Origin of the sequence: Providencia manganoxydans (assembly GCF_016618195.1) — a bacterium.
Lineage (GTDB): Bacteria > Pseudomonadota > Gammaproteobacteria > Enterobacterales > Enterobacteriaceae > Providencia > Providencia manganoxydans.
Genome location: NZ_CP067099.1, coordinates 2,422,201 through 2,537,543, shown reverse-complemented (window position 1 = coordinate 2,537,543; position 115,343 = coordinate 2,422,201). Strand labels below are relative to the sequence as shown.

Genomic DNA, 115,343 nt, shown 5'->3' with positions numbered 1-115,343 from the left:
TCTTTTATCTACCTCACTCCCCCTCACTCAGCCGGATAATCAACTGTCCGGCTTGGCGGATGAGGGTATAGTGACTGCCCACCTCAAACCCTAACTCATTCAGCCACTTACCGCTGATGGTCAGTTGCGGGCTGGGTTTGGGCTTACCGTTGTTCGGTAAGTAACCCACTGAATATCGTCTTGATTTTGCCGTCTCTTCTTTAGCTGTCGGTGTTTTTACACTACAATCGCGCTTAGCCATAGGGACTAGTCCTTTAGTTGCTGTGGTTAGCGGTGTTTGCAGGTTGCACTCTGTCAGCACTGCGTTAAATACAAGGCTGAAAGAGCGAATTTTGATAAAACGCCAATAACAAAGGATGAACGCGAGAAAGCGATAGATTCAATCAAAGATCCGAACCTAAAAGAGGACGAAACAGCGATTCGAGATGCAGTACTCAATGATCGTATTGAAAAAGCGGTACAAGCGTTAGGATGGGGTGTCGGTGGTGATAATCGTCGAATAGTGGAGTCGGGAACCGCGTTAATTCAAGGGCTTATCAGTGGAGATGTCAACAAAGCGGTAGCGAATGCGAGTGCACCGTACATTGCGAATGAGATAGCCAAAGCCATTCCTGACGACAACAAAGAAGGGCGGATTATTGCACATGGAATCGCGAACACTGCATTAGCGCTGGCCAAAAGGTGAAAATGCGGGAGCGCAATCTTTAGGGGCAATGACAGCGGAAGCAGTAGGCATGCTGTCACAAGAGTTATATCATAAACAGCCAAGTGAGCTGAGTGAAGAAGAAAAAGCGACAGTCAGTGCTTTTGCAAGCTTAGCAGCAGGGATAGCAGGTGGTTTAGTAGTCGGAGATAGTTCAAGTGCAGCCAATGCCGCAGAGGCAGGGAAGACAACGGTTGAGAATAATTCGATGGGTATGGTTGGGGGAGATCTAGGGCTCTGGCTTTCAGATGTCAAAGACTGCGATCAAAATTGTAAGGCAGACATAACTAAAGGTATTAATAATGGTAATTTAGTTGTGTCTGGCGCGACAATGGGTATCGTTGCTGCTGGTTACTCATTAGTTATTGCACCAGAAATGGTAGCAACTGTTCGAGCAGCTTTAACAGGCTGTAAAGCTGCCCCTGTAATATGTTTGAATGAAGTGGGTATATTTACTGCGGAGGTAGCGACACCGGGCGGAACAGGTGCCGGCGGTGCATTGATTATCGGTAAAACAGCTCAAGAAGTATCAACGACTAAGCAAGTTATTCAATCCGAAATTAAAGCAGGGAAGATTAACTTAAATTAGTTAACGAGTGCTGAGCCAACAGCAATAAACTCAGGTAAAGATGTCCTTAAGTTACCTAACGGAAAACAAGGAACAGTTATACAGAATGCATTAGAGCCTCATGAATACCAGCAAGCATTAGATATTGTTAAATATAAGGGTGGTGATTTTAAAGGAGTTGAAAAAGAAAATTTCCAAGGAATAGATGGATGGTTAGATGGTGTCCCGGTTCAATTGAAATTAGTAGAAGGACAGAGTATCAACGCTGTTAGGCGCAATATTGTTAGCGGTGCCAAAGATATGCAAAAAGCAGGCTATCAAGGGGATCTGTATGTGGATGCATCTAAAACAGGTGTAAGCATGAAAGAAATGATTGAACACTTTAAACCTGGATCTCCAGTTAGCAATATTCCAAAAGAAGGCACTGTAAATAATATTTACATAAAAACTCAAGATGGTTGGCTTAATGTTACAAGTGGCTCAATTAGCACAAATGGAGGAAAGTAATGTCTAACGAAATTCTATTTCCAATTAAAAAACTTCCTCAATTTGAAGATATTCTTAATAATATCGTCGATGGTTTTAATTATTTTTCTTTGTCTACAAAACAATTAACTATAGGTATATCTGCTAAAAAAGGACTAAACTTAGCTGATAAGTTTATCTATATACAGGATCACGAATATAATTATTTTTGTTGGGTAAGTTTCAATTTTATTGAAGAAAATCTTCGTGATGCAGAAGATATAGAGTATCCATTCATGGGAAGTGTTTCCACAAGAGGTGATACTAACTTAAAGTTTTCAGTTTTAATTTTATATATAATATCTAGCTCATTGAATTCAAGAGTAATTTATGATGACGCTTATTTAATTCAAGATAAAGAACCTTATCCATGTCATGAATTAAAGCCATTTGTCGAGCGTTACATCCAAGATCTTTATTCTGATACCTAATTCAAAAAAATCCCAGCCCTACGCTGGGATATCCCTTATCTACTCTACTTCATTCCTCAACCAACCGGGTAATCAACTGTCCGGCTTGGCGGGTGAGGGTATAGTGGGTTCCCACCTCAAACCCCAGTTCCTTCAACCACTTACCGCTGATAATCAGCTGTGGGCTAGGGTTGGTTTTACCTCGGTTCGGCAAGTAACCTACTGAATATCATCTGGTTTTGACCACTTCTTCTTTAGCTGCTTATGTTTTTACATTACAATCGCGCTTAGCCATAATGCCTACCTCGTATAGTTACTGTGTTGGCAGGTTGCACCCTATCAGTACGGCGTTAAATACAGAATATTGACTCTTTTTCTTTCGCCGTCACTCGCGCAACGGTACCCGTCACTTGGCTCTGGATAATCATCGCAAGCTTATTGAGCCAATTCCTCCAATCTCGAAGTATGGTGAGTAGATTGTTGTATAACATTTTCGTTCTACAATTAGGATATTATCAATGCAGTTTAAAACTAACTCGATGAGATATAGTCGGTGTTGAGGAAATTAAAGGTATGAAGCTGAAAAAATAGTGATGGCTTTGCCACCACTATCAGCGATTGATATCACTCATTAATCATCAGGGTTATCCATCACATTATGGCGTTCATGATGATAGCCTTCCTCATCATAACCATAGCGCCAGTATGGAATGGCATAAATATTTTCACGGCCAAACCCTTTTTCACGGCGAATATAACGACGTAAATCACGAATAATTTGATCTTCGCCTGCAATCCAAAATGAAGCATCTTCTGTTGGTATATCCCAAGACTTAAATGTACTAATTAATTCAGCGGTCTTGCTGATATCACCACAAATCCATGTCACATCAATACCCGCTGGTTTACGAAGATCGCGCACATCATCTGGACTATCGAGTCGTAAAACAACTTGACCTGTAGCGTTTGCAGGCATTTTTTCAAGGAGGGCTGCAATGGCAGGTAGTGAACTTGAATCTCCAGCCATAAAATAATGTTGAGTTTGTGGCAGTAAAGGATCAGGCCCACCAGGGTTTGTGATCCCCATCCAATGGCCTGGTTGTGCATCACGAGCAAACAAATAAGCAGGCCCTGTTACGCCATCATGCATCGCAAACTCAATATCAATTTCTTTTATTTCAGGGCGAATGGCGCGTACGGTATAAGTTCGCACAAATGGGCGCGGTTTGTCTTCGGGCCAGCTGCGGCCATCTTTAGTTAATACAGGTAATGCAGGTTCACTTTTTAGATCAGGGGCAATAAAAATTTTGAGGTGACCACCTTCGCATTGAGTAGGGTAATCACGGAGTCGTTCTCCCGTGAAAGTGATACTTCTAATTGAAGGGCTGATATCGGTAATGGATTTAACCTGAATAAGCTGTGGTGGCGCCGGGCGGTATATGTTTTTTTCGACTGGTTTTTCACTAGCCACTAGCGAGCTCCTTTATATAAACGATAATGATAAAATTATTATTTGCTAACTGTTATCATTATCATATCACGCTTTCGTAGAATAGAAATAAGTGAGAGTAAAACATTTTTTCCTTAATAATGAGTAAAAATAATGCCGTACCAGTTCAACTAGTACGGCATATATTGTAAAAATCTATTTTACTTTCATTCCAGCAGCGGTCATTAGTAGTCTAAATACAGAAGAGAAGGCAAATAATACCAGTACACTTCCTAACCAAAGCACTGCCATCCAACCCATTTTTTTCCACCACGGTGAGTCAATAGATTGATCAGTGGTAGCCTTGTTCTGGGGTAATTTTTCCTCTGAAGACATAGTAACTCCAATAGGTGTAAACCAATATAACTGGGATAATAAATAGTGCACCAACTAGCATAAAACCTAAACTTTCCATTGGGCCGGCGGCATCACGGAAACTAATTGCAGGCGGAATAAGATTTGGCCAAACACTGATACCTAATCCAGTAAAACCAAGAAAAATTAACAGTAAAGCCGATAGAAAAGGAATACTGTCAGACTTCTGTTGCTTAGCACTCTTTAACATAACCCAAACACAACCTAGCACTAATAATGGAACAGGTAGGAAGAAGAAAAGGTTAGGCAAGCTAAACCAGCGACTATAAATGGCGGTATTGAGTATGGGTGTCCATGCACTGATCACGACAATAACGGCTAACATAATCAGTGTTAATGGGCGTAATAATCGATACATAGTGCTACGCAAATGTCCTTCAGTTTTCATAATCAGCCAGCCACAAGCGAGTAGTGCATAGGCGATAACTAAACCAAAACCACAAAATAGTGGGAAGGGAGAAAACCAATCAAAATACCCGCCCATATAAACGCGGTTCTCGACATGAAAACCTTGAATAAAGGCACCCACAACAACGCCTTGCACAAAAGTGGCAAAGATTGAGCCCCAAATAAAGGCATGATCCCAATGTTTTCGATGCGATTCATCCGCTCTGAATCTAAATTCGAATGCGACACCTCTAAAAATCAGTGCGAGTAACATGAATGTTAATGGAATTGATAGCGCATCAAGTACGATCGCATAAGCTAATGGAAATGCACCAAAAAGCGCGGCTCCACCTAGCACTAACCAAGTTTCGTTACCGTCCCAGACGGGGGCAACACTGTTCATCATTAAGTCGCGATCTTGGCTATCTTTTAGGGCTGGGTAGAGAATACCAATTCCTAAATCAAAACCGTCCATCACGATATACATCAAAATACTGAAGACAATGATGACAAACCAAATCAGTGGTAAATCAATGCCCATGAGTTGTCTCCTGTTGAATACCTTTACGAATTAACTTCATCATGTACATATACCCGATCCCAAATACTCCGCCATAGACGGCAAAAAAAGCGAGTAAGCTGATACTCATATGCATTTCACCATGAGCACTCACAGCATCTGAGGTTCGTTGTAAGCCGTATACGACCCATGGTTGACGACCAATTTCTGTCGTGAACCAACCTGCTAGAATGGCAATTAACCCTGATGGTGCCATGACGAATACAAAGCGTAAGAATGTTTTAGAATCGTAGAGTTTTTTACGATAGCGTAGCCAAAGTCCCCATACCCCTGTTGCGATCATCAATAGACCAAGGCCAACCATGACACGAAACGACCAAAACACCATAAATACATTTGGCCTGTCTTCTGGTGGATAATCTTTTAATGCAGGTACTTGCTTATCAAGACTATGGGTTAAGATGATGCTAGCTAGGTAAGGGATTTCAATCGCATATTCGGTTTTTTCTTTTTCCATATTTGGAATACCAAATAAAATTAATGGCGTTGCTTCCCCTGGTTTATTTTCCCAATGTCCTTCCATAGCAGCGACTTTGACGGGTTGATGCTTTAAGGTATTTAATCCATGTGCATCACCAATAAGAGCTTGAATTGGTGCTAAAACTAAAATTAACCACAAAGACATAGAAAACATTTTCTTCATTGCTGAAGACTTATTGCCTTTCAGTAAATGCCATGCGCCAGAAGCTCCAATAAAAAATGCAGCCGCAAGGAATGCTGCTGTTGTCATATGAAGCAAGCGATATGGGAAGGATGGATTGAAAATAACCGCTAGCCAATCAACAGGCACGATGCGATTATCAACGATTTCAAATCCTTGCGGAGTTTGCATAAAGCTATTAGACGCGAGGATCCAAAAAGTGGAAATAATTGTGCCTAGTGCGACCATACATGTCGCAAAAAAGTGGAGTTTTTCACCCACTCGTTGCATACCAAAAAGCATCACACCAAGGAAACCTGCTTCGAGGAAGAATGCTGTCAGTACTTCATAAGTGAGCAATGGGCCAGTAATACCGCCCGCAAAATCTGAGAAAAAACTCCAGTTTGTGCCAAATTGATATGCCATCACTAAGCCTGAAACAACGCCCATACCAAAATTGACAGCGAAGACTTTTGACCAGAAATGAAACAATTTTATATAGTCATCATCCCGAGTTTTCAGCCATAGGCCTTCTAGCACTGCCAAAAAACTGGCAAGACCGATAGTGATTGCCGGGAAAATAATATGGAACGAGACCGTAAACGCAAATTGTATACGAGCCAGTTCCAGCGCAGTTAGTCCAAACATATTGACCCCTGATTGGAATTGATAGTACGCACATCACAATTTCACTTTTGCCGCTGATAGGTGTGTAGTGCTGTTCCTTAGCAAAAAAACAATAGCAGCGGCTATTTGCCGAAAAGGCAAACGGAGTAAAAATGTTTTGTGCTTATAGTTAAAAAAAGTCAGGTGAATGTATGGATAAGTAGAACATGAGAAGATAAACTATAATAGTAACAATTTTTTAGTTATTAACTATAACAGTTGAGGCGGGTATGACGCGATATGAACAACTGGCTGCACAAATACGTCAACAGATAGAAGATAATATCTGGCAAGTTGGCGATAGATTACCGTCACTTAGGGAGAGTGTGAAACAATCAGGTTTAAGCTTGATGACTGTCGTGCAGGCTTACCAATTACTCGAAAGCCAAGGCTGGATTGCAGCAAGGCCGCAATCAGGCTACTACGTTGCGCGTAGAAATACCAATTTTGCCGCAGCAAAAGGCGGAAAAGGTTTACATTTAAATGAAAATGTAGAAATTAACGCGTCAATTTTTGGTGTACTACAAGCTTGTAAAGATCCCGATATTATTCCATTTGGTTCTGCATTTCCTGAACCAGCACTACTTGATGAGCCTAAATTAGGTAAAAGCCTCGCCTCAGTGGCACGGCGTTTAGCCAGATTCAATACGACAGCAAACCTGCCACCGGGCAATGAGCAGCTACGTCGTAATATCGCTCAACGCTATGCTAGCCAAGGTATTCATGTTGCGCCTGATGAAATTGTGATCACAGCTGGTGCAATGGAATCTTTGGTGCTCAGTTTACAATCTGTGACCCAACCAGGTGACTGGGTAGTGATTGAATCACCTGCTTTTTATGGTTCATTGCAAGCCATTGAGCGCTTAAAACTAAAAGCCATCGCGATTAAAACCGACCCATTATTTGGTATTGATTTAGATGCGTTAGAAGATATTGCTGCGAAATACCCGATAAAAGCCTGTTGGTTGATGACGCATTATCAAAATCCATTAGGTGGTACGATGCCACCTGCAAATAAAAAGCGTTTAGTAGAGATCCTTAATAAAAATCAAATCGCATTGATTGAAGATGATGTCTATGGTGAGCTCTATTTTGGTAGCCAACAACCTATTCCAGCGAAAGCGCTCGATGTAAAAGGTAACTTTTTTCATTGCTCCTCATTTTCAAAGTGCTTAGCGCCGGGTTATCGAGTTGGTTGGGTCGCTGCTGGGCGCCATGCGACGAAGATCCAACACCTACAAATGATGAGTACCGTATCGGCGAGTGTACCAACGCAATTAGCTATTGCTGAATACCTGACCCAAGGTGGTTATGACAGCCATTTAAGAAAATTGCGTCAGACGATGGAGCAGCGCCAACATCAAATGCTAGGGGCTATCGCACAATATATGCCGTCTTCAGTAAAAGTGAATACACCAAAAGGCGGTTATTTCCTTTGGCTTGAATTTGAACCGCCATTTAATGCGATTCGGTTATACCAATTAGCATTGAAAGAGGGGATCAGCATCGCACCGGGCAGCATGTTTTCAACGAGTGACCAATTTAATCATGCTTTCAGACTGAATACGTCTTTTACATGGAACGAGCAACTTGATCAGGCGATGAAGACATTAGGGCGCTTATGTCATTCTTTAATTATTGATAAACGCGGTTAGTCACATTTTAAGTGTAAAGCCATTGCCCTGAGCAAACATGTTTGCCACTCTTAATATCATGATTGATGATGATATTTGCTTGGGGGAAGGTATGAAGATTAAATGTTTTGATGCAACTGAGTTACCTATCCAAGAATGGCAAGATGGATGTGGAAGCAGTACAGAGATATTTTGTTGGCCAGTTGCATCAGACTTTTCACTTCGCGCTAGCCTTGAACACATTACCCATACAAGTTTTTTAAAGCATAATATCGAGGGAGAGCGGCTGAGTATTTCCCTCAATAAGGATCCTGTATCTCTTATCGATCAACATCAGTGCCAACATATATTGAACGATATTGGTGATAGTTATCAATCAGCGAGTTGCGACTCTATCAAGCTTGAATTACAGGCATCGCCAGCTCGTTTCTTAAACTTAGAATTTAATACGGAGCGTTGGTCTGCGCAAAGCTGTGTTATCACTCAAAAGCAGCGTTTACCGATTGGGCAGGCCGGTGTGGTGTATATTTTAGCGGGTGAATGGAGTATTTCAGGGGCAAACTGCAAAATATTAAATGCCAATCAAGGTGGTTGGTGGCTACCTGACATAGGTGAAGGTATTGTTTCACCAAATACGGCAAGTAGCATTTTAATATGGGTAGCGGTAACGCCTTGTTAACTAGCTGCAAGGCCTATCGCAGCTAATGTTAACATACCACCAGCCACGCCATCAGTAACTCGACGTCGTTTATCGCTGTAGTTATCTTTTTTATACATTGCAGCGAATATCATGCCAATTGCCCCATAAATAACAATACATAAGGCAATCAATGTTGCGGATAAAATCATTGATTGTATTGCAATCTGTTCAGTTGAGTGGATGAAATTAGGCAAAATAGCAAAATATACCAACAACCCTTTAGGGTTCAGAAAGCTAGTTAAAAAACCTTTACCAATAATCGCGTTAGGTGAAGTCGGTTTTAACATTAATAATTTTCCTGGTTTCATTGCCGAAAGCATCATTTTGATGGCTAAATAGCTAACATAAGCGACTCCCAGCCATTTTATGATATTAAATAATAATGGATAAGCGGCAACAATTGCGGCTAAACCTAATGCAGCTAAAATTGCATGCATGATGTAACCGGAAATAATACCTAGGTTTGCTTTCCAAACAGCGGAGGATCCACCTGATATGCCTTGAGATGAAATAAATAAAATATCAGGCCCTGGTGTGCAAACGAGTGGGATGACTGTTGCGCTGAATAGGATTAGTGTTTGCAGCTCCATGTATGCTCCTTATATTGTTGTTAGATTGGATATTCATTTGCTCAGCTTGGATAAAAAATTATAGCGATTTTGCAGAAATGTAAGGTTGTTTTTTTACTAAAAATAAACTTTAATTTGGCAGTGAATATCAATATTTATTAAAATAAGGGAAATTAATGCCAATAAAATTAGATGGATTAGATCGCCATATTTTGCAGGTTTTGCAACGCGATGGAAAAATCGCTAATAATGAATTAGCAAAGGAAGTTGGTTTATCACCATCACCTTGTTTACGTCGCGTAAAATTGTTAGAAGAAGCAGGGGTGATTAAACGTTACGTTGCAGTACTTGATGGCAGTAAAATTGGTGCAGGTTTATCATTATTTGCGCGTATTTGGTTTAAAACACAGGATGCTCAAACTATTAATCAGTTTGTCTCTGAAATCAAAGAAATGCCTGAAGTTGTTGAATGTCATCTGATGGCTGGTGAGTGTGACGCCTTGATTCGAATTGTCACTGAAGACCTAGCATCCTATCGTCGTTTTCATGCGGATCATTTGACACAAATTCGTAGTATCCAAAGTATTAAAACTGAAGTTCCGATGGAAACAGTGAAAGTGACTTATGCCTTACCGTTATACTCTAAATAATTTGGAATATCGTTAGGTAACAAGAGCATGGCCTCCTAAACGTTTAAAAAAGTCTGTGTTTAAGGCGCACCATGCCTTAATACAAGGTGTTATCACTTAAATGATGCTAGGTGTATAAGCTACTGTACAAAATTGACGGTAGCTCATGAAATTTTGCGGCTAAACTAAGATAAATTGTGATGGCACCTTATCAGTTAGCCAAACTTGATTATCTGAAAGATAAAATTTATAACCTGACTCAAACATTTTTCTGGCTTCAATGGTTAAGACAACCGGTTGGCCATGGCGAGCGCCAACTAATTTGGCGGTTAACCCATTATCAGACAAATGAACATGATGTCGTGATTTTGAAATTAAGCCTTGCTGATTAATGGACTCAAGAAAATGGATAGCTGTTCCATGATAAAGATATTGAGGTGGAAACTGTTCACTTAATTCCATTGCGACTTGTTGACTAGAGTGGCCTTGTGCCGCTCGTATCATACTTTTATCAGTGGAGAAGCTGAAACGCTTTTTATCATTGGTCGCAACAATAGATTCTAATGTGGTGTGATCTATTGGATACCCATGTTGATTCGCTTGGTAGAGTAACGTATCGACAGAAACCCAGCCATTAGGGTCTAATTTGACCTTTATGGATTCAGGTTTATGTCGTAAAACATAGCTTAAAAACTTACTGAGCTTTATCGTATCTTTTTGCATATTAACCCCCTTGTTAAATCAAACTATCCTTATTTGCCATAATAGCGATGTGTTATTACTGCTCAATTAAAAGCATAGAAGATAATAACCAAGATGCACGTAATGTCGATACTTAATTTAAAATATAATTACTTGAATTAAATTGATTTATTTTACTAATCTTTATGATGATAAAGTTTATTAGATATTGTTTATGTGCAATATTTTAAACTTACTATTAAACATTTATCGCTATAACTAAGTATTGATACCAATTAAATTAATCCTCTAATTTAAAAAATATCAAATAATACACTTTTGAAGTGAAAAACACTCATCGAAAATAAACTATCATTATTTAAATAAAATATAGGTGTCGAACTGTATTACCTAGATATGTTTGGTTCAGAATAGACCACTTGGTGAATAAATGAACACAAGATACAAATTTTTCACGACACACTAGGAAAGGAATAGTATCATAATGGGCTAATAGCTTTATTTTCTTATTTTATTCGGAACTTTCACTGTGACTTCATTTGCTGAACTTAACGCGCTTCCTATGGAGCAACTCGCTAATCTGACGGAACTAGGCTATCTAACCATGACGCCTATTCAAGAAGCAGCGTTACCTCTGATCCTTGCCGGAAAAGATGTCCGTGCACAAGCAAAAACAGGGAGTGGTAAAACTGCTGCATTTGGGCTCGGGTTATTACAGCATATTGATGCTAAACAGTTTAATACACAATCTCTTGTATTATGCCCAACTAGGGAGCTTGCTGATCAAGTAGCTAACGAACTACGTCGTTTAGCGCGTTATATGCCGAATATTAAAATACTTACATTGTGCGGTGGCGTTCCATTTAGTATTCAACGTGATTCATTGATCCATGCAGCTCACATCATTGTTGCGACACCGGGTCGTTTACTGGATCATTTAAATAAAGAGACGGTTAATCTAGACGCATTACAGACATTAGTATTAGATGAAGCCGACCGTATGTTGGATATGGGATTCGCTGATGACATCGACCAAGTCATTGATTATGCACCCACCCAGCGGCAAACATTGTTGTTTTCAGCAACTTGGCCTGATGCAATCACGGCGATAAGCCAGCGAATTCAACGTAATCCAATGACTATTGAAATCAATTCAGTGGATGAATTACCTGCGGTTGAGCAACAGTTCTATGAAGTTTCACGTAATGGGAAAATTAATTTATTACAAAAATTATTGAGCCGAGAACAACCCGCTTCTTGTGTTGTTTTTTGCAATACCAAAAAAGATTGCCAAGCTGTTTATGATGCTTTGTCTGACAGTCATCAAAGTGTTTTAGTGTTACATGGCGATATGGAGCAGCGCGATCGTGATCAAACATTGATACAATTTGCTAATGGTAGCAGCCGTGTTTTAGTCGCGACGGATGTGGCTGCACGTGGGCTAGATATTAAATCATTAGAAATGGTGATTAACTATGAGTTGTCATGGGATCCTGAAGTCCATGTCCACCGTATCGGTCGTACCGCTCGAGCTGGTGAAAGTGGATTAGCAATTAGCCTTTGTGCGCCTGAAGAAGCTCAGCGAGCTAATGCTTTAGAAGAAATGTTAAATATGAAGCTAAATTGGCAGCCGCTCCCTACTGGTATTGCAATCATACCTCTTGAAGCCACTATGGCGACACTGTGTATTGATGGGGGTAAAAAAGCCAAAATGCGTCCCGGTGATATTTTAGGTGCTCTAACGGGAGACATGGGGCTTGATGGTGCAGACATTGGTAAAATAACCATTCAACCAATGCATGCTTATGTTGCTTTAAAACAATCTGTGGCTCGTCATGCGTGGAAGCAACTACAACAAGGTAAGATTAAAGGTAAATCGGTTAAAGTACGGCTGTTAAAATAGTTAAAAGGGAGTGTAAATTCCTTTTAACAAACATAAGTGGAATAAAATAAAATTTCTGACCATGCAATATGATTTTGAGTTAATTATATTGCATTCGTCATTTTATCATTTTGAGTATTTAACAATACTGCTTAGCGATATATAATTCATAAAGAACAGTAGAATTTAAAATTATATCCTAGTTTTTTACTTTAAAGCTTAAAGGAATAAGTATGCGTATTTTTTATATTTTGTTATTAATATTAATTGTAGTTATTTCTACTATTTTTATTTCTAATTATAATACTATTCAGAAGAATGATGAAGCTGTCATTGCAAGTGCCTCAGAAGTATTAAATCAATATCAGAGGCGTGCAGACTTAATCCCTAATCTGATTAGTACGGTAAAAGGCTATTCCAATTATGAAAAAGATGTATTGCAAGAGGTCACAAATGCGAGAGCATCAATTGGTCGAATAAGTGTTAGCGCGCAGCAGCTAACCGACCCAAACGAGATGGCCACTTATCAAAATGCACAACAAGCACTAGGACAATCCTTATCTCGCTTATTGGCTGTGTCTGAAAGATATCCTGAATTACAAGCCAGTTCACTATATCAAGATTTAATGGTGCAATTAGAGGGTGCTGAGAATCGTATTGCAGTAGCTAGGGGGAATTATATTAAAGCTGTTCGTGAATATAATACGTTAATAAGGCAATTTCCTTACAACCTTATTGCTAGCCAGTTTGGCTATCAAGAAAAAGCAAGTTTCAATGTGAATGATGAACAGACTATAAAACGTGTTCCTGTGGTGGACTTTAACTAATGTTACGTAATTTTTTGTTTATTCTTATTTTTTTGGGGTTTAATACATTAGCAGATGAGATTAAGCTCCCTAATTGGGGAACTGAAAGGGTAATCGATAGCGCTAGGCTATTAACGAAAAATGAGTATCAAGCATTAAATGAACAATTAATTAATTTTGAAAATGAGCGTGGTGATGGTTCTCAGTTTTTATTATACATACTACCTACAACGGGAAGTGAGAGTATAGAACAATTTTCAAATAGGGCATTTAATCATTGGGGAATTGGCCACAAAGAGAAAAATAATGGCTTGCTGCTAGTTGTTGCGATCAATGACCATAGAGTCCGTTTTGAAGTTGGATATGGATATGAGGGCGTTTTTTCCGATGTTATTGCTGGCCGGATTATTCGTAATTATATCACACCAAACTTTCGTTCTGAAAATTATTATCTAGGTATCAAGTCAGGTATTGAGGCAGCAATTCAAATTGCGAGTGGAGAACCTATTGAAAATATCGAATCGACGAATAATGTGTTATTTTTGAAAGTACTTCAAATGCCTTTTATGGGTGTTTATTTGGCTATTTTCATATTGAGTTATATGTATAATTTGGTATTTGGTACACGGTTACGAAAAATAAAAATTAATAAAGATATAAAAAAAGCTAAAGAAAATAAAATTTCATCGAAAAAATCGAACAAGCCTAGAGGCCACAAAATCAAACGAAAAACGTTAATGAGATTAAATGACTTTTTACAGTACAAATATTTTTTCCCGACGTTTTCGAATATGGCACCTATGATGATAGTTTTAACATTATTGGTAATATTTTTTGTTCAGGTTGCCTATGATGGAGAAGTAACGCCAATCACGGTGATGGCTATGGTTTTTCTGGATCTTTTTTTAAACTTATTGATATTGCCGCTATTGTTGGGAGTATTAGGATTGGCTATACCTATAGCAAGGCGTCAGAAAAAGGAATGGGCTTTGATTGCAGGATATGACATTGTTCATACAAAATCGTTATATTCATCTAGTTCATCAAGGCGTGAATCGGATTATTCAGGTTCGTATAGCAGCTCATCTAGCAGTTCATCGAGTAGTTCATCTAGCTCCTCATCGAGTGGCGGCGGCGGTGGCTCTAGTGGCGGGGGAGGCGCATCGGGAAGCTGGTGATAAATTATGACTTTTTTTTCCGGATATAGCATGATGTCGATCACTAAAGCCTTTTAATGATAGCGACCATGTACTAATAGGTAACTCCAATGAAAATAGCACTCATAGGTTCCGGGAAAATTATTATGTCTGCACTTGATGCGTTAACACAAGTGCAAGATATAGAAGTCGTTGCGTTATGTGTCAGAGCATCAAGTATTGAAAAAGGTAAGTCAATCTGCCAGCAATTTAGCATTAATAAATTGTATAGCGACTATGAAGAGTTACTGCGAGACCCTCAAATTGAGGTGGTCTATATTGGTTTACCTAATCATTTGCATTATGACTATACATACAAGGCATTGATGGCTGATAAACATGTTATTTGTGAAAAGCCGTTTACTCCACAATGGCAGCAGCTACAAGAACTTGTCCTATTATCTCATCAGAGAGGGCTTTATCTATTTGAAGCCATTACTGCGATACACACCCCAGGCTTCCAATTTATACAACAAAATATGGAAAAAATTGGTGATATCAAAGTGATCCAAGGTAACTATTCACAATATTCTAGCCGATATGATGATTATTTACTGGGTAATGTTCATGCGGCATTCGATCCAAAGCAAGCTGGTGGTGCTCTGTATGATATTAATCTTTATAATATTTATGTATTAGTTGCACTGATGGGAGAGCCTGATAGTCGTCATTACATTTGTAATAAAGGGCATAATGGCATCGATACGTCGGGGGTCGTTACATGCCAATTTGGTACAACGGTTGCGACGTGCACTGGCGCGAAAGATTCAGCAAGTCCAGGTTATTTCATTATTCAAGGGACAAAAGGTTATATACGTGTAGAAGGTGCTCCAAGCCTTTGCCAGTCAGTGGAAGCTTGTATTGATGGTCAAGTGACAAAAGTAAGCCAAAATGAACATACAAACTTTATGATTTTTGAGTTTGCATTTTTTCGTGATCAAATCGCTTCTAAGCAATTTGTAAAGTGCCATGAGCTACTTGAATTGGCAATAATTGTTTCAAAAATACTGACAACATCAAGAAATGATGTTGGCATAGTATTTGAGTAAGTTATGCAAGTTATTTAAATAAAGCCATTGGTGGCAATGTGTGATTGCTCCCAATGGCTTAACGCGGATTATTTAAAATGAATACAGTGATCCTCTCGATTTACCGAGTTTTTGTGCTAGCTCAGATGCTGCGTATCTGTCCATAACGATTTCAATATAGGATGCAGTATCTATTGATTCAGCAATGCTTATTGCAGTATTTAATTCATCACAGGTAGTGACTTGTACGCAGTGCCAATCTTGGCAACCAAGTGCCTCAGGCAATTGCGCATAGTTCCATTTTGGCAAGTCGTTATAATAAGCTTCAGGGTTGTTACATAGTAATCTTTCAATTAAATAGCCATCATTGTTTAGTACTAAAACAATGGGTTTTAACCCGAAACGAGCGAACTGACTAATTTCTTGAGCTGTGAGTTGATGTGAACCTTCACCCGTAATTAGGATAACTCGGCGGTTAGGAGCTGCAATGGCGGCACCAAAAGCAGCAGGGGTCGCCCAACCAATTGAACCCCATAGCGTTTGGTTGTGAAATTGAGCGTTACGAGGGAGTCGTGCGAAACCCAGTCCCATAGAAGCGGTGCCTGTTTCAGCGATAATTATATCGTCTTCTCGAAACATTTTTTCAAGTCTAGGATAGAGATAGGTTGCGGTAATTTTTCCATCATCTCCCTGAATTGGCTCGCCAAGTCCTTCGGCTTTAATACCTTGGTGTTGCAAAGAAGGGGCATGTTGTTTTAACTGTTCCAATATATCTTTCATATAAACTTGTGGATAAACGGCAGAACCGACTTTGACATGATCCGCAAGAATATTAATGCGATTTTCAGGTTGGATTGTTGCAGTAAAACTACCTGAGTTAAAATCAGTCAATTCGGCACCAATCCCTATAATACAATCACAGCTTTCAACAAATTCGCCTACTTTTGGATTCATCAATTTCCCGTTATAGATACCCATATAGGTTGCATTTGATTCGCTAACTATACTTTTATCCATAAACATAGTGGCGTATGGGAGCCCTGTTTTATCTATAATTTTTTGAACATCATTGGCATAGCCTAAACGAGCACTTAGGATCCCAGGGATTAGGCAGGCTTTTTTGCTTGAATTTAGTTTTTCTAGAATAGCAGTAACGGCTGCTGATAATGACTCGCTATTACTTTTATGCATAGTTATAGCATCAGTATTTTTATCAGTAACAACAGGCATAACCGCATAATCAGAGGGGATCCCGATATAAACAGGACGACGTTCATTAAGTGCGGTAGTAATTAAACGTTTGGTTTCGGCGATGCAGTTTTCTGGTGTTAGGATTGCGTGCGCACAACTGATATGTTGGCTCATTTTATAAAACACATCAAAGTTACCGTTGCCGAGTGTATGATGAACAAGTCTATGATTTTTTTGTACTCCACTTGCTGGCATCCCCACTAAATGGAATATTGGCAAGTGTTCTGCGTATGAACCAGCAATACCATTTAAAGCACTTAATTCACCCACACCAAAAGTTGTTGATAGTGCGGCGCAACCTTTAATTCGTGCATAGCCATCTGCGGCGTATGAGGCATTGAGTTCATTACAGTTGCCGATCCAACGCATGTTTTCGCTTTCACAGATAGCGTCTTCTATGGGAAATGCATAGTCTCCGGCCACACCAAAAACGTCATGGATCCCAATATCATATAAACAGGCTAAAACGTGCTCAATAACTGTCTTCATTATATCACCTCTAATAATTCAACGGTTAATAATTCTAGTTATTATTAGTTTTAGCGTGAATATTACTTGTAAGGAAATTATTTATAATTATTCTATCTATAACTAAAATTTATAGCGGGATAAGATATGGATGTGCGTTCACTGCGTTATTTTGTTGAAGTTGTGCAATTCAATGGATTTAGCCGAGCCGCAGACAGTTTATTTGTTACCCAACCGGCGATCAGCCGAAGTATTAAAAAACTTGAACAAGAGCTTGGTTATAAATTATTAATTAGAGAGGTTGATGGCGTCAGTCTTACTGATGAAGGGGAAATATTACTGATCCATGCTAAACAGATCCTTGAGCAATTCAACCAAATGAATAAGGCATTAAAGGAAAAATCAGGTCCATTAGAAGGGGTTTTACATGTGGGATTACCCCCTGTTATCGCTTCAACTTATTTTGCCGATATCATATTAGCTTTCAGTCAACGCTATCCTTTAGTCGAATTAAAAATTATTGAATTAGGGACGCGAAAAATGATGGATGCGATGTTAAATGGTGATGTGGAAACTGCCGCGGTGATGCTACCACTTGATGATGAGCGTTTTGATTTACATGTTTTCTCCACTGACCGCCTTATGTTATTAGTTAATGAACAACATCCTTTAGCACAGCGTCATTTAGTCAAATTTATTGAACTGCTTAATGAACCATTTATTTTTTTCTCAGATGATTTCCGAATTAATGAATTAGTCACTAGTGCTTGTGGTCTTTATGGTAAGAAACCGATAATTGCAGGTCGTAGTAGTCATCTTGATTTAGTCACCGCCATGGTGAGAGCAGGGGTTGGCATTACATTGCTTCCGGGCAGCATGTGGAATAAAACCAGAACAGATGGGGTAGCAATCATCCCTGTGATTGAACCTGTGCTTTCCTATGAATTGGCGCTGGCAACATTAAAAAATGGCTCTCAAACTCGAAAAGCACAAGCATGGAATGCTTTGTCGAGGGAAATATTAAAGAACCAATAGTGATATGGATCTTAATAAAACTTCTTAGGTTTTTTGTATGATATCTTAATCACCAAATTTATAGAGGTTGTTAAGAAACACAATGAAAAATAAATAGCATAGACTTGAGACAATATTATGAATTATATGGTGGTTTATTATTGATGAATATCTTAATCGAATGATGTGCAATGTTACTTTACATGCCATTTGAACTTCAATTTTTGCTACTATAAACCATCATCTGTTTGATCATTTATCTTTAATAAGAAAACTATTATGAAAGCAACATCCGAAGAAGCTCGTGTATTTATTGAAGTAGTAGAGCAAAAAAGCTTTAGTAAAGCAGCGGATAAGCTCAATTTGGCAAATTCAGCTGTGAGCCGAATCGTCAAAAAGTTAGAAGAAAAATTGGGTGTCAATTTGCTTAACCGTACAACTAGACAAATTGACTTAACTACAGAAGGTGAACTCTATTTTCAACGGATGAAAGTTATTTTACAGGCAATGCAAGAGGCAGAGAATGAATTATATGAAGCACAGCACTCACCAAAAGGTTTATTGCGGATTGATGCAGCAACACCAATTGTGTTGCATATCCTAATTCCTTTCACTTCTATTTTTCGTAAACAATATCCTGATATTCATTTATCTTTGGTTTCATCAGAAACTTTTGTTAATTTAATAGAACGAAAAGTGGATGTTGCGATACGTGCTGGACAGCTCAATGATTCTAGCTTACGAGCTCGCCCTTTGTTTAATAGCTATCGTAAGATTATTGCTTCACCAGACTACATTGAGCAATATAGCGAACCTGTACAGCCTCAAGATCTCTTCAACCATACATGTCTCACTTTTACGGAACCTGCTTCATTAAATATATGGCCAGTTAAAACTGTAGATGGACAATTAATTGAAGTAACTGATGGAATATCATCAAATAGTGGGGAAACGTTAAGGCAGCTTTGCTTAGCTGGCAATGGAATTGCGTGTTTGTCTGACTTTATGGTCAATAAAGACATTCAAAGTGGTCAGTTTATTGAAGTATTAAAAGAAGAGTTACAAACTATTCCTTTGCCATTTCATGCGGTTTATTACAGTGACCGAGTAGTTAGTCAACGTATTCGCGTTTTTATTGATAGTTTAACTCAATATATTTCAGAAATTCAGAAGCCATAACGAATTATGGCTTCTGAAAATACTGGAAACAATTAGTCCCAGTTTGGCGCCAAACCTTCAGGGCTAACTAAGCGATCATTACAATCTAATTTTGCGATGGCAGTTTTGTCATCACTGTCTAACTGTAATCGCGTTGCTTGTAAGTTACTTAATAAGTTTTCACGCTTTGTCGATGATGGAATAACAGAATATCCTTCACCAATAGCCCAAGCTAAAATAACTTGAGCGGGTGTTGCATTGTGTTTTTGTGCAATACGCGCGATAGTTTCATCTTTTAATGCTTTGCCGTATGCTAACGTCATATAAGATGTAATGTGGATATTATGTTGTTTTGCCCACTCAACAACTTTTTTGTTTTGTAGGTAAGGTGATAATTCAATTTGGTTTGTCGCAATATTTTCTGCGCCAACTGCGGCAACTGCTTTTTCCATTAATGGAATGGTGAAATTAGAAATACCAATTTCTCGAGTTAATCCTTGTTTTTTGGCTTCCAATAAAGCCTGCATAAACTCTTCTACAGAAACAGCATCATTTGGAGATGGCCAGTGTACGAGAGTTAAGTCAACATAATTAGTTTGTAAGTCACTTAAGCTTTTTTTCAAACTAGGGATGAGTTTATCTTTACTTAAATTCTCAATCCAAATTTTTGTGGTTATATAAAGTTCATCTCGAGAAACACCACTTTCAGCAATAGCTTGCCCAACAGCGGCTTCATTGTCATAAATTTGCGCAGTATCAATAGCTCGATAACCAACATCTAACGCATTTTTTATTGAATCAATTACTACATCATCTTTTAAACGGAATGTACCAACGCCGATTACAGGAATAGTCATTATGTTATCTCTCTTAGATTTCATTAATAATTTGTATGCAATAGAGAATACGCGCTAATGATACTGACAAAAATAGCAATAAATTCAATAGACTTTTGCTAAAAAATCAACAATCGCTCGAAATTGTTATTTTAACTTTAAATTGTGATTTTGGTGTTATTTTTAACTAATAAAAAAACCGTGATCTATTAATTAATGAAATATTAATCTGAGTATGTCGAGTGGGTAACTAATGGATTGGCATGACTTGGCTTTTTATCTTTATTTTAGTTTGTTAGCCTAAATACAACTTAGCAATTAATAAATAAGGCAATACAAGTGAAAATTCTCCTTCTGAATGGCGGGCAAACATTTGCACATTCTGCCGGCCAACTCAATCGTACTTTACATAATGTAGCAAAAAATAGCTTAAGTGAATTAGGGCACACTATTCAAGAAACGCATATTGAATCAGGCTACAGCGTGGAAGATGAAGTTAAAAAATTTCTTTGGGCAGATACCATAATTTATCAAATGCCAGGTTGGTGGATGATGATGCCTTGGACAGTAAAAAAGTATATGGATGATGTTTATACTCTTGGTCATGGTTATTTGTATGCAAATGATGGACGTACCCGACAAGATCCAAAAAAACAATATGGTACAGGGGGATTACTGCATGGAAGAAAATACATGCTTTCAGTGACTTGGAATGCACCAATTGATGCATTTGAAGAGTTTGATAACTTTTTTGATGGCCGTGGTGTAGATGGTGTTTATTTTGCCTTTCACAAATCACAGCAATTCCTAGGATTGAAAAAATTTCCAACTTTTATGGTTAATGATGTAATCAAAGAAACGGATGTTGAAAAGTATATTCGTGAATACAAAACTCACCTTATTGACATTTTTAAATAATTAAAGTCAGAAGGTTGAGTTTTCCTAAATAAGCTCAACCTTCTAAGTATTAACCGCCGAAAATAACTTTTTCTATTCTTTTGTAATCCATACAATAACGATTTCATGTTGTTATGGGAAAGAGCTTCACTCCACAATCTCTCTAGATTGAACAATGCTTTTCTTATTTCCAATCCGAATTTGTTCGCAAGCAAAGAGGATTATCTTCATAAAAAATATATGTATTGTACTTACATCAAGATCCAATCAATAGCGAAGTATTATAAAACTCAGAATGGCAAAAAACAGCATAAAACCCAGTGAATATCATACGTTTTATGCTGTTTTATTATGAAGTGATACTTAAAAATTAAAAGTCGGCTTACACATTAAATAAGAAGTTAAGTACATCGCCGTCTTGAACAATATAATCTTTACCTTCAGCGCGCATTTTACCTGCTTCTTTTGCACCTTGCTCACCACGGTATTTGATAAAGTCATCAAACGCGATAGTTTGAGCGCGGATGAAGCCTTTTTCAAAATCAGTGTGGATCTTACCCGCTGCTTGTGGTGCTGTAGCACCAACAGGGATAGTCCATGCACGAACTTCCTTCACGCCAGCGGTGAAATAAGTTTGTAAGTTAAGCAGTTGATAACCGGCACGAATAACACGGTTCAAACCAGGCTCTTCAATGCCTAAATCTGCCATAAACTCATCACGTTCTTCATCATCAAGTTCTGCGATATCAGATTCGATAGCGGCACATACAGGAACGACAACAGAACCTTCTGCTTCTGCAATTTTGTACACCATATCTAAGAATGGGTTATTTTCGAAACCATCCTCATTGACGTTAGCAATGTACATAGTGGGTTTTAATGTCAGGAAGCTTAAATAGCGGATCACAGCTTTTTCTTCAGGGCTGAGATCTAAAGTACGCAACATGCCTGCTTGTTCAAGGTGCGGTAAGCATTTTTGTAATGCTTCTAACTCTGCCTTAGCATCTTTATCACCGCCTTTTGCGCGTTTTTGAACACGATGAATAGCGCGTTCACAAGTATCAAGGTCAGCCAATGCTAGCTCAGTGTTGATAACTTCGATATCTTCAGCTGGATTTACTTGGCCTGCTACGTGGATAATGTTGTCGTTTTCAAAGCAACGAACCACATGACCGATAGCTTCAGTTTCACGGATATTCGTTAGGAATTGGTTACCTAAACCTTCACCTTTAGATGCCCCTTTTACCAAACCTGCAATATCAACAAATTCCATTGTGGTAGGCAAAATACGCTGTGGTTTGACAATTTCAGCCAATTGTTCAAGACGTGGGTCTGGCATTGGCACAACACCCGTATTCGGCTCAATCGTACAGAAAGGGAAGTTGGCTGCTTCGATGCCGGCTTTGGTCAATGCATTAAACAGTGTAGATTTACCCACGTTAGGCAGACCAACGATACCGCATTTAAAACCCATATGTTTCTCACCTTAAAATCACAAGGGGCAGGCGAGTGCTGCCCTAAATGTTAGAAAATTGGCGCTGATTATACACAAAAAGTTGATTTTAACGAAATGAACTCTTTTATCTGCTTCTAATTAAGCGGTAGCTTTAAAGCTATGCAGGCGATTCATTGCCTTTTCTATTCCATCATTGAGTAGAATATCGGTACATCTTAATGATTCATCGATAGCTTCATCGATCAGCTTTTGCTCTGAAACAGGCGGTTTACCGAGCACAAAGCCAACCACTTTATTTCTATCTCCTGGATGACCAATACCGATACGTAAGCGATAAAAGTTAGGGTTATTGCTAAATTTGTTTTGGATATCTTTCAGGCCGTTGTGGCCACCATTACTACCACCCAATTTCATTTTAGCAACGCCGGGTGGTAAATCTAATTCATCGTGGGCGACTAAAATTTCATCAGGATTAATACGATAGAAATTAGCGATGGCCAATACTGACTTACCGCTTAAATTCATAAAGGTTGTTGGTACTAATAATCGAACATCATTGCCATTAAGGTTAATTCGTGCGGTATAACCAAAAAATTTAGGCTCTTCTTTTAGAGGTTGGTTATGGCGATCAGCAAGTAAATCAACATACCATGCACCTGCATTATGACGAGTTTGGGCATACTCAGCCCCAGGGTTGGCAAGGCCAACAATTAATTTTATTTTGCTCACGGCTAAGAATTCACTGTCAGTTAAGTCAAAAATTAGGTCTAGTTTACCCCGTGAAGGGCTAAATGTGCAAAATTGAATTAAGCCTATGGGTAAGTTAGTTACAAAGAAAATAATTCGGGAAAAATTCTTTTAAAAAAAGCATCTTTTGTACAGAAATAATAGAAAAAGTCTCACCCTGTGATACCCATCGCAAACAATTTTACTTATTGCACTATAATAAAGGCATAAAGATATATATTTTCCGAATATTTAATACTGGCTTTGCTTATCAGTCTACTGACATGGGAGGTAGATATGAAACGTAAAACGGCTGTTTTAGTAGGTAATATTTTGATGGTTTTAGGGTTAATTGCGATGATTGGGAGCTTAGCGGTTAATTTATCTTCTCATGTTTTTAGCCTTAATTTGCCAGATATGATCACGATGGGGTCACTATTTGGGATCTTCGTCGGTGCAATGATTTGGCTTGCCGGCGCAAGATTGGGCGGCAGAGATAAAGTGGCAGACCGCTACTGGTTGATAAAACACTATCATGACTCAAAGCATGATAATCACCGTTACCCATAGTGGATAGGGCTTACGTCTATTTTAGAGTCCCTTAACTTTAAAGAAAAATGTCATAAAGGTGCTGATTTTAGTGCCTTTATTATTTTGCCTTATGTTTAGCATAAATATGGACGTAAACGTGGTGATAAATAAAGCCCCTACGGTTGATGAACAACGGTAGGGGCGCTACTTAAATGTTATGACATTTCTTAAATTGTCTAAACACATAGAAAAAACGGGGTAATAATACCCCGTTAAGTCATTCTTAGTGTTCGAACATCGCAGAAATTGACTCTTCATTACTAATGCGGCGAATCGCTTCTGCCAGCATGCCTGAAAGCGTCAGCGTACGAACTTTGTTCAATGCCTTGATTTCAGGAGAAAGAGGAATTGTGTCACAAACAATGACTTCATCAATCACTGAATTTTTGATGTTGTCTACAGCGTTGCCAGAGAAAATAGGGTGAGTTGCGTAAGCGAATACGCGTTTAGCTCCACGCTCTTTCAATGCTTCAGCTGCTTTACACAGCGTGCCACCAGTATCTATCATATCGTCGACTAAAATGCAGTCACGACCAGAAACGTCACCGATAATGTGCATGACTTGAGAAACGTTTGCGCGAGGGCGACGTTTGTCGATGATAGCCATATCAGTGTCATTTAACAGTTTCGCAATTGCTCTAGCACGTACGACGCCGCCGATGTCTGGAGATACAACGATTGGGTTTTCCAAGTCTTTCTGTAACATATCTTCCAGAAGGATAGGGCTACCGAACACGTTATCAACAGGAACATCAAAGAAGCCCTGGATCTGCTCTGCGTGTAGGTCAACAGTGAGAACACGGTCAACACCAACACTGGACAGAAAATCGGCAACAACTTTAGCGGTGATTGGTACACGGGCAGAACGTACGCGACGATCCTGTCTTGCATAACCGAAGTAAGGAATAACAGCGGTAATACGACCAGCAGATGCACGGCGTAGCGCATCGACCATAACAACCAGTTCCATCAGGTTATCATTGGTTGGTGCACAAGTTGACTGGATGATAAAGATATCACCACCGCGGACATTTTCATTAATTTGAACACTGACTTCGCCGTCGCTAAAACGACCAACAGCCGCGTCTCCAAGATTAGTGTAAAGGCGGTTAGCAACACGTTGTGCTAGTTCCGGTGTAGCGTTACCAGCAAAAAGCTTCATATCGGGCACGAGAAAAACCTCAGGCTTGCGTCCAGAGAGATATTGTTGACCAATAAAACGATTAAGTCGTGATTATTGGTGCAATACACGGGTTATCCCAGCGCGGAATCTGTGCAATGGTGATTCGTTCACCCCTTGAGCGACGAAACCTTGCACCCACGATGGGGCTTTATTTAACACCTGCAAGGCAGCAGCCTGTGTTTCAAATTCAGAAAAAACACACGCACCTGTTCCTGTTAGGCGAGACGGTGCATATTGTAACAGCCAAGAAACGAGCTGTTCAACCTCACGAAAACGTTTTCTTGCAATTGTTTCGCAATCATTTGCGTACGGAGCCAGTAATAATGCGGCTAGTGAGCGTTTTGGAGAATTTCTATTTAATTGCGGATCTGTGAAGATCATCGGGGTTGAGATTTCAATTCCGGGATGAGCGACCAAATACCATTTCTCTTTAGGTGACGCTGGTGTCAAAATTTCACCAATTCCTTCGGCAAAAGCGGCATGACCACGAACAAACACTGGCACATCTGCACCTAAGCTTTTACCTAGATCGGCTAACACATCATCAGAAATTTGAGTCCCCCAATGTTCATTTAATGCGACTAACACAGTAGCCGCATTTGAAGAACCGCCACCGATACCTCCTCCCATAGGTAAAATTTTATGAATAGTAATATCCGCGCCTAGGGGGTGTGTGAGTTTAAGTATTTCGTGGCAGTAGTGTTGTAACAATTTGGCTGCCCTAACGATTAAATTTTGTTCGGGCTCGACGCCTTCCATATGCGTCAGTAAATTGATTTGGTTATCAGTTCGGGTTGAGATGGTTATTTCATCGCCATAATCTAGAAATTGAAATAGCGTTTGTAGTTCATGATACCCATCAGCTCTACGACCTGTGATGTAAAGAAATAGATTTAATTTTGCGGGCGAGGGCCATGTCAAAGTCATTTCTGTAGCGTCCAACTATCCATTTTGAGTTTAATCAGTCGTGAACCTTGGCGTAACTCTAGGTTACTTGGCAACATTGGCGAAGTACTTTTATCATAAGAAAGATAGTTGAGTTGCCACGTTTCACCATTTTGTTGGAACGTTATTGATTTCAGTAAATGGTTTTCATCAAGTTCAAACTCAGTTGCACGTCCCGGGGAGCCTGTTAGCCATGCGGTGAGGTCATCAAGAGGGATCTCCATTCCAGTGAGTTGATAAATCAACTCTGAAGGTACGTCACTCATGTGAGTTTGCCCATCTTTAGTCGTAAGGCGAGCTAAATCAGGTTCGACTGTTAATTCTAATTCGCGGCTACCCAATGGGTTAGTTAATAATAGACGGTATTTTTCAGGCGTATATTGTTGCCAGAAAAATTTAGCGTAAGTTTTGGTTTCCCCGCCGTTATAAACAAACGAGCCACGTGTTTGATAATCTCGTAGGGCATTAAGTTCTTGTAAATGTGTTTTCCATTGAGGGTCGGATGCTGAGCCAGTTCCTGTTGTTGTTTGTTTGTTGAAGACACATGCGGTTAGCAATAAACACGACAGCGGCAGTAAACGCCACAAACCCCGTGTTGTGATAGAGCGATAAGTAGCCCAAGTAGTGAACAGTTGCATAGCGACTCTCAAAAATCATTTAGTGAAAATAAATGGTGGCCTATCAAAACCTAGGCCCAAACCGAAGTGTAACCTGTTATTGTCAGTGAAGAAAACGTCTTCATTAGCAATGATAATAGTGAAAACAGGGTGAACTGAATAAAATAGTGCGCGAAAAACGCTAAATTATCAATCAGATTGAGGCTGATTTGCCTATCTATACAATTAGCTATAACTACGGTTTGCGTTACGTGCCAAATTATTGCATTTTAGATACCTATTATTGATATAGGGAATACCTTATTATATATAATAAAATAAAGAGTACATTTGTAAGCTTATGCGATGTAAACTTTTATAATAACAATAAGGTATGTGATGAAATAGCCATCAATTTTCTCTGCCAAAATCTGGCCTTGATCATCTTTATAATCTTTGATTATTAGCAGGGCGTAGAAAGCGCGGCTCGGATCATCTACAATAGTAGGTAAACAAATCACGGTAATATGATTACTGTTGAATAATTAATTAGCAATGTGAGCAATGTAATTAAGCACAATGACCCTATTAGCCTTAGGCATCAACCATAAAACGGCACCAGTGGCTCTGCGTGAGAGGGTCACTTTTGGACCAGAAAAAATAGACCATGCACTTGAGCAGTTATTACAACAGCCTCAAGTTAGCGGTGGTGTTGTGCTGTCGACGTGTAATAGAACAGAGCTGTACCTTAGCTTGGAATCGCAAGAGCAGGCGCAAGAACAGTTGATTGCATGGCTATGTGAATTTCATAATATCACTGACAAAGATTTAAAGCCTAGCTTGTATTGGCATGAGGGTGATCAAGCCGTTAGCCATTTAATGCGTGTTGCTAGTGGGTTAGACTCATTAGTGCTTGGCGAACCCCAAATTCTTGGGCAAGTCAAAAAAGCCTTTGCACTTTCTCAAGATAATCATTCACTCTCCAGTGAGCTAGAGCGTTTATTTCAAAAGTCATTTTCAGTGGCTAAGCGTGTTCGTACTGAAACTGAAATCGGCGCTAATGCTGTCTCTGTGGCCTTTGCCGCATGTACACTAGCAAGGCAAATTTTCGAATCACTTAAACATTTGAATATACTGCTGGTGGGAGCAGGGGAAACGATTGAATTAGTGGCCCGCCATTTACGTGAGCATGGCGTACAGCGCATGATGATTGCCAATCGTACTCGCGAGCGCGCTCAATTATTAGCCAGTGAAGTTAACGCTGAAGTGATCACACTCTCTGATATTGATACGCGTTTAGCGCAAGCAGATATTGTGATCAGCTCGACGGCTAGCCCATTACCTATTATTGGTAAAGGTATGGTGGAGCGAGCGATGAAAGTACGCCGTAATAAACCAATGTTACTAATTGATATCGCAGTTCCTCGTGATATCGAGGAAGATGTTGAAAAATTACGAGATGTTTATTTGTACACCGTTGATGATCTTGAATCCATTATTCAGCAAAACTTAGCACAACGTAAAGCTGCTGCTGTCGAAGCTGAATTTATTGTTGAACAAGAAAGCAGCCATTTCATGGATTGGTTGCGCTCGCAAGCAGCAGTGTCTACAATTCGCGATTACAGAGCGCAAGCAGAGGCAATCCGCGCGGGTATGACAGAAAAAGCACTCGCGGCAATTAGTCAGGGTGCAGATCCTGAACAAGTTATTACGCAACTTACCCAACAATTGACCAATCGCTTGATCCACGCACCGACAAAGTCTTTACAGCAAGCTGCTGGAGATGGTGATGTGGAGCGCCTGAATCTACTTAGGGACAGCTTAGGGCTGAACCATCAATAACCACATTTTAATCATGGGTCTGATATAACGAATGAAGCCTTCTATTGTCGCAAAACTGGAAGCATTACAGGAACGCTATGAAGAAATTCAAGCACACCTTGCCGATGCAGGTGTGATTGCTGATCAGGGGCGTTTTCGCGCCCTATCAAAAGAGTATGCTCAACTGACTGATGTCGCAAAATGTTTTACCGCATGGCGAACTGTTCAAGAGGATATCGAAACAGCAGAAATGATGCTAGATGATCCTGAAATGAAAGAAATGGCTCAAGAAGAGCTGAAAGAAGCAAAAACGCGCAATGAAGAGCTAGAGCAGCAGTTACAATTACTATTATTACCAAAAGATCCGGATGACGAATACAACTGTTTTCTTGAAATTCGTGCGGGTGCAGGTGGTGATGAAGCGGCTATTTTTGCGGGAGATCTATTCCGTATGTATAGCCGTTTTGCAGAAGCAAATCGTTGGCGTGTTGAGCTAATGAGTACCAGTGATGGTGAGCACGGCGGTTATAAAGAAGTTATCGCAAAAATATCGGGTGAAAGTGTCTATGGACGCCTGAAATTTGAATCGGGTGGTCATCGTGTTCAACGTGTGCCTGAAACTGAATCGCAAGGGCGTATTCATACATCGGCATGTACGGTCGCAATCCTTCCTGAATTACCTGAAGCTGAACTACCTGATATTAGTCCTGCTGACTTGCGTATTGATACTTTCCGTTCTTCTGGTGCGGGTGGACAGCACGTTAACACCACCGACTCAGCGATTCGTATTACTCACCTTCCAACAGGTATTGTAGTTGAATGTCAGGATGAACGTTCACAGCACAAAAACAAAGCTAAAGCGATGTCAGTGTTGGGAGCTCGTATTCGTCAAGCTGAAATGGATAAACGTCAAGCCGCAGAAGCTTCGGAGCGTCGTAATTTATTAGGTTCTGGAGATCGTTCTGATCGTATCCGTACTTATAACTTTCCTCAAGGTAGGGTAACGGATCATCGAATTAACCTAACCCTATACCGTTTAGACGAAGTCATGGAAGGAAAACTAGATACGTTAATTCAGCCAATTATTAACGAATATCAAGCTGACCAACTTTCTGCATTATCTGAGCAAGACTAATGCAGTACGGTGAATGGGTGAGCCTAGCTGTTGCTAGGCTGTCAAATAGCGACAGTGCTAAACGAGACGCAGAGATTTTATTGCAACACGTCACTAGGCAAACGCGAACATTTATTTTTGCATTTGCGGAGACAGAGTTAAAACTCGTAGAGCAAGATCACTTAGAATCTTTGTTGCAACGCCGAGAGCAAGGTGAACCCATTGCTTACATCATTGGTGAACGTGAATTTTGGTCTTTGCCATTATTTGTCTCACCTGCAACACTTATCCCTCGTCCTGACACTGAATGTCTTGTTGAACAAGCCTTAATACGTTTGCCAGCACAGCCTTGTCACATTTTAGATTTAGGGACAGGGACAGGGGCAATTGCATTGGCTCTTGCTTCTGAACGTTTGGATAGCACAGTTGTCGGTATCGATTTCAATCCTGAAGCAGTTTCTCTGGCACAAAGCAATCAACAGCGTTTAGCTATAAATAATGTGCAGTTTTTGCAAAGTGATTGGTATAAGGCTCTTTTCAATCAACATTTTGATATGATTGTTAGTAATCCACCTTATATTGATGGAAATGACGTTCATTTACAGCAAGGCGATGTAAGATTTGAGCCTTTGACTGCATTAGTGGCAGATAATCAAGGATTGTCAGATTTAGACCATATTGTTTCCAAGTCGAAAGGATATCTTAAACCGAAGGGTTGGCTGCTGGTTGAACATGGATGGCAACAAGGTGCAGCGGTACGAAAACTGTTTGAACAATATGGATTTAGCAATATTGAAACCTGCCTAGATTATGGCGGCCGAGATAGAATTTCGCTTGGGCAGTGGAATAAAGCAGTGGAAGAGTGATGAAAACCATAAAAAATATTGAATTCAATAAAATACCTTTAAGTGAAGGTATTATGATGGTCTCGCAAAACGTTCGTGTAGATTTTCCTCTGATGCAGGTTCAAGCTCAGTTAGATAGCTTAGTAGAGACAGCTAAAGCGGTTATCGATTTACAGGCTGATAATGAAAGCAAGATAAATCAGTTGCTGTGCCTTTTTTATCAGCAGTGGCGCTTTGGTGGAGCAGATGGTATTTATGCTTTATCTGATATGCTTTGGTTAGATAAGGTTTTGGCCTCAAAACGAGGTACACCCGTCTCATTAGGCTCAATATTCCTATATATCGCCGAGAAACTTGATATTGCTATAGAGCCAGCGGTGTTTCCAACCCAGCTACTTTTGCTGGCACAAAAAAATGATGGTTCTCAATGGTTCATAAACCCAGTTAATGGTGAAACGTTATCGTGGCATACATTAAATCTTTGGCTTAAAGGAACAGTCGATCCATACTCTGACCTTGATGACGATCAACTTGATGTTGCGGAAAACAGTGTGATTATTCGTAAATTATTTGACACGCTGAAAGCATCATTGATGGAAGAAAAAAAGATGGAATTGGCACTAAGGGTTTGTGAAACATTACTGGCGTTAGATCCTGAAGACCCTTATGAAATCCGTGATCGTGGGTTAATCCTCGCACATTTAGATTGTAATCATGTTGCGTTGAATGATTTAAACTACTTTATTGAACATTGCCCAGAAGATCCTGTTTCTGAAATGATTAAAATTCAGATATATTCATTAGATAATCTTCCTGTAGTGTTACATTAATTTATTGTATAGACAGAAAACTGTCTCGATATAAAAGGTAAGAGCATGCAACAGAAAATGGTCAGTATTGGTGATATCCAAGTCGCTAATAATCTCCCTTTTGTTCTTTTTGGTGGGATGAACGTTCTTGAATCACGTGATATGGCAATGAAGGTGTGTGAGCACTATGTAACTGTGACTCAAAAATTAGGCATTCCTTACGTATTTAAAGCATCGTTTGATAAAGCTAACCGTTCATCAATTCATTCATATCGTGGCCCAGGCCTTGATGAAGGAATGAAAATTTTTGAAGAATTGAAAAAAACCTTTGGCGTAAAAATTATTACTGATGTTCATGAACCATCACAAGCTCAACCTGTTGCTGAAGTCGTGGATGTAATTCAATTACCTGCATTTTTGGCACGTCAAACCGATTTGGTTGCGGCAATGGCGAAAACGGATGCTGTTATCAATATTAAAAAACCACAATTTATCAGCCCAGGGCAAATGGGGAATATCGTTGAAAAATTTATTGAAGGTGGCAACGATAAAATTATCCTGTGTGACCGTGGCGCGAACTTTGGTTATGATAATTTAGTGGTTGATATGCTTGGCTTTAATGTCATGATGCAGGCCTCTAAAGGTTGCCCAGTTATTTTTGATGTTACTCATTCATTGCAATGTCGTGATCCATTTGGTGCTGCCTCTGGTGGTCGTCGTGCTCAAGTTGCTGAATTGGCAAGGGCGGGTATGGCTGTTGGCCTAGCTGGGCTGTTCCTTGAAGCTCATCCAGACCCAGATAACGCGCGTTGTGATGGCCCGTCAGCTTTACCTTTGAATAAACTAGAGCCATTCTTGCAGCAAGTTCAAGCCATTGATGCGCTTGTTAAAAGTTTTCCTGAGTTAGATACTAGCCGTTAATCACTATTTGGTATGCAACTCAATCAAGTTGTCAACATGTTCGGCGCTGATCTGCAGCGCCGTTATGGTGAGAAAATTCATAAAATTACCCTTCATGGCGGTTTCAATTGCCCTAATCGGGATGGCACTCTTGGTCGCGGTGGTTGTACATTTTGTAATGTGTCTTCTTTTTCTGATGAAAACCAATCGTCTCTATCCATTAGCGAACAAATTCGTGGGCAAGTGACTAAAATTACCCGTGCTAATCGCTATCTTGCTTATTTTCAAGCCTATACGAGTACTTATGCAGAGGTATGCATATTAAAAGAGCTCTATGAAGAAGCTCTTAAACAGGCTGACATTGTTGGATTATGTGTTGGAACGCGTCCCGACTGTGTCCCTGAAGAGGTTTTATCGCTATTGAGCAGCTATCGTGAGCGCGGTTATGAAATATGGTTGGAGCTAGGTTTACAAAGTGCCCATGATAGAACACTGCATCGTATTAACCGAGGGCATAATTTTTCGTCGTATCAGCAAACAGCGAGTAAAGCACGACAATTGGGATTGAAGGTGTGTACCCATCTTATTTGTGGATTACCTAACGAAGACCAATTAATGAATATGCAAACACTCGATAAAGTCCTTGAATGTGGAACAGATGGCATTAAGTTGCATCCTTTACACATTGTTGGTGGCAGCATAATGGCTAAAAGTTGGCAAGTTGGACGTCTTCAACCGATCACATTGGCGGATTACACCTCAATAGCTGGCGAAATGATCCGCCATACTCCATCTGAAATTATTTATCATCGTATATGTGCTAGTGCTCGACGTCCGACACTATTAGCACCAGAGTGGTGCTCAAACCGTTGGTTAGGCATGAATAGTCTATATCAGTATCTACTGTCTCATGGTGGACAAGGCTCTGCATTGTAGCTCCTGTAGCTGCGTCTAAAATATAAATATTCAGACTAGAATAAATTAATGTGGCATGGAGACGCCCAACAAGACTGATTGAATATTGTTAGTTTTATTGCTGATAAAAATCCTCAATCAGCACAACAAATAAAAAATGAAGTAGCAACCAAGGCTTTACAACTATTATTTTTTCCAGATATGGGGCGAACAGGACAAGTAAAAGGTATGAGGGAATTGGTGATTAATCACCACTATGTCATTATTTATGTTCAATTGAAAAGTAATATCATTATGTTAAGGGTGTTACACACTCCACAGCAATGGCCGCCGATCTCAGTAATTTGAAATAAAAAATTAGCCGCTACTCGGGTATCTGATAGCGGCTAATTTTATTTATTCAGAATCAAGCTCTTCAAGAGCTTTATCTATCGAATTATAGAAACTTAATGTGCCTTCAATTGGTGTCACACGTGCGCGAGCCAAGGTTTTTAAAGGCTGGAATGGAATATCACACACAACAATATGCGTGTCTTTTTTTACGGTATCGATAAATTTTTGAAATGCTTCTAAGCCACCCGCATCGAGAACAGGGACAGCATCCCATTGCATAACGATCGTTTCGTAACCTTCACTTTTGATCCTTAACTCATCAAATATGCGTTCTGCGGCAGCAAAGAACAGAGGACCATTTACGCGTACGACCAATCGACTTTTCGTCTCATCCGTTGCTGCTAACTCACTAATTCGTGTCATGTTGGCTATGCGGCGCATAAATAGCAATGATGCTAAAACGATACCGACAGTAATTGCAATCACCATATCAAATAACACAGTCAGAGACATACAAAGCAGTAGAACAATGATGTCGTCTTTAGGGGCGCGACGTATCAGGTCGATAACTTTACGTGCGGCGCTCATATTCCAAGCGACCATTAACAACAGTGATGACATCGCAGCAAGAGGCAGATAGGAAAGCATTGGTGCCAATACCAGTAATGTAAGTAGTACTAGCAGTGAATGGATGATAGCTGATACGGGTGAGGTTGCTCCTGCACGAACGTTAGCCGCTGAGCGTGCAATAGCTGCTGTTGCTGTGATCCCACCAAAAAATGGTGCAGCGATATTACCAAAACCTTGGCCGATCAGTTCACTATTTGAATGATGTTTTTTACCTGTCATATTATCAAGTACGACAGCGCAAAGTAGTGATTCAATAGCCCCTAAAACGGCCATAGAAAAAGCGGCTGGCATTAAAGCCGTAATCATTGACCAGCTAATTGGTGCACTACCAGGAAGCTCCCACGGTAGAACAAATTGAGGTAAAATGGGAGGGATACCGTTACCCTCAGTGCCATCAGGTAATAAATAACTAAATTGCGAACCAATAGTAGCCACTTGCTTATCAAACAGTGATAAACACCACATGACTAAAGTACCTGCGACCAACGCTGGTAAGTGACCGGGTAACTTTAAGCCAAGTTTTGGCCAATAAATTAGGATTAATAAGGTAACAAGACCAATTAATGTATCGCTATATTGTAAGGTTGGTAAGGCATTAGCTAATGCAATGACTTTATCAACATAGTTTTCGGGCACGTGCGCCAATTGCAGGCCAAAAAAATCTTTAATCTGCATTGTGGCAATGGTGATAGCGATCCCTGAAGTAAATCCCAATGTGACAGAAACAGGAATATATTCGATAAATTTCCCGAAGCGGGCAAAACCCATTGCCAGTAAGATAAGCCCCGACATAAGTGTCGCAACCAGTAAACCACTTATGCCAAATTGTTGAGACACTGGATATAGGATCACTACAAAAGCGGCCGTGGGGCCTGAAACACTGTAACGTGATCCCCCCGAGATGGCGATAACAATACCTGCAATTGCCGCAGTATACAGCCCATATTGCGGAGGCACACCACTTGCTATAGCTAAGGCCATTGCTAATGGAATGGCGATAATTCCGACGGTGATCCCTGCAATTAAATCTTTAATAAAACGTGCAAAGGTATATTTTTCTTTCCAACATGAATCTATTAGCGCACTAAATGGGCGCAATCTATTAATTTTTTTTGTACTCATTGTACCCCACCAAAATAACAGGGTGAAAATAATGGAAAACGAATGACAAAGGATACGCTGAATTCATTGGAAAAAATCTGTTATGAGTCAATGAATTCGTAATTATCATAACGGTTACAGTGCCAAAAGTAAAAAAATGGCTAATATCTTATTGTGGCACCTCTAAAAATGAATAAATAGTAATTTATTATAGTTAATAAGAATCAATGAATAATACCATTCATTAGTAAGATTTTATTACATTCTCATCATTATCACTGAAACTATTAACCAAACCCAATGTATAACAACTAATGAGAGTGCATAATTAAATAATTTTTTTGTACCATACCAACGTTGATGCATATTGGTAATTGTTTGTTTTTTAGGAAAAAGATATTGTAATGCAAAATCAAAATGAGAGCAGTCATCCTGTTGATATAAAACTTGAAATAATTGATTATCAAACCATAGTCTAAAGATATAATAGTGGCTAATAATAAAAATAATGCTATTAACAAATAAATATACCCAGTTATCGAATGAGTATATATAGAGAATGAACTGACAAATAAAGGCGAGCAATGATGCACTTGCTAAATAACGCCAACTTGATGTAAAAATAACCATGACATTGCCGCATTGCCTATTAGATAAATTATTCATGGCATTCTCCTATGTGAATGATATTTCTGATACCAATGATTTAATTGTTCAATAGTTGCTTCATTTAGGATCACTTTCGGCCTTACTTGAGTCACAATTTTAATTGCATCATCAATCGTTTTTGCTTGATGCTGATGGACTAACCAAGCGATAACAATCGTTGCACTGCGTGAATAACCTAGTTTGCAGTGTACATAAATTGAACCACTCTTCGCTAATTCATCCATGGTGTGTACGGCACGTTCAATATCTTTCGCGCTTATTGGTAACAAATCTATTTGTGGTTGGCTACGGTAAATTAAATTTTTGCTATAAACATTGCGTGGCCACTCGCAAGTCATGTCGAAAACGGCTTGTGTTTGCAAAGGATAAAGCGGACGTCCTCCTAAAATAATATGCTCGCTGACTTTACTGGGTTGTCGACATGCGCTTGCATAGTAATGATAGGTACCAATAGCGATGAGTCGATATGGGAGAAGTATTATGTAAGCTGATGGAGAGAGCCCCCCTTCAGGGGTTTTTTGGAACACTGAAGCACCCAACCCTAGGTATCCAAGGGTGACCAATAGGAATGTAATAGCAGGCCATAATAGTATCCATGCTCCTCCTTGGAAGGTAATGGCAATAAATAAGCAGATCAAAGCCCCGATACCATAGTTAATCGATATTTTTAAACTACGTCGGCTGCCGGTGTAGTGCCAGTGCCATTGGCTATCAATAGGCAATAGATAACTAATGATAACACCCACAGCAAAGCCACTGATGACATCAATAAAATGGTGTTGCCATGTGGTAAGGACAGAAAAGAGTATTAATAATGACCAGCTATGAAGTATCCGATGCCATTTAGCGGGTAGATGAGCTCGGAAACGTAGCCAGAGCAGCCATAATAGGATGATATGTAATGAAGGAGCTTGATTGTAAGGAAGGTCGAACATCTCAAGGCGATCAAACATCCATCCAGTAATGTGGCTTGTTTCAGGTCTAGGGAAACTAAATTTTAACGGAAATAGTAAAAAACCAATGCATGCGGCTAATGATCCCGCAATTAAACGTAGCGCATGGATAGTTTGTTCACGTACTGAGGTGCATATGAAAAGGGATAAACCATAGAAAAGGTCAATACTCCAATAGGGGATAATAGTCCAAGCTAGAAATGGAATATGTTTTTCCCATGAATAAACATAGGAAGAAACTTGGGACAATGAAGCCGTGTAGGTATTGACTTGCCCATACGTGAGGAAGAAAAAAGGGGCTAAAAAGATTAACCAAATAAGACCGTATAACCAAATTTGTCGCCGAGATGCGGAGGGCAATGGTTTATGTAGGGATATCATTCGGTTACCTTATTTTTATCACTATTTATATGGTTTGTGATTCATTTAATGCTAATAAATTATCGTAGTGATTAGATGGCAAAATAACCATCTAATCCAACGTTAATACAGCGTATTAGCAGCGCCGAGCAATAGATACGGTAAATATACCCCAGCTATCAATTAATTGATTGAGTTTTTCAAAACCAGCTTCTTTAATGAGAGCATCCATTTCACCTTGGCTACGGCAGCGCATAACCCATGCTTGGCCGCCTTGGTGGCTTGGCAGTACGCGAGCAATCATTTCAACTTGAGGGTGCCATGGTTGACACGTATAGATGAGAAGCCCACCGGAAGGTATGGCACGGGACAAGCCATTTAATGAAGCACGGATCAGCTCATTGCTTGGGAAAAGTTCATACAATCCACTGACGATCCCCAGTGTAGGCGCTGGCGTTACCGCAGCAAGATCATCAGCATCAAAGGCATTACCTTCTTCAAAGCGGGCTTTATCTTCAAGGTAACGTTCTTTGATCTGCAAGCGGCCTTGTTCAACATTGATTGTGCTGTAATCACGTAAGAGGAGTGACTCAACTTTGCCATAGTCGTTGATAGCATCAAAAAGGTATCTGCCTTGGCCTGCGGCAATATCTATGATACGAACAGGCTGTTGATTGTCATGGAGATCGCGGATGGCTTGTCGAATGATATTTTCAATATTGGTTTTACGCTGACGTATACCTTGCCAGCCAATACTGTTGAGATATTGTCTATCAATGATTCGGCCAAATAATCCATTACCTTGTGCTTTATTGCGATAGATATAATCGAGGGTCGAGCCGGAATCAAAGCCTTTATCATAACCGATGCGTACACCTTCGGAAGTTTTTCCTAATGTACTCATTAGTTTACCAAGGAGCTTATAACCTATATTTTTAGGGCACCAAATAGGCATTGGTTTAGTGAGTTCACGATAAGCATCAGCACTGACACTCCATGTATCTTCATATTGGTAGTCATGTTGGTAACGGGGTAATGAAAATAATTTGCCAATGAACTCACGGATCTTAGCGATTGGAATATGGCGCTCTTTCTCACCTAAAGTGTCATGGTAAAAATTAGGTAGGATATGTTTTTCTTTGATGGGGGTGTTCAGCCGTGCATAAAATTGGTGTTGAGGTTTGTGGTGCACCACATGATCACTACCTGAAATAAATAATTGTGTAGGCAGAGTGATTGCACTCGCATCAGAAACAATTCTGTCAGCTGTTTTGTAAAGTTCGAGCAGAATGTTAACGGCAATAGGACGTGTAATTAATGGGTCGCGATTGAAAGAATCAATGCGTTGTTGATCATGAGTTAAAAATTTAGCTTTTACGTAGGAGTTCACGTAAAACAATCCACGTATTTTTTGCATCAGCGCTAATCCACTACGAGCAAAAGGAACATAAAGTTTTACTTTAAAAGCAGGGGATGCTAACACCATACCTCTAATGGGAGGCGCATAATCATGTACCCAAGTAGATACGAGGACCGCACCAACACTTTGACCAATAACAATGATATTTTCTAACGGTATTTGATATTGCGTAGAAACATAACGAACGAATTCATCAACATCATGTACAGAGGTACTGAGTGATGGGCTATAACCTCTAGGGCCATCATTACGACCGTGCCCACGGGCATCCCATGCAAACATGCTATAGTCAGGTAACTCTAATTCATCAACCAAATGAGCGACCCGCCCTGAATGCTCATGGCCACGATGAAACAGTATAATTGCTTTATCACTGGGTTGTTCTGCGGGCCAATAGCGGTAAAACAGTGAAGTACGATCACTGGTAGTGAATTGTGATTCAATAACAGAGCGTTGTGTTAAATAGTCTGTCTGCACGTTCATAGTAGTTCCTTAATATGAATGATCATCCGTTTTAGCGTTGAGCTCAATCAGCGCACGACGAATACGGTTAAAGCAGGTATAAAACAGCAACAAGGACAGAAAGATAAATATGAGAGTAAACCAATAGGATGTTATCCACTGTGGAAAAATCGACACGATAAGCCCTATAGCGCCAAATACAAAAGCACGATCACTTTTACCGATAGGCCCATCGTAGCGGCGCGAGGCACCAATAGCTTGTGCGATAACACCAATAAATTCAGTGAAAAGAGCAAGTACTAGAATGAGCAAGATCAACCAAAAATCATGTGGAAATAATAAGATAAAGGGTAGGTACAATGCGATATCAGAAATGACATCTCCAATTTCATTTAAAATTGCGCCTAGGTCACTTTTTTGATCGTGTTCACGCGCAAGCATGCCATCAATTGCATTGAGCGCCATACGAATAAACAAAATAAAGGGTAATAATATAAATAGCTGTGGATACGGGAAAAGGAGTAGTAATGTTCCTACTATGATGGACAATAGCATTGCAGCAACGGTTACTTGATTAGCGGTTACATTTGAATCATAAAGCTTTTGTACAATAGGGCGTAACAGGCTCTGAAATTTAGGTTTCAGATCATAGATTGTCATTTATTCATCCTTGTTATTCGCAACAGCAATACATCAAATATACTTTTAGTCATTCAAGATACGGTTGGGCGATAAGTGCATGAATCGCTGGGAGGTTTGCATTAGTCGATGACTAGTGTGAGTGAACGTAGTCAACAGCCCTGTAACTTGAAATATAGTAAGTATCCAACTATATCAATACGCTATTATTACTAAGCTGCAATAAGAGCTATCCTAAGTTAATGATGTGGTGACAGTGTCACTTTTTGTGAAAATAAAGATACGAATAATATTGAATTATCAAATATGCTATTAAATATGGCATCTATATGATGCAGCTAAAGGTATTAGAGAACGAATAGGCCAATCTACTCGCTACTAGGTATACAGCAAGTTGTTGTATTTTGCATTGAAGTATGGCGACTACGCCAATCGCGTAAGTCACCGTATTCTCTGTGCCATTACAGCTTATTTAATTATTTTCTAGTTACACTAGGAGCTGTTTTAAATATAAAAGAAAATAATCATTGTTTATATTTCGATAGCTTGGTCTTCAATAAATGACGTTTTAGCAATATTAAGGCGCATTCGTTTAAATTGACTCGGCGTCATTGTGGTCATTTCTTTAAATTTACGACAAAAAGCACTGTGATCGGCGTAAGCGCATTTGATAGATATTTCAGTGATAGAATAATCCTCCTCAAGCAATTCAATAGCATGCTCAAGTCGTTTCTTTTGAATATATTGCTGGGGAGTTATATGAAATATGGCTTTAAATTGGCGGTTGAGTTGTGATAAAGATAACCCAGAAATATCTGCGAGAGTGGTTATTTTTATCGGTGTATCAAAGTATTGACTAATATAATGTTCTACTTGGCTTAATTGCTTATTTAATTTAGGGCTAACAGACTTTTCATCTTGCAAATCGACAGAAATTCCTGCAACACCAATGACTTGGTTGCATGTGTTAAATATAGGTACTTTAGTCGTGACACACCATCCTAATAAACCTGCCTTATAAAGATGTAATTCTAATTTGTTAATGACGCTAATTTTCTTTTGCATCACAAGATAGTCTTGTGAGCTATAGCTTCCACCTAATTCAGCATGAAAAATATCTTCTGCCCGTTTACCAATTACTCCATCAATAGATTTAATTTTACAGCGTTTTGCTAGGTTTTCATTCGCTAGAAGATATTTAGCATCACAGTCTTTAACAAAGAAAGTAACGTTAGGTAATGTATTGATTAAAGGCATGACTAGCCCAAGGTGATTTAAAAGTACGTCAATATTATCAACGGGAAACAGCATATTCTCCTGACTAATCAGTAGCAATTTATTTAAATTAATCATGCGGCCTCCTAGAAATTCAACATATTTAATCAGTTATCTTAAATATTTTTAAATTGTGCTGAATTACGCATCAGTGTGCACGAAAGATATCAAGATCCTTTAACAAAAATCAAGCATTCTGTTAACAATTAATGTGGCAGAGGACGCAATATGCACAAGCGCTATACAAAAATCGAAGTAATTGATTCACACACAGCAGGCGAGCCAACACGCTTAGTGATTGATGGTTTTCCTGATTTGGGCGATGGAGATATGGCTTCTCGATTAAAATGTCTAAAAAATGATCATGACCAATGGCGTACAACTACCATATTGGAACCACGTGGCAACGATATTTTAGTTGGGGCGCTACTTTGCAAGCCGCAAAACCCACAAGCAGCGGCGGGAGTCATTTTTTTCAATAATGAAGGTTATCTAGGTATGTGTGGGCATGGCACTATTGGCCTCGTAGCCTCATTATCTTACTTAGGTAAAATCACGGCTGGAGAGCATCTTATTGAAACACCGGTTGGTGATGTTAGGGCTACACTCCATGCTGATGGCAGCGTTAGCATTCAAAATGTTTACTCTTATCGTTATCGTAAATCAGTCACCCTTAATGTACCGGAAGTTGGCGTGGTAACGGGAGATATTGCGTGGGGAGGCAATTGGTTCTTTTTGGTTGAGCAATCCCCTTTAGCTATTGACTATCGTAATGCTAAGGCACTAACCGAGGTATGTATAAAGATAAAGAGTGCATTGGTGGAGCAAGGGATCTACGGAAAAGACGGTCAGGAAATTGACCATATAGAATTGTTTGGCAGTTACGAGAAAGCCGATAGTCAAAGTTTTGTGTTATGTCCTGGTGGTGCATATGACCGTTCACCTTGTGGTACGGGAACCAGCGCTAAACTGGCCTGTTTGGCCGCAGATGGCAAACTAAATGAAGGTGCCCTTTGGCATCAAGCGAGTGTAATCGGTAGCCAGTTTGAGGCGAGCTACTTATGGGCTGATGGTAATGGCATCATTCCAACGATCCGTGGAAACGCTTATATCAGTGGTCGAAATACCTTATTGCTTGATGAAACTGATCCGTTTTGTTGGGGGATCACGGTATCGTGAGGGTATAACATGGATAAAAAACATTCTGTGGTTGTCATCGGTGGCGGAATTATTGGATTAAGCATTGCACTGACATTGCAAGCGGATGGCACTGATGTCTTGTTAGTCGAAAAAGATCATATAGGCGCAGGAGCCTCATTTGGTAATGCGGGGCATATTGCAACAGAACAAGTTTTTCCTGTTGCTGACCCTTCGATTTTGAAATCTATCCCTGGAATGTTATTCGATCCCCTTGGGGCACTGCGTTTGGATTGGCGTTATTTACTGAGATTAACACCGTGGTTATTACGTCTGCTTGGTAACATGCGACATAAACCATTTACACATATTCATCATGCGTTATCTGCAATTAATGGTGTTTCTTTAGAAGCATGGCAATCATTTAGTGAACAATGGCAATTAGCTGATTTAATTAAGATTGAAGGCTCTTTACTGGTCGCAGAAAAAGCCTCATCACTAGAAAAATTACGTAAACATGGTGAATATCTCAATTCGATAGGTGTCACCAATCAGCTATTAACCCAATCACAGTTGCTTGAGCGTGAACCTACATTAGCACATAACCAGTTGGGGGGACTGTTTTACCCTGATACGGGGCATGTGGTCGATCTTAAACAGTTACACATCAAATTAGTTGAGCATTTTTCACGTTTAGGTGGTGAATTACTCACCGAGTGTGAAGTGACAGCAATTAATGCACCAAGCAATGACAAAGTGGTGTTAACCACATCGCAAGGCCAAGTCGTAGCAAAACAAATAGTGATTGCTGGTGGCGCATTTTCTAAGTCCTTAGTCAGTATGATCAGCCGCATTCGTGTACCACTTGAAACAGAGCGTGGCTATCATTTAATGCTGCCTAATGAAATAGGCCGATTAAACGTACCAGTATCAAGTATTGATAGACGTTTTATCATGACACCTATGAATGGCGGATTACGCCTTGCCGGTACAGTCGAATATGCAGGCTTGAAACGACCCGCAAATATGCAACGAGCGCGTCATTTCCTACCGCTTGCTAATCCAATGTTAAATACACCATTAAATAATTATCAATCTACAGAATGGATGGGATTTCGTCCAACGCTTGCAGATTCTTTACCCGTCATTGATAAAAAAGGGCCTTATATTTTTGCTTTTGGTCATCAACACCTAGGGCTAACTCAAGCGGCAGTGACTGCAAAAATTGTACAAAGTTTGTTTCAAGGGCGATCGACTCCAATCGATTGCTCTCCTTATTCGATTGAGCGTTTTCTTTAAGATTTCAAGGAGTTTTATATGAATTTTCATGGCATTGTTGTCCCTATTGTTACACCATTTCACAGTGATTTTTCATTAAATGTGAGTGGACTGGCCCAACTGACTGAAACTCTTATTGAAAAAGGTGTTTCTGGTTTAGTGGTATGTGGTACGACAGGGGAATATTACGCGTTAAGTGAAGCCGAGCGTGAAACGGTTTTAACGACCGTCAGTAAAATTGCTAAAGGTCGCGTAACCCTGATAGCGGGTATCAATGATTTATCTACTGAAGGCGCAATAAAGCGTGCTGAGCAGGCAAAATTATTGGGTTACGAAGGATTAATGTTATCGCCTCCGCCTTATAGCCTACCTGATCAGCAAGGTGTTATCGCCCATTACGAAACAGTGGCTGCGGCAACAACACTACCAATCATTATGTATAACTTCCCTGCACGTATTGGTATCGAAATTGAATATGACACCGTGGTGCATCTATCGAAGGTGAAAAACATTGTTGCCATCAAAGAAAGTAGCGGTGACTTTAGTCGCGCTTTACGTTTACTGCAAACCCAATTTGATAATTTTGAAGTGATTTGTGGTTGTGATGACCAACCCGTCGATTTTTTCTTCTGGGGAGCTAAAAGTTGGATTGCTGGCGCTGGCAACGTATTTCCTGCTGAACAAGTTGCGATTTTTAACGCTGCACAACAAGGCGATTGGGTTAAAGCGAAACAAATTATGTCACAGATTTATCCAGCTATTTATTCGATGGAATCTGGTGATTATAACCAAAAAGCGAAAGCGGGTTGTATCAAAGGAACCGTCGATGTCGGGCCAGTCAGAATGCCATTATCCAATATTTCATCACAGCAGAAACGTGATTTTCTTGCCTTAATCAAATGAGGAGGGAAATGATGAAAATAACAAAAGAGCAGGTATTTGAACGAGCTAAAGGCGGCCAACTTTGGGCTGGCTGCCTTATCGAAAATTATCAGGATAGTGGTGCAAAACTGGAAAATCGTACCCCTATTGATGATAGCGTGATCGGTTATATCGCTGATGGACAAGCCGCCGACGTTGATGCTGCGGTTACAGTAGCGAGAAATACTTTTATTTCAGGTGATTGGAAAAATTTATCGCCTCAGGAACGTAAACAAGTGATGTTGCGTTGGGCGACTTTAATTGAACAGCACAGTGAAGAGCTTGCGGCTTTAGATTGTGTCGATGCAGGCAAACCAATCACGGAATGCTTAAATACAGACATGCCAGCAACCATTGAAACATTCTATTGGTATGCAGAAGCGCTAGATAAAATGTTTGGCAAAGTGGCGCCCACTGGTCAGCAAGAGCTTGGATTGATTGTTCATGAGCCTATCGGTGTAGTTGGGGCAGTATTACCATGGAACTTCCCCGCACAAATGTTTGCTTGGAAAGTCGCGCCGGCCTTAGCAGCAGGGAACTCTGTAATAGTAAAACCCGCCGAGTTAACCTCTCTGAGCGCGTATCGTATGGTTGAACTAGCTTATGAGGCAGGTGTACCGAAAGGTGCTCTGAGTCTAGTGTGTGGTTTAGGCGAAAAGGTCGGTGAAGCCATTGGCCGCCATGCGGATATTGATATCGTTTCATTTACAGGCTCTACCGAGGTAGGCCGTTTATTTCTTAAATACTCTGCCGAAAGCAATTTAAAAGAGATCGTATTAGAGTGCGGAGGTAAGAGTCCACAAGTCGTGTTTGCCGACGCCGATCTTGATGCTGCGGTTCCACATATTATGGCCGCTGCATTTTGGAATATGAGTGAGAACTGTAGTTGTGGGTCACGCCTGATTGTCCATGAAAGCATTCGCCAATCGCTATTGGATAAATTAATCGCTGCAAGCACCAGCTGGAAAGTCGGTAATCCAATGGATGATTCAGTGTCTATCGGTCCTATGGTTGAAAAAGCGCATTTTGAAAAAGTGAAGTCATTTATTGATGTTTCTATAAAGGAGGGCGCAAAAATTGTCTCTGGAGGAAAAATTCACAGTGAATTAGGCAGCGGTTGGTACATTGAACCGACCATTTTCGATAATGTGACCCCAGAGATGTCATTATTTAAGAATGAGGTGTTTGGTCCTTTGCTTGCGGTATCCACTTTCTCTACCGATGAAGAAGCTATTGCATTAGCCAACGACACCCATTATGGATTAGCGGCTTCTTTCTATAGTCAAAATGTGCATCGTGTTATGAAAGTTGCCCGTCAAATTAACGCAGGTACAGTTTCTGTAAATGGGTTTAGCGAAGGTAACATCACCACACCATTTGGTGGATTTAAGCAATCAGGGTTCGGAGGTAAAGATAATGGGCTAGAGGCCTTCGAACAATATACACAGACAAAAGTGATTTGGATTATTAATCATTAATAACTCGATAACCTGAATTTGATGAATTCAGGTTTTTTTTACCCTACAAACAGACAATTACAATAACGAAGGAGTACTCATATGGAAGCCATCGTGAATACGCTCGTTGGATACATTTGGGGTAATGCCTTAGTGATTTTATCACTAGGTGTTGGGTTGTACTTTACATTAGCTACACGTGGTGTTCAGTTTCGCTATTTAATTAAAATGGTTTGCTTACTGAAAGAAAATAAAGCCTCAAAAGAAGGAATATCATCATTCCAAGCGTTTTGCCTCGCATTATCCGGTCGTGTTGGTGTTGGTAATATTGCAGGGGTGGCGACAGCCATCGCCGCTGGTGGTCCGGGAGCCATATTTTGGATGGTAGTCATGGGCTTATTAGGGGGTGCAAGTGCATTTATTGAATCAACACTGGCTCAAATATATAAACAGCGTTCTGATGGGCAATATCGTGGTGGCTCGCCTTATTACATTGAAAAAGGGTTAAAACTCAAACCGTTTGCTATTATTGTGGCGGCAGTAATTTGCTTATCATATGGCGTATTGGTGCCGGGGATCCAAGCCAATACCATAGCCGATTCTTTTCAAACCTCATTTAACATTCCACCCATGGTAACTGGTGCGATCGTGACCGTGTTAATGGCTTGGCTGATTTTTGGTGGAGTAAAAAGAATTGCCAGCGCTGCTGATAAAGTCGTGCCACTAATGGCTGTCGCTTACATTATCATGATGGTGATTATATTAGGTAGCCACTATGAGAAAGTTCCCGCTATGTTTGGACTGATTTTCCGTAGTGCATTAGGGATGGATGCGGTATTTGGTGGCATTGTCGGTACAGCCGTTTCTTGGGGAGTACGTAGAGCGGTATTTTCTAATGTGGCGGGCGCTGGTGAGGCAACATTCAGCTCGGCAGCTGCGGAAGTGAGCCATCCGGCAAAACAAGGGTTAATACAGGCGTTTTCAATCTATATAGATACGGTTGTAGTGTGTACGGCTTCAGGGCTGATGATCCTCGTCACTAATATGTATAACGTTTTCCCTGATGGCGCTGCCTCTGCATTGGTTGAGCATGTGCCGGGGGTTGCTGCGGGAACTGCATGGACACAAATGGCGGTATCAACGGTATTTGAATCTGCGGGGTCTGGTTTTGTTGCTATTGCTGTTTTCTTATTCGCATTTACCACGTTAATGGCATATTACTATATCGCTGAAACAACGATTGTTTATTTAGATCGTAAGCTTAAATACCCTGTTTTAAAGTTGATATTAAAGCTAGTTTTCTTAGTCATCCTCTTTATGGGAAGTGTTCAGTCCGTGAGTATGATGTGGAGTTTAGGCGATATTGGTTTTGGTAGTATGAGTTACCTTAACTTAATTGCGATTGTTTTCTTATCTAAACCCGCATTGAGAGCATTACGTGATTATGAACGACAAGAAAAACTGGGTATTGACCCTGTATTTGACCCTAAAGTCGCGGGCGTTGAGAATGCTGAATTATGGGAAGATATTAGTAAAGAATACCAATCTCAACAACAAAACAAAGTGGGTAAAACAGAAGGTGAATTAACGACAGAGCAGAAATAACCAATAAGGAATTTAATTAAAAATGGCGGTGAGGGAGGGATTCGAACCCTCGATACGTTGCCGTATACACACTTTCCAGGCGTGCTCCTTCAGCCTCTCGGACACCTCACCGTATTTTTAATTTCTCGTTGTGGGCAAAATAACTTGTCCTACAACGGGGCGCTACTATAGGGAAAAGCGTGGCTTGCGTCAACTCCCTATTTATTCTTTTTTACTGTTTTATTGCTTGTTTAGCTAAATATAAAGCAGTTTGGCTATTATCTAATCTTGTATGATTAATTGATGGTTAATTTAAACTTCAAGCACTAATTTTAAAATTCGTAAGCTGCTTAACAAAATATCAATCGGAATGACTATCTATCATTCTATTCGCTTGAAAGTAAGACATTTTCATCACACTCTGTGGGTAAACATAAAAGGAGTTGTCATGAATATTCTATTTTATCATCCGTCTTTTGATGCTAACGAGTGGATAGAGGGCATGCAAACTCGCCTTCCACAAGCCAACATACGCCAATGGGTAAAAGGGGATAACCAAAAGGCAGATTATGCCATGGTTTGGTTGCCTCCTTATGAATGTTTAGCGGGGCGAAAAGACTTGAAAGGCATTTTTGCGCTTGGGGCGGGGGTTGATGCGATTTTAAAACAAGAGCATGAAAATCCAGGAACATTGCCAGCGGGTGTGCCATTAATGCGTTTAGAAGACACAGGCATGGCTCTACAAATGGAAGAATATGCAATGGCAAAAGTACTTTATTACTTTCGTCGCATGGATGAATATCGCCAATTCCAATCACAGCGTCAATGGAAACCGCTTCCTGCAAATCGACATGAAGATTTTGTGGTTGGTATTATGGGCGCAGGGGCACTGGGGCAAGCGGTTGCTAAAAGATTAGTTGAGTTTGGTTTTCATGTGAGAACATGGAGCCGAAGTGAAAAGCAAATTGATAAAGTCATAAGTTACCATGGGCAAGAGCAGTTAAGTGATTTCTTACAGGGGACTCGTGTCATTATCAACTTATTACCTAGTACGCCACAAACTGTTGGGATCTTAAACCAATCACTGTTTAGCCAGCTGCAACAAAAGGCTTATATCATTAACCTTGCTCGCGGCTCTCATTTAATTGAGCAAGATTTATTAGTTGCACTTGAATCAGGCCAGGTGGCTGGGGCGTCTTTAGATGTCTTTGCGAGTGAACCATTACCGCAGATGCATCCGTTCTGGACCCACCCTCGCGTTGCTATCACACCACATATTGCCGCGATCACAGTGCCCCAAGAAGCTATGGATATGATCAGCGATAATATTAAGCGAATTGAAAGTGGGCAACAACCTTTCGGGATAGTAGATATGGGACGTGGTTACTAATATACTATTTTATACTCGTCATACTTCAAATTGCAGCGCTTTTCATTAAGAGATAGTGACTACGTCCATTCGTGGCAGTCACCAATTTATGTAGGCTCCTAGCGACTCATTCACTTGCCGCTAAACTGCACCTCGAATTATAGAGAGTATAGTAAGGGTTGGTTATCGCATATCGCAAAACAGGGATTATATATGAATGAATTTTCAATTGTCTGCCGTATCTTAGGAACATTATTTCAGCGTTCTCCTGATGATAGTCTGGTGAAACCATTGCTTGAGATGATCGCCCAAGACAAATTAAAGGCATCATGGCCATTAGAACAGGATGAGTTATGGGCTCGTATGGCAAAATCAGTTGAAATGAAAGCGATTGTGGCTGACTATCAGACTCTATTTGTAGGGGAAACAGCCGCCGTTTCAGTCTTTGCCCATGACTATGATGCTGAAATTGCAGAAGCTGAGATCCGTGAATTTTTAGTTGAACGTGGAATGACAGTAACAAATGCAAGAACGGATGCATTTGGATCATTGTTATTAGCGGCTTCTTGGCTTGAAGATCAAGCCGCAGAAGATGAAACGGCGGCTCAAATTGAGTTATTTGATAGCTTTATTCTGAGTTGGTACGGGACATTTTTAGGTAAAATGGAGGCTCATGCCTCAACTGCCTTTTATCGTACATTGGCACAAATTGCTCGAGATGCAGTCATTGCATTGAGAGATGAATTAGAGTCTGAGTGACAGCGTCACGTTTATTGTCACAAAAGTTTTTGATGATTAATAGGTATATACTCTAAATAATTCGAGGTGCAGTTAGGCAACAAGCGAGTGAGTCGCTAGGAGCCTACTAGGTAGGTGACTAGTGCGAATGAGCGTAGTCAACAACACTGTAATTTGAAGTATGACGAGTAAACGTATAAATACAAAAGGCAACGTGTTAAAACCGTTGCCTTTTGTGCTTTTATCAATCGAAAAAACTTATGGAGCTCAGTCAACTAATGGGATAATTATCTTACCTGGTTTTACTTCGATACCCTTAGCTAACTTTTTAGCGGTTGCTTCAACAGCACTATTGTCAGGGTTTAACACATAAACAGGTTGAGTTTCAAAGAAGGTTCCTAGTGAGCTATTGAGATATGGGATCACTGCTGAGATAGCGGTATCCATATTTTCAGGGATCACTTTATATTGACTAATATTCAGTTCTCTCAGGTAAATCGCGCCTGCTTGAGCATCAAAATAAGGGCGAGCAGTTAGTGTTAGTTCAATTTTAGCGCTGGTTTTACCCAGTAGCGAATCCAAATTGACAGTAGCTTCACCAGTAAGGGCAATCATCCCCGGTTCTGTTCGACCAATTTCTGATTTTAAATTAGCTAACTGAATGTCTGCATCAGCGACGCCAGAAATTCCCACATTGTGGTTGTATTTAACCTTAGTTGCTAGGTAATTATTAATGGTTCCTTCGCTAATAGAAAACTCAGTTAGCTGGCTACAACCTGTGAGTAAAGTAAAACAGCCAATCATTGCAGCCAATATAAATTGTTTCATAAATGCTCCTTTTACTGTAACACTATTATCTTATCCTATAATTGTCGTTACGGGGGAATTTCAGTCGGAAACAATTTAATTTAACAGGCGATTAGATAGCAAAAGTATTGCCCTTAACCGCTTAACATGGCTGATTCAATTTTTTTACGGTTAAATTGTTTATGTAGTGCCCACAAGGTAATAAAACCGATAATACCAAGTAAAAACCAAGGTAATTGCGGCATATTCCATTGATGGCCGATATCATACATCCAGCCACCGCCTGTATAACCTACTGCTCCACCTAAAGCTAACCCTAATCGGCTGAAGCCCATATAACTACCGCGAGCACGAGGATCAGCGAGTGATGCACTGAGAGTCTCTCTTGCGGGATCCGCAGTTACCGTACCTAAATAGAACAGACAAATTAAGCCAAATAACACATGCAGAGAGCTTGTCATACCAATAGGGAACATGCTTAAACTCATTAACAATAATCCAGCCATTAAGCGTTGTTCAAGGCGGAAATATTTTTCACTCCATCGTGCAATAGGGTAAAGCAGTGTTAGTGATATAGCAGCTTCGATGGCATACATCCATTTTACTGCGGTAGGTGTACCAGCTAGCTCGTTAACCACGATAGGGAACATGAGCATCACTTGCACTGACAACATAAAATAGCCAGCCAGAGTCACAACATAAGTGACAAAGCGTTTATCTTTCAGGACTCGTCCCATTCCTTCTTTTATTGGTGTTCTCGTTGTTGAAATACGGTAGGCAGGCAGTAACCAAGCATTGAAGATCGCGGCAATAACAAATACAGCAGCACCGGCCCAACATACATAGTGGAAATCATATTGAAGTAACCAACTACCAATAAGTGCACCTATAACAGCACCTGCACTGTCTTGCATTAGAAGCAGTGAATAAAAACGACCACGCTCATAAGGGCGAGTCAGTTTTATCACTAAAGCAGTTCTTGGTGGGTCAAATAAAGTACCACCTAAAGCAGAAAGTATACATGACAACCATAGCACCCATGGATCGTAAGCCACAGCCATTAATGCAAAACCACTGGCGCGTAATAGCATACCAATCACAATCATGGGTTTGGCGCCAAAACGGTCTGCGATAGCACCGCCAAAGATACCAAGCCCTTGCTGGACTAATTGTCGGATGCCTAATGCAAAACCAACAATAACAGCAGCCCAACCTAGTTGATCGACAAAACGAATCGAAATTAATGGAAAGACAACGAAAAAACCTAGAACGACTAACATATTATCTAGGAGTAAAAAATATTTACCTAGGCTTCTCGCCTGTGACACCTGTGCCATGACACACCATTGTAAAAAATAACAAACAAGGAAGGATTCTTAATGTTTCTCATCAATAATATCAGTAGAATATAGAAAGGAAGATGATATTTTTTTATCGTAATACCTGCCTATTTTTGATGCTTCATTTTTATCGTTGTGCAGTCTTTGGTTATTTTAATTTTATAAGGGTTAACGATGTTTGGTTATCGATCAAATGAGCCTAAAGTACGTCTTGTGACAGAAAGAATGGTTGTAAGGTTGGCATATGAGCGTGATGGTTATCGATTAGCCGATTATTACAGCGAAAATAAAGACTTCTTAAAGCCTTGGGAGCCAACCCGAGATAGCTCGCATTTTAATCCATCTAGTTGGAATAATCGTTTACAACTGATGTCAGAATTGCATCGTCAAGGTAATGCATTTCATTTTTTATTGTTAGATAGCCAAGAAAATGAAGTGATGGGGGTCGCGAATTTCAGCAATGTATTACGTGGCGCTTTCCATGCTTGTTATTTAGGCTATTCATTGGGTGAAAAATGGCAAGGACAGGGATTGATGTATGAAGCCCTAGTACAATCGATTCGCTATATGCAACAACATCAAGGAATACATCGTATTATGGCAAATTATATGCCGCATAATATACGTAGCGGTGATTTGTTGGCCCGCCTTGGTTTTGAACGTGAAGGTTACGCAAAACAGTATTTGCAAATTGATGGTCAGTGGCGTGATCACGTATTAACTGCACTGACCTATGAAAAATGGAAGTCTCTCAAGTCATAATAGGTAAAAGCTGATTTTGACATTCAATCGTAGTCAGTTATGCTTCGCGCTGTTAAACTGACACGATTGTTTTCTTTTAGTCTACCGATCATGAATTTATTAAAATCGTTAGCTGCGATAAGTTCCATGACCATGATGTCACGGGTACTTGGATTTATCCGTGATGCTATCATTGCTCGAGTCTTTGGTGCCGGTGCAGCGGCAGATGCTTTTTTTGTTGCATTTAAACTGCCTAACTTATTACGGCGTATTTTTGCCGAAGGGGCATTTTCTCAAGCTTTTGTACCCATATTAGCGGAATATAAGAACCAACAAGGAGATGAAGCAACACGTACCTTTGTCGCTTATATTTCAGGGATGTTAACCCTTGCATTAGCGATTGTGACTATTATCGGTATGATAGCAGCGCCATGGGTTATCTATGTTACTGCGCCTGGTTTTACAACAGATGCAGATAAATTTGCCTTAACGACAGATTTATTGCGTATCACTTTTCCTTATATTTTTCTAATCTCACTGGCCTCACTGGCTGGGGCGATCTTAAATACGTGGAACCGCTTTTCGGTACCGGCATTCGCACCGACACTATTAAATGTCAGTATGATTTTCTTCGCTGCCTTTGCCGCACCTTATTTTGATCCGCCAGTGATGTCATTGGCTTGGGCCGTCATTGTGGGAGGTGTGCTGCAATTGGTTTATCAGCTACCACATTTGAAGAAAATTGGTATGTTGGTACTACCTCGACTCTCTTTTCGTGATAGTGGTGTTTGGCGAGTAATGAAAATGATGGGACCTGCAATCATCGGGGTATCTGTCAGTCAAATCTCACTGATCATCAATACTATTTTTGCATCTTTTCTCCAATCAGGGTCAGTTTCATGGATGTATTATGCCGATAGGCTCATGGAACTGCCTTCAGGGGTACTTGGTGTTGCGCTGGGGACTATTTTATTACCTTCATTATCAAAAAGTTTTACCAGTGGTAACCACCAAGAGTATCGTCACTTAATGGATTGGGGGTTGCGTTTATGTTTATTGCTAGCGCTGCCTTGTGCGATTGGCCTAGCTATTCTTTCTGAAGCACTCACAGTTTCACTATTCCAATATGATAAATTTACTGCTCATGACTCGCTGATGACGCAATATGCACTAATGGCTTATTGTGTTGGTCTTACTGGTATGATTTTAGTGAAAATCTTAGCGCCAGGCTTCTATTCACGTCAGGATATTCGTACTCCAGTGAAAATAGCAATTGTGACACTAATTTTAACGCAATTGATGAACTTAGCCTTTATTGGCCCAATGAAGCACGCAGGTCTTGCACTTTCAATAGGTCTAGCGGCTTGTTTCAATGCAGGTGTTCTTTACTGGCAGCTGCGTAAGCAAGAAATTTTTAAACCGCTAGCAGGTTGGCGTGGTTTTATCGTTAAATTAATCATTGCGCTACTAGTTATGGCGGCTGTACTGTTTGGAGTATTGCAATTTATGCCCGAATGGCAGCAAGGCAATATGGCCATGCGTTTATTACGTTTAATATTTGTGGTGATCATTGGTGCAGGTAGCTATTTTGCAGCGTTATTTGCATTAGGCTTCCGCCCAAGAGATTTTAAGAAACACAGTATTTGATTATTTATTATAAATAAAAAGAGCGCATATTATTGAATATGCGCTCAGACCAGTATGATAATGAGGTAGGATAACAGTGAGCCCTACTTTTTATTAAGCGATATACTTACTACACTTCCAGTTACATCTAGACGATTAACTAAATGATTAAATATGAGGTGACGAATGAAAGGCTTCACTTCTCATTAATCAAAATGTTTGGATGGCTTCAATGACTATACAATAATTGATATTCCTATCATATTAAATACATCAATCATGAGTATTTACAAAGTGTTACCTTAAATTACCGCCATATTTTAGCTTGAATAATAATAAATCACTAATTGATTAATTTTTTATAAATTAAATTTTAATAATTATTTTATTATGATTTGTCTTTCGGCTAGGCGGTTCCCAAATCACCATCATGGAGCGACATGTTTGTGGGAGATACCCAAAAAAGCTTATCCGATGCGGAAAAAGCCGCGAACCACTGGCAATCGTTAGTGAATAAAACCAAGCCGCCACGCCTTGATGTGCCATCAGGCTCGGCCCTCGCTAACCAGCCTCAAGCGAGTGGCATTGATATCTACGAGGCGATAGCCAATCGTAAGCTTTATTCAGGGTTGGTATTTACGTGTCAAATTGCCAATCTTCCCGAAGGCACGTTTCAAGTCACCCAATTTGACTTGCACGAAGGGTTGTCGGAACTGTTCACCCTGACCATTCAAGCGGTGAGTCCATTGCCCAATATCGATTTTAAGCGAGTACTGGGGGATAAATGCTCACTCACGGTGATGCGAGAAGGGATAGTCACCCGAAAAATTGAGGGGTTATTGGCGAGCGTTGAGCAGGGAAATACTGACGGGGTGAAGACGTGGTATCAGTTTGTTATTCGCCCTGAAATGTGGGTGATGACCCTTAAACAAGACAGCCGCATCTTCCAAAACACCACGGTGCCGAAGGTGCTCAACACCTTATTACAGGAAGCGCATATTCCCAACGACAAGTTGCTGTATCACCCCGAAGAGCATCTTGAACGCCGCTATATTACCCAAAAGCGCGAAACGATGTTCGATTTCTGGTGCCGCCTCGCGGCTGAAGAAGGCATCACCTTCTGGTTTGAGGAAGGTTCGATGATGTTTTACAGCGACCGCCATTTGGGGATGAAGGCGGGACTGCACCTGACCTATAACCCACAATCGGAGACCGATATCACTGACAGCACGGTGACCGCATGGCGTTATGTAGAAAACCTGTGCAGCGATATTCGTATTGATAAAGATTACAATCAACTGCGCCCGTCTCACCCGCTGAGCCACCAAGTGACGGGTGAAAATCACCAACAACACGAAGTGTTTGAAAGCTACGGACGCTTTCAAGACGACGCCGAAGGCAACGTGTTCAATCAAATTCGTTACGAGCAATCGCAAAACAACCGTGAAGTGGGTACGGCCTCGAGCAACTGTATCGAACTGGCACCGGGGCGAATTTTCTCGCTGAGCAACCACCCCAGCAGCAAGATGAACGATGATTGGCAAGTGGTCACTGCGCATCACCACGGCGTACAACCGCTTGCCGACAACAGCGGCGGTCAAGGCACCCAATTGACCAATACCATTACTTTTATGCCAAGCACCCAAGAGTGGCGACCGCCGTACCGTTATAAACCGACTGCCGATGGCAATGAACTCGCGACGGTAGTGGGGCCGCCGGGGGAAGAAATCTACACCAACGAACAAGGGGCGGTGACGGTCTATTTTCATTGGGACAGACGCGGAAAGCCCGACCACAGCGCATCCTGTTGGGTGAGAGTTGCACAGGGTTGGAACGGCGATGGATTTGGGTTTATGGCGATCCCCAGAATCGGGCAGGAGGTCATAATATCCTATTTAAACAATGACATAGATAAACCCATCATAACCGGATGTACCTATAATGGTCGAAATCGTCCGCCGATAGACTTACCCAAAGACAAGACGCGCACCACGTTTCGTACCAAAACCCACAAAGGTGAGGGATTCAATGAACTGCGCTTTGAGGATTATAACGGCAAACAAGAAATCTATCTGCATGCGCAGAAGAACTTAGCCATTAATGTCCTGAATTCGCGCGGTGAACGGATTAATTATGACCGCACCACCAGTATTGGTCATGACGATGAGCTGGTGATCGCCAATAACCGTACTGTCACCGTTGAAGGCAATCAAGCGCATAAAACCACGGGCAATTATCAGAGCAAAGTTGATGGTGACCAGCACACCACGATCGAGGGCGATAGTGTTGAAGCCGTGCAAGGGGTGATTAGCACCAATGCGCGAGGGGATATCACGTTGCAAAGCAGCAGTAAAATCACCTTGAAAGTCGGTGGTAGTTTTGTGGTGATCCACAGTGGTGGCGTTGATATTAAAGGTCCTGCGATTAACCTGAATTCAGGAGGCAGCCCAGGGGATATTTTACAAGCCACCAATCCAGCGGTATTGAAAGCTGCTGCCAGCACAGGTGCCGCCTTTGTGGCACATTGCCCAATGAAAGAGACCCAAGAGGAGGAGGAATAATGGCAAAATTAGATACCTGCTATGCCATTATCGATGCAGCTTCTGAACCGGATATTTTTACGATGTTGGAAGAGCTCGATCCGCCTGCCAGCTGCTTGTACAGCGAGCCTATCCAGCCAGAGATTGCTGAACTTGCGCCGTATTTGGTGGAAGCGACACCTGAGGTGAGAAAGTGGCTCAGCCAACGAGATACGCCATGGGGCATTTATGTGTACACCCAAGCCACCATGCGTGAACTGCGCCAGCACCTGCGTAAATATTTGATGGTGATGATCCCCGGTCAAGACAAACCGGTATTTTGGCGTTATTACGACCCGCGTAATGTGTGGGACGTGCTCAGCACGTTTGATAACTGGCGGTTACATACATTTTTAGGGCCGATTAAAAAACTGGAAACGCAATTATGGGGTGAGCACGAAGAGTCTGATTTTGAATTAGAGCGCCGCCGTTACCCTGAGAGTGTCAAACAAAGCGGTAAGTTGATGAAGTTCACCGCTAGCCAATATGCGGATATTGAAGGAGTGTTTGAGCGTCAATTTATACGGCGGATTAGTTACTTTTTCCTAAATGCGCGAGTTTCGATTATCGATGAGGATGAATCCTTTTGCTTAGATGAGTGGATTGTAAAAGCATTTGAGCGCCCGCCACTGAACAGCGTGAAGTTAGACCAATATTACAGTGACCAATCACAAGTGATCAGTTGGGAAATGGCATACGCATTGGTGAATTTTTGCCAAGCCAATGGCATTCACGATAAGCACTCTTATATGCTGCTGTGCTACATCTTAATAACTTACCGTATATATCGGTTTGAAGATGTGCCAGAGGATTGGAAAAGTAGTTTGGCGAGTGAGGTTGGTTCTGGGGACTATCGTGTATCTAAGCTAGCAAGTGACGTGCTTTTTGAAATTCCTAGCTTTAGTAATTAGTGTCACTATGAAGTAAATAATGACTCTTATACTTATTTAGTACCTTAATGAAGATGATTTTAAGCCAAAATAGGTGAAATTATGTCTGCAATAATTCTCATAGATGATATGGATACAGGACATGGTAAATATGGAGCAACACAAGTTATTTCAGGCTCTTCAACGGTAAAAGTAGATGGGCGTTCTGTAGCTAGACAGGGTGATAGATTAGCTTCGCATGGTGGCCATTCTCGCATTATTTCAGGAGGGTCAGAATCTGTGTTTATTGATGGGCTACCCGCTGCTAGAAATGGGGATGCTGTCAGCTGTGGTGGCGTATTGATTGGGAATTCTAGTGTGAATATTGGCTAAAAACCTATTTCAATGATCTACTTACCATAGTATTCAAAACTGTTATAACAGTTGATTGTATTGAGTATGTATTAATCATAAGGAATGATTATGTCATCATTAAAAAAGATATACTCAGGAGTGATGGGGAAGGCTTGTCAGGAATGTAATATTCCACCTAATTGTATATTGGAGGCTTCCATAACCTTCGGAGATAAAACAGATGTTTATCGTAAAGAAAATCATTTTTTTAAGCGATATACCTATTTGATAGAACCAAAGAAAGGGCGCAATGTGCTACTAAAGCTCACGGCTACGCCAATGAATTGTGTTTCTCATAACCCGAGTTGTCCTATGGGAAATGTTTTTAATGAAGATGGTTCACTATACGCGGATTTTTCAGCTCAAAAAAGCTTAGATGGAGTACTTAGTTACCGTAAACCAATGTCTGGATTTTCTCTTGGGGAAAATAATCCTATCTCATTATTAGACAGTTTTATTTATCGTCAGTCTTTTATTGATGATCCTCGCTATCGGCAGCGTTATAGTATGCGATTGTCTGAATGTGGGGCTGTACCATTTTTAACTATCCCAAAAGCAATGAAGTTGCTGAGAGCATCTTTTAGCCCAATGACGCATGGTGCTGTGATGCTTTTTCAAGAAGGACGACGACATTTAGCATCAGCGCAATTTGATCTTATTTTATATAGGGAACTTAAGGTTGAGGTTGAAGTGGGTTTTGAATCAGAAATTAAAGATAAAAAAAGTGATGATAGACAAGCTGAGCAAAAAGCTAAAAATATTGCTCGGGGATATAAACCTACACATGGAGGGTGGACTAAACGAACACATAAATATGATATAACGAGAGGATTAAGCATTAAAGGTGAAATTACTAGTATTACTGGGGATGAAGAAGTTACATTTAATGCAGAATTGAAAAAGGAATTTATTCAACATAAAAACAAGCTTAGCTTTACCAATAGCATAGATATGGCCTTTGATAAAATAAACTCAGTATTAAGCAGTGGAAATAAAGTAAAGTATCCTATAGTTAAGACTGAATTTTGCTATCCAACACTAAACATCAATGGTGGGATAAAAACACATCAATCTTCTGATTATGGTGTTATCACACAAGGAAATGTGTCAGTTGGGTTCGCTCCTCTTTTTGGCTTCCAAATCACATTAGACCTATTAACTGTTTTTGCAGCATATGCTCACATTGATTTTATTGTTAGTGATTTGAGAGCATCTTTGGAAGAAAAAAAGGAAGAAGTTGAAGAGGGAAAAGAAGGTTATTACGCTACAATGGAACTCACGCTAACTTTTAGTTTCGGTTTACATGGTAACTTTAATTTCAAAACTAATGATGAGGGAAATTTTGAGTCAGATGGGCGTAGTATCAAACTTCAAGGGGAACTAATTGGCAAGGCTCATTTAGAAGCAGGGGTGAATTATTGGGGGATTCAAGGGTTTTTCGAGATCGGAGCTGAGATTACAACTTCTTTACAGATCGAATTTGATAAAGAAAAAGGTGATGATTTAACTGCTGTTATTTATCATGATGGTATTACTGCAAAAGTTTATAATAATTATAGTGTTGGTAATAATAAAGTTTCTAGAAAATCAAAGGTAAATACAAATGGAAAAATTAGTGTTGATAAAGACATTAAAAAATGGGTGATTTATGAGGCGATGGACAAAGATGAATCTGAGTGGCGTTTTACGTTGGGTTAGACTTATTTATTTCAGTGGAGTTATAATGTTAACAGCAAATTCAAATGCAGAAAGTATAATGAAAACAAACTATGTAGTAAGCTTTAATGCCCATGATACTTTTTGTATGGTGAAAGTTAATGATATACTGATAACAGATAATACAGACGCGACGCAAGGTAACTATATTGTTAGTAAAACAATTAGCTCATTACTTAATAATGGAGCTAATACATTAAGTGTTACGATGCCAAGTGATAGCTTAAAAAATAACATGTGGTGCTCTGCTACAATTAAAGAAATAAATAATCAAACTACCTTGGTTGGTGTTAAATTAATAGTTGAAGATAAAGAAATTAAGCCAGATGAAAATTTTCATTCAAGTAAAGTAGACTATTTCGGTAGTAGCCCTAGGGCTAATAGTACGGAAGAAGGTATGCTTGAAATAACAAAAACCTTCTTAGTGAAGGATTTGCCTGATTGGAATTGGACTAAAGGAAGGCCTATTACTGATAAAGATATCCCGCAGGTTAAAGCCTTCTATCAATCTTTACAAGAAGCGTTTAAGCAGCAAGATTTAGATAAAATTTATGAAATGACTAAAGGTATGTGGGAAATTTTAGCAAAGGAACAGGGAAGTACCCCACAGAAAATGTGGGATTCGATGAATTTCAAAAAATTCTTTGAGCAAGGTTATAGGTATTCTCCTGTTGATTGGAATGAATATGAATTAAATTCATATATGAATGGACGACTTTTCCGTTATGAGGTTGGTTATGGCAGGATATCTCCAATCGAAATTCAAACTCCGAATGGAGATTTTTTCTCATTAGACCCTTATTTATCTATTATTGATGGGAAAGTAATAGTCGTTCGCTAACTGACATTTAATTATTAATTTTAAACCTAATTTAGACACAGTTCGTTATTGATATGAACTGTGTCTACTCACCGGCTCATCGGTAAAAAAGGAGAACATGGTTAGCTGTGGCGGTGTGCTTATCGGTGGTTCCTCTGTCAATATTGGATAACTGTTATTGAGCAAAGATGTTTTTAGTCGTAATGGCGCGGTTGTTTACCTCGCCATATGACTCCGAGAGTTAAACATGGAAACAATTTATGCCAATCAATATATCGAAAAACCTAATTGATTTTGAAAAAATGAATAATGAGAGGGCGTTGTTAGAACGCATATTAAAGCCTATTCGTCTTATAAAATCAGATGATGATATTGATGTAGAGGCCCCGTAATGTTCAAATTTTTTATGGGAACCATGTTTCCGAGTAAACTAAAAACGCAAAAAATCACGTCTTATCCAGAAGACTATAATGCTAAAGGTTCGTTAGAAGACAGTCCTTATGTGTTAAAAATAAACTCGGAACAATGCCAAATAAAATCAACCAACTTTAATCATCGAAAGGTCAGTTCAATACCGTTATTTTTGGTTGTTCTCGCTGTTTTTATATTTAGTGCTTACTCTTTTTTTGATGGGCATAGCTCAAGATATCGTCACTTTATTTTTTTGACTAACACATATAAAGAGAAATATGAAAATTCTACTAATACACCTCAAGGAATAGAGAGATACCGTCCTTTTTTTGATAAAACCCCCAATTTATTTGATTACTTAATCTCTTATTACTCGGGAAATTTTTATGCAGGGACAAAGTACTCAATATATTTAACCATATTATTCGCATTCGCTTTTGGTTATGCTCTCTATATTACAGGAAAATCCGTCTTTATTGGACCTTACCCGATACTGGTATTGGATAGAAAACGTAATCTTTTATATACATGGGAAAATAAAAAAGTCTATGTAGCCCGCTATGAAGATGCCGGATATGCAGCCCCAAGCAATAATCTATTTATCAAATTATTTACATTTAATACCGACAAAAATCGATTAGACACGATTTTGTTTCAACCGAATGCATCGGTTCACAGTAGTTTGTTTCTCAGTGAAGAGTATGAGAATAATGCATTTATTAGCTTTATTAACGCTTATATGCAAAAAGGGCGAGAGGCAATCACCGATCATGATTTTGAAAGTGAGCCATTGAAGTTTTATTTTGGTAGTTACGAGCCCCCTGTTGATGTTGATGCACAAATCGAGACAATCCTTAATCAACTTGACAAGGAAAAGCCTCATCATGCGCAGCACAGTTAACGGCCGTAAAATCATTTTAAAAAACGACACCACCAATACCGGCGGTACAGTGCTGACAGGCTCTTCCCTAGCCAAACAAACCGAAGGCGTCGCCTGTGTAGGCGACTCGGTTTATTGCCCGTCATGCAAAAAAACAGGCGCTATCGCCGAGGGGGACAGCTTAATAAAAATCAACGGGATCCCCGTCGCACTCGAAGGCCATAAAGTGGCGTGTGGCTGCTCGAATGGCTGTATGTTAGTTGCGGTCGGATGAGTAACTGCAGTCAAATTGGCAGAGTAGCCAGTCATGTAGATGTATACTCTAAAAGTGGCGGGAAAAATCAGTCAATTAATTTTTATTATTCAATTTGGTATAGCTAACTGCCACCATCAAACATCTTATGGTTGGTGGTTGTCTCTGAGCGCATATTATTGAATATGCGCTCAGTCTATCTAATATAAACAGAATAAATTACATTCTTTCAACAGTATCAATACCTAAAGTATCTAGGCCTGTTTTTAAGGTTCTTTGAGTCAGTAGCGCTAATTTCAAACGACTTTGACGCTGTGCTTCTGTGTCTGCGGTTAAAACAGGGCAGTGCTCATAGAAACTAGAGAAAAGACCTGCTAAGTCATATAGATAAGCACACATCACGTGTGGTGTTCCATCACGAGCAACCTGCAAAATAGTTTCTTCAAATTGCATCAAGCGAGTGGCTAAGGCAATTTCACGTGGATCTTCTAGCATTACAGGTGACGTAAGATCAGCTTGTGTCACATCGGCTTTTTTAAAGATAGAAGCAACACGGGTGTAGGCATATTGCATGTATGGCGCAGTGTTACCTTCAAAGGCCAACATATTATCCCAATCAAAGATATAATCGGTGGTACGGCTTTTGGATAAATCGGCGTATTTGACGGCACCGATACCAACGACATTGGCGACATTGTTGAGCTCATCTTCTGGCATGTCAGGGTTTTTAGTGCGGATCAAAGCTTGTGCACGCTCGATTGCTTCATCCAGTAAATCAGAAAGACGTACAGTCCCACCAGAGCGGGTTTTAAATGGTTTGCCATCTTTACCTAGCATCATCCCAAACATATGATGCTCAAGTGACATGGAATCAGGGATATAGCCAGCTTTACGTACGATGGTCCATGCTTGCATCAGATGTTGATGTTGGCGTGAATCGATATAATACAGTGAGCGATCGGCATGGAGTACTTCATGGCGATATTTTGCACAAGCGATATCTGTCGTGGTGTACAGGAAACCACCATCTTTTTTCTGGACAATCACGCCCATCGGTTCACCTTCTTTGTTTTTAAACTCATCAAGGTAAACGACAGTAGCGCCTTCACTTTCTACAGCTAAGCCTTTTGCTTTAAGATCAGCAACAATACCCGGCAACATGCTGTTATACAGACTCTCACCCATCACATCATCTTCAGTCAATGTGACATTTAAGCGACGATAGGTTTCTTGGTTTTGTTGCATGGTGATGTCAACCAATTTACGCCACATTTTGCGGCAATACTCATCACCTGACTGTAACTTAACAACATACCCACGGGCACGTTCAGCAAATGCAGGATCAGCATCATAGTGCTGTTTAGCTTCGCGATAAAATTCTTCGAGATCAGCTAGCGCCATATCACTGGCGTTTTCATTTTGCATTTTTTCAAGGTAAGCGATTAGCATACCAAACTGTGTACCCCAGTCACCAACGTGATTTGCACGGATCACTTTATGACCAAGGTACTCTTGAGTTCGTGCTGCTGCATCACCAATGATGGTGGAACGTAAATGTCCAACATGCATTTGTTTTGCCACATTGGGGGCAGAATAGTCGATCACAATTGTTTCAGGTTTAACAGGTGATAAGCCTAAATGTGGATCGTTAAGTGCACGTTCAACATGTGTAGTAATCCAAGTTGGCTCAAGAAAGATATTTATGAAGCCAGGGCCTGCAATTTCGGTCTTACTTGCAATCCCTTCAAGATCTAAGTGGTTAACTACTTGCTCGGCCAGTTGTCGGGGGTTGATGCCCATTTTTTTAGCAGCGCCCATAACACCGTTAGCTTGATAATCGCCAAACTGGGCTTTTGCTGATTGACGCACAAGTGCATCACTGCCTTCTGGGGCTCCCGCTGCCTGCATTGCAGCACTGATTTTATCTGAAAGAATAGCCTGAATATTCACCGGATTACCTTAAATAACGAACATAGTTATCGCATTGTGCCATCACATGCGCAGAACTAAAAGAAAGAAGAGAAAATTCGGCTGGTTTTATACCATATTTCGAGGGACTCGTGCTACAGTCTGGCGATTTTATTCAAAAGTAAAAGAGTAATTAAAATGACTGACTTTGCTAATATCGCAGAATTGCACGATTTGTGGCTGGCTTTACCTGAATTTGAACAACAGTTAACGCAAATGGCGCAAGATCTAAAAATTTCCCTAACTGATTTTCAGATTGATCATATGTCTGTGCGTTGTCATCATAGAGAAACCGCAGAACGTTGGCGAACAGGGTTACTGCGTTGTGCACACCTCATGTCAGAAAATGAGATTAATGGTCGTCCAATTTGTTTATTTAGTCTTTTTCAACCACTGAATGTGGTATCCCAAGAGGTGTTTGTGATTGAATTGCCTTTCCCCAAAGGGAAAGTCTATCCAAAAGAAACCTGGGAGCATGTTGAAATGGTGATTGATGTTACCCCAGAACGGCTAGAAAATACCGCGTATGCATTATTACCTCAACCATTACCTCTAGGCTATTCGATAAAAGTCAGTCAGCCAAAAGGCCAGTCAGAAAGGTTGCCTAATCCAACATTAGCAGTGACAAATGGATTAATCACCATCAAATACCATCCATTTACACTAAAACAGATCATTGAAAGCGAAAAATAAGTGATGTGATTAACGTTATTGAGAATAACTCGCAAAAAACTGTTCATGCTGTGATGTTTATCCGATAACGAAAAAGAATTAGTGGCATGATTGCACGAATGTTAACGAATAACATTTTTAACTTAAGTGATTAATTAGCTATTAAAGTAAATACTTTAATCTTACGTTTTGGAGGTGGTTATGGCAAAGCTGGAAATTTGCTGTTTTGGTATCGAATGTGCGCAAGTTGCACAAGAATATGGTGCCGATCGTGTTGAATTGTGCTCTGGTGCCGCTGATGGTGGTTTAACACCAAGCTATGGATATCTGAAGCTGGCGAAAGAAAAGCTGCATATTCCAGTTCATCCAATTATTCGTCCTCGTGGCGGCGACTTTTGCTATGACATGAATGAATTTGAAGTGATCCGTGAAGACCTATTGATGGTGAAAGAAATGGGCTTTCCTGGTGCAGTCATTGGTATATTAGATACAGAAGGGCGTATTGATATTGACCGTATGTATCCATTAATGGAAATCGCAAAAGGCATGCAGATTACTTTTCACCGTGCTTTTGATATGTGTATTAACCCGCTACAGGCATTAGAGCAACTAAAAAATCTAGGTGTCGCACGTATTTTGACGTCAGGGCAACAGCAAAATGCAGAGCTTGGTTTACCATTATTAAAAGAATTGCATGACAAAAGCCGTGAAATAGAGGGGCCAGTAATTATGGCTGGAGCTGGGGTACGCTTGGCTAACTTGAGTAAATTTATGGAGATTGGCCTGACAGAAGTACATAGCTCTGCTGGGAAATCGGTTCCTTCAAGTATGAATTACCGTAAAGTTGGTGTCACCATGGCGTCCAACAGTGAAAATGATGAGTTCACGCATTATTGTGTTGATGGGCCAACAGTTGAAGCGATGAAAGATTTTATTTCGATTACTGAAAAGGCTGTAGTGTAGTTTATTCGAAAATAGATGGAGTATTAATATAGGGTCTCATTCAATTGTTTCGAATAAAAAATTAAAGTAGTAAAAGGATCAGTGACAGGGAATGTCGATTATAACATTACTGAAGTTTAGTTTTTATATTTTTCATAAAACCTCACCTATCACAATAGCTGTTTTAATGTTTGCAGCACTATGGTTGTCATCTATCACATCTAATAAGAAAATGTCCATTTTATTGTTTTTAATTGCATTTTTAACTATTTCTCCTTATGTTATCATTGGTTCTTATTTTTTATTTATGATGATATTAGGAAGTCTATTAAGATGATCAGAGGATGGAGTATGTACTCGTCACACTTTAAGTTACAGGGCTGTTGACTATTTTCAGTTAGTCGTTTACCTGTAACTCAAATGATGTAGAGTATATATCGTAAATGAAAGGTTAATTTTTGGCAGATAAAACAGTGTTTGCATAAGGGATCCCATTTTCTAAGATCTCTCTAGCGAGAATGAACATTTCGAGTTCTTCTTGGTCATCATCCTCTATTTCGGTGTCATAATTACCAATTACCGCCAAATTTTTATCATTTTCATTTGTATGTATGTATTTTACGATATTATTATTAAATGGTTCTAAATCGTATATTGCAGAGTTTAATAATGAGGTGAAATAAATATCGTTTCCTTTTTTGTATGCGATTATGCTTACATAACGACCTTCGCCATTATCAACTATCTTGAGTGTATCTGCACTTAATTCGGAATCATAAATTTCTTTTGCTCTATTTATTAGATGTGTTACAACTCGTTTACGAACAGACTCATCATGGATATTCTCTTCTATTACAGCAAGCTTATTTATATTGTTCATGAATTCTTGCCTTTGGCGATTTTGGGCGCTTTTTGCTCCTTCATAGCCATGGTTTTCACAAATTAATGAAGGGAAGCTGCTAGAATTATTTCTATTTCTAATATTTATACTGAGAATATCTATATTATCGCTTATAACAACTTGGCTGACAAAAGGTTGATATCCAATAAATTCACCATTGCTGTTTTTTGCATTAAATTCACCACATATGGTAGCGTCATCAATATTTCTATAAACAGAAATATCTTTATATTGAATAGTGTCTGGTTCTGGATAATGTTCACTAATTGCTTTTTTTACAGCAGTCAAGATTCGATTTTCAGAAGGGGAGCAGGCGAGCAAAGACAATGATATAATTAAACAATAAAAAATTCGCATAAGAAAAACCAAAAATGAAGAGTTAAAATTAATAATCTAAAATAGATTTTTGAAGGAATATAATTATAACTATTTATATTAGAATAAAGAACATTTGGATATAGAAAATGTTTTTTACTTTGTAAGTATATATGTAAGTGTTTTTGAAAGTATGCTCGAGTTTTATTTAAGCTAGCGATGCTATAAGTACGTCAAGGGAACTTATTATTGAGTTTTTTAATTTATTTTAAAAAGCCTAATGACTGCCAGCAACCATAAAATGTTTGTCAGCAGCCAGAAAGGGGGAACAAGACCCCTTTTATTTAAGGTTTACGAGCGACTAAGATCGCTCTTAACGGTGCGGGATAGCCTTCAATCGTTTTAGTGGAGTCGTTAGGATCTAAAAACTCAGCTAATGATTCAGTTGTCATCCATTCAGTACGTCGTTGCTCTTCAACTGATGTGAGGGCTTGATCTACAATGCGTACATCAACAAAGCCACATTTTTCTAGCCAAACTTTCAGCATTTTTGCCGAAGGAATAAAGTATACATTACGCATTTGTGCGTAGCGCTCACCGGGTACAAGGCATTGGAATTCATCACCTTCAACGACTAAGCTTTCTAATATTAATTCACCTTCACTGGTAAGCTGATTTTTCAATTGCCATAAGTGATCTAATGGCGAACGGCGGTGGTAAAGTACCCCCATTGAAAAGACGGTATCAAAGGCATTTAGTGCGGGTAATTGTTCTATACCTAGAGGGAGTAGGTGAGCGCGTTGGTCATCACCAAGCAATTTTCTAACAGCTTCAAATTGGCAAAGGAAAAGCTGTGTTGGATCGATACCAACGACAAATGAAGCACCTTCTCCTAGCATCCGCCACATGTGATAGCCACTACCACATCCAACATCGAGTACCATACGACCTTGTAATGGGGAAATATGAGGTAATACACGTTCCCATTTCCAGTCGGAACGCCATTCGGTATCAATATTGACCCCATAAAGGGAAAAAGGGCCTTTACGCCAAGGTTTTAGTTGTTCAAGAATATTATTTAAACGACGTGTTTCGCCAGCAGATAACTCAGGATCACGCGTTGCGGTGACACTATGCTTTAAATCTAAAACAGTTGGCGTCATCACGGGTAAATTATCAAGCATCTTCTCCCATGATTTGAATCCGCCATGTAAGTTATGATTTTTCCACTCAGTGATTTGAGACGGTAGGGTATCTAACCAATGGCTTAAGGGCCCCGTCGCAATGTGCTGATAGAAGCGTCCAAAATCAATCATTATGAGGCTCCTTTTAAGGCTAATAATGAGCCAAAATTGAAGCATTGAAACCAAACTTCACAATGGGTAAAGCCTGCTTGTTGTAAGCGTGATTTATGTGTTTCAACGGAGTCGGTTAACATCACATTTTCTAGCATGCTACGTTTTTGACTAATTTCTAATTCGCTATAGCCATTAGCACGTTTAAAGTCATGATGCATATTGAATAATAATTCACCAATTTGTTGGTCTTCAAAATTAAACTTCTCTGATAACACTAAAATCCCGCCAGGTTTCAAACCTTGGTAGATTTTATTTAAGAGTCGTTGGCGATCATCAGGATTGAGGAATTGTAATGTAAAATTGAGTACTACCATTGAGGCATTTTCAATATCAACATCGCGAATATCACCTTCAATAACATTGACAGGAGTCGCAGCTTTATAAGCATCAATATGACGACGGCAGCGTTCAACCATAGCGGGTGAATTATCAACAGCAATAATTTGACAGTGTTGAGCGTTAATATTACGGCGCATCGACAATGTTGCAGCACCTAACGAGCAACCCAGATCATAGATATTGCTGCCTTCTGTTACAAAGCGGCTCGCTAGCATCCCAATCATGGTAATAATATTTGAATACCCCGGTACGGAACGTTGGATCATATCGGGGAAGACTTCAGCAACTTTTTCATCAAATTGCCAATCACCTAAATTAGCAATTGGGGCGCTAAACAGGCTATCTTTATTGTTGGATTCCTGACTTGACATAAGATCTGTATATGTAAAACGAAAAGTAGTCGCAGATTGTAGCAGAAAAGGCGGATAAGCTGAAAATCAATTGCTCAAAAGTACCATAAAAGTTTTACGACGCTGAGTTAAGCGTCGTATATATCCGTGATACTTTAACTCATTGGGCTTTTTGTTCAGGTGCGGTGACTACATTCAGCGAGTTGAGTCTTAGAACTTAACTATGCATAACGTCACTGTGCTGCACCTCTATCTTTTTTTACCGGTATTTCGAATTATTTACAGTATTAATAATAAAAATTAAAGATTGAACGAGAAGATTTGTATCCAAGGTAAGTAGTAAATATTGGCCATAACCATCAATGTGATCGCAATATAGGTTGCTGCCATGCCTGAACGTCGATAAGAGATATCATGGTTTTTGAGTCCATATGAATGTAGTACTCGTCCCGCAATCAAGATCAACCCACATAGATGGATCATCCAAACTTGTGCGCCATTCATTTCCATAAAAAGCAATAAAATTAAAGCAATAGGAATGTATTCAATGGCATTGCCATGAACACGTATTGCGGTTTGTAGCTCATAAAAACCACCATCACCATACGAAACGCGGTATTGGTTCCTCAGCTTAACCACATTTAATGACAACTTAATAAGTAGCAAAGCGCCCAGTACAGCATATAAAGAGCTGACCATTTATTCACTCCATTGCTTAACCAAAATGACTCACTAATTGATTAATACTGTGTATTATATTAATAGATATTAGTAAAATTTACTAATGGTAAAACGATTAGTCACTTTCTTTCAAACTGAAATCCAGTAAAGTTTAAGTGTATATAATATCTATTTAATTAATGAGGCCATCTTGTTGTAATTGCGAAACGATGATTGCCGCTGTGGCTGAGCATAAGGGACGATCATGACTATCAAGCCACGCTAACTCAGCGATTTCTGCGGCAGGTATTGGGGAACCATCATAATCTGCGAAATAACAACGTATGCGCACTTGTGTTCCATCTTGCTTGCCATCAGCAAGCCCAATGAATTCACCATAAAAGCGAATTGAATCGAGATGTAATGTTAGGGTGAGCTCTTCGTCAAGTTCACGGCATAAGGCTTGTTCATCAGTTTCATTAAGCTCTCGTTTTCCGCCGGGGATATAAAACAAGGTTTTATTGTGAGAACGAACCATCGCGACTTTTCGGTCACGTAGAGTAATTAGGCCTAATTTATCAATAATTTTGCTGTTCATAAAAATATTCATTATATGTGTAGATGATGATGCATTTTTAATGCGTAAAATCTTATGATCTAACCATAATAAAAACAATGGATTATTGATTAAACTCTCGTTAGCAGATGAAATATGTACCTGCTAACGAGATAGTATAAGGTGACATGACATTATTGAGTTTTATTGATGATCTCAACTAGCTCATAACGGATGCTTGGAGCATCAGCGGGTGGATTTGCGATATCAAATTGTTTTACTTTCAAGGTATATTGATAGCCAGGTTGATAGTCAAACCCTTGGATTGAACCATAAAAATATTCCCAATCTGCATTAGGATCTTGTTTGACTTTCATGCATTTCATGGGGGCAACACCGACACAGTCAGCGAGTGTTGAGTCGATATAAAACGTTTTTGTATTATCGGCTGGTTTCACAGTTTGGCAACCTACAAGTAGAAGAAACAATGAAGAAACGAATAAGCCTTTTTTCATAAAATGACCTTTATAGTGATAGTCTAAATTAGTGTAATCATAGCAAAGGATAGGCAGTAATGATTCCGAAATAGATGTGTTATGAATGTTCCCTCTATATATAAAGAGCAAAATGATCCTTTGTTTAGCTTTTATTGATGTTTTTAATAGACAGTTTGTTGTTTTTTTCTGCGCCTAAAGCGTTAGTCATGAAATAAACCCTAATGACAATATGTACATAAGCGGTAGAGTCACTTAAAATCACCTTTAGTTATAAATTCTGTCTATACCAAGGTGCAGTGCTCGTTACGTTTTTCGGCTATCTTTTAATCGATTTTAAAATGATTAAAAACAAAAATATTAGGTTTTGCCCCCTAATACGTCACTGTTTGTGCAACAGAATTTCCTGTATAATGTCTGCCTTTTTGACATTCTGATGTTCAGCAAAATGCCAAATTTCCGCAGCAAGCAAATGCACAACAAGCTGAGTAAAAAGGATATTGTATGCGTACTAACTATTGTGGGCAGTTAAACATTGCTCATGAAGGCCAAAAGGTCACTCTTTGTGGATGGGTAAACCGTCGTCGTGATTTAGGTGGTTTAATTTTTATCGATATGCGCGACCGTGAAGGTATTGTGCAAGTATTTTTCGACCCAGAGCGTAAAGACCTGTTTGAAAAAGCCTCCGAATTGCGTAATGAATTCTGTATCCAGATCACAGGTACTGTGCGTGCTCGCCCTGATAACCAAAAAAATAAAGATATGGCGACAGGCGAAATTGAAATTTTTGCTGAAGAACTTGATGTCTTTAATAAATCAGAGCCATTACCTCTTGATAGCAATCAAACCAATACCGAAGAGCGTCGTTTAAAGTATCGTTATCTTGACCTGCGTCGTCCTGAAATGTCAGAGCGTCTACGCACACGTGCAAAAATTACTAGTTTTGTCCGTAACTTTATGGATAACGAAGGCTTTGTTGATGTTGAAACGCCAATGTTAACCAAAGCAACGCCTGAAGGTGCACGTGACTATTTGGTGCCAAGTCGCGTTCATAAAGGGAAGTTTTATGCTTTGCCACAGTCACCACAGCTATTTAAACAATTGCTGATGATGTCTGGTTTCGATCGTTATTACCAAATTGTAAAATGTTTCCGTGATGAAGACTTGCGTGCAGATCGTCAACCTGAATTTACTCAAATCGACGTTGAAACATCATTTATGACGGCTGAGCAAGTCCGTGAAATCATGGAGCGTATGATCCGTCAATTATGGCAGGAAGTGAAAGGTGTCGATTTAGGCGACTTCCCAATCATGACGTTTGCTGAAGCAATGCGTCGTTATGGTTCGGATAAGCCCGATCTACGTAACCCGATGGAGTTAGTAGATGTGGCGGATATCGTTAAAGATGTCGAATTTGCTGTCTTTGCAGGACCTGCTAACGATCCTAAAGGCCGTGTTGCTGCGCTAAAAGTACCCGGCGGTGCTGCAATGACGCGTAAACAAATTGATGAATATGGTCAATTTGTTGGCATTTATGGTGCGAAAGGTTTGGCGTGGATGAAGGTTAATGAACGCGCGAAAGGTTTGGAAGGTATCCAAAGTCCAGTCGCTAAATTCTTAACTGAAGATGTGATCAATCAGCTTCTAGAGAGAACGGGTGCAGTCGATGGTGATATTATACTGTTCGGCGCGGGCGCTAAAAATGTTGTCACTGATTCAATGGGAGCCTTGCGTTTAAAAGTCGGTCGTGATTTCGAACTGACTAATTTGAATAGCTGGCAGCCATTATGGGTGATTGACTTCCCTATGTTTGAAGACGATGGTGAAGGCGGTTTAACAGCAATGCATCATCCATTTACTTCTCCGCGTGATTATTCACCGGAAGACTTGGCGCAGAAACCAGAAGATGCGGTTGCTAATGCCTATGATATGGTTATCAATGGTTATGAAGTGGGTGGTGGCTCAGTACGTATTCACCGTAGCGAAATGCAACAAACGGTGTTTAATATTCTAGGAATTAATGAAGAAGAGCAACGTGAGAAATTTGGCTTCTTGCTCGATGCATTAAAATATGGCACACCGCCACATGCAGGTTTGGCATTTGGTCTTGACCGTTTAGTGATGTTGTTAACCGGTACTGATAACATCCGTGATGTTATTGCGTTCCCTAAAACAACAGCAGCGGCTTGCTTAATGACTAATGCACCTAGCCATGCAAACCCTGACGCACTGACAGAATTAGCTATTTCAGTCGTTGCTAAAGATGTAGAAGCTTAAAATTAATTGATGATGAAAAGTTTCAAACGACCTGAATCGGTCTTAGTGATTATCACCGCTAAATCGAGTGGTAATGTGCTTATGTTAAGACGTAAAGATGATCCTGACTTTTGGCAATCGGTGACAGGAAGTTTAGATCATAACGAAGGGACGTTTGAAACTGCTGTGCGAGAAGTGAGTGAAGAAACAGGGTTTCTCTTAGAGCAAGGTCAATTATGCGATCTTGATCGTGAGGTAACGTTTGAAATATTTGCACACTTTAGACATCGCTATGCCCCCGATGTCACTCATTGTAAAGAGCATTGGTTTAAAATGGTGCTTAGCGAAGAGCAGGTACCAATCTTGACGGAACATACAGAGTTTTGTTGGGTGCCACCTCAAGAGGCGGCAGAGCTCACCAAGTCTTGGAGTAACCGTCAAGCTATCTTAGAATTTGCTGTTTAATTTTTATTGACGTTTTTGGAGATATTTCATGGCAGGTCATAGTAAATGGGCCAATACCAAACACCGTAAAGCGGCACAAGACGCTAAACGCGGTAAGATATTCACTAAAATTATCCGTGAGCTGGTCACAGCTGCGCGTTTAGGTGGCGGTGATCCTGCTACTAACCCGCGTTTACGCGCTGCTGTGGATAAGGCGTTATCGAACAACATGACTCGTGACACACTAAACCGCGCGATTGCACGTGGTGTGGGTAACGATGATAACGATAATATGGAAACTATCATTTATGAAGGCTATGGCCCAGGCGGCACCGCGGTTATGGTTGAATGCCTGAGTGATAACCGCAACCGTACCGTTTCAGAAGTCCGTCATGCTTTTACAAAAACGGGTGGTAACTTAGGTACTGATGGTTCAGTTTCTTATCTGTTCACCAAACGAGGTGTGATCACTTACGCACCGGGCGTTGATGAAGATGCATTGATGGAAGCCGCGTTAGATGCGGGCGCTGACGATGTTGAAACGTATGATGATGGTGCAATTGATGTGTATACAACGCCAGAAACGTTCGGCGAAGTAAAAGACGCACTTGATGCAGCCGGTTTCACCAGTGAAGGCGCAGAAGTTTCTATGATCCCATCAACTAAAGCGGAATTAGATGTTGAAACAGCACCTAAACTGCTGCGATTGATTGATATGTTGGAAGATTCTGACGACGTACAAGAAGTCTACCACAACGGTGATATCTCTGACGAAGTTGCTGAACAACTTTAATCAGTGAGCACTTGCGTAGAGAAAGCTGGATGGTTATCACAACAGCCCGCTTTCTCTAACGCCTCTTTCCCTTATCTTCCATCCTGTTAAATATTCTGTTTACAGAATACACCTCACTACTGCCATGCTGGAATAGACTATTGTGGCATCTAAAAGATACAGATAAGATGATATTAAAAGTAATAAAGGATATTAATAGGCTTTGATATGGCGATTATTTTAGGTATAGATCCCGGTTCTCGAATAACTGGGTATGGTGTGATCCGCCAACAAGGCAGGCAACTTTTGTATTTGGGAAGTGGTTGTATTCGTACACAAGTTGATGATTTACCAAGCCGTCTGCAACGTATTTATGCGGGAGTCTCGGAAATTATCACGCAATATCAACCAGATGTTTTGGCGATCGAGCAGGTATTTATGGCTAAAAATGCCGATTCAGCATTAAAGCTTGGTCAAGCACGAGGCGTGGCAATTGTGGCTGGTGTGAACCAAAACGTGGCGGTATTTGAATACGCGGCACGACAAGTTAAACAAACCGTAGTAGGTACTGGTGCAGCAGAAAAAAGCCAAGTACAGCATATGGTTAAATCTATCTTGAAACTGTCAGCTAACCCACAAGCCGACGCAGCAGACGCCCTTGCAATCGCGATTACACATTGTCACTTCAATCAGAATCTATTACGTGTTGGTGATCCGCGTTTAGTTTTAACTCGTGGCCGACTGAGATAGTGATTGATTTCTACCGCACATAATTTGTTTGCTCACAGTCTGGCTGGATATGCATCCAGCCTTTTTTATGGTATAAACAGCGCTATCAAAAAAATAAATAGAGGGCTTCATTGTGATTGGTCGTTTACGTGGCATTGTATTAGAAAAGCAACCTCCCATTGTTCTGCTAGAGTTACAAGGTGTTGGTTATGAAGTTCATATGCCAATGACCTGTTTTTATGAATTACCCGAAATTGGCCAAGAAGCGATCATTTTTACCCACTTTGTCGTGCGCGAAGATGCTCAATTACTGTATGGATTTAATGAAAAACAAGAACGCGCGTTGTTTAAAGAACTGATTAAAGTTAATGGCGTTGGTCCCAAATTGGCGCTAGCTATCTTATCAGGGATGTCAGCACAGCAATTTGTCTCTGCAATTGAAAAAGAAGCCATTTCATCATTGGTTAAACTACCGGGTATTGGTAAGAAAACAGCAGAGCGTTTAGTTGTTGAAATGAAAGACCGTTTTAAAGGTCTAAATGGTGATCTATTTAATCAAAACACCGATATCACTTTACCTGATGTGAATAGCAAAGCGCCAAGCAGCGCAGATATTGAAGCTGAAGCGGCAACCGCACTGGTCGCATTAGGTTATAAGCCACAAGAAGCAAGCCGTATGGTCAGTAAAGTGGCGAAACCTGACAGTGATTGTGAAACATTGATCCGTGATGCATTGCGTGCAGCACTTTAATTGAGAGAATTGAACGATGATTGAAGCTGATCGCCTAATTTCTGCTGAAGTGATCCATGAAGAAGAAGAAGCCATTGATCGCGCGATCCGCCCGAAATTACTGCAAGAGTATATTGGGCAACCGCAAGTTAAAGAGCAAATGGAAATCTTTATTCAGGCGGCCAAATTACGCGGTGACGCGCTTGATCATCTGTTAATTTTTGGTCCTCCTGGTTTAGGCAAAACCACTTTGGCAGGCATTGTCGCTAACGAAATGGGGGTTAACTTACGTACAACCTCAGGTCCAGTGCTTGAAAAGGCCGGTGATTTAGCCGCAATGCTGACTAACTTAGAGCCTCACGACGTTTTATTTATTGATGAAATTCACCGATTATCGCCAGTGGTTGAAGAGATCTTATATCCAGCCATGGAAGATTACCAACTCGACATCATGATAGGTGAAGGGCCGGCAGCGCGTTCGATTAAAATTGATTTACCGCCATTTACTTTGATTGGCGCGACTACACGTGCGGGGTCTTTAACATCGCCACTACGTGACCGATTTGGGATTGTGCAACGCCTTGAGTTCTATAACGTTGATGATTTACAGCATATTGTGAAACGTAGTGCCCAATATATGGGGCTAGAAATTAGTGAAGAGGGGGCTCGTCAGGTAGCAATGCGCTCACGCGGCACTCCACGTATTACTAACCGCTTATTACGTCGAGTACGTGATTTCGCGCAAGTCAAAGGTGATGGTTCAATTGACGAATTAATTGCTAATCAAGCACTGGATATGTTGAACGTCGATGCCGCTGGTTTCGATTATTTAGATAGAAAATTATTAGTAGCGATCATTGATAAATTTATGGGTGGACCTGTTGGTGTTGATAACCTTGCGGCGGCAATTGGTGAGGAACGGGAAACGATTGAAGATGTATTAGAACCTTTCTTGATCCAACAAGGTTTTATTCAGCGGACACCTCGTGGTCGAATGGCAACCGCGCATGCCTATTTACACTTTGGCTTAACGCCAAAAGAAATTTAGCATCTATGAATGATTTTTATTGGGGGGAAGATGCTGATAGCTATCGGCATCGTTTGGTGGTTATCAGCTGACCTAATAGCATCAATCTATTGAAGATCAGCTGATACACATTTAATTTTTTGCTTTTGCTAATAAACTTAAAACAAATAATATCGCAGCTGTTAGTACTACTGATGGGCCAGCAGGTGTATCGTAGAACGCAGAGAATGTCAGTCCTCCTGTCACCGATAACATACCAATTAATATCGCAACAAATGCCATTTGTTCAGGCGTTCTAGCAAAACGACGCGCTGTTGCCGCAGGTATAATCAATAAGGAAGTAATAATTAATGCTCCAACGAACTTCATTGCGATGCCAATGGTTAACGCTGTGACTAACATTAACAATAAACGGAGTCGTTGAATATTCACACCATCAACAAACGCCAGCTCTTGATTCACCGTCATGGACAGTAGTGCTCGCCAACGCCATAAAAGTAACCCACACACCACAAATACCCCAATAAAAATAGTGATAATGTCATCGTAAGTCACTGAAAGCAGGTCACCAAACAAATAAGCCATTAAATCAACACGTACATTAGCCATTAAGCTAACAACCACTAAGCCAAGTGACAGCGCACTGTGCGCCATAATGCCAAGTAAGGTATCAACAGCGAGCTGAGGTCGACGCTCTAACCATACTAATATCAACGATAGTAGTAGAGTTACACCAATCACAGCATAAAAGGGGTTAATATTCAGTAAAAGTCCGAAAGCAACCCCCAACAAGGAGGCATGAGCGAGAGTGTCACCAAAATAGGACATACGACGCCATACAACAAATGACCCTAAAGGACCTGCTGCGATAGCTAAGAGTACCCCTGCAATCCAACCGGGCAATAGCAACTCAATCATGGTTACATTCCTTACTGTGGGTATGAGCTGTTACCACATTACCGTCTAAATCATGCTGATGATTATGATGATGACGATATACCCCAAGTTGTGATGCACCTCGATAGCCGAACATTGCAACGAATTCAGGATGATTAGAGACAACATCAGGGGTACCCGAGCAGCAAATATGACCATTAATACACAGCACTTTATCTGTTTTTGCCATCACTAAGTGCAGATCGTGGGAGACCATCAGTACTGCGCAGCCAAGCTCGGTACGCAATTGATTGATTAAATCATAGAGTGCGACTTGACCATTAACATCGACACCTTGCGCAGGCTCATCAAGAACCAACAGATCAGGTTTATTCAGTAAAGCACGAGCGAGTAATACACGCTGTGTTTCGCCACCAGATAATTTTTGCATCGGTTGATCGAGTAAATGGGTTGCATTAACGCGTTCAAGGGCAGGAGCCAACTGTTCTGAGCGAACATTTGGTTTTAGCATTAAAAATCGTTTTACAGTCAATGGCAGTGTGGCATCTAAATGTAATTTTTGTGGTACATAGCCAATTGATAGCGCTGAAGCACGTTCAATCGTACCTGAAGTTGGCGCTAATAAGCCAAGAACAACTCGCACAATTGTCGATTTACCCGCACCGTTAGGGCCTAAAAGTGTCACGATATCGCCTTTATTTAGCGTAAAGCTGACATTTTTAAGAACCCGTTTCTCACCAAAGGAAACAGATATTTTATTTAAATTCAGTAATGGTTGCATGTGAAAAACATCTTGCAGAAATCATGTTGTGTTATATTATAACATTTCAAAATTAAAATCACGGAAAAAGACGTCTATGATACATAAATCTCAATCTAATGCCCGACAATTTATTTTAGGGCTGGCCGCAGCATCGGTGCTGAGCACAACGATGGTGACAGCGGCAAAAGCCGATGTGGTAACCTCTATCCGCCCACTGGCGTTTATTGCGGCGGGTATCGCAGATGGTGTTACGGATACACAAGTGCTATTACCGGATGGTGCATCACCCCATGATTATGCGCTGAAACCTTCTGATTTGAAAAAAATTAAACAAGCGGACTTATTTGTATGGATTGGTCCTGATATGGAAATGTTTTTAGATAAGCCTCTCAAAACGTTACCACAGAAGAAACGTCTAGCGCTTGCACAACAGGCGAATATCGTTCCATTATTAATGAAAGGGGATGATGAAGACAAACATAGCCATGATCATGTTGATGAAGCTAATCATGATACGGATCACGAACATCATCATCATGGTGAGTATAATATGCACATTTGGTTGTCTCCAGAGATAGCCAAACAAGCCGCGTTAGGTATTCATGATCGTTTAGTAGAGCTTTATCCTGAACAAAAAGATAAGCTGGACGTAAACCTTCGTAAATTCAATGAAAAAATGACGCAAAACGATGAGAATATTGTTAATATTTTAGAACCAGCCAAAAACAAGGGCTATTTTGTTTTTCACGATGCTTATGGCTACTTTGAAAAACACTATCGGTTGGCTCCATTGGGGCATTTTACGATAAACCCGGAAATTCAGCCTGGTGCACAGAAATTACATAATATACGAACTCAATTGGTTGAGCACAAAGCACAATGTGTTTTTGCTGAACCCCAATTCAGGCCAGCCGTCATAGAAAGCGTAGCGAAAAATACGGGAGTCAAAATGGGAACTCTCGACCCGCTTGGTAGCGGGCTGGAAATAGGCCCAGATAGCTATATGCAGTTCTTAACACAACTGTCGAAGCAATACGCGAGCTGCCTGAATTAAACAAGAAGGAATTGTTTAGTGCAGCAAATGGCTAAAGGGCTTGCACAGGTATACGGTAGCCTGTCCAAGTCTCATAGGATCATGTTAGGAACATTAACAGTCGCAACACTGGCCGTCGCAATTTGGCGGCCAACACACCTACCGACATCGAGCTCCGATACCGAAAACACTGTAGATACAGTGATCCCTTTGTCCTTTGCGCCTTTAACGGATGCAACTGACGATATTATTCAAGATAGCAGTGATCAACTGCCTGACGAAGGTGTGGTTGATGATAGCGATGGTGCCGAAGGAACGGATAGCGCTATTATCCCTCATGAATATGTCGTTGCTAGTGGTGATAATCTGTCCAGTATTTTAACCCAGTTTGGGATAGAGTCAGGTGATGTCGCAACACTGGCAAATCAACATAAAGCGCTGCGCAATTTAAAAATTGGTCAAACGTTAAATTGGAGCTTAACCGACCAAGGCGAACTTGAATCATTAACGTGGGAAGTTTCTCGCCGAGAAACGCGAATTTATACGCGGGTTGGTAGCACGAATAAATTCGAAGAAACGAAAGAAATTCGTGAAGGCGAATGGCAAAACAGTATATTGCCGGGTGTGATCAACGGCAGTTTCGCACAAAGTGCAAGCCAAGCAGGCTTAACGCGTAATGAAGGCCGTGAAGTGATTAAAGCACTACAATGGCAAATTGATTTTCGTAAGTTGAAAAAGGGCGATAAGTTTACCGTTTTAATGAGCCGTGAAATTCTTAATGGTCGTAATGAACAGAGCCAACTCGTTGGTGTACGTTTGAATAGTGGTGGGAAAGACTACTACGCATTTCGTGCAGAAGATGGTAAATATTACGATAGTGAAGGGAATGGTTTAGAGCGTGGTTTCTTGCGTAATCCTACAGCAAAACAATTTCGAGTGTCATCGCAGTTTAACCCTCGCCGCGTTAACCCTGTAACAGGGCGCGTTGCACCGCATAAAGGGGTTGATTTTGCTATGCCAGTAGGTACGCCTGTACTAGCGGTAGGTGATGGTGAGGTTATTGTTTCTAAATACAGTGGCGCAGCAGGTAACTTTATTGCTATTCGTCATGGTCGCCAATATACCACACGCTATATGCACTTACGTCAATTGTTAGTAAAACCAGGGCAAAAAGTGAAACGTGGTGATCGTATTGCGCTTTCTGGTAATACAGGTCGTTCAACGGGGCCTCACTTGCACTTTGAAGTGTGGATTAACCAACAAGCAGTGAATCCATTAACCGCAAAATTACCTAGCTCAGGTGGTTTAACGGGTAAAGAACGCAAAGAATATTTGGCGATGGTGAAAGAAACTAAGCCTCAATTAAAAATGAAATAATCTCTTCACGATGGGCAGATATATTGTATCTGCCCAATTCCGTTGTAATACTTTCACTTATTATCATTTTAAGCTATAAAAGAGCGCGAATTGTTCTTTTAGGTACACTATGAATAAAGATAAAGACACCGATAGTAAATTAGGCTACGTGCCAACCTTTCATAAATCCTATTTACATCCAAAATATTGGGGGGTTTGGGTGGGAGCTGGCGTGTTTGCAGCATTAGCTTATGTACCCGTTAAAGTTCGTGACCCTTTATTAGCAAAAGTAGGCAAGTGGGTTGGTCGACTAGCCAAAAGTGCCCGTCGACGCGCTAAAATAAATTTATTGTACTGTTTTCCTCAACTAACAGAGCAAGAGCGGGAACAATTAACCGATAAAATGTTTGAAACTGCGCCTCAGTCATTTGTCATGCTTGCTGAGCTTTGTGTTCGTGGTGCCAATAAAACATTAGCGAGAACGTTTTGGCATAATGAAGAAATCATTGAATCATTAAAGCAACAAGGTAGTAATGTGATTTTTATGGTGCCTCATGGCTGGGCTGTTGATGCACCTGCAATGTTACTTGCTGCTAAAGGTTATAAGATGGCGGCGATGTTTCATCATCAAAAAAACCCCGTTGCAGACTATTTATGGAATAAAGCACGTTACCATTTTGGTGGGCGCTTACATTCACGAGAAGCAGGTATAAAACCCTTTATTGCCTCTGTACGGCAAGGTTATTGGGGTTTTTATTTACCTGATCAAGATCATGGTGAAGAAAATAGTGAATTTGTCGATTTCTTTGCGACTTATAAGGCGACTTTACCCGCAGTTGGTCGTTTGATGAAAGTCTGTAAGGCTAAAATTGTTCCATTATTTCCTGTCTATGATCACCATACACATCAATTACATATCTATATTCGTCAGCCAATGGATGATATTGACGGTCAAGATGATGCCTATATTGCAAGGCGAATGAATGAGGAGCTTGAATATCTCGTTGCGCCAAACCCAGAGCAATATACATGGATACTTAAATTACTAAAAACACGTAAGGGTGATGAGATAGAACCCTATCAGCGTGATGATTTATATCGCTAATGTTAATAACGCAGTATATTTGTGAGGCATCTGATGGCATTTGACAGAATGGATTGGCATTACGGTGGCGATTATCCAGAGGGACTACCTAATGAAAATGGTGGAACACATATAGGGTTCTACTTGGCATGGTTGATTCAAAATGATCTTATTGGTGAATTTCATCTTGAAGAGTCTATTGATGAATTGACCGCTGTTCGTGAACGTAAAATGGACGGACGTACATTTTTAATCGCTATGTGCGATGAGAAATTTACCGATGAGGACGTCAATGATGAGGGATTAGAATTTACTGAATTCTATTATCAGGCAGAAGAGAACGGCTTTTTTGATGATTATGAGCGCATTTTAGCACAAGGTTTACCAACGGTATATCATGTTGAAAATACTTGGGAAAACTACGATAAAATAGCACCAGTGATGACTGCTGCTTTTCATAATTGGAAAAACGAACAACAAAATTAGCCTAATCTACAGTTTCTATAGATTTCATCTCATTGTTAAAATCAGGGTAATAGCCTCCATAAATGGTGTTGTTACCCTAAGTCATTTACATAAATTCATTAATTATCACTCTAATTAAGGGGGAAGTCGTGCTTCGCTTATTTTCCTTTTATTCGGGGTGATTTCGAATCAATAAATGCTTTGATCAAATCAGGGAAGCTGCTTTTAATCGCAAGTTAGTATTAACTTATTAATTGATACTAGTTGTATGTTCAGAATATAACAATGAAATAATAAAACTGTGATATAAATATCAAGGGAGTTTGACTCTCCCTTGATATTTCTTTAATAGATGGTTTTATTCAACTTCTAAAATACGGCAAGTATTGGTGCTGCCGATAGTTCCCATTAAATCACCTTGGGTTACAAGAACTAAATCACCACTCATTAAGTAACCATTGTCACGCAGACGAGTGACTGCTTCATTTGCCGCTGCAATGCCATCGGTGTGTGTGCTACAGAACACAGGTGTAACACCACGATATAGGGAAGATTGGTTCAGTGTTTTTTCGTGACGAGACATTGCGAAAATTGGTAAACCTGAACTAATGCGTGACATCATGCGTGCGGTACGGCCAGACTCGGTCATCGCAATAATGGCTTTTACCCCTTTAAGGTGGTTAGCTGCGTACATGGTTGACATGGCGATAGCTTCTTCAGGGCTGCTGAATTCGGCATCTAAACGATGTTTAGAGACATTCAACCCAGGCATTTTTTCTGCGCCAAGGCACACTTGAGCCATTGCTGCTACGGTTTCAGCGGGATATTGGCCTGCTGCTGTTTCAGCAGAAAGCATCACTGCATCGGTACCATCAAGAACGGCGTTAGCCACGTCCATGACTTCTGCACGCGTTGGCATCGGATTCGTGATCATAGATTCCATCATTTGTGTCGCGGTGATCACGACACGGTTGAGCTGACGGGAACGGCGGATAAGTTTTTTCTGTACCGCAACCAATTCAGGATCACCAATTTCCACACCTAAATCACCACGAGCAACCATCACGACATCAGAAGCAAGGATCACTTCATCCATGATTTCATCATTGGCAACGGCTTCTGCACGCTCAACTTTGGCAACAATTTGGCATTCACAGCCTGCATCGCGCGCTAAACGGCGTGCATAATTTAAATCTTCGCCTGAGCGAGGAAAAGAGACAGCAAGGTAATCAACACCAATTTTTGCAGCAGTAATAATATCGGCTTTGTCTTTATCGGTTAATGCTTCAGCGGATAAGCCACCACCCAGTTTATTAATGCCTTTATTGTTTGACAGTTGGCCGCCGACAGTAACTTCAGTGAAGACTTGTAACCCTTGGACTTCGCGGACTTTGAGCTGTACGCGACCGTCATCAAGTAACAAAATATCCCCTGGGACGACATCAGCGGGCAGACCTTTGTAATCAATGCCGACTTTTTGTTGGTCGCCTTCACCTTTACCTAGCGTGGCGTCTAAAGTGAATTTATCACCCACATTGAGGAACACTTTGCCATCTTTAAATGTAGAAACACGAATTTTAGGGCCTTGTAAATCGCCGAGGATCGCCACATGGCGACCTAAACGAGCAGCGATTTCACGCACGTTATTAGCGCGGAGGATGTGGTCTTCTGGAGTTCCGTGAGAGAAGTTAAGGCGTACAACGTTAGCGCCGGCGTTAATAATTTTTTCAAGATTATTATCACGATCGGTAGCTGGACCTAGGGTAGTAACAATTTTAGTTCTTCTAAGCCGTCTAGTCATGTATTACTCCGTTGACCTGTAATGGTGTTATTTTATTGGGTTAAATCTTTTCATACTTCAAGTGGCATGCTTTTGAAGGTTACTTGACCATGTTACTGGTGTTAATTAGGGCCTTGCTATCATGCAACTTGAACTATACTCGTCATACTTCAAGGTAGCGCTTTACGTTGAAGTATGGTGACTACGTTCGTTCTCACCAATGGCAGAATATTCTATGCTTTTGGTGAATCATTCACTTTTTGTCTAGTCGCACCATGAAATATTTAAAGTACTTTTTGCGTAATTTCGCGACTTTTTCTCAATAAGTTATGATGCTGACACGTGCACAGCTATTATATACTGCTAATTAGTTAATGCTATCGGGTCTGCAAAACTATTATACCCAGCATACTTCAAGTTGCAGTGTTGTTGACGATATACATTGGTGCTGGCCACCCACTTAGGTAGGCTTCCAGCGACTTAATCGTTTGTCGTCTAGCTGCACCATGAATGATTGAGCGTATTTAAAAGAAGCTCTTTTTGCTACATACTATCAAACCGCGAATCACGTAATGCTTCTTTGACCCGTTTCAAGTTATCTCTAAATTTTTCGCCTCTTCTTAATGTAAAGCCTGTTGTTAGTACATCAATGACAGTTAATTGCGCTAACCTAGACACCATTGGCATATATATATCGGTATCTTCAGGGACATCAATGATGATCGACAAGGTGGCTTCTTGAGATAATGGAGAATTTTCGGAGGTAATTGCAATAACAGTGGCATCGTTATCACGAGCTAGGCGAGCCATTTCAACTAATGCTTTGGTTCTTCCTGTATGTGAGATCAATACAATGACATCTCCTTCACTGCTGTTAATGCAGCTCATACGTTGCATAACAATATCATCAAAGTAAATGACAGGAATATTAAAGCGAAAAAATTTATTCATTGCATCATGTGCAACCGCAGCAGAAGCGCCAAAGCCAAAAAAGCTAATTTTTCGCGCTTGTGTGAGTAAATCAACGGCACGGTTAACTGCGGTGATATCTAAACTGTGTTTAACATTGTCTAGACCTGCCATCGCAGACTCGAAAATTTTGTGGGTATAGGTATTAACTGTATCGTTTTCTTCTACGTTACGGTTTACATAGGGTGTGCCGTTAGCGAGATTTTGCGCTAAACGTAACTTAAAATCGGGAAACCCTTTGGTATCCATTTTGCGACAAAAACGATTTACTGTTGGCTCACTGACATCAGCTAATTGAGCAAGGGTTGCTATGCTGAGGTGGATAGCTTGTTGTGGCATTCCAAGGATCACTTCGGCAACTTTCTTTTCGGATTTACTCAAAAAATCGAGGCTGTTTTTCATTTGTTCTAAAATATTCATGTCACGAAAGCGCCTATTTGATCAAAAGGAGAAATTTTTCCGCCATAAAGATATTGTGTGTTTATTGATATCGTGGTTACAGCAGTAGTAAAAAAGGCAATATACTATGAGTTATGGCTAACCTATCTGAATGATAGGTGTTTGTGATGTAGTTTTTTGCGAAACTATGAGCTGTATCTAATTTTCATACCCGTAATTTCTGTTGCTGTTTTGTTATTTTATTACAAGTGCTGTCACCATTCAGTCATGATAAGGTTGTTGACTTTTGGTGCTTTTTTCACCATAAAAACTGTGATCGGTATCATCAATATTTACTGAATACCTTCAAAAGGGTACATTAGCGGAACATCTGGCTAATTTTGTAACAAAATTACAATAAATTCCGCAAATTGAGGAGAACCAATATGGCGGTACATAACGCTGCTCAAGCCTGTGATTTGATTATTTTTGGCACCAAAGGGGATCTTGCACGTCGTAAATTGCTTCCATCTCTGTATCAATTAGAGAAAGCAGGCTATATCCATCCAGAAACACGCATCATTGGAGTGGGGCGTGCGCAGTGGAGCCAGAGCGATTATGTTGAGTTTGTTGAAAAAGCATTCCACGAATTTTTAAAAGAAGATCTTGACCCTGAACTTTGGGAGAGACTAAGTTCACGTTTAGATTTTTGCAATCTCGATGTCAATCAAACTGAGAATTTTGACAGCTTAGCCCAAATGCTTAAGCAAGACTGTCATCCCGCTATTCACTATTTCGCTATGCCACCAAGTACATTTGGTGCTGTCTGTCATGGTCTTGGCCATGCAGGGTTGAACAAACAACCAAACCGTGTGGTTATGGAAAAACCATTAGGGACAGATTTAGCCTCTTCGCAAGAAATTAACAATGAAGTGGCGAAATATTTCGATGAAAGCCAAGTCTATCGAATTGACCACTACCTTGGTAAAGAAACGGTTCTGAACTTATTAGCACTGCGTTTTGCTAACTCGCTATTCATCAATAACTGGGATAATCGAACTATCGATCATGTTCAAATTACCGTTGCTGAGGAAGTCGGTATTGAAGGGCGCTGGGGCTATTTTGATCAGGCAGGTCAAATGCGCGATATGGTCCAAAACCACCTATTACAAATTTTAACCATGATCGCGATGTCGCCACCGGCAGATTTAACCACTGACCGTATTCGTGATGAGAAAGTAAAAGTTTTACGTTCACTGCGTCGTATTGACCATACTAATGTCAGAGAAAAAGCGGTGCGTGGTCAGTATACCGCAGGCTTTGTACAAGGTAATAAAGTGCCTGGCTACCTAGAAGAAGAAGGTGCCAATAAGAAAAGTATGACGGAAACTTTTGTGGCACTGCGCGTTGATATCGACGATTGGCGCTGGGCAGGGGTTCCTTTCTATTTACGTACCGGTAAGCGTTTACCTGCAAAATGCTCAGAAGTCGTGGTTTATTTCAAAAAACCCGCGTTGAATATTTTTTCTGAAAGTTATCAAGAGCTGCCTCAGAACAAACTCACTATTCGCTTACAGCCGGATGAAGGTATCGATATCGAGATCATGAATAAAGCGCCAGGTCTTGATCATAAACACCGTTTGCAAACGACTAAATTAGACTTAAGTTTCTCTGAAACGTTCAACCAAACTCATTTAGCAGATGCTTATGAGCGTTTATTACTTGAAGCAATGCGAGGTATTCAAGCGCTGTTTGTACGTCGTGATGAGGTTGAAGAGGCTTGGAAATTTGTAGATTCCATTATGGATGCATGGGCAATGGATAACGAGGCACCAAAACCGTATCAAGCAGGTACTTGGGGCCCAATAGCCTCTGTGGCGATGATCACCCGTGATGGTCGTTCGTGGAATGAGTTTGAATAAACCCACCAGTATATAAGCTAAAAAACCAGCCGTCGGGCTGGTTTTTTATTGTAAAATCAATAGAGTTAGTGAACATAATTATAATAGATAATGATTATGTTCTAAATGGCCATTGTAAGACTACAGCACCAATTCACTGCGTCCTGTTGCAGCCATATGGATGATTGCTTGTTCAATACGTAGACAAGCCATTTTTGCTGCATCAGGTACAGATAACCCAGCTAGCAGTTGTGCAGTTAATTCCGCACCAAATAAATCCCCTGTACCTTTAGGTGTGACAGGGTAACGTTTATGGCGAATAACGGCAATATCATGCTGAGTAACACAAACCACATCAATACTATCATCATCAGGCTGAAATGCGCTGGTGATGATCACCCACTGAGTATGGCCTTTTAATAAACTGCGGGCTGCTTTCGTCGCATCCTCTAAAGTTTGTATCTCTTGACCACTAAGCATTGATAACTCAAATTTATTTGGAATGATCCCCGTTGCGAGTGGAATGACTTCATCTCGATAGACTTCGGCAATTTCAGGAGGGATGTAGAAGCCACTATCTTCATCACCCATAACAGGGTCGACGATCACCGGGAGAGATGGATGACTTTGACGTATAGTGGTGAGCCAATGTGCTAGATCATGCGCTTTATTTTTAGAACCTAAATAACCCGTTAAAATTGCGCGTACACTATCCATGCAACCACGTTCGACTAAGCCATTTAAATAGCCGCGAAACCACTCTGAAGGTAATTCACCACCATGACAAGTTGTGTAATGGGGCGTATTGCTTAAGATGACAGTAGGTACAGCAGCAACGCGTAAACCTTGTTTCATTAAAGCAGGGACGGCAATACTATTGCCTACACTACCGTAGATAACTTGTGATTGTATTGATATCACGTCGTAAGGAAGTGGAGTTGCATTTACATCATTTTGAAAACTGTTTGAAGTGAGGTTAAAGGTATCCATTGCTCTCTCTTTGGGAATGCTTATTTATCTGCCTACACTCTATAAGATGCTTGTTCGTATTTTAAGTCAATAAGAAACCTTGTTAGGAAGTCTGTAATAAAATAAAACAAGGAATAGTTTGATATTTTCAATAAAAAATAGGGTTAATAAGTGGTGATTTTACGATTGATTATTCGTGTAGTCCTTGGCGATAGAGCGGTTTTCTGGGGATTAAATGAATAATTATGCAAAAATTATTCATTTAAAAAAGCTTTTTGTATTCATTGACTTAATACTTTTACCATGATAAAAATAAGCCGTGAACAATTTTACATGAGGGTTCGGAGTAACTTGGATGGATGTCCATCTGATGAAATGAATGAGATATCATGCTTAGCGTGAATAGCATTAAAATCAGTAAGTCCCAAAGAAGATCAACTCACCGGCTTTTCCTTTCAGCTATCCTTTCCAGTGAACATCACTGGTGCGGTGCATTATAGCGTCTCTCTCTAATATTCATTCAACTGAATAAAATCAGTATCGCTTTGTTGTTTATTAATTTTTTTTAATTGCATTAAAGAAATTATCGCCAAAAAGTTTGTTTTTTCTGTATAAAAAACAATCAGGCATGCAATTATCCATAGAGAGATATTATAATGATATATTGGATATTTTTAGCATTAGCTATCGTCACCGAAGTGATCGGTACTTTATCAATGAAACACGCCAGTGTGAGTGGTGATTTTACGGGTATGGCAGTGATGTACGTGATGATTGCATCATCTTATATCTTACTGGCAATCGCGGTAAAAAAAGTGGCTTTGGGCGTTGCTTACGCATTATGGGAAGGCATCGGCATACTATTTATTACGACTTTTAGTGTGCTGTGGTTTGGAGAGTCATTATCCCCAATGAAAATAGGTGGATTGGTTCTATTAATTGCGGGTATTGGTCTGATTAAGTCTGGAACCAAAAAAGCAACGGTTAGCCAATCGGCACAAAAAGTAAAACAAGCGGCAGATCGTGCAGTATCCGCAGTAAAATCAGGAACTTTGGCGCATAATCACGCTAAAACGGAGGCCTGATCATGGACATTCAGTTTGAATGGTGGCATGGGGCATTTTTAGTATTAGCGGTGGTCCTTGAGATCTTAGCGAATATTTTATTAAAAATGTCGAACGGCTTTAAGCGTTATTGGCTAGGTATTTTATCTTTAGTCGCGGTATTAGGGGCTTTTAGTTCCCTTGCTCAAGCGGTTAAAGGCATTGAGCTGTCAATTGCATATGCACTGTGGGGAGCATTTGGGATTATCGCTACAGTGGCTGCGGGTTGGATATTGTTCAACCAGAGGCTCAATTATAAAGGGTGGGGAGGTATTGCCCTGCTATTATTAGGCATGGTTCTTATTAAAATGTCATAAATTAAAAAAGCGCCGATGTGATATTGGCGCTTTTTTTCATGGTCAACAAATTAATCAATCGCCGCAACGATTTTAATTTCAACTTTATATTCAGGTTTCATCAGCGCGGCTTGAACTGTACAACGCACTGGTGCGCTACCTTCAACCACCCAAGCATCCCATGCTTGATTCATACCTGCAAAATCCGCTTTATCAGCTAAAAAAATGGTGGCATCTAAGATTTTACTTTTATCTGAGCCGACTCTTTGCAATAGGATATCAATAGCAGAAAGCGTGTTTGCTGTTTGCGCAATAATATCTGCATCTAAGTTTTCAGGGACACTAGTGTAATAGACAACATTATTGTGGATCACCGCTTCGGACCAACGTTTGTCTGGATCAATTCTTTCAATTGTCATCTGAGTTCCTTATTTCATGTTTTTTCTAGGATAACAGCTAGTTTGCTTGATGAAAATCCTTTCTGTTCTGATGATTTTATTTAACTCAGCAGCGACGTTAGAGACATGTTAGAATCAATGCTTCCAAGTTGAATACGATATGGGTTTGCGGTGCACGACGATTTTTCTTCAGATGGGTTTCTAGCGAGAACAATTCCAGGCTTTCAACCACGGGCAGCGCAGGTCACCATGTCTAATGCTGTCACCGATGCGATTGAAAAACAGCAGGTGCTGGTGGCTGAAGCAGGAACAGGAACGGGTAAAACTTATGCTTATTTAGTTCCTGCACTGCGCTCAGGGAAAAAAGTGATTGTTTCGACAGGTTCGAAAGCATTGCAGGATCAGCTGTATCATCGTGACTTGCCGACGATTATTGATGCGATGCAATACCGTGGGCGAACCGCTTTATTGAAGGGGCGTTCGAATTACCTTTGTTTAGAGCGTTTAGATCAGCAATCACTTGGTGGTGGTAGCCTTGAACCTGAAATACTCTCAGCGGTTGTACGATTGCGTAGTTGGTCGATTGAATCTGAATCAGGTGATGTTAGTACCTGCCATGATATCGCCGAAGATCATGTTGTGTGGCCATTGGTAACCAGTACCAATGATAATTGTTTGGGCAGCGATTGCCCACGCTATCAAGAGTGCTTCGTGTTAAAGGCGCGCCGTAAAGCATTGGATGCTGATATCATTGTGGTTAATCATCACTTATTTATGGCGGATCGGGTGGTTAAAGACACAGGTTTTGGTGAATTGATGCCTCAAGCTGATGTGATGATTTTTGATGAAGCCCATCAAATACCTGATATTGCTAGCCAGTACTTTGGACAACAATTGAGTAGCCGTCAACTCCTCGATCTCGCACGTGACATGGTGATGGTTTACCGAACGGAACTTAAAGATCAGGCTCAATTACAAAAAAGTGCGGATAGATTAACGCAAAGTACTTTGGACTTTCGCTTAAACCTTGGGGAAAACAGTTTCCGTGGTAACTTACGTGATTTATTAAAAATGCCAGTGGTACAGCGTGCTCTGACATTATTGGATGATTCACTTGAGCTGTGCTATGAGGTGGTTAAAAGCGCGTTAGGGCGTTCACAAACGTTAGATTCGGTGTTTGAGCGTGTTACATTATATCGTAATCGGTTGAATCGATTAAAAGATGTCACTATTCCTGGTTACAGTTATTGGTTCGAAAGCTATGGTAGGCATTTTCTATTAGCATTAACGCCATTAACCGTCGCTGAAAAGTTTAGTGAGATGATAGCTGGTACACCCGCAAGTTGGATATTCACCTCTGCCACATTGTCAGTTAATGAGCAACTGAATTACTTTACTGATCGGCTGGGGTTAGCCTCGGCCGAAACATTATTATTAGCCAGCCCATTTGACTATCAAAGTCAAACTTTACTTTGTGTCCCACGTTTCCTTCCAGAAACCAATCAAAGAGGTATCGCACAAAAATTGGCAGCAATGCTTAGGCCCCTGATTATTAAAAACCAAGGGCGCTGCTTTTTCTTATGCACTTCGCATTTGATGATGCGTGAACTGGCTGAAGAGTTTAAAACAACATTAACCCTGCCTGTGCTGATGCAAGGAGAAAGTAGCAAAAATAAGTTACTTGCACAGTTTATTGCTGAAGGTAATGCAGTACTCGTGGCAACCAGCAGTTTTTGGGAGGGCGTTGATGTGAGGGGGGATGAATTAACCTGTGTTATTATCGATAAATTACCATTTACGGCGCCGGATGACCCCTTATTACGTGCACGTATTGAAGATTGTCAATTACGCGGTGGCGATCCCTTTGCTGATGTGCAAATTCCCGATGCTGTTATCACGCTAAAACAGGGAGTTGGTCGGCTGATCCGTGATACCCGTGATTATGGGGTGATAGTTATTTGTGATAATCGTTTAGTCACTCGTCCTTATGGAGAGATTTTTTTAAACAGTCTTCCGCCTTCGCCAAGAACTCGGAGTTTAACAAAAGCGATTGAGTTTCTTGAGAAAAAAAGAACTGAGATAAATAATATTAATTAAACCAAAGCGATATGGATATTTTTCTGCTGCCTTGTTTTGAGTTTATGCTAATATAGCTACCATTTTTCAGGCCATGGCGATATGACCATGGCATCGAATCTAATCTATTTGCCGAGGTTATGGCATGTCGAGCCGTATTCTTGCTGTTGATACAGCAACAGAAGCATGTTCAGTCGCATTGTTATGCGGCACAGAGGTTATTTCTCGTTTTGCGATTTCGCCGCGTGAGCATACACAGAAAGTGTTGCCTATGGTTGAAGAAGTCTTGTCACAAGCGGGGATCACGTTAAATCAATTAGATGCACTTGCCTTTGGGCGTGGGCCAGGTAGTTTTACTGGGGTGCGCATTGGGGTCGGTATTGCTCAAGGCTTGGCCTTAGGTGCTGATTTACCAATGATAGGTGTTTCATCGTTGATGACGTTAGCTGAAGGGGTTTACCGAATTACGGGGCACACTCAGGTGCTTGCTGCTATTGATGCACGCATGACAGAAGTTTATTGCGCTCAGTATCAACGCAGTGTTGGTGGTGAATGGCTCGGAGAGCAAACTGAGGCTGTGATGGATCCCAATCTATTTAAGGAAAAAATTAGCCAACTGACAGGGCAATGGAGTTATGCAGGAACTGGCTGGAAAGCTTATCCACAGTTGCATGAAAGTGCTATCTCATTAATCGATAGCACTATTGAACTTCCAACTGCACAAGATATGTTGCCTATCGCTGAGCGTTTATGGCTAGCAGGAGATGTTCAAGCAGTCGAAAATGTTGAGCCAACCTATTTACGTAATGAAGTGACTTGGAAAAAATTACCCGGTCGGTAATGGTGTTATTTTGAAACTGGCTATACTCGTCATACTTCAAGTTGCAGCGTTGTTGACTACGCTCAGCTAGCCGAGTCACATAGTTTATCTATGCTCCCCGACTATCTTCGCTTGTCGCCTAGCTGCAACTCGAATTATTTAGAGTGTATACAAAGTATTTAGCCAGTTTTGTGTTTTTTGAAAAGTTGAATTTCATTAATCATAAATAGAACTATTATTAAATAGATGATTAAAATTCGCATCAATATGACATTAATTGCTGTTTTGTTTATCTATAATTGATATAAAGATTAAATTGATACTTAACATATGACAAGATACTGAACATATCGTGTTATGTTAATAAATATGTATGTTAATCCATACTGTCTGAATTTATAATTAAAGCTAAAACGGAGGTGGTATATGGGAATTAAAATTAACTGCCGTGTGACTTTTAAAGCAGCTTTATTTATCGGCGTATTAGCATTAACAGGTTGTGTTTCGATCCCAGCATCAATTCAAGGCTCGTCACCTGATCCTGCGGTTAACTTATCATCAGTACAAAATGCCCCTGAAATGTATATTGGGCAAGAAGGGCGTTTTGGTGGAAAGGTGATTTCAGTTTTCAATCAACCAAATAAAACCCGTCTTGAGATTGCCGTTATTCCATTGAGTAAGTATGACGCGGCACCAGAGCTAAACACTGCATCCATCGGTCGCATTTACGCTTTTGTAAATGGCTTCCTTGATCCTGCTGACTATAATGGTCGTTATATTACTGTTGTAGGTAAAATTACAGGGGAACAGGCAGGGAAAATAGGGGATATCCCATATAAATATGTCACTTTGGATGTGACGGGCTATCAGCGCTGGAACCTAGCACAAAGTGTGGTATTACCACCCGCTGGGCCATGGGGCTATGGTTATTATGGTAATCCTTATTATTATGACCATCCTTGGGGTTATGGGTATGGCTACTACGGCTACCCAGGTGGCGTGGCTCCGGTTCAAACTTACCTTACCGAGTAGTTTTATATTATTGAGGGGGGCGATGATTATCGTCTCCCTATACTTGTCATATTTTAATGCATATCGCTTTTGGGTGAGATACAGTAGCTATATTCATTCGCCCACATATCAGTCACAGAATGTCGATGCTTTTAGCGGCTGATTAGCCTGCTATTTAGCCGTCGAGTGCATTATTTAGAGTGTATTTAGCCAATATCGAGAGATAATGTGTTAATTTCTCCAAAAATGATTCAGAAAAGTGTATTATGGCGGCACTATTATCAGATAGATACTTAACATAGGTTACAAGGTGAACAGCTCAAATAAATGAGTCAGTTAGATAGTGACATCGTTCACTAATAACGGGTTATTTATGCGGTTGTTATGTCAAATGTAACAAGTATCGCTCTGGAAAAATAAACTTAAGTGAGAATAGGCGGATTGTCCGCCTATTTTTATTTCGAAGGAATGAAATTTATTTAGTGATAGAGCTCTCAACCTTAGCACAGGGTATTTCTCAAACTGGTACGCTGAGTTAATAATTTGTTAAAAGAATGTGCGGGCAATATTACTATACTAAAATTCAGGAGTCATACTTTGGAAAAAATCTGGCTAAAAAATTACCCAAGCGATGTGCCGGCAGAGATCGATCCTGATCGCTTTGCTTCTTTGGCCGAGTTACTTGAAAATTCGGTGTCACAGTATGCAGACCAACCTGCGTTCATTAACATGGGCGCAGTCATGACATATCGCAAATTAGAGGAAAGAAGCCGAGCTTTTGCTGCTTACTTACAAAATGGTTTAGGGCTGAAAAAAGGCGATCGTGTTGCACTGATGATGCCGAATCTACTGCAATATCCGATAGCACTGTTTGGTATTTTGCGAGCAGGTATGGTTGTCGTTAATGTTAACCCGCTTTATACCCCTAGAGAACTGGAACACCAGTTAAATGACAGCGGTACGACTGCGATTGTTATTGTCTCCAATTTTGCGCATACCCTTGAAAAAATTGTTTTTAACACCAAAGTTAAACACGTTATTTTAACTCGTATGGGTGATCAGCTTTCTAGGCCTAAAGCCACACTGGTTGATTTTGTGGTTAAATATGTCAAACGGTTAGTGCCAAAATACAATTTACCTGATGCAATTTCATTTCGCCGAGCGATGCATTATGGGTATCGAATGCAGTACATTAAGCCAAATATTGCTGGTGATGACCTTGCATTCCTTCAATATACGGGTGGGACAACAGGTGTGGCCAAAGGTGCTATGTTAACCCATCGCAATATGTTAGCTAACTTGGAGCAAGCTCGAGCCGCTTATGGGCCTGTTTTAAAATTTGGTGCTGAGTTTGTGGTTACTGCGTTACCGTTGTATCACGTTTTTGCACTAATGGTTAACTGCTTACTCTTTATTAACGTTGGTGGGGTTAATTTATTGATCACCAACCCACGAGATGTACCGGGCACCATTAAAGAGCTTGCAAAATATCCAGTGACGTCGATCACTGGGGTTAATACCTTATTTAATGCATGGCTACATAATGCAGAATTCCAAAAATTGGATTTCTCTAAATTAAGGTTAACCGTTGGTGGTGGTATGGCGGTACAAAAAGCGGTAGCTGAAAAATGGCAAAAACTTACTGGTAAGCATTTGCTGGAAGGTTATGGTTTAACAGAATGTTCACCGCTTGTGACCGGAAATCCGTATAATCTGACGGCTTATAGTGGTAGTATCGGATTACCTGTCCCATCAACTGATGTAAAATTAGTGGGTGATGATGGCGATGAAGTCGCATTAGGAGAACCGGGTGAAATGTGGGTGAAAGGCCCTCAAGTCATGAAAGGTTATTGGAATCGTCCTGATTCAACTGCGGAAATTTTACGCGATGGTTGGTTAGCAACAGGTGACATTGCAGAAATAGATAGCGAAGGTTATATCCGTATCGTTGATCGCAAAAAAGATATGATTATCGTCTCTGGCTTTAATGTTTATCCAAATGAAGTTGAAGATGTTATCTCATCTCATCCTGATGTGGTTGAATGTGCAGCTGTCGGTGTTCCAAGCGAAAGTACAGGTGAAGCAGTGAAGGTATTTGTGGTTAGTAGTAATCCAAACCTAACAACAAATGAGTTAAAAACCTTCTGTCGCCGTTCACTAACGGCATACAAAGTACCAAAGTTGTTTGAATTTCGTACCGAGTTACCTAAATCTAACGTCGGTAAAATATTGCGTAGGGAGCTACGTGATGAAGAAAAAAAGCGAATGGATGAGTCAACGGCATGATAGAGACTGTTCAATTTGCATCCCTATGAGCAACGCCGGTTTTTACCGGCGTTGCCGTGATGAGAATATAAAAAAGAGAAATTTGTTTTGAATTACTGTTTAGTTACAACTGATAGCGAACTTGCACAAGTGTGCCAACAGGCGAGTGAAGCCGATTGGCTGGCACTGGATACAGAATTTGTCCGAACTCGAACTTATTATCCACAATTAGGTTTGCTACAACTTTATGATGGAAAACAAGTTTCACTGATAGACCCTTTATCTATTAACGATTTTTCACCTTTTAAGGCATTATTAACTAATAAAAATCTGATTAAATTTTTACATGCAGGTAGTGAAGATCTAGAGGTATTTTTACATGATTTTTCCTGCGTTCCTGAACCGATGGTGGATACACAGGTTGTTGCCGCTTTTTTAGGTTATCCAATTTCTTGTGGTTTTGCCTCATTAGTGTCAGAGCACTTAGGTATAGAACTTGATAAAAGTGAATCTCGAACTGATTGGTTAGCGAGACCACTAAGTGAAAAACAATGCCACTATGCGGCGGCAGATGTCTTCTATTTACTGCCATTAGCGAAAATCTTGATGCAGAAAGTTGAAGAGGCTGGTTATCTTACGGATGCAATGGAAGAGTGCCAAAGAACGGTTACTAGAAGACAACAATCCATCGATCCGACACTCGCATACCGGAACATTACTAATGTGTGCCAGCTAAGAGGTGAACAGTTAGCCTGCTTACAAATGTTAGCAGAATGGCGTTTAAATCAAGCGAAAGCGCGCGATATGGCAATCAACTTTGTGGTTAAAGAAGAGCATTTGTGGAAAGTTGCTCGTTACTTACCTAGCTCGCTTGGCGAATTAGATGCATTAGGCTTAACAGGGCAAGAGATCCGTTGTCATGGGCGACGTCTGTTAAGCATTGTTGAAAAAGCTAAGCAAATGGATGAACAAGAATATCCGCAAATTGTGGCAAATCTTAACGAGCAACCTCAATATAAAACGCTGTTTAAAGAAATTAAAACGGTAGTCAAAGAAATTGCTGAGCATGAGAAATTCAATGCAGAGTTACTTGCTTCGAGGCGCCAGATAAACCAACTACTTTCGGTTCATTGGGGGATCAAATCAATAGATCAACAACCTGAACTTCTTGATGGTTGGAGAGGAAGGCTGCTTGCTGAACCAATTACTAAATTACTTTCTCAATCTCAGTAGTATTAATCACTAGACTCCTATTTCATCAAAGTAGGAGTCTTAAATATCAATCTATTGCCATATCTCCCTATTATTTAGTACATCTAATAGAATACGTTTTTTATCGTTATATATGATATTTTTTGAATATAGAATAATTATATATTCTTATGCTATATATCAGGTCATCGCAGTGCTGCTAATTTCGGGGTGAGAAAAGTCGAGCCATAAATAAAGCGTTATTCGCTCGCTTTATAAATAACTAATTTCAATTGCCTGAATAAATAATAAAGCAAGCCGCTATTTACAAACTAAAACAGCGGCTACTTTGCTATCATTACTTTTCTGGAACCTTGATTTCATCACCTTCTGGTAATGTTACGTTAAGTTCGAGTACTGAGATATCGTCGCCTTTTTGTTCAAATTGTACAGAAAGCATCTCAGGATCAACCTGAACGTATTTGCAGATAACTTGTAAGATATCTCTTTTCATATCTGCAAGGTAAGGAGGTTCGCTATCACCGCGGCGGCGCTCCGCTACAATGATCTGTAATCGCTCTTTTGCGATATTTGCTGTCGGTTTTTTTCTCGACAGAAAGAAATCCAATAAAGCCATTATTTACCCCCCAAATAGGCGTTTCAAGAAACCTTTTTTCTCTTCTTCAATGAATCGGATAGGGCGTTCTTCACCTAAAATACGGTCAACACAGTCGCTGTATGCCTGACCTGCATCAGATTCAGCATCTAAAATAACAGGTTCACCTTGGTTTGATGAACGCAATACAGACTGGTCTTCAGGGATCACGCCGATCAGTGGAATACACAATATCTCCAGAACATCTTCCATACTTAGCATATCACCACGAGTGACACGACCCGGGTTATAACGCGTTAATAGTAAGTGTTCTTTAATCGGATCTTGGCCTTTTTCCGCGCGGCGAGATTTAGACGCAAGGATACCTAAAATACGGTCTGAGTCACGAACAGAAGAAACTTCAGGGTTGGTAGTAATAATGGCTTCATCAGCAAAATAGAGCGCCATTAGCGCACCACTTTCGATACCCGCAGGGGAATCGCAGACGACAAAATCAAACGCTAATTCGTTACTTAATTCATCGAGTATTTTTTCAACACCTTCGCGAGTCAGAGCATCTTTGTCACGAGTTTGCGACGCAGGAAGGATATAAAGATTCTCTGTTCGTTTATCTTTAATCAGTGCCTGATTAAGAGATGCATCACCTTGAATGACGTTAACGAAGTCATACACTACGCGGCGTTCACATCCCATGATAAGGTCGAGGTTACGTAGACCGATATCAAAATCGATCACAACCGTTTTTTTCCCTCTTTGCGCTAGGCCTGTAGCTATGGCCGCGCTTGAAGTGGTTTTACCGACACCACCTTTACCAGATGTAACAACAATTATGCGTGCCATGAATAATTCCTTGTAAATAAGGTCTAAATTAATTGTTCAATATTTAATCTGTTATCAACGAGACGGAGTTTCGCTGCTTTGCCGAGAAATTCAGAAGGGATCTGATCACTCAGCCAATATTCACCTGCAATAGAGACCAACTCAGCTTGCAAATGAATACAAAATATTTGGCTTTCAGTATCGCCAGACGCACCTGCGAGTGCTCGGCCTCTCATCATGCCGTATATATGAATATTACCATCTGCAAGTAATTCTGCACCTGCGCTGACATTACTTGTGACGATAAGATCACTATTTGGTGCATAAATTCGTTGCCCTGAACGAACGGGACTATTGATAATCCGCGTTTTGCGGTAGCTAAACTCAGGATCTGTGGTTGCTACTGTCTCGATAACTTCTTTAACCGGCTCAGGTTGAATTTCAATGGCTTTTTGGCTTTTGCCTTCATTAAGTACGGGTAAACCAGCATCACTTACCTGTTTACGTAGCTGTGGGTCGCTACATCCACTAATTCCGACAACTCTTAAACCAACGGAGACAACTGCCTTGTGGATATTATATAGGTCAGCATTAGCTGTAATATCAGCAATATTAATGACGACAGGCGCGTTTTTAAGGAAGTCAGGTGCTTGACTTACCTTATCCTGTAACGCCTTTTTGATGAGTTTGGGCTCTTCACTATGTAAGTGAAGAACTGAAAGTGTAAAGTTACTGCCTTTGAGTTCTATTGGCGACTGTGACATCTATCCGGGCTCAGCAAATTAAAATATCCGAAACAAACTTCGGGTGACGATATTCTGTAAAACAATAGCATGTTATAGTTACTGTATTATTCAAGCAAGCCAATGAACAAAGAAAAGAGTTAAATATAATGATTTGTGCAATATATCGTAGTCAGAATCGTGATCAAACATATCTTTATATTGAGAAGAAAGATGATTTTTCTCGAGTCCCTGAAGAGCTGATGAAGCAATTTGGTGTCCCTCAGTTCGCAATGTCTTTATCTCTCACAAACCGTGATAAGCTGGCAAATGCGGATATTGAAAAGGTAAAGGCAGATTTAATTGAAGTGGGATATTATCTTCAATTTCCACCACCAGTTGAAAATTTACTCGCGGAATACCGTGATATGTCGAGTGAATAAAATTAGGATAATCCTTAGATAAGTTTTTACCGGTGGGAGTGATTAAATGAAGCCAACGTTATTATTTACTTTAATTGGCGGTCTACTTTTAGTGAGTTGTTCAGCGAAGCCACCTGTTTCAGCTGCACCAGAAGTATTAACTGCACAACAAGATGCTGCAATCGAAAAAGAAGTTACTGCGTTAGATAAAGCATTCCCAATTGAAAACCGTGAACCGTCACAGTTTCCTGCGTATGTCGAATTATTGAAACAACATGCGCTAGCACAAGGAATAAAACCAGCCACTATTGAACGCGGCTTTGCCAATATCCATTTTATTGAGCGTGTTGTAAAAGCGGATAAAAGTCAGCCTGAAAAAAGAGCGACGGTAACATTAGATAGTTATTTAAAGAATGTATTACCCGCGTCTCGCATTAACGCGGGAGCTGAAAAATATTGGGAAAATGAAACTGCTTTAAACGAAATTAGTAAACGCTATGGAGTACCTCCTCAGTATATTGTTTCTTTATGGGGACTTGAAAGTGGTTTTGGGCGCTCCCAAGGTAAAGAAGATGTTATTTCTGCATTAGCGACATTGTCATTTGAAGGTCGCAGAGAAGCGTTATTTAGCAAACAATTACTCGCTGCTTTAGAAATAATGGATAAAGGCTATATTCCTGAAGACCAACAATTAAAAGGGTCTTGGGCAGGGGCGATGGGGCAAAGCCAATTTATGCCAACGTCTTATTTATCCTATGCCGCAGATGGTGATGGTGATGGCAAAATGGATATTTGGAATAATAAAGCCGATGTCTTCGCGTCTATTGCTAATTATCTTGCAACTGAGGGTTGGCAATCTGCATTACCGTGGGGCTATCAGGTCAGCTTACCTGCAAATTTTGATAAGCAGCTCGAGGGTGTTAAGGCTGAACAAGCTAAAACGGTTGCTCAGTGGGAAAAAATGGGTGTAAAACTCCCTGCATTTGCAAAGTTGGCTCCCGACGTGAAGGCATGGGTAGTCATTCCTGATGATCCAAAAGGGCGTACCTACCTAGTCACTGAAAATTTCCGTACTATTATGCATTGGAATCGCTCATATTACTTTGCGTTGAGCGTTTGCCTCATGGCTGATGGCGTTGCTCAAAAAATACAATAACGATAATAGGAGTTACAACTATGTACCAACATCGTGACTGGCAAGGTGCCTTACTTGATTTTCCTGCAAATAAAGTCGTCTGTGTCGGCAGTAATTACGCTAAACATATTAAAGAAATGGGTTCTGCTCATCCTGAGGAGCCCGTTATTTTTATTAAGCCAGAAACGGCGTTATGTGATGCAAATCAGCCTATTGTGATCCCAAAGGATCTTGGCTCGGTACATCATGAAATTGAATTAGCTGTTTTGATTGGTATGCCATTGAAAAATGCAGATGAAGACCGTGTGTCACGTTCAATTGCGGGTTTTGCCGTTGCACTTGACCTGACATTAAGGGATTTACAGGCTAAATTTAAACAAGCAGGTCAACCATGGGAAAAAAGCAAAGCCTTTGATGGTTCATGTCCAATATCGGGTTTTATCCCAGTAAACAGCTTTGGCGATCCACAAAGCGCCCAGCTCTCTTTAGAAATCAATGGTGAAATTCGCCAGTCAGGCTCCACTCGTGATATGATCACGCCAATATTGCCTCTTATTAGCTATATGTCCCGTTTTTTCACCTTACGTCCAGGGGATATTGTTTTGACGGGAACACCTGAAGGTGTGGGGCCTTTGACGTCTGGAGATATGCTAAAGCTCTCAATTAATGACCACTCGTTAACGACGCGAGTGATTTAAGTATAGGATTGATAAGTATTATGTTGCAGCCTTTCTGGCAGGTAAAAACGTTAGATGAAATGACTGACGAAGAGTGGGAATCTTTATGTGATGGGTGTGGCCAGTGCTGCTTGCATAAGCTCATGGATGAAGATACAGATGAGATTTATTTTACTAACGTGGCTTGTAATCAGTTAAATATCAAAACTTGTCAGTGTAAACATTATGAAGACCGTTTTAGCTATGAGGCGGACTGTATCAAGCTCAATCGTTATAACTTAGAGACGTTCGAGTGGCTTCCGCATACATGTGCTTATCGATTATTGCTTGAAGGTAAAACATTGCCGGCTTGGCATCCACTCAGAACAGGGTCTAAGGCGGCAATGCACGGTGAAAGGATTTCAGTGCGTCATATTGCTGTAAGAGAGAAAGATGTCGTGGAATGGGAAGACCATATCATGAATAAGCCAAAGGGCATGGGTTAACTCATTGGTTTTATTCAGTTAAGTGATTATCTATTTAAAGCTTGGGGCATGAGTGGGGCATTGTCTTCAAAATTTTGGTTTAGTAATGCTATCTGACTATCATTTTTATCAGACATCCATTTTCCATATACTGTATAAATCATCTTTGCTGACGTGTGCCCCATTTGATTTGCAATAAATCTAGGGTTTGCCCCAGCACTTAGAGCCTAGCAAGCATAGGAGTGTATAGACTCATGTGCTTTTCTATGTCTGATGCCTGCCCTTTTTAATGCAGCGTTCCAAGTAGCACCAATTGAGCCAACAGAAATAGTAATCACCTCCCGTGCTATTATTGCTCGATAACATAGGGGAGAAAACTAATGTACAGCTGTCGATCCTTACCCTGCCGTATTCTCGCAAATTAACTTTTATTCTGTGCGTTTTTCCCATCTTAGTTAAAAGCATTTGTCACTTTAAGGCATTTATTGCTGGTATTGTTAGTGAAATAACTCTAACTCAACTTTCTGTTTTCGGTGGAGTGAAGTGTTCTTTTACAGCTATATTTCTATTGATGCTTATCTCTCATCTTTTTGTATCTATAACAGTGAGTTATGAGACAATTAAAATTCGAATTATCATGTTAGGCTTAGGTTTTTACGATCGAGAAGTTCAAGGTCAGGATGGTGCCTACTTTGCCACAAACGAAAAAGGTCATATTTGGTGGCTAGATAATATGGCTAATGACGGCATTCAATGGGAGCTTGTGAAATAGGAGGCTAACTTGGAAGCAAATTTCCGATCACTAAGTTTAGACTACCTCTTTTCTTAAATACCTAATGAGTAATTCAACTGTATCAGTAGTATCAATATTTATATTTATCAAAACAAAAAAACCAAGAAAAAGAATTAAAAAAATCTTATGTCTAAAAAACACAGTAACATAACCCCATTCCAAATTACGGTTTTTATATATTGTAATAAATTGAAATATTTATCTAGTAAAGGTTTTCGACTGTCAAAAATGGAAAAAGGAGGTTAAATGTCGCTAAAGACATATTACCTCAGTAGTAAAAAAATCAGACAGAACGCGATCGAAGCAATACAAAACCTACCAATAGATTCTGCCAAGCCATACGAAGTCAAACTCTTCGAAACCAAACGAACCAAAGCACAAAATGACCGTATGTGGGCAACTCTTACTGATTTGTCTAAGCAGGTTATGTGGCAGGGGCAGCGGTACGACAAAGAGGATTGGAAGGACTTAACACGGTTTTGAATAAACAAGTCAATGGTGGTACTCAGCGGTCGGTTGTGGGGCTAAGTGGAGGCATTGTCTATTTCGGTGAATGTACTAGCAAAATGCGAGTAAGGCAGATAGCAGATGTTATCGAATGCGCTCACTGGTTCGGCTCACAAAATGGCGTCAAATTTACTGATGACGCAAAGAGAGAACTGGAGTGGGCGCAACGTATCGGTGACAAACAGAAACTCAAGGAGCAGCAAGAGCGATGAATAAACATAGAATTGTATTAAGTGGCATGTCGCTGCTGATAGATAAATTAGCAGCTAACCCGAGCTGTGGAATGATTATTGATAGTGACAGGGCATATAGTTATCCAGCTCATGACTCACGTCAAACAGGTCACGCAAAGATAAACAGAACAGCCAAGAAATAAAAAATAATGGCAAAGCGAACTAACACACTTGAGCAAAGGAAGAAGTGGATTGAAGTGATTCCTCAGCGCTTACAGACGTAGGGAAAGCAGTTCAACGCCGAGGAACTGCAAAGTAAGCCAGTAGAAAAGAAGCGGAGGGCGAAAAAGTGACACCAGAAGAAAAACTAAAGCAACTAGATGAACGTTTAGATGAAGTGCATAAGCTAGTTATTTATCTAAATGAGTGCCGCAGGGAGTTAATAAATCGTCACAATCTAAACAAGGAGAAGTCATGATCACAAAAACATTTGAAGCAATAAAGTCAGCTGAAATTATTAACGCTGTATCTCATTTATCTAGTTTCACAACTAAGCAAGTTGTCGCTTTGTCAGCGGTGAAGCAATCGATAACTGTTGCTCTCTTTAAGAAGATGAATAAAGTCGGCGCGATCTCGGTCATCGGTAAAAAAGAGGTGGAATTTACGAATATAAGTTAGCTAAAAACGCTCTCGATATTATCAAGGAGAAATTTAACGAGCTACAGGTCACTTTAGCAAATGACAACTCGATTTATGACTTCAAGTGTTAAATGAGAGTTGTCATTTGCTAATGTTACTGGACTCAGATGCTTGCATTTAAAGCGATTAGATCAACTACTGTCTGGAGTGAGAGCATGAAAAACGAAGCAGAAGCGTTTATGAGCGTATTAACAACACTAAAATTATGTTGGGCTATTCATAAGTATAATGAAGCAGTCAGCAAGTGTGTAGGGCTATTAAAGCGCAAGTTCAAAGAACACTTAGCGTATATTCATTAAGCTGCAAACAGTTATCGATATCCCGAAAACAACATGTTATGACAACTTCAAGCCAATATTTGAGTTCTTGGTGGAAAATTCCTTCGAAGAGGAGGCTCACGCTGATAAAATGCTGCATGTGGTAACCAAAAGAGAGTCTATTTCTATAAATAAGGATATAAATAGAAAGTAACTATTAATTTTTCGGATTTATGGACTATCATGGCTCTAATGATGGGAATTTTGCATTTCATTATCCCAAACGAAAGAAAATAGAGCCTCACTTCGGTGGGGCTTTTTGCTTTCAAAGTCTAAGGATTGTATTTTGTTAAATATAAGTCAAACGATTATGGAATTTTTGAGCGCTAAAAGTATTTATTGGAATACTATCTAATACCAATAATTACTTATAGTGACTATATGAAAGCGATAATCATATTACCTTACTTATTTTTGCTTGGATGCTCCACACCTGCAATGGAGATAAAAAGTGAAAACCAAAAAATTAAAAAATCCTCTAGTGGAGTTAAACCCATAAATACCTATTCAATGGGGCAGAGCAAAACAAAGTTTGAGGTTGAATTAGAGCAACAACAAAACAGAGCCGCTGTAAGAAGTCAAAATGATGGCTCATATGCCTATTCATTGGATTATCTTAGATATGAAAGAGATAAGCAAGAGAATGTCAGGCGAAAGAGGGAAAAAGAGCAATCTGAAGCATCGCAACGAAAAATCGAATCTTTAGATAGGGAGTATAGCTCGCTTGAGGCTATGTATATTTATAGAGATCTATCTAGAGATGAAAAGCAATATATCGAGAGTAGAATGAAGCAAATAGAGAACGACCGAAATTGGGAAAGACTTCAGAGTTTAGGCTCCATAGGTGGAGATAGCAAGTCTTGGGAATGGCAGTGGGAACAATGATATAAATCATCATCTGATTTTTGTTATTAATTCCCCCGAATCCGAGGGAATAAACAGAACGTGGTAACAACGCTCACTAATTCCAACCTGTCGGTATGGGCGACTAGTTCAAAATATCGTTGGACAATATCCGCAACAAAAATCAGCAGAGCTGATTGATTTGGTGCATGACAGTAGGGAGGATGTGGCATCAGAAGAGGCGCTGATGATCCATGATGAAGCCATGCGTCGCATTATGGATGCTCAAATGTGGGCGGTAAAAGCCATCATTTGGAAGGATTAAGCAATACGGGAAATTGAAGAGGCTAGAAACAATGACTAAAAAGGACTCCAAATATGTAAAGCCCTTTATATGTGTAATGGTCTAATAAAACTGTAGAGATTTATAGCTTATAATTAAGCAAAATCTTATAGGTATAAATATGACCTGAAAAGTAAAAGTGACCTTTAGCGCAAAGCAAAAACTGGAATATGCAAAACTCATGGTTGAAGGGGGATACAGTAATATCCAAGTCGAAAAAATATCGGGAGCGGGTAAATCTGCCGTATCGCGATGGAAGCAACAATATCTTGCTGAGTTAAAGGGAAATACGCCTGTAAAATCAAAAGCACTTACCCCCGAACAACAACGCATACAAGAATTAGAAGCTCAACTTAAGCGTGCTCAGAGGGATAACGATATATTAAAAAAAGCCGCTGCTTACTGCATTCTCGACAATCAAAACTCAAAATCGTGAAGCAAATGAAAATAATGTACCCAAATTTCACTGTCACTGAGTTATGCCACATTTTTGAAGTAAGCAGCAGTCGCTTTTATTATATGAAACGAAAATACCGACAGTTGAAAATGAAAGGCTGTGTGGCGAAATAAAACGTATTTTTGATGCATCGGGTCAGAAGTATGGCAAAAGGCGTATCCAAGCAGAACTAAACGATTTAGGGCACCAAATTGGCACTCATAAAGTATCTAAGATCATGAAATTAAAGCAATTAATTGCAACTATACCAACGAAAAAGCACGACTATCCCTCATCGGGTAATGAACATCGATATGCCCCTAATTTGCTTAAACGCCAATTTTCGCCTGAACAGCATAATCACTATTATGTCGGGGATATCACATATATTAGACATCATCATGGATGGAGTTATTTAGCCTGTGTGTTGGATTTAGCGACCAAAGAAATTATTGGTTATGCCTTGTCGACAAAACCGGATTCGAAATTAGTGAAAGAAGCCTTAGATAACGCGATTGAACGACAATTACCCGATACGACAAGTTTGATGTTCCATTCAGACCAAGGTTGCCAATATTCATCGGAAGAATTTAGAATGCACCTCTTTGAACGAAAAATAACGCAAAGCATGAGTCGGCGAGGTAATTGCCTCGACAATGCGGTGATGGAAAGATTTTTTAGGAGTTTAAAGACAGAAAGACTCAACCCTTTATCGTTTATAAATCATCAATCTGTTGTCTGTGAAGTTGAAAATTACATTCAGTTTTACAATTATCATCGACGCCATTCAACGATTGGTTATTTAACGCCCCATCAAAAATATCATGAACTAAAAAATGCCGCTTAGATCTTCTACAGAATTTGTTGACCATTACACTCAATGAGTGATTTCGAATCACAGGATCTCTTGCGACAAAAGTTTTAGTGGCACAGAACAGTCTGGCTGAACTAAATCAGCCGTCTACTCTATGATGAGTGATGAGATCAAATGCTTTTATCTATTGCTTTCTCAATAGCTTTGCACTCTTCACTATTACTACTTGCTTGTTCTATTTTGCCGGGCAAATCGCCCTCGGGTGTATCCATTTTGATCACACAAGTGCTAGAAACAGGATTGTGTTGAGTCGCAGAAGAACATGCGGTTATAGCGGTAATAACCATAAGTAAAGCCAATACTTTAGTTTTGTGCATATAAAATATCCTATATTAAAGAGGGATAATGCTATCAAAACTAATGTGTAAAATACAAAATAATTCGTAGATTCAATAGGTCACTTAGTGTGGCTTTTTTACGTAAAAATAAATTGGCACAATAGGTGCCTTAAATTAATGATTAATCGTTCAATGGTAACAACTAAGTGAAAATAATAAATGTAGTTTCTTTATTTCTTATATCCATTATATCTATAACTACCTGGGCTAACTCGGATAATGAACCAATATCTTTAAAAAAGATAGCCCCAAAAAATACTCTCAGTGATCTAAACTCTGCACCATTCGGATTTAGATGGGGTGATGATTTAGATGAGGTTAAAAGCAAACTAGCAGAGCCATATGAAATAATTAATGATCCCAAAAGATGCCCATTCGTAGTCGTAAAAGCCAATAACTTAGATGAAACAATAAAAAATACTGGGGAATATGAACTGCTGATTATGCCCAAATATAATAGGTTTACTTTCAATGGGTTACTTGCTATCAGCTATAAAAGTCAACCGGCCAATGTGAAGGACTATCATAATCTTCTTGGTAAAATTACTAATAGTTTAAAAAGAAATTATGGTGTGCTAAAGCAGGCGAGAAGTATGAATGGAATGGAACGTTATTACTCTTTTGAAGGTGATAATTTTGTCATTAGCCTTACAGGAGAGCAATATAAAGATTCTTTTTATATTGATTTAGAGTACGCTTTTATTGGCTATGAATATAATCAAGATACAGAGCTTGGTTATTCCGTCGCAATGGAAGAGTGTAAAAAGCAAAGAAGCCAGCATTAAAATTTATAACGCGTGCGGCCTGTGAATGAACACAGTGCCTTATCGATAATAGATTGTTCAATTGTTGTATAGAACTTCAAAACCAGAGTGGATATTTTATTGTCATATTTAGATTATCTATTATGGTGATTTTGGCTAAGTGCTATTGATTAAAAATGCATATTAATAGAACAAGCAATAATTCAAATTTGGTTATGTTGTATACCTCTATTGGCGAATATGCTAAAACATAATATTCCAATAAACTTAATTAGATAGGGCTTAGGTGAGAGGTATTTTTAGGATGTCGGAATATGTCAGTTTTCGTAATAATGGCACCTTTTTTATTGCTGTTATAATAAATTCAGCAGTGTGTTTTTCCTTATTTGGCATTGTTGGTTGTATGTTTGGTGTTTTAACTACATTATTTTCGAGTATTGTTTATGACGCGAAAAATGATAGTAGTAATATTTTTTATATGACTTTTTTACTTTTGTTGGTCATGGTAGGGGGGGCGATTGGTTTTCTACTGAAATTAACCATTTATTTTTATATTTATTTATTTCTTGTATCATACTGCTATTATCTTTTTTATAAAAAAGATGATTATTTAGATCGCGTTTTTCCATTTATTATTATTTTTTCTTGCATGGGGACAACACTCGGCTCTATCAGCGCTGATATACCAATGGCGTATACTACGGGGGTGATTGTTAGCTTAATTGTTTTAAGTGTATTAAAAAGAAAACATTATAAGAATCATGCCTTTAGAAATGGTTTGTTTTCTAAGCAAATGTTTCATAGCAATGAGCATATTTATATTCGAGCATTTATATTTAGTATTTTTCTCTTCCTTAGCCTGTCCATTCCTGATTATCTAAATTTATACAAACCATACTGGGCGCCATTAACATTTGTTATGCTTCTTCATCCAAAAGAGCTGAATATAATAAAAGTGACTTGCTTACGATTTTTAGGAAGCTTACTGGCAGCCACTTTTATTGTCTTTATGTTTAGCGTAACAAAATCACAGGATATTAAGGTATATTTAATTGTTTTAGCATTGGTTATATTTTTTATTCCTACTTTTTTCCATTTAAATTATATGCTTAAGACATTTTCTATTACTATCTTTGTATTACTGCTGCTAGAAGAAACCGAATATTTACATGATCCAACTTATTTATTGCCAGTATCTAGAGTATATGAAACCTTCATTGGAGGTGCAGTTGCAATCTTGGCAAGTTTATCTCTAAATATCTTTAGAACTATCAAAAACAGAAGAGCTACAAAATAACTTATTATATAGAGCCTAATTAATCAGGTGCACGAGATGGCTGGAGTAAAATCCTGACGGGACAAAGTGTGATACTAGCTAGATTGAGCAGTGGTGCACGCAACCAATACTGTATCAACCAAGGGTTCGAATCTCTTCCTGATCATTGAGTCAAAACGGAATAACCCGCCTAGTGCGGGTTATTGTTTGATGAGGGGATTACAGACTTTGGTAATAACAATAGCATGGTAATTGCGATAGCTAGTGCCAAAATCGTTAGCATGGATCTGTCTATAGCTAATGTAATAGGCCCTGCATTAGGTGCCAAATTAAAGGTAAGGGCTATAGCCGTTAAACAAAAAGTCCAGTAACCATAGCGTTTCGCTCCTATCATTAACATAGCGAATAGTAGTAACCCCACAAGTGAAACATGCAGCCATGGGTTGTCATATAACCCCAATATTAGCCCACCAACAATAGCGCCAAGTAGGGTACCTGCGCCACGTTGTTTTAAGCGTACCCATGTTGCAGTTCGTTCGGCTTTCATCACTCTTAATCCAGCAGCAGGTAGCCAACATGGATGTAAGCTCGGGATCACTGTTGCGATTGCGCTTCCTATTAGTGCAACCAGTACGATAGCGATGGAAAAACGTTGCACTGAAGGTTGGTTCATCTCTACTTTTACCGGTGAGATAGTCTTTATTTCACGTGGTAACATCATAAAATTCACGACCACACCCCAGAATGTACCAGCACTAAATGCTATCGCATAAAATAGCGCACCTTGAGTGGGAATTTGTCCAATAGAAAGAAAGTAGGCTAACACACCTAGTGCGATAGGTAATCGTAGATAGGTCGCTCGTAGCTCTGAATAGCCTTGAAGGTACGCAGCAATTGCTGAAAAGAGAAAAAATAGCAGACTGCCAAGGGGGATACTAACGCCGATACTTGCAAAGATAGAAATAATGCAAGCACCTTGTAATAAAACAAATAGTGACTTTTTTTGGGGGAGTTTAGGGAATGAAACCACTAGCAGATAGCCACCGAAAGACATTAAAAGCCCAAACATGGCTTGTTGGAAGATGATCCCAATTATCCATGGTGCTATCACCCATAGAGATAAAATAAAAGCTCTGCGGATTTTTGATATTAGCATTTAAGTGTTCCCTATTGAATGACTCAATTAAAGATCGATATCTAAAATAGTAACGTATTGAGAAATAATGAATTTATCATAAATATTCTAATATGCTCCAGCAAATATTACTCTCCTTTTAAACCATAAAGATAAGGCTTAGATAAAATCTTCACATATAGTCATTTGTGTATAAGTTATTGGTGTTTTGTATTGCTATGTTATGCATTTGTAATATTAAGTAATTAAGACCTGTCCTTCCTTTGACTATGGCATGGTTAGCAATCAATAGTGGGAGGAATTATCATGCAGCAAATGAAAACAGAAGTTATTGTAATTAGACTAACTAAAAAAGAGAGGGCTGAGCTTGATGCAAAGAAAACTAAGCCTATTCTTTCTGAATGGATGAAGGAGCTTGCATTTGCTGCTCCAGATAATCAAAACATAAATAGTAAGCAGTCGTAACACTTGAATAGGGTATCTCTGCAACTATAACAGCTCCCTAGCAGTATCATTGATTTCTTATTATGTCATTAGTCCGAATGAGCACTACGTAAGATTAATGGCATAAAGTTGACTTATCATCAGAATGACATAAGAAGTTGCGGTAGTGATATCTTGCTCGAGGTGGTAGAGCATTGTTCATCTTGCTGTTAATTATAAAACTATTAGGCCAAGTAAAATTCATTGTAGGTTTGGTTACAGAATAAACTATACATAAAACGGTAAGAGGCCTTGCTCTCATTTTTGGAGATTATGGATGGTCAATATGTGATGTGTATTTTATGTTATGGCCTAAATTAAATGTATTTTATATGGCTATTCTGACAATTAACGACTACATTTTTAGATAGATTATAATTTGTTTATGCTACTCAATCTTTTTTTGAGTGTCTATTTTGTTTTGTTTGGTGAAATAATACGCGGTTTATACTCATCATGTGAGTTTTAGGAGTATTCTTAAGGTCGTCTGGCGTATTCCAGTTAGTTGGTCATACCCTAGAATTGAATTATTTTTTAATATTAGTTATCAAATGGTTACATTTTCAAATTAATTTGAAAAAATAAAATACAATCAAGTAAAACTGAAGGTTAGTTAAATTAATTGATAACATTTACTAACAAAATGAGTAAAAAATGATTATTTCAAATAAAGCATTTTTACGCTTGGCAAGAGATAAAATTGCGGATTAAAAAGAATTTTTGAAATGATGCATTTTTAAAATCAATAATTCTGCTGTTCAGTTGGAGATAATGAAGGTTAATTTCTAATTATCGTATTTAAAATAGTTATTTCTCTACAAATATTGTTTTTTCCATCTATAAGTATAAATATACTCCTTTTGCGTGTCACGAGTCCAAATGTGATGTGTCTACATTATATAATAAATGAATTGATAAAACCTCACTAATCTCAAATTAGCAAAATCATAAAATTAATTTATGTTAATTGATGCGTTACTGTACGAATTAGACTGGTATTTATGGTGAATATATAAATTTAGTGTATCTATGTAATATTTTGATGGTCTTATTTGGGCTTATATTGGTGGGTTTGCTTTTTATAATCTATCAAATTAAGTTAATTTTTTAATATTAATACTTCCTTTAATGCAGATATTAAATTATTAATTTAATGTATTGTCGTAATTCGTGTAATTTGGTGAATTTAATCAATCAGTAATATTGTATAAATTAAGCTTTTTGATAGTTTATAGCTATCAAAAAGCTTCGTATCTGATAATAAAAACGATTTAATGTAATTTAAGTTTTTATGTATTCTCTGTTCGAAATCATATAGACCACGTTATGATTATTAATTCAAAAATGGACTCATTGAGATAGAGCAATATTATTAATTAAACTATTACCAGGTGATTAAATTATATCGAATGATTTGTGTATAACTATATTTAATATATGGTCGGATCCCTGCGTTAATTATTTATTAAATAACAGTGTGATACTAAATAAGTTCTTTTAAATGTAATAATAAAACCTTCATACTAGGAAATGACAATGAAAAAAGTATTATTGACAGCAGTTGCTACTGCAATTATTGGTGCATCATCTGCTTTCGCTGCAACTGAAAATGCAGGCGGTGGTCAAGTTAATTTTTATGGTAAAGTGACAGACGTTTCTTGTACTGTTTCAGTTGATGGTCAAGGTAGTGATGCTAAAGTTTATTTGGCGCCAGTTTCAGTAAAAGAAGTTCAAGAAGCAGGTGCAAATACTTATTTAAAAGCAAAACCATTTGTTATTGATGTAACACAATGTCAAGGTGTTAACGATGATACCGTTTTAAACGTGAACTGGACTGGTGGTAACGTATTAAATGGTGCTTCAGGTATTAATGCTGGTTATTTAGCTAACACTGTTACTGGTGCTGCGGACGGAGCTGAAAATATCCAATTAGTTTTAGCAACAGATGCTAGCTCTAAGTTAGAAAATAAAATCGATCCTAATAGTGCAACGCAACCTAAAGCAACAACAACTGAAATTACTGACGGTAGCCGTTTCACTTATTTCGTAGGATATGCAACTTCAACGCCTAAAGATGTTACATCTGGTATCGTAGAAAGTTATGCAACTTACGAAATTACTTACGAATAATATTTATTTATTTCAAAAGTAATATTTATCTAAGCGGTAGTGATTACTGCCGCTTTTATTTAGAGGTTCAAATGAAAGCAATTGTTTTATTCTTCTGCTTCGTTTTCAGTGCATCTTCATTAGCGAATAATATTATTGTTAACGGCACGCGATTTATTTATCCTGGAAATGAAAAAGAAATTACCGTGCAATTAAATAATACGGCGGATAGGCCAGCGGTCGCACAAGCATGGTTAGATACCGGTGATGCATCGGAAACTCCAGATACAATAAAAACACCATTTCAAATTACACCTCCAATATCTCGTCTGGATGCAAAAGGTGGTCAAACACTACGCATTAAATTGATGGATAAAAATGGGATCCCACAAGATAAGGAAAGTTTGTGGTGGCTGAATATCTTAGATATTCCACCAACAGTAAAAACAGCAGGAAAGGAAGATCAAAACTTCTTACAGCTAGCAATTCGTTCTCGATTTAAATTTATCTATCGCCCTGTTGGGTTAGGTAGTCGCGAATTAGCACCAGAACAATTAGTTGTGAATGCTAATGGCAATAATCTGACTATTAATAATCCTACGCCATTTTTTATTACCATTACAAAAATTTCAACCGATGGCAAAAATGGATTAACGGATAAGGCGGTAATGTTAGCACCTAAAAGTCAAACGTCAGTGGTATTGAAAAAAGCAATTAGAGCAGGTGAAAGTGTTGTTTTGAACAATATCAATGATTACGGTGCGGATATAGCAGTAAAAACGACTGCTAAATAGGATAGAAAAATGAAACAGCGAGAGTTAATAAATAAATATAGCAATACACTCTCTGTGACCTGCTTCGTCACCGTATGTATGATGCCAACATTTTATGCATGGAGTGCTGAAGGCACAACCTACGAATTTAATAGTGGGTTCATAGTAGGCAGCAAAGATAATGTTGATTTAGAACGCTTCAACACGACTGCAATCAGTGAAGGTAAGTACTCTGTTGATGTATATACTAACGGTAATTGGAAAGGTCGCTATGATTTAAATGTTGTTCAGCAAAAAGATGGCAAATTAGGTGTCTGTTATACACCCGCTATGTTGAGTAATTTTGGCGTTAATTCAGAAAAATTAAATCCGCAATTGAATGCGCAAGAGTCTACTTGTTCCCCGTTGAATGAGTGGAATGCAATGAAGGACGTAAACGATACTTTCAGTTCTTCGAACCTACGTCTAGATATTTCAGTTCCACAAATTTACGAGCAGCGTTTATCACGTGGTTATGTCGCTCCGCAATTTTGGGAAAAAGGTATTCCTGCGTTAAATTTAGCGTATATGGCCAATTATTATGATAGCCATACTAGCGGTTCTCAAGGTCAAAATGATGCCAGTGCTTATTTAGGACTTAATGCAGGTTTATCGGTTGATGGCTGGTTACTAAAACATATTGGTAATTTAAGTTGGCAGCGTTCAGGAAGTACGAGTTGGAACAGTAACCAAACCTATCTGCAAAAGCCGATTGCTGATATCAAATCAAAAGTGACTGCCGGCCAGTTTTATACGGATGGTGATCTTTTTGACAGTATTGGGTTACGCGGGGCAAGAATTGCTACTGATGACAGCATGTATCCAGATGGAATGACATCATATGCACCCGAAATTCGTGGTGTCGCACAAAGTAATGCATTGGTGACGGTTAGTCAGAACGGTTCCATTATTTATCAAACCTCAGTACCACCCGGACCGTTTGTATTGAACGATGTTTATCCATCGGGTTACGGTAATGATTTAAATGTTACGGTGAAAGAAGCAGATGGTAGTGAAAGTAGCTTTAGCGTGCCTTATTCATCGTTAGCACAACTGTTACGCCCAGGGTTTACTCGTTACCAAGTCGCTGCGGGGAAATCAGATACTGATGGTTTGCATAATCGCCCGTATATTGTGCAGGGAACAATTCAACATGGCTTAAATAATACCTTTTCACTCTATGGTGGAGTGACTGCGTTTGATGATTATCAAGCCTATTTAATTGGGACGGGTGTAAATACGGGTATTGGTGCTGTTGCAGTTGACGTTACACAATCACGAACAGCATTAAAACACCGTACTGATAATGGTCAAAGTTACCGAGTAACGTTTAACCGTTTAATTACTGAAACAGATACGAATATCTCGCTAGCTGCATATCGTTATTCAACGAAAGATTACTTCAATGTAAACGATGCATTATATGCAATTGATTATGATAAACGTGGTATTGCAAATAACAGATGGCGCGAAAAGAATGGTTTTAGCTATACGGTAAACCAAAATCTGCCTGAAGGGTTTG

The 115,343-nt window shown here is 39.8% G+C and carries 115 protein-coding genes, 1 tRNA gene and 2 pseudogenes (1 of these 118 running past the window's edge); 74 read left to right on the top strand and 44 right to left on the bottom strand.

Annotation, left to right across the window (positions count from 1 at the left end; all coding sequences use genetic code 11):
* Positions 1-13: 13 nt before the first annotated feature.
* Entirely contained in the window at positions 14-241 is a 228-nt protein-coding gene (locus tag JI723_RS11365) for a SymE family type I addiction module toxin (protein ID WP_337979384.1), read from the bottom strand.
* A gap of 36 nt (positions 242-277) precedes the next feature.
* Here JI723_RS11365 and JI723_RS11360 point away from each other — a divergent pair, with 36 nt between their 5' ends.
* From JI723_RS11360 to JI723_RS11345, 4 genes are all read left to right on the top strand, one after another.
* Positions 278-685, top strand: a complete 408-nt coding sequence (locus JI723_RS11360; RefSeq protein WP_337979383.1) for a hypothetical protein — start codon at positions 278-280, stop codon at positions 683-685.
* A 28-nt stretch (positions 686-713) separates the two neighbouring features.
* Positions 714-1,292: a VENN motif pre-toxin domain-containing protein gene (locus tag JI723_RS11355; protein WP_337979382.1), complete on the top strand. Its 579-nt coding sequence runs from the start codon at positions 714-716 to the stop codon at positions 1,290-1,292.
* Positions 1,293-1,505: 213 nt separating this feature from the next.
* The gene (locus tag JI723_RS11350; protein WP_337979381.1) at positions 1,506-1,778 is read left to right on the top strand and encodes a hypothetical protein; all 273 of its coding nucleotides are present in this window, start codon (positions 1,506-1,508) and stop codon (positions 1,776-1,778) included.
* Positions 1,778-2,227, top strand: coding sequence for a hypothetical protein (locus JI723_RS11345; protein ID WP_337979380.1), 450 nt, complete (start codon positions 1,778-1,780; stop codon positions 2,225-2,227). Before JI723_RS11350 ends, JI723_RS11345 begins: the two co-directional genes overlap by 1 nt.
* A gap of 49 nt (positions 2,228-2,276) precedes the next feature.
* Here JI723_RS11345 and JI723_RS11340 read toward each other — a convergent pair whose 3' ends face one another.
* The 6 genes from JI723_RS11340 to JI723_RS11315 all read right to left on the bottom strand — a co-directional run bounded on the left by JI723_RS11340 (position 2,277) and on the right by JI723_RS11315 (position 6,325).
* Positions 2,277-2,420, bottom strand: coding sequence for a SymE family type I addiction module toxin (locus tag JI723_RS11340; protein WP_337979379.1), 144 nt, complete (start codon positions 2,418-2,420; stop codon positions 2,277-2,279).
* Positions 2,421-2,556: 136 nt separating this feature from the next.
* Complete coding sequence (locus JI723_RS11335) at positions 2,557-2,697, bottom strand: hypothetical protein (RefSeq protein WP_337979378.1); 141 nt, start codon at positions 2,695-2,697, stop codon at positions 2,557-2,559.
* Between the two features lie 140 nt (positions 2,698-2,837).
* Entirely contained in the window at positions 2,838-3,677 is an 840-nt protein-coding gene (locus tag JI723_RS11330) for a siderophore-interacting protein (RefSeq protein WP_272579737.1), read from the bottom strand.
* Between the two features lie 174 nt (positions 3,678-3,851).
* Positions 3,852-3,956, bottom strand: a complete 105-nt coding sequence (locus tag JI723_RS11325) for a DUF2474 domain-containing protein (RefSeq protein WP_081336040.1) — start codon at positions 3,954-3,956, stop codon at positions 3,852-3,854.
* Between the two features lie 31 nt (positions 3,957-3,987).
* A complete protein-coding gene (gene cydB, locus JI723_RS11320; RefSeq protein ID WP_272579738.1) occupies positions 3,988-4,998 on the bottom strand; it encodes a cytochrome d ubiquinol oxidase subunit II in 1,011 nt (336 codons plus the stop codon).
* Complete coding sequence (locus JI723_RS11315; RefSeq protein ID WP_070929682.1) at positions 4,988-6,325, bottom strand: cytochrome ubiquinol oxidase subunit I; 1,338 nt, start codon at positions 6,323-6,325, stop codon at positions 4,988-4,990. The genes cydB and JI723_RS11315 overlap by 11 nt, the downstream gene beginning before the upstream one ends.
* A 248-nt stretch (positions 6,326-6,573) precedes the next feature.
* On the opposite strand from JI723_RS11315, the gene JI723_RS11310 reads away from it, so the two are divergent.
* Together JI723_RS11310 and JI723_RS11305 are read left to right on the top strand one after the other, a co-directional pair.
* A complete protein-coding gene (locus JI723_RS11310) occupies positions 6,574-7,998 on the top strand; it encodes an aminotransferase-like domain-containing protein (RefSeq protein WP_070929681.1) in 1,425 nt (474 codons plus the stop codon).
* A gap of 91 nt (positions 7,999-8,089) precedes the next feature.
* A complete protein-coding gene (locus tag JI723_RS11305; RefSeq protein ID WP_070929783.1) occupies positions 8,090-8,656 on the top strand; it encodes a HutD/Ves family protein in 567 nt (188 codons plus the stop codon).
* Here JI723_RS11305 and JI723_RS11300 read toward each other — a convergent pair.
* Positions 8,653-9,267 carry a LysE family translocator gene (locus JI723_RS11300; RefSeq protein ID WP_272579739.1) on the bottom strand — a complete coding sequence of 205 codons (615 nt, stop codon included), beginning with the start codon at positions 9,265-9,267 and terminating at the stop codon, positions 8,653-8,655. The two genes, JI723_RS11305 and JI723_RS11300, sit on opposite strands and share 4 nt — an antisense overlap.
* 155 nt (positions 9,268-9,422) lie before the next feature.
* Between JI723_RS11300 and JI723_RS11295 the strand changes: the two genes are divergently transcribed.
* Positions 9,423-9,896 carry an Lrp/AsnC family transcriptional regulator gene (locus JI723_RS11295; protein ID WP_070929680.1) on the top strand — a complete coding sequence of 158 codons (474 nt, stop codon included), beginning with the start codon at positions 9,423-9,425 and terminating at the stop codon, positions 9,894-9,896.
* A 159-nt stretch (positions 9,897-10,055) separates the two neighbouring features.
* On the opposite strand, the gene JI723_RS11290 is transcribed toward JI723_RS11295, so the two are convergent.
* Positions 10,056-10,598: an RNA 2'-phosphotransferase gene (locus JI723_RS11290; protein WP_070929679.1), complete on the bottom strand. Its 543-nt coding sequence runs from the start codon at positions 10,596-10,598 to the stop codon at positions 10,056-10,058.
* 508 nt (positions 10,599-11,106) lie between these two features.
* Between JI723_RS11290 and dbpA the strand changes: the two genes are divergently transcribed.
* The 4 genes from dbpA to JI723_RS11270 all read left to right on the top strand — a co-directional run bounded on the left by dbpA (position 11,107) and on the right by JI723_RS11270 (position 15,510).
* Positions 11,107-12,480 (top strand): ATP-dependent RNA helicase DbpA, encoded by a 1,374-nt coding sequence (dbpA, locus tag JI723_RS11285; RefSeq protein WP_272579740.1) that lies wholly within the window; start codon positions 11,107-11,109, stop codon positions 12,478-12,480.
* A 212-nt stretch (positions 12,481-12,692) separates the two neighbouring features.
* Complete coding sequence (locus JI723_RS11280; RefSeq protein ID WP_272579741.1) at positions 12,693-13,286, top strand: LemA family protein; 594 nt, start codon at positions 12,693-12,695, stop codon at positions 13,284-13,286.
* Positions 13,286-14,443 carry a TPM domain-containing protein gene (locus JI723_RS11275; RefSeq protein WP_272579742.1) on the top strand — a complete coding sequence of 386 codons (1,158 nt, stop codon included), beginning with the start codon at positions 13,286-13,288 and terminating at the stop codon, positions 14,441-14,443. The genes JI723_RS11280 and JI723_RS11275 overlap by 1 nt, the downstream gene beginning before the upstream one ends.
* A gap of 89 nt (positions 14,444-14,532) precedes the next feature.
* A complete protein-coding gene (locus JI723_RS11270; protein ID WP_272579743.1) occupies positions 14,533-15,510 on the top strand; it encodes a Gfo/Idh/MocA family protein in 978 nt (325 codons plus the stop codon).
* Positions 15,511-15,582: 72 nt separating this feature from the next.
* On the opposite strand, the gene JI723_RS11265 is transcribed toward JI723_RS11270, so the two are convergent.
* Entirely contained in the window at positions 15,583-17,232 is a 1,650-nt protein-coding gene (locus JI723_RS11265) for an alpha-keto acid decarboxylase family protein (RefSeq protein ID WP_337979966.1), read from the bottom strand.
* Between the two features lie 123 nt (positions 17,233-17,355).
* Here JI723_RS11265 and JI723_RS11260 point away from each other — a divergent pair, with 123 nt between their 5' ends.
* Together JI723_RS11260 and yafC are read left to right on the top strand one after the other, a co-directional pair.
* On the top strand, positions 17,356-18,243 hold the full coding sequence (locus JI723_RS11260) for a LysR family transcriptional regulator (protein ID WP_140179205.1): 888 nt from the start codon (positions 17,356-17,358) through the stop codon (positions 18,241-18,243).
* Positions 18,244-18,501: 258 nt separating this feature from the next.
* Entirely contained in the window at positions 18,502-19,401 is a 900-nt protein-coding gene (gene yafC / locus JI723_RS11255) for a DNA-binding transcriptional regulator YafC (protein ID WP_272579744.1), read from the top strand.
* A 32-nt stretch (positions 19,402-19,433) separates the two neighbouring features.
* Here yafC and dkgB read toward each other — a convergent pair whose 3' ends face one another.
* Complete coding sequence (dkgB, locus tag JI723_RS11250) at positions 19,434-20,237, bottom strand: 2,5-didehydrogluconate reductase DkgB (protein WP_070929674.1); 804 nt, start codon at positions 20,235-20,237, stop codon at positions 19,434-19,436.
* Positions 20,238-20,555: 318 nt separating this feature from the next.
* Between dkgB and JI723_RS11245 the strand changes: the two genes are divergently transcribed.
* Complete coding sequence (locus tag JI723_RS11245; protein ID WP_272579745.1) at positions 20,556-21,134, top strand: NAD(P)H-dependent oxidoreductase; 579 nt, start codon at positions 20,556-20,558, stop codon at positions 21,132-21,134.
* Positions 21,135-21,495: 361 nt separating this feature from the next.
* Here JI723_RS11245 and ychF read toward each other — a convergent pair whose 3' ends face one another.
* Together ychF and pth are read right to left on the bottom strand one after the other, a co-directional pair.
* Positions 21,496-22,587, bottom strand: coding sequence for a redox-regulated ATPase YchF (gene ychF, locus JI723_RS11240; RefSeq protein ID WP_070929654.1), 1,092 nt, complete (start codon positions 22,585-22,587; stop codon positions 21,496-21,498).
* Positions 22,588-22,707: 120 nt separating this feature from the next.
* Positions 22,708-23,298 carry an aminoacyl-tRNA hydrolase gene (gene pth, locus JI723_RS11235; protein ID WP_070929653.1) on the bottom strand — a complete coding sequence of 197 codons (591 nt, stop codon included), beginning with the start codon at positions 23,296-23,298 and terminating at the stop codon, positions 22,708-22,710.
* A gap of 294 nt (positions 23,299-23,592) precedes the next feature.
* Here pth and ychH point away from each other — a divergent pair, with 294 nt between their 5' ends.
* On the top strand, positions 23,593-23,865 hold the full coding sequence (ychH, locus tag JI723_RS11230; RefSeq protein ID WP_070929652.1) for a stress-induced protein YchH: 273 nt from the start codon (positions 23,593-23,595) through the stop codon (positions 23,863-23,865).
* 244 nt (positions 23,866-24,109) lie between these two features.
* Here ychH and prs read toward each other — a convergent pair whose 3' ends face one another.
* From prs to lolB, 3 genes are all read right to left on the bottom strand, one after another.
* Positions 24,110-25,057: a ribose-phosphate diphosphokinase gene (gene prs, locus JI723_RS11225; RefSeq protein WP_006661866.1), complete on the bottom strand. Its 948-nt coding sequence runs from the start codon at positions 25,055-25,057 to the stop codon at positions 24,110-24,112.
* Positions 25,058-25,120: 63 nt separating this feature from the next.
* Entirely contained in the window at positions 25,121-25,996 is an 876-nt protein-coding gene (gene ispE / locus JI723_RS11220; RefSeq protein WP_140179244.1) for a 4-(cytidine 5'-diphospho)-2-C-methyl-D-erythritol kinase, read from the bottom strand.
* Positions 25,993-26,652 carry a lipoprotein insertase outer membrane protein LolB gene (gene lolB, locus JI723_RS11215; RefSeq protein WP_070929650.1) on the bottom strand — a complete coding sequence of 220 codons (660 nt, stop codon included), beginning with the start codon at positions 26,650-26,652 and terminating at the stop codon, positions 25,993-25,995. Before lolB ends, ispE begins: the two co-directional genes overlap by 4 nt.
* A 537-nt stretch (positions 26,653-27,189) precedes the next feature.
* Between lolB and hemA the strand changes: the two genes are divergently transcribed.
* The 7 genes from hemA to JI723_RS11180 all read left to right on the top strand — a co-directional run bounded on the left by hemA (position 27,190) and on the right by JI723_RS11180 (position 33,362).
* The gene (gene hemA / locus JI723_RS11210; RefSeq protein WP_070929649.1) at positions 27,190-28,452 is read left to right on the top strand and encodes a glutamyl-tRNA reductase; all 1,263 of its coding nucleotides are present in this window, start codon (positions 27,190-27,192) and stop codon (positions 28,450-28,452) included.
* Between the two features lie 31 nt (positions 28,453-28,483).
* On the top strand, positions 28,484-29,566 hold the full coding sequence (prfA, locus tag JI723_RS11205; RefSeq protein WP_070929648.1) for a peptide chain release factor 1: 1,083 nt from the start codon (positions 28,484-28,486) through the stop codon (positions 29,564-29,566).
* Complete coding sequence (gene prmC / locus JI723_RS11200) at positions 29,566-30,411, top strand: peptide chain release factor N(5)-glutamine methyltransferase (protein WP_335674147.1); 846 nt, start codon at positions 29,566-29,568, stop codon at positions 30,409-30,411. The genes prfA and prmC overlap by 1 nt, the downstream gene beginning before the upstream one ends.
* On the top strand, positions 30,411-31,220 hold the full coding sequence (sirB1, locus tag JI723_RS11195; protein WP_272579747.1) for an invasion regulator SirB1: 810 nt from the start codon (positions 30,411-30,413) through the stop codon (positions 31,218-31,220). Before prmC ends, sirB1 begins: the two co-directional genes overlap by 1 nt.
* Before the next feature lie 45 nt (positions 31,221-31,265).
* Positions 31,266-32,120: a 3-deoxy-8-phosphooctulonate synthase gene (gene kdsA, locus JI723_RS11190; RefSeq protein ID WP_070929646.1), complete on the top strand. Its 855-nt coding sequence runs from the start codon at positions 31,266-31,268 to the stop codon at positions 32,118-32,120.
* 12 nt (positions 32,121-32,132) lie between these two features.
* The gene (gene mnmL, locus JI723_RS11185) at positions 32,133-33,035 is read left to right on the top strand and encodes a tRNA modification radical SAM protein MnmL/YtqA (protein WP_337979377.1); all 903 of its coding nucleotides are present in this window, start codon (positions 32,133-32,135) and stop codon (positions 33,033-33,035) included.
* 78 nt (positions 33,036-33,113) lie between these two features.
* On the top strand, positions 33,114-33,362 hold the full coding sequence (locus tag JI723_RS11180; RefSeq protein ID WP_319065925.1) for a type II toxin-antitoxin system RelE/ParE family toxin: 249 nt from the start codon (positions 33,114-33,116) through the stop codon (positions 33,360-33,362).
* A gap of 48 nt (positions 33,363-33,410) precedes the next feature.
* On the opposite strand, the gene dauA is transcribed toward JI723_RS11180, so the two are convergent.
* From dauA to JI723_RS11150, 6 genes are all read right to left on the bottom strand, one after another.
* Entirely contained in the window at positions 33,411-35,099 is a 1,689-nt protein-coding gene (gene dauA, locus JI723_RS11175; RefSeq protein WP_140179248.1) for a C4-dicarboxylic acid transporter DauA, read from the bottom strand.
* A 237-nt stretch (positions 35,100-35,336) separates the two neighbouring features.
* Positions 35,337-35,744 (bottom strand): hypothetical protein, encoded by a 408-nt coding sequence (locus tag JI723_RS11170; RefSeq protein ID WP_337979376.1) that lies wholly within the window; start codon positions 35,742-35,744, stop codon positions 35,337-35,339.
* Positions 35,741-37,081 (bottom strand): phosphatase PAP2/dual specificity phosphatase family protein, encoded by a 1,341-nt coding sequence (locus JI723_RS11165; protein WP_319065926.1) that lies wholly within the window; start codon positions 37,079-37,081, stop codon positions 35,741-35,743. Before JI723_RS11165 ends, JI723_RS11170 begins: the two co-directional genes overlap by 4 nt.
* 115 nt (positions 37,082-37,196) lie before the next feature.
* Positions 37,197-38,963, bottom strand: coding sequence for a bifunctional alpha/beta hydrolase/class I SAM-dependent methyltransferase (locus JI723_RS11160; protein WP_272579751.1), 1,767 nt, complete (start codon positions 38,961-38,963; stop codon positions 37,197-37,199).
* 9 nt (positions 38,964-38,972) lie between these two features.
* Entirely contained in the window at positions 38,973-39,602 is a 630-nt protein-coding gene (locus JI723_RS11155) for a CDP-alcohol phosphatidyltransferase family protein (protein ID WP_337979375.1), read from the bottom strand.
* Positions 39,603-40,112: 510 nt separating this feature from the next.
* Positions 40,113-40,934 carry a helix-turn-helix domain-containing protein gene (locus tag JI723_RS11150; RefSeq protein ID WP_337979374.1) on the bottom strand — a complete coding sequence of 274 codons (822 nt, stop codon included), beginning with the start codon at positions 40,932-40,934 and terminating at the stop codon, positions 40,113-40,115.
* Positions 40,935-41,084: 150 nt separating this feature from the next.
* Here JI723_RS11150 and JI723_RS11145 point away from each other — a divergent pair, with 150 nt between their 5' ends.
* From JI723_RS11145 to JI723_RS11125, 5 genes are all read left to right on the top strand, one after another.
* Complete coding sequence (locus tag JI723_RS11145; protein ID WP_272579754.1) at positions 41,085-42,035, top strand: 4-hydroxyproline epimerase; 951 nt, start codon at positions 41,085-41,087, stop codon at positions 42,033-42,035.
* 9 nt (positions 42,036-42,044) lie between these two features.
* Positions 42,045-43,292: an NAD(P)/FAD-dependent oxidoreductase gene (locus JI723_RS11140; RefSeq protein WP_272579755.1), complete on the top strand. Its 1,248-nt coding sequence runs from the start codon at positions 42,045-42,047 to the stop codon at positions 43,290-43,292.
* An 18-nt stretch (positions 43,293-43,310) separates the two neighbouring features.
* Entirely contained in the window at positions 43,311-44,174 is an 864-nt protein-coding gene (dapA, locus tag JI723_RS11135) for a 4-hydroxy-tetrahydrodipicolinate synthase (RefSeq protein WP_272579756.1), read from the top strand.
* Positions 44,175-44,185: 11 nt separating this feature from the next.
* Positions 44,186-45,670 carry an aldehyde dehydrogenase gene (locus tag JI723_RS11130; protein WP_140179329.1) on the top strand — a complete coding sequence of 495 codons (1,485 nt, stop codon included), beginning with the start codon at positions 44,186-44,188 and terminating at the stop codon, positions 45,668-45,670.
* 81 nt (positions 45,671-45,751) lie between these two features.
* Positions 45,752-47,254, top strand: coding sequence for an alanine/glycine:cation symporter family protein (locus JI723_RS11125; RefSeq protein ID WP_070929636.1), 1,503 nt, complete (start codon positions 45,752-45,754; stop codon positions 47,252-47,254).
* A gap of 23 nt (positions 47,255-47,277) precedes the next feature.
* Here JI723_RS11125 and JI723_RS11120 read toward each other — a convergent pair.
* Positions 47,278-47,365 (bottom strand) — tRNA-Ser (locus JI723_RS11120).
* 316 nt (positions 47,366-47,681) lie between these two features.
* On the opposite strand from JI723_RS11120, the gene ghrA reads away from it, so the two are divergent.
* Positions 47,682-48,623 carry a glyoxylate/hydroxypyruvate reductase GhrA gene (ghrA, locus tag JI723_RS11115; RefSeq protein WP_272579757.1) on the top strand — a complete coding sequence of 314 codons (942 nt, stop codon included), beginning with the start codon at positions 47,682-47,684 and terminating at the stop codon, positions 48,621-48,623.
* A gap of 192 nt (positions 48,624-48,815) precedes the next feature.
* Positions 48,816-49,361: a TorD/DmsD family molecular chaperone gene (locus JI723_RS11110; protein ID WP_272579758.1), complete on the top strand. Its 546-nt coding sequence runs from the start codon at positions 48,816-48,818 to the stop codon at positions 49,359-49,361.
* 246 nt (positions 49,362-49,607) lie between these two features.
* Here JI723_RS11110 and JI723_RS11105 read toward each other — a convergent pair whose 3' ends face one another.
* Together JI723_RS11105 and mdtH are read right to left on the bottom strand one after the other, a co-directional pair.
* Positions 49,608-50,168 carry a lipoprotein gene (locus JI723_RS11105; RefSeq protein WP_070929633.1) on the bottom strand — a complete coding sequence of 187 codons (561 nt, stop codon included), beginning with the start codon at positions 50,166-50,168 and terminating at the stop codon, positions 49,608-49,610.
* Between the two features lie 113 nt (positions 50,169-50,281).
* Entirely contained in the window at positions 50,282-51,484 is a 1,203-nt protein-coding gene (gene mdtH / locus JI723_RS11100) for a multidrug efflux MFS transporter MdtH (protein WP_070929632.1), read from the bottom strand.
* Between the two features lie 177 nt (positions 51,485-51,661).
* Here mdtH and rimJ point away from each other — a divergent pair, with 177 nt between their 5' ends.
* The 9 genes from rimJ to JI723_RS11055 all read left to right on the top strand — a co-directional run bounded on the left by rimJ (position 51,662) and on the right by JI723_RS11055 (position 61,817).
* A complete protein-coding gene (gene rimJ, locus JI723_RS11095) occupies positions 51,662-52,249 on the top strand; it encodes a ribosomal protein S5-alanine N-acetyltransferase (protein ID WP_272579759.1) in 588 nt (195 codons plus the stop codon).
* Positions 52,250-52,339: 90 nt separating this feature from the next.
* Positions 52,340-53,875 carry a murein biosynthesis integral membrane protein MurJ gene (murJ, locus tag JI723_RS11090; RefSeq protein WP_337979373.1) on the top strand — a complete coding sequence of 512 codons (1,536 nt, stop codon included), beginning with the start codon at positions 52,340-52,342 and terminating at the stop codon, positions 53,873-53,875.
* Between the two features lie 419 nt (positions 53,876-54,294).
* A complete protein-coding gene (locus JI723_RS11085) occupies positions 54,295-56,415 on the top strand; it encodes a type VI secretion system Vgr family protein (RefSeq protein ID WP_337979372.1) in 2,121 nt (706 codons plus the stop codon).
* Complete coding sequence (locus JI723_RS11080; RefSeq protein WP_337979371.1) at positions 56,415-57,344, top strand: DUF4123 domain-containing protein; 930 nt, start codon at positions 56,415-56,417, stop codon at positions 57,342-57,344. Before JI723_RS11085 ends, JI723_RS11080 begins: the two co-directional genes overlap by 1 nt.
* 81 nt (positions 57,345-57,425) lie before the next feature.
* A complete protein-coding gene (locus JI723_RS11075) occupies positions 57,426-57,695 on the top strand; it encodes a PAAR domain-containing protein (protein WP_337979370.1) in 270 nt (89 codons plus the stop codon).
* A 90-nt stretch (positions 57,696-57,785) separates the two neighbouring features.
* On the top strand, positions 57,786-59,414 hold the full coding sequence (locus JI723_RS11070; RefSeq protein WP_337979369.1) for a hypothetical protein: 1,629 nt from the start codon (positions 57,786-57,788) through the stop codon (positions 59,412-59,414).
* A gap of 25 nt (positions 59,415-59,439) precedes the next feature.
* Entirely contained in the window at positions 59,440-60,273 is an 834-nt protein-coding gene (locus tag JI723_RS11065; protein ID WP_337979368.1) for a hypothetical protein, read from the top strand.
* 370 nt (positions 60,274-60,643) lie between these two features.
* Entirely contained in the window at positions 60,644-61,564 is a 921-nt protein-coding gene (locus JI723_RS11060) for a hypothetical protein (RefSeq protein ID WP_337979367.1), read from the top strand.
* Entirely contained in the window at positions 61,548-61,817 is a 270-nt protein-coding gene (locus JI723_RS11055; RefSeq protein WP_337979366.1) for a PAAR domain-containing protein, read from the top strand. Before JI723_RS11060 ends, JI723_RS11055 begins: the two co-directional genes overlap by 17 nt.
* Positions 61,818-62,015: 198 nt before the next feature.
* Here the strand turns inward: JI723_RS11055 and argS are convergent, their stop codons facing one another.
* Complete coding sequence (argS, locus tag JI723_RS11050) at positions 62,016-63,746, bottom strand: arginine--tRNA ligase (RefSeq protein ID WP_272579766.1); 1,731 nt, start codon at positions 63,744-63,746, stop codon at positions 62,016-62,018.
* 156 nt (positions 63,747-63,902) lie between these two features.
* Between argS and JI723_RS11045 the strand changes: the two genes are divergently transcribed.
* Positions 63,903-64,457 (top strand): VOC family protein, encoded by a 555-nt coding sequence (locus JI723_RS11045; RefSeq protein ID WP_319065938.1) that lies wholly within the window; start codon positions 63,903-63,905, stop codon positions 64,455-64,457.
* Positions 64,458-64,637: 180 nt separating this feature from the next.
* Positions 64,638-65,399: a copper homeostasis protein CutC gene (cutC, locus tag JI723_RS11040; RefSeq protein WP_070929629.1), complete on the top strand. Its 762-nt coding sequence runs from the start codon at positions 64,638-64,640 to the stop codon at positions 65,397-65,399.
* Between the two features lie 430 nt (positions 65,400-65,829).
* Here the strand turns inward: cutC and JI723_RS11035 are convergent, their stop codons facing one another.
* The 6 genes from JI723_RS11035 to JI723_RS11010 form a co-directional block, all read right to left on the bottom strand.
* On the bottom strand, positions 65,830-66,636 hold the full coding sequence (locus JI723_RS11035) for a hypothetical protein (protein WP_319065940.1): 807 nt from the start codon (positions 66,634-66,636) through the stop codon (positions 65,830-65,832).
* A 302-nt stretch (positions 66,637-66,938) separates the two neighbouring features.
* The gene (gene cmoB, locus JI723_RS11030) at positions 66,939-67,910 is read right to left on the bottom strand and encodes a tRNA 5-methoxyuridine(34)/uridine 5-oxyacetic acid(34) synthase CmoB (protein ID WP_140179287.1); all 972 of its coding nucleotides are present in this window, start codon (positions 67,908-67,910) and stop codon (positions 66,939-66,941) included.
* Positions 67,910-68,662 (bottom strand): carboxy-S-adenosyl-L-methionine synthase CmoA, encoded by a 753-nt coding sequence (gene cmoA / locus JI723_RS11025; protein ID WP_070929626.1) that lies wholly within the window; start codon positions 68,660-68,662, stop codon positions 67,910-67,912. The genes cmoB and cmoA overlap by 1 nt, the downstream gene beginning before the upstream one ends.
* A 279-nt stretch (positions 68,663-68,941) precedes the next feature.
* Entirely contained in the window at positions 68,942-69,340 is a 399-nt protein-coding gene (locus JI723_RS11020) for an MAPEG family protein (RefSeq protein WP_140179291.1), read from the bottom strand.
* Positions 69,341-69,494: 154 nt separating this feature from the next.
* Positions 69,495-69,899, bottom strand: coding sequence for an NUDIX hydrolase (locus JI723_RS11015; protein ID WP_337979365.1), 405 nt, complete (start codon positions 69,897-69,899; stop codon positions 69,495-69,497).
* 152 nt (positions 69,900-70,051) lie between these two features.
* The gene (locus JI723_RS11010; RefSeq protein ID WP_070929623.1) at positions 70,052-70,372 is read right to left on the bottom strand and encodes a DUF4377 domain-containing protein; all 321 of its coding nucleotides are present in this window, start codon (positions 70,370-70,372) and stop codon (positions 70,052-70,054) included.
* 483 nt (positions 70,373-70,855) lie between these two features.
* On the opposite strand from JI723_RS11010, the gene aspS reads away from it, so the two are divergent.
* The 6 genes from aspS to ruvB all read left to right on the top strand — a co-directional run bounded on the left by aspS (position 70,856) and on the right by ruvB (position 76,330).
* The gene (aspS, locus tag JI723_RS11005) at positions 70,856-72,628 is read left to right on the top strand and encodes an aspartate--tRNA ligase (protein ID WP_070929622.1); all 1,773 of its coding nucleotides are present in this window, start codon (positions 70,856-70,858) and stop codon (positions 72,626-72,628) included.
* A gap of 12 nt (positions 72,629-72,640) precedes the next feature.
* Positions 72,641-73,072, top strand: coding sequence for a dihydroneopterin triphosphate diphosphatase (nudB, locus tag JI723_RS11000; RefSeq protein WP_337979965.1), 432 nt, complete (start codon positions 72,641-72,643; stop codon positions 73,070-73,072).
* 28 nt (positions 73,073-73,100) lie between these two features.
* Entirely contained in the window at positions 73,101-73,844 is a 744-nt protein-coding gene (locus tag JI723_RS10995; protein WP_070929621.1) for a YebC/PmpR family DNA-binding transcriptional regulator, read from the top strand.
* Between the two features lie 207 nt (positions 73,845-74,051).
* Positions 74,052-74,573 carry a crossover junction endodeoxyribonuclease RuvC gene (gene ruvC, locus JI723_RS10990; protein ID WP_140179296.1) on the top strand — a complete coding sequence of 174 codons (522 nt, stop codon included), beginning with the start codon at positions 74,052-74,054 and terminating at the stop codon, positions 74,571-74,573.
* Positions 74,574-74,685: 112 nt separating this feature from the next.
* Entirely contained in the window at positions 74,686-75,303 is a 618-nt protein-coding gene (ruvA, locus tag JI723_RS10985; protein ID WP_272579771.1) for a Holliday junction branch migration protein RuvA, read from the top strand.
* 16 nt (positions 75,304-75,319) lie between these two features.
* Entirely contained in the window at positions 75,320-76,330 is a 1,011-nt protein-coding gene (ruvB, locus tag JI723_RS10980; protein ID WP_140179298.1) for a Holliday junction branch migration DNA helicase RuvB, read from the top strand.
* Positions 76,331-76,441: 111 nt separating this feature from the next.
* On the opposite strand, the gene znuB is transcribed toward ruvB, so the two are convergent.
* Positions 76,442-77,227, bottom strand: a complete 786-nt coding sequence (gene znuB, locus JI723_RS10975) for a zinc ABC transporter permease subunit ZnuB (protein ID WP_337979364.1) — start codon at positions 77,225-77,227, stop codon at positions 76,442-76,444.
* On the bottom strand, positions 77,220-77,987 hold the full coding sequence (znuC, locus tag JI723_RS10970; protein ID WP_272579772.1) for a zinc ABC transporter ATP-binding protein ZnuC: 768 nt from the start codon (positions 77,985-77,987) through the stop codon (positions 77,220-77,222). The genes znuB and znuC overlap by 8 nt, the downstream gene beginning before the upstream one ends.
* A 76-nt stretch (positions 77,988-78,063) precedes the next feature.
* Here znuC and znuA point away from each other — a divergent pair, with 76 nt between their 5' ends.
* The 4 genes from znuA to JI723_RS10950 all read left to right on the top strand — a co-directional run bounded on the left by znuA (position 78,064) and on the right by JI723_RS10950 (position 81,928).
* Positions 78,064-79,023, top strand: coding sequence for a zinc ABC transporter substrate-binding protein ZnuA (gene znuA, locus JI723_RS10965; protein WP_319065946.1), 960 nt, complete (start codon positions 78,064-78,066; stop codon positions 79,021-79,023).
* 18 nt (positions 79,024-79,041) lie between these two features.
* Positions 79,042-80,379 (top strand): murein DD-endopeptidase MepM, encoded by a 1,338-nt coding sequence (gene mepM / locus JI723_RS10960; RefSeq protein WP_070929614.1) that lies wholly within the window; start codon positions 79,042-79,044, stop codon positions 80,377-80,379.
* A 109-nt stretch (positions 80,380-80,488) separates the two neighbouring features.
* On the top strand, positions 80,489-81,463 hold the full coding sequence (gene lpxM, locus JI723_RS10955; protein ID WP_272579774.1) for a lauroyl-Kdo(2)-lipid IV(A) myristoyltransferase: 975 nt from the start codon (positions 80,489-80,491) through the stop codon (positions 81,461-81,463).
* Between the two features lie 33 nt (positions 81,464-81,496).
* On the top strand, positions 81,497-81,928 hold the full coding sequence (locus JI723_RS10950) for a DUF7832 domain-containing protein (RefSeq protein ID WP_140179304.1): 432 nt from the start codon (positions 81,497-81,499) through the stop codon (positions 81,926-81,928).
* A 337-nt stretch (positions 81,929-82,265) separates the two neighbouring features.
* On the opposite strand, the gene pyk is transcribed toward JI723_RS10950, so the two are convergent.
* Both pyk and JI723_RS10940 read right to left on the bottom strand, forming a co-directional pair.
* Positions 82,266-83,708, bottom strand: coding sequence for a pyruvate kinase (pyk, locus tag JI723_RS10945; protein WP_070929611.1), 1,443 nt, complete (start codon positions 83,706-83,708; stop codon positions 82,266-82,268).
* 522 nt (positions 83,709-84,230) lie between these two features.
* Positions 84,231-85,076, bottom strand: coding sequence for a MurR/RpiR family transcriptional regulator (locus JI723_RS10940; protein WP_070929610.1), 846 nt, complete (start codon positions 85,074-85,076; stop codon positions 84,231-84,233).
* 404 nt (positions 85,077-85,480) lie between these two features.
* Here JI723_RS10940 and zwf point away from each other — a divergent pair, with 404 nt between their 5' ends.
* Entirely contained in the window at positions 85,481-86,956 is a 1,476-nt protein-coding gene (gene zwf, locus JI723_RS10935) for a glucose-6-phosphate dehydrogenase (RefSeq protein ID WP_140179306.1), read from the top strand.
* Between the two features lie 120 nt (positions 86,957-87,076).
* Here the strand turns inward: zwf and pdxK are convergent, their stop codons facing one another.
* Positions 87,077-87,925: a pyridoxine/pyridoxal/pyridoxamine kinase gene (pdxK, locus tag JI723_RS10930; protein WP_337979363.1), complete on the bottom strand. Its 849-nt coding sequence runs from the start codon at positions 87,923-87,925 to the stop codon at positions 87,077-87,079.
* 635 nt (positions 87,926-88,560) lie between these two features.
* Between pdxK and mdtJ the strand changes: the two genes are divergently transcribed.
* Both mdtJ and mdtI read left to right on the top strand, forming a co-directional pair.
* Positions 88,561-88,989 (top strand): multidrug/spermidine efflux SMR transporter subunit MdtJ, encoded by a 429-nt coding sequence (gene mdtJ / locus JI723_RS10925; RefSeq protein ID WP_070929608.1) that lies wholly within the window; start codon positions 88,561-88,563, stop codon positions 88,987-88,989.
* A 2-nt stretch (positions 88,990-88,991) separates the two neighbouring features.
* A complete protein-coding gene (gene mdtI, locus JI723_RS10920; protein WP_070929607.1) occupies positions 88,992-89,324 on the top strand; it encodes a multidrug/spermidine efflux SMR transporter subunit MdtI in 333 nt (110 codons plus the stop codon).
* Between the two features lie 50 nt (positions 89,325-89,374).
* Here the strand turns inward: mdtI and JI723_RS10915 are convergent, their stop codons facing one another.
* Positions 89,375-89,722, bottom strand: a complete 348-nt coding sequence (locus JI723_RS10915) for a RidA family protein (RefSeq protein WP_070929606.1) — start codon at positions 89,720-89,722, stop codon at positions 89,375-89,377.
* Positions 89,723-89,872: 150 nt separating this feature from the next.
* On the opposite strand from JI723_RS10915, the gene JI723_RS10910 reads away from it, so the two are divergent.
* From JI723_RS10910 to rnd, 5 genes are all read left to right on the top strand, one after another.
* Positions 89,873-91,798, top strand: coding sequence for a DNA repair helicase YoaA (locus tag JI723_RS10910; RefSeq protein ID WP_272579777.1), 1,926 nt, complete (start codon positions 89,873-89,875; stop codon positions 91,796-91,798).
* Between the two features lie 124 nt (positions 91,799-91,922).
* Positions 91,923-92,618 (top strand): tRNA (adenosine(37)-N6)-threonylcarbamoyltransferase complex dimerization subunit type 1 TsaB, encoded by a 696-nt coding sequence (gene tsaB, locus JI723_RS10905; RefSeq protein ID WP_140186200.1) that lies wholly within the window; start codon positions 91,923-91,925, stop codon positions 92,616-92,618.
* 405 nt (positions 92,619-93,023) lie between these two features.
* The gene (locus tag JI723_RS10900; RefSeq protein ID WP_272579778.1) at positions 93,024-93,629 is read left to right on the top strand and encodes a Slp family lipoprotein; all 606 of its coding nucleotides are present in this window, start codon (positions 93,024-93,026) and stop codon (positions 93,627-93,629) included.
* 576 nt (positions 93,630-94,205) lie between these two features.
* A complete protein-coding gene (gene fadD / locus JI723_RS10895; protein ID WP_070929603.1) occupies positions 94,206-95,894 on the top strand; it encodes a long-chain-fatty-acid--CoA ligase FadD in 1,689 nt (562 codons plus the stop codon).
* An 87-nt stretch (positions 95,895-95,981) separates the two neighbouring features.
* On the top strand, positions 95,982-97,106 hold the full coding sequence (gene rnd, locus JI723_RS10890; protein ID WP_272579779.1) for a ribonuclease D: 1,125 nt from the start codon (positions 95,982-95,984) through the stop codon (positions 97,104-97,106).
* A gap of 316 nt (positions 97,107-97,422) precedes the next feature.
* On the opposite strand, the gene minE is transcribed toward rnd, so the two are convergent.
* From minE to minC, 3 genes are read right to left on the bottom strand one after another with little or no spacing between them, the layout of a single operon-like run.
* Positions 97,423-97,701 carry a cell division topological specificity factor MinE gene (gene minE, locus JI723_RS10885; RefSeq protein ID WP_070929601.1) on the bottom strand — a complete coding sequence of 93 codons (279 nt, stop codon included), beginning with the start codon at positions 97,699-97,701 and terminating at the stop codon, positions 97,423-97,425.
* A gap of 3 nt (positions 97,702-97,704) precedes the next feature.
* A complete protein-coding gene (gene minD, locus JI723_RS10880; RefSeq protein WP_070929600.1) occupies positions 97,705-98,520 on the bottom strand; it encodes a septum site-determining protein MinD in 816 nt (271 codons plus the stop codon).
* Between the two features lie 23 nt (positions 98,521-98,543).
* Positions 98,544-99,263: a septum site-determining protein MinC gene (gene minC / locus JI723_RS10875; protein ID WP_070929599.1), complete on the bottom strand. Its 720-nt coding sequence runs from the start codon at positions 99,261-99,263 to the stop codon at positions 98,544-98,546.
* Between the two features lie 128 nt (positions 99,264-99,391).
* Here minC and JI723_RS10870 point away from each other — a divergent pair, with 128 nt between their 5' ends.
* From JI723_RS10870 to JI723_RS10855, 4 genes are read left to right on the top strand one after another with little or no spacing between them, the layout of a single operon-like run.
* Positions 99,392-99,664, top strand: a complete 273-nt coding sequence (locus tag JI723_RS10870) for a YcgL domain-containing protein (protein WP_070929598.1) — start codon at positions 99,392-99,394, stop codon at positions 99,662-99,664.
* Positions 99,665-99,710: 46 nt separating this feature from the next.
* Positions 99,711-100,799 (top strand): lytic murein transglycosylase, encoded by a 1,089-nt coding sequence (locus tag JI723_RS10865; RefSeq protein WP_272579780.1) that lies wholly within the window; start codon positions 99,711-99,713, stop codon positions 100,797-100,799.
* Positions 100,800-100,819: 20 nt separating this feature from the next.
* Positions 100,820-101,476, top strand: a complete 657-nt coding sequence (locus JI723_RS10860) for a fumarylacetoacetate hydrolase family protein (RefSeq protein WP_070929596.1) — start codon at positions 100,820-100,822, stop codon at positions 101,474-101,476.
* A 20-nt stretch (positions 101,477-101,496) separates the two neighbouring features.
* Positions 101,497-101,940 carry a YcgN family cysteine cluster protein gene (locus JI723_RS10855; RefSeq protein WP_306803277.1) on the top strand — a complete coding sequence of 148 codons (444 nt, stop codon included), beginning with the start codon at positions 101,497-101,499 and terminating at the stop codon, positions 101,938-101,940.
* A gap of 26 nt (positions 101,941-101,966) precedes the next feature.
* Here the strand turns inward: JI723_RS10855 and JI723_RS10850 are convergent.
* Positions 101,967-102,498 (bottom strand): annotated as a pseudogene (locus JI723_RS10850) (site-specific integrase); the annotation flags it as partial.
* A 460-nt stretch (positions 102,499-102,958) separates the two neighbouring features.
* Here JI723_RS10850 and JI723_RS10845 point away from each other — a divergent pair.
* The 6 genes and pseudogenes from JI723_RS10845 to JI723_RS10820 all read left to right on the top strand — a co-directional run bounded on the left by JI723_RS10845 (position 102,959) and on the right by JI723_RS10820 (position 106,877).
* Positions 102,959-103,195: a recombination protein NinB gene (locus JI723_RS10845; protein ID WP_272579781.1), complete on the top strand. Its 237-nt coding sequence runs from the start codon at positions 102,959-102,961 to the stop codon at positions 103,193-103,195.
* Positions 103,141-103,431 carry a recombination protein NinB gene (locus JI723_RS10840; protein ID WP_272579782.1) on the top strand — a complete coding sequence of 97 codons (291 nt, stop codon included), beginning with the start codon at positions 103,141-103,143 and terminating at the stop codon, positions 103,429-103,431. Before JI723_RS10845 ends, JI723_RS10840 begins: the two co-directional genes overlap by 55 nt.
* A gap of 435 nt (positions 103,432-103,866) precedes the next feature.
* Positions 103,867-104,070: a hypothetical protein gene (locus JI723_RS10835; protein WP_272579784.1), complete on the top strand. Its 204-nt coding sequence runs from the start codon at positions 103,867-103,869 to the stop codon at positions 104,068-104,070.
* Positions 104,071-104,246: 176 nt separating this feature from the next.
* Positions 104,247-104,390, top strand: a complete 144-nt coding sequence (locus JI723_RS10830) for a DUF7740 domain-containing protein (protein WP_306803278.1) — start codon at positions 104,247-104,249, stop codon at positions 104,388-104,390.
* 399 nt (positions 104,391-104,789) lie between these two features.
* Complete coding sequence (locus JI723_RS10825; RefSeq protein ID WP_319065958.1) at positions 104,790-105,293, top strand: hypothetical protein; 504 nt, start codon at positions 104,790-104,792, stop codon at positions 105,291-105,293.
* Between the two features lie 482 nt (positions 105,294-105,775).
* Positions 105,776-106,877: pseudogene (locus tag JI723_RS10820) on the top strand (IS3 family transposase).
* Positions 106,878-107,014: 137 nt separating this feature from the next.
* Here JI723_RS10820 and JI723_RS10815 read toward each other — a convergent pair.
* Positions 107,015-107,221, bottom strand: coding sequence for a thiamine biosynthesis protein ApbE (locus JI723_RS10815; protein ID WP_272579786.1), 207 nt, complete (start codon positions 107,219-107,221; stop codon positions 107,015-107,017).
* Positions 107,222-107,388: 167 nt separating this feature from the next.
* Here JI723_RS10815 and JI723_RS10810 point away from each other — a divergent pair, with 167 nt between their 5' ends.
* Positions 107,389-108,027 (top strand): hypothetical protein, encoded by a 639-nt coding sequence (locus JI723_RS10810; protein ID WP_272579787.1) that lies wholly within the window; start codon positions 107,389-107,391, stop codon positions 108,025-108,027.
* A gap of 283 nt (positions 108,028-108,310) precedes the next feature.
* Positions 108,311-109,303 carry an FUSC family protein gene (locus JI723_RS10805; RefSeq protein WP_140179323.1) on the top strand — a complete coding sequence of 331 codons (993 nt, stop codon included), beginning with the start codon at positions 108,311-108,313 and terminating at the stop codon, positions 109,301-109,303.
* Positions 109,304-109,472: 169 nt separating this feature from the next.
* Here JI723_RS10805 and JI723_RS10800 read toward each other — a convergent pair whose 3' ends face one another.
* Positions 109,473-110,438: an FUSC family protein gene (locus JI723_RS10800; RefSeq protein ID WP_272579788.1), complete on the bottom strand. Its 966-nt coding sequence runs from the start codon at positions 110,436-110,438 to the stop codon at positions 109,473-109,475.
* 285 nt (positions 110,439-110,723) lie between these two features.
* Between JI723_RS10800 and JI723_RS10795 the strand changes: the two genes are divergently transcribed.
* The 4 genes from JI723_RS10795 to JI723_RS10780 all read left to right on the top strand — a co-directional run.
* Positions 110,724-110,882 (top strand): MbeCy, encoded by a 159-nt coding sequence (locus JI723_RS10795; RefSeq protein WP_070929589.1) that lies wholly within the window; start codon positions 110,724-110,726, stop codon positions 110,880-110,882.
* 1,554 nt (positions 110,883-112,436) lie between these two features.
* Positions 112,437-113,030 carry a fimbrial protein gene (locus JI723_RS10790; protein ID WP_272579789.1) on the top strand — a complete coding sequence of 198 codons (594 nt, stop codon included), beginning with the start codon at positions 112,437-112,439 and terminating at the stop codon, positions 113,028-113,030.
* Between the two features lie 71 nt (positions 113,031-113,101).
* Complete coding sequence (locus tag JI723_RS10785; RefSeq protein WP_070929587.1) at positions 113,102-113,803, top strand: fimbrial biogenesis chaperone; 702 nt, start codon at positions 113,102-113,104, stop codon at positions 113,801-113,803.
* Positions 113,804-113,812: 9 nt separating this feature from the next.
* Positions 113,813-115,343, top strand: partial view of a fimbria/pilus outer membrane usher protein gene (locus JI723_RS10780; RefSeq protein WP_272579790.1) — the 5' portion only. Its footprint extends 956 nt past the window's final position; 1,531 of the gene's 2,487 nt are visible here — the first part of the coding sequence; it begins with the start codon at positions 113,813-113,815; its stop codon lies beyond the right edge, outside the window.

Bases quoted from the DNA above. Each gene is read 5' to 3' on its own strand.
- JI723_RS11365 (WP_337979384.1), bottom strand. From the start codon at position 241: ATGGCTAAGCGCGATTGTAGTGTAAAAACACCGACAGCTAAAGAAGAG.
- JI723_RS10830 (WP_306803278.1), top strand. From the start codon at position 104,247: ATGAAAAACGAAGCAGAAGCGTTTATGAGCGTATTAACAACACTAAAA.
- lpxM (WP_272579774.1), top strand. From the start codon at position 80,489: ATGAATAAAGATAAAGACACCGATAGTAAATTAGGCTACGTGCCAACC.
- ruvB (WP_140179298.1), top strand. From the start codon at position 75,320: ATGATTGAAGCTGATCGCCTAATTTCTGCTGAAGTGATCCATGAAGAA.
- JI723_RS11075 (WP_337979370.1), top strand. From the start codon at position 57,426: ATGTCTGCAATAATTCTCATAGATGATATGGATACAGGACATGGTAAA.
- JI723_RS10940 (WP_070929610.1), bottom strand. From the start codon at position 85,076: ATGAATATTTTAGAACAAATGAAAAACAGCCTCGATTTTTTGAGTAAA.
- mdtH (WP_070929632.1), bottom strand. From the start codon at position 51,484: ATGGCACAGGTGTCACAGGCGAGAAGCCTAGGTAAATATTTTTTACTC.
- JI723_RS10795 (WP_070929589.1), top strand. From the start codon at position 110,724: ATGCAGCAAATGAAAACAGAAGTTATTGTAATTAGACTAACTAAAAAA.
- JI723_RS10825 (WP_319065958.1), top strand. From the start codon at position 104,790: ATGAAAGCGATAATCATATTACCTTACTTATTTTTGCTTGGATGCTCC.
- JI723_RS11155 (WP_337979375.1), bottom strand. From the start codon at position 39,602: ATGACAATCTATGATCTGAAACCTAAATTTCAGAGCCTGTTACGCCCT.
- znuA (WP_319065946.1), top strand. From the start codon at position 78,064: ATGATACATAAATCTCAATCTAATGCCCGACAATTTATTTTAGGGCTG.
- JI723_RS11065 (WP_337979368.1), top strand. From the start codon at position 59,440: ATGTTAACAGCAAATTCAAATGCAGAAAGTATAATGAAAACAAACTAT.
- JI723_RS11150 (WP_337979374.1), bottom strand. From the start codon at position 40,934: ATGATTAATTTAAATAAATTGCTACTGATTAGTCAGGAGAATATGCTG.
- znuB (WP_337979364.1), bottom strand. From the start codon at position 77,227: ATGATTGAGTTGCTATTGCCCGGTTGGATTGCAGGGGTACTCTTAGCT.
- cydB (WP_272579738.1), bottom strand. From the start codon at position 4,998: ATGGGCATTGATTTACCACTGATTTGGTTTGTCATCATTGTCTTCAGT.
- ychF (WP_070929654.1), bottom strand. From the start codon at position 22,587: ATGGGTTTTAAATGCGGTATCGTTGGTCTGCCTAACGTGGGTAAATCT.
- JI723_RS10855 (WP_306803277.1), top strand. From the start codon at position 101,497: ATGTTGCAGCCTTTCTGGCAGGTAAAAACGTTAGATGAAATGACTGAC.
- JI723_RS11310 (WP_070929681.1), top strand. From the start codon at position 6,574: ATGACGCGATATGAACAACTGGCTGCACAAATACGTCAACAGATAGAA.
- JI723_RS11170 (WP_337979376.1), bottom strand. From the start codon at position 35,744: ATGAATAATTTATCTAATAGGCAATGCGGCAATGTCATGGTTATTTTT.
- JI723_RS11315 (WP_070929682.1), bottom strand. From the start codon at position 6,325: ATGTTTGGACTAACTGCGCTGGAACTGGCTCGTATACAATTTGCGTTT.
- JI723_RS11160 (WP_272579751.1), bottom strand. From the start codon at position 38,963: ATGAACGTGCAGACAGACTATTTAACACAACGCTCTGTTATTGAATCA.
- lolB (WP_070929650.1), bottom strand. From the start codon at position 26,652: ATGCAACTGTTCACTACTTGGGCTACTTATCGCTCTATCACAACACGG.
- JI723_RS11325 (WP_081336040.1), bottom strand. From the start codon at position 3,956: ATGGGTTGGATGGCAGTGCTTTGGTTAGGAAGTGTACTGGTATTATTT.
- aspS (WP_070929622.1), top strand. From the start codon at position 70,856: ATGCGTACTAACTATTGTGGGCAGTTAAACATTGCTCATGAAGGCCAA.
- JI723_RS10865 (WP_272579780.1), top strand. From the start codon at position 99,711: ATGAAGCCAACGTTATTATTTACTTTAATTGGCGGTCTACTTTTAGTG.
- JI723_RS11130 (WP_140179329.1), top strand. From the start codon at position 44,186: ATGAAAATAACAAAAGAGCAGGTATTTGAACGAGCTAAAGGCGGCCAA.
- JI723_RS11105 (WP_070929633.1), bottom strand. From the start codon at position 50,168: ATGAAACAATTTATATTGGCTGCAATGATTGGCTGTTTTACTTTACTC.
- dapA (WP_272579756.1), top strand. From the start codon at position 43,311: ATGAATTTTCATGGCATTGTTGTCCCTATTGTTACACCATTTCACAGT.
- ghrA (WP_272579757.1), top strand. From the start codon at position 47,682: ATGAATATTCTATTTTATCATCCGTCTTTTGATGCTAACGAGTGGATA.
- JI723_RS11275 (WP_272579742.1), top strand. From the start codon at position 13,286: ATGTTACGTAATTTTTTGTTTATTCTTATTTTTTTGGGGTTTAATACA.
- hemA (WP_070929649.1), top strand. From the start codon at position 27,190: ATGACCCTATTAGCCTTAGGCATCAACCATAAAACGGCACCAGTGGCT.
- dkgB (WP_070929674.1), bottom strand. From the start codon at position 20,237: ATGACTATTCCTGTAATCGGCGTTGGTACATTCCGTTTAAAAGATGAT.
- JI723_RS11085 (WP_337979372.1), top strand. From the start codon at position 54,295: ATGTTTGTGGGAGATACCCAAAAAAGCTTATCCGATGCGGAAAAAGCC.
- minC (WP_070929599.1), bottom strand. From the start codon at position 99,263: ATGTCACAGTCGCCAATAGAACTCAAAGGCAGTAACTTTACACTTTCA.
- JI723_RS11345 (WP_337979380.1), top strand. From the start codon at position 1,778: ATGTCTAACGAAATTCTATTTCCAATTAAAAAACTTCCTCAATTTGAA.
- JI723_RS10900 (WP_272579778.1), top strand. From the start codon at position 93,024: ATGGGAATTAAAATTAACTGCCGTGTGACTTTTAAAGCAGCTTTATTT.
- mdtI (WP_070929607.1), top strand. From the start codon at position 88,992: ATGGACATTCAGTTTGAATGGTGGCATGGGGCATTTTTAGTATTAGCG.
- JI723_RS11080 (WP_337979371.1), top strand. From the start codon at position 56,415: ATGGCAAAATTAGATACCTGCTATGCCATTATCGATGCAGCTTCTGAA.
- JI723_RS11125 (WP_070929636.1), top strand. From the start codon at position 45,752: ATGGAAGCCATCGTGAATACGCTCGTTGGATACATTTGGGGTAATGCC.
- JI723_RS10815 (WP_272579786.1), bottom strand. From the start codon at position 107,221: ATGCACAAAACTAAAGTATTGGCTTTACTTATGGTTATTACCGCTATA.
- pdxK (WP_337979363.1), bottom strand. From the start codon at position 87,925: ATGGATACCTTTAACCTCACTTCAAACAGTTTTCAAAATGATGTAAAT.
- JI723_RS11010 (WP_070929623.1), bottom strand. From the start codon at position 70,372: ATGAAAAAAGGCTTATTCGTTTCTTCATTGTTTCTTCTACTTGTAGGT.
- JI723_RS10995 (WP_070929621.1), top strand. From the start codon at position 73,101: ATGGCAGGTCATAGTAAATGGGCCAATACCAAACACCGTAAAGCGGCA.
- JI723_RS11280 (WP_272579741.1), top strand. From the start codon at position 12,693: ATGCGTATTTTTTATATTTTGTTATTAATATTAATTGTAGTTATTTCT.
- ruvC (WP_140179296.1), top strand. From the start codon at position 74,052: ATGGCGATTATTTTAGGTATAGATCCCGGTTCTCGAATAACTGGGTAT.
- tsaB (WP_140186200.1), top strand. From the start codon at position 91,923: ATGTCGAGCCGTATTCTTGCTGTTGATACAGCAACAGAAGCATGTTCA.
- JI723_RS10790 (WP_272579789.1), top strand. From the start codon at position 112,437: ATGAAAAAAGTATTATTGACAGCAGTTGCTACTGCAATTATTGGTGCA.
- sirB1 (WP_272579747.1), top strand. From the start codon at position 30,411: ATGAAAACCATAAAAAATATTGAATTCAATAAAATACCTTTAAGTGAA.
- JI723_RS11015 (WP_337979365.1), bottom strand. From the start codon at position 69,899: ATGAACAGCAAAATTATTGATAAATTAGGCCTAATTACTCTACGTGAC.
- JI723_RS11055 (WP_337979366.1), top strand. From the start codon at position 61,548: ATGCGCAGCACAGTTAACGGCCGTAAAATCATTTTAAAAAACGACACC.
- ychH (WP_070929652.1), top strand. From the start codon at position 23,593: ATGAAACGTAAAACGGCTGTTTTAGTAGGTAATATTTTGATGGTTTTA.
- JI723_RS11335 (WP_337979378.1), bottom strand. From the start codon at position 2,697: ATGTTATACAACAATCTACTCACCATACTTCGAGATTGGAGGAATTGG.
- JI723_RS11145 (WP_272579754.1), top strand. From the start codon at position 41,085: ATGCACAAGCGCTATACAAAAATCGAAGTAATTGATTCACACACAGCA.
- JI723_RS11070 (WP_337979369.1), top strand. From the start codon at position 57,786: ATGTCATCATTAAAAAAGATATACTCAGGAGTGATGGGGAAGGCTTGT.
- JI723_RS11260 (WP_140179205.1), top strand. From the start codon at position 17,356: ATGGATGTGCGTTCACTGCGTTATTTTGTTGAAGTTGTGCAATTCAAT.
- yafC (WP_272579744.1), top strand. From the start codon at position 18,502: ATGAAAGCAACATCCGAAGAAGCTCGTGTATTTATTGAAGTAGTAGAG.
- nudB (WP_337979965.1), top strand. From the start codon at position 72,641: ATGAAAAGTTTCAAACGACCTGAATCGGTCTTAGTGATTATCACCGCT.
- JI723_RS11295 (WP_070929680.1), top strand. From the start codon at position 9,423: ATGCCAATAAAATTAGATGGATTAGATCGCCATATTTTGCAGGTTTTG.
- JI723_RS11060 (WP_337979367.1), top strand. From the start codon at position 60,644: ATGTTCAAATTTTTTATGGGAACCATGTTTCCGAGTAAACTAAAAACG.
- murJ (WP_337979373.1), top strand. From the start codon at position 52,340: ATGAATTTATTAAAATCGTTAGCTGCGATAAGTTCCATGACCATGATG.
- JI723_RS11300 (WP_272579739.1), bottom strand. From the start codon at position 9,267: ATGGAGCTGCAAACACTAATCCTATTCAGCGCAACAGTCATCCCACTC.
- JI723_RS10870 (WP_070929598.1), top strand. From the start codon at position 99,392: ATGATTTGTGCAATATATCGTAGTCAGAATCGTGATCAAACATATCTT.
- zwf (WP_140179306.1), top strand. From the start codon at position 85,481: ATGGCGGTACATAACGCTGCTCAAGCCTGTGATTTGATTATTTTTGGC.
- cmoB (WP_140179287.1), bottom strand. From the start codon at position 67,910: ATGATTGATTTTGGACGCTTCTATCAGCACATTGCGACGGGGCCCTTA.
- JI723_RS10785 (WP_070929587.1), top strand. From the start codon at position 113,102: ATGAAAGCAATTGTTTTATTCTTCTGCTTCGTTTTCAGTGCATCTTCA.
- znuC (WP_272579772.1), bottom strand. From the start codon at position 77,987: ATGCAACCATTACTGAATTTAAATAAAATATCTGTTTCCTTTGGTGAG.
- JI723_RS10805 (WP_140179323.1), top strand. From the start codon at position 108,311: ATGTCGGAATATGTCAGTTTTCGTAATAATGGCACCTTTTTTATTGCT.
- JI723_RS11020 (WP_140179291.1), bottom strand. From the start codon at position 69,340: ATGGTCAGCTCTTTATATGCTGTACTGGGCGCTTTGCTACTTATTAAG.
- JI723_RS11140 (WP_272579755.1), top strand. From the start codon at position 42,045: ATGGATAAAAAACATTCTGTGGTTGTCATCGGTGGCGGAATTATTGGA.
- JI723_RS10950 (WP_140179304.1), top strand. From the start codon at position 81,497: ATGGCATTTGACAGAATGGATTGGCATTACGGTGGCGATTATCCAGAG.
- JI723_RS11045 (WP_319065938.1), top strand. From the start codon at position 63,903: ATGACTGACTTTGCTAATATCGCAGAATTGCACGATTTGTGGCTGGCT.
- pyk (WP_070929611.1), bottom strand. From the start codon at position 83,708: ATGACTAGACGGCTTAGAAGAACTAAAATTGTTACTACCCTAGGTCCA.
- JI723_RS11110 (WP_272579758.1), top strand. From the start codon at position 48,816: ATGAATGAATTTTCAATTGTCTGCCGTATCTTAGGAACATTATTTCAG.
- JI723_RS11305 (WP_070929783.1), top strand. From the start codon at position 8,090: ATGAAGATTAAATGTTTTGATGCAACTGAGTTACCTATCCAAGAATGG.
- JI723_RS10835 (WP_272579784.1), top strand. From the start codon at position 103,867: ATGATCACAAAAACATTTGAAGCAATAAAGTCAGCTGAAATTATTAAC.
- JI723_RS10860 (WP_070929596.1), top strand. From the start codon at position 100,820: ATGTACCAACATCGTGACTGGCAAGGTGCCTTACTTGATTTTCCTGCA.
- mnmL (WP_337979377.1), top strand. From the start codon at position 32,133: ATGCAACTCAATCAAGTTGTCAACATGTTCGGCGCTGATCTGCAGCGC.
- minD (WP_070929600.1), bottom strand. From the start codon at position 98,520: ATGGCACGCATAATTGTTGTTACATCTGGTAAAGGTGGTGTCGGTAAA.
- minE (WP_070929601.1), bottom strand. From the start codon at position 97,701: ATGGCTTTATTGGATTTCTTTCTGTCGAGAAAAAAACCGACAGCAAAT.
- JI723_RS11035 (WP_319065940.1), bottom strand. From the start codon at position 66,636: ATGCGAATTTTTTATTGTTTAATTATATCATTGTCTTTGCTCGCCTGC.
- JI723_RS11270 (WP_272579743.1), top strand. From the start codon at position 14,533: ATGAAAATAGCACTCATAGGTTCCGGGAAAATTATTATGTCTGCACTT.
- cutC (WP_070929629.1), top strand. From the start codon at position 64,638: ATGGCAAAGCTGGAAATTTGCTGTTTTGGTATCGAATGTGCGCAAGTT.
- JI723_RS11355 (WP_337979382.1), top strand. From the start codon at position 714: ATGACAGCGGAAGCAGTAGGCATGCTGTCACAAGAGTTATATCATAAA.
- JI723_RS11290 (WP_070929679.1), bottom strand. From the start codon at position 10,598: ATGCAAAAAGATACGATAAAGCTCAGTAAGTTTTTAAGCTATGTTTTA.
- JI723_RS10845 (WP_272579781.1), top strand. From the start codon at position 102,959: ATGTCGCTAAAGACATATTACCTCAGTAGTAAAAAAATCAGACAGAAC.
- JI723_RS10800 (WP_272579788.1), bottom strand. From the start codon at position 110,438: ATGCTAATATCAAAAATCCGCAGAGCTTTTATTTTATCTCTATGGGTG.
- JI723_RS10915 (WP_070929606.1), bottom strand. From the start codon at position 89,722: ATGACAATTGAAAGAATTGATCCAGACAAACGTTGGTCCGAAGCGGTG.
- rimJ (WP_272579759.1), top strand. From the start codon at position 51,662: ATGTTTGGTTATCGATCAAATGAGCCTAAAGTACGTCTTGTGACAGAA.
- dauA (WP_140179248.1), bottom strand. From the start codon at position 35,099: ATGAGTACAAAAAAAATTAATAGATTGCGCCCATTTAGTGCGCTAATA.
- prmC (WP_335674147.1), top strand. From the start codon at position 29,566: ATGCAGTACGGTGAATGGGTGAGCCTAGCTGTTGCTAGGCTGTCAAAT.
- kdsA (WP_070929646.1), top strand. From the start codon at position 31,266: ATGCAACAGAAAATGGTCAGTATTGGTGATATCCAAGTCGCTAATAAT.
- cmoA (WP_070929626.1), bottom strand. From the start codon at position 68,662: ATGTCAAGTCAGGAATCCAACAATAAAGATAGCCTGTTTAGCGCCCCA.
- ispE (WP_140179244.1), bottom strand. From the start codon at position 25,996: ATGACTTTGACATGGCCCTCGCCCGCAAAATTAAATCTATTTCTTTAC.
- JI723_RS11165 (WP_319065926.1), bottom strand. From the start codon at position 37,081: ATGATATCCCTACATAAACCATTGCCCTCCGCATCTCGGCGACAAATT.
- prfA (WP_070929648.1), top strand. From the start codon at position 28,484: ATGAAGCCTTCTATTGTCGCAAAACTGGAAGCATTACAGGAACGCTAT.
- mdtJ (WP_070929608.1), top strand. From the start codon at position 88,561: ATGATATATTGGATATTTTTAGCATTAGCTATCGTCACCGAAGTGATC.